The following is a 114,276-nucleotide window of genomic DNA, read 5'->3' on the forward strand; positions in this document are numbered from 1 at the left end:
CCGGCAGGTGAGTACTCGATGTTCCTGGACGTGGAGTCCTGACGAAAGATCGTGCCCCTGCCGGTTGGTGAGGAGAGTTGATCGCTGATGGGATGTCGTGCCCGCCCGGTTGCGGCATGAGCACTGCTTCATTAGGTCGCTGATGGTTCTCCTGCTGGCTACTGACCGTGTTGGGTGTCGGAGACGGGAGATGCGTTGCTGTTCGTAGGAGATGACTGGGCCGAGGACCATCACGACGTCGAGTTGATGGACGCCGCCGGGCGCACCCTGGCCAAGGCCCGGCTGCCCGAAGGCGTGGCGGGCATCGCCCGGCTGCACGCGATGATCGGTGCGCAGCTCGGCGAGGACGCCGCCGACGCCGGCGGGCAGGTCACGATCGGGATCGAAACCGATCGGGGTCCGTGGGTCCAGGCGTTGATCGCTGCCGGGTACACGGTGTACGCGGCCAACCCGTTGCAGGCGGCCCGCTACCGCGAACGCCTGGCGGTGTCCGGGGCCAAGAGCGACGCGGCCGACGCGCACATGCTCGCCGACATGGTGCGCACCGACTCCCACCAACTGCGCCCGGTCGCGGGTGACACCGCCGAGGCCGTCAAGGTCGTCACCCGGATGCACAAGACGCTGATCTGGGAACGGACCCGGGCCGGGCAGCGACTGCGGCACGCGCTGCGGGAGTACTTCCCCGCCGCGCTGGCCGCATTCGCCGACCTCGACGCCACCGACACCCTGGAACTCCTCGCCAAGGCCCCCGACCCGGCCAGCGCCGCGAGACTGAGCATCAGCCAGATCAGCGCGGCCCTCAAACGCGCCCGCCGCCGGGACATCCCGGCGAAGGCCGCGGCGATCCAGGAAGTGCTGCGCGCCGAGCACCTCGGCCAGCCCGCTGCGGTCACCGCCGCCTACGCCGCGTCGGTGCGGGCGCTGGTCGCGCTGCTGGTCACCCTCAACGAGCAGGTCAAGGCCCTGCAAGGGCAGGTCGAGGCCCATTTTGGCCGGCACCCGGACGCTGAGATCATCCTGTCCCAGCCCGGACTCGGTGCCGTCCTCGGCGCCCGGGTGCTCGCGGAGTTCGGCGACGACCACGATCGTTACACCTCGGCCAAGGCCCGCAAGAACCACGCCGGAACCAGCCCCATCACCCGCGCGTCGGGGAAGAAGAGGACAGTCGCCGCCCGGTTCGTGCACAACGACCGGCTCATCGACGCGCTCATGACCCAGGCGTTCGCGTCGCTGCGGGTCTCGGCCGGCGCTCGCGCCTACTACGACCGGCAACGCGCCCGCGGCGCCACCTACAACGCCGCGCTGCGCCAACTCGCCAACCGGCTCGTCGGCATCCTGCACGGATGCCTCAAAACCGGCACGCCGTACGACGAGACGACCGCCTGGTCTCACCACCTCAACGAGGCCGTTGCTTGACATTCAAGCTCCTGGGATGTCTTTCGGGTCGGAGAGCTGGCATGTGGAGGTGCCGCCGCAGCCCGTCGGCGGTGTGACCCGTGCCCACCCGCAAGAAACATCGACAGCCTCCCATGCGTAGAGGTCGCCTGGAAGGCCGCTGCCGGTTCGGTCGTATCGGGCCACCCGGTTGTCCGGGTGGGCCCGCCGGGGCGGTAGCCTCGCCGCGGCAGTTCGGATGAGCGCTGACTCGAGGGTGGGGAGCCATGGCGCTGGAGCGGGGTAGTTCGGTGGTCGGGCAGGCGGGTCAACTCGTCGGGGCCGCCGTCGGTCGGGTCGCCGCGGCGCCCGCTCCCGGCGCCTTCTCCGATGTGGACACCGGCAGGCCGGCGACCGGCCACAGCGGTGGTGCCGGGCAGGCTCCCGGATCGGGTACGCCCACCGGGGCCGGACCGGCCACATCGGCCGGTGACGACCCGGCCGCCTCCGACGGCGGCTCCCGCCCCGGTACGGCACCGGCCAGCTTCGGCGCGGTGTTCACCGCCTTCGTCCTGATCGGAGCCGCCGGGTTCGGCTCCTGGACGATCTGGTCCAGTGGTGGGAGCGCGGAGACGATGCAGCCGCCGGACACCGTCGCCGTCTTCGGCGTACTGATCGTCTTCGCCGCCGCGGTCGAACGGATCCTGGAGCCGTTCTCCCGGTGGCTGCCGGGACGTCGGGTCGAGGCGGCGGCGCAGCGGGCCGAGGCCGAGCTGGCCACTCTGTCCCGCGAGGCGACCCCGGCTGAGCAGGCGGCGGTGGCCGCGCTGCGCGAGCAGGCCGACCGGGGTCGGGGCAACCGCACCGTCGTCGCCTGGGGGATCGCGGTCGCGGTCGCGACGCTCGCCTCCACGGCCGGCGGCTTCTATCTGCTGCACGCGATCGCCGGGCCGGAATGGCAGGGCCTGCCGGTCTGGGTCGACGGCATCGTCACCGGGATCATGGTCGGCAGCGGCACCAAGCCGATGCACGACCTGATCAGCCGGATCCAGCCGGGCGGCGGCGCCCGTCCCTGAGCCCGGTCGCCCCCTCCCATATTTTGCCGACCGGGATCCCGCGCGGGCGCCGCCGCCTCGGCCGCCGGTGCCACTCGGGCGGAACCGGCCGCCGTCGTGATACGGAAGCGGCGATTGCCGACAGACCGATCACCAGAAAACGGCGTAGAGATGCGTAGTAGGTGGGTCGAAGACGAGTAGAGGATGCGTGGAAGGCGAGTAGGAACCGCTCCGCCGCTGACATTTCCGCATCCCATGCCGGTCGAGGACCAGCCCTGGCGAACTACTCAATGCGACTTCATCGTGCGCCCATCGGCGAACCCGTCGGCACTCTGCCGGGGCGCCGGCCGGTTTCTGGCCTATGGTGCCGCGGGGCGAGCGGCACTTTCGGCTTCTGCGGATGACGACGGACCGGGCGTAGACCGGCGAACTGGACGTAGATCACGCGTCGCTGGACGGCCTCGCCGTATTCGTCGAGCGTGTAGCCGGTGAGCCAGCACCAGCCGGGATAGGTGGGCCTTTCATCCACCCTGGTCACCCGGAACAGCAGTGCCCGCCGACCGCCGAACTGTACGCTCGCAGCCGCCCCGACCTGCACCACCATTCCGGGGCGAGGTGGCTCGTGCATCAGGGCACCGGGATGAGAAAGCCGGGCCCGTTCGGGTCGAGTCGCACCCAGCAGTTGGCGGCATCGCCGCACACGGGGCATCTCCCGAACCGATCGGGGCTGTGCGAGTCGGCCAGCAGATAGCTGTTGACGAGGATGTCCGCCGACGTGTACGGCGGTGGATCCGCAGCCCGGTCGGTCCAGGCGATGAAACGATTGTGTAACCAACCTGCCGGAACATGCCGCAGATCCTCGGCGGCGTTGACGAGATGATGGGCCAGGTAGTACCTGAGTGAGACGATGCTGCCGGCGAACTCCGCCCGTAGCTGTCGTCTTCGGACCGCACAGGGCCAGTCGTCGCCGCATCCGGTGCAGGTCCACAGCGGAGCGGCCGGATCGTGGTCCCACATTTCCGTTCCCCCCGCCTGGGTCGTCAGAGGTTCGGCTGCCATGCAATCGATGCTTTACTAGAGCGCGAAACAATGCAATATTACGTCTTGGCTGAACGATTTCCCTCTAACGATCTGTAATTACCTGAATCACAGAGAGTACTCAGTGGACATTACATATCGAATGAAAGGTTCACTCGAAAGGTAATACCGGAAGGGGGAGTGTAGTGCAGGCAGGGGTGGACTCCACCGTTCCTCGCAGAGAGCTGGGGCGGCACCTACGCCAGCTCCGCGAGGAGGCCCGGCTCACCATCAAGGTGGTGTCCGAGGCGTTGGAGTGGTCGATGCCGAAAATCTGGCGGATCGAGAGTGGGGCGACCAGCATGCGTTCGCTGGACGTCGAGGCGATGTGCCGGATATACGGTGCGTCACCGCAAATGACCGAGGCCCTGACCGGGCTGGCGAAGGAAACCAGGGCACGTGGCTGGTGGCACTGCTACGGCGACGCCATCCCCGGATGGTTCGAGCCGTACGCCGGGCTGGAGGCGGCGGCCAGCCATCTCCGGATGTACGAGCCGCAGTTCGTCCCGGGCCTGTTGCAGACCCCGGCGTATGCGACGGAAGTGTTCCGGATCGCCAGCCCGGAACTCGGGCCGGCCGAACGCGAGCGGGCGGTCGAGGTCGAGCTGGCCCGGCAGGAGATCCTCAACGGGCGGCGCGGACCGGCTCCGCAGCTCGACGTCGTCCTCGACGAGGCGGTGTTGCGCCGGGCGGCCGGCAGCGGGCAGATGATGGGCGAGCAGCTACGACACCTGGTGGCCGTCAGCCAGCAGCCGAACATCTCGGTCCGGGTGCTGCCGTTCTCGGCCGGGCTCTACCGGGCCGAGCGCGCCAACGGCGGCTTCGCCATTCTGGAGTTTCCGAAGGACGGACTCGGGCGGCGCACCGAGCCGCCGATCGTCTACAGCGGCGGTCTGACCGGCGCGCTCTATCTGGAGAAGCCGCACGAGGTGGACAGCCACGCCGCCGTCTGGCGCGACTTCGAGGAGATCAGCCTCACCGAGGAACTGTCCCGGAAGCTGATCACGACGGTCGCGGAGGAATACGGCGGGTGACCCTGGAGCACGGCCTGGCCGTGACAGCGGGTCGGTCGTACGGGGGAGGGGAGTAAAAGTCGGCAGCCTGCCGTACGTCGCCGGTGTGGGGAGACAGCGGCGACGGGCAGGTCAGCCCTTGACGTGTCGGACCGAGCCGTCGGACCAGGTTCGGTAGCCCGTCGTTGCCCGGGACCGGGCCGGCGGGGGTGGAGTGCGGACGGTCGCCCCCACCTCCGCGTCCGCACCCGACGGGAGCCGAGGGTCTGGTCGGTGCTCGGCACCGCACCCGCGGTGCGCAGTGACCGCGGCGTGTGTGGGGTCAGGCCCAGGCCCGGTCGAGTGCCAGCGCCAGCCGGTTGGTCCACTGTGGTGCGCTGCCGGCGACGCCGGGGTACTCGTCGACGAAGTTCGCCCAGTCGACGTCCCAGCCGAGCACTGTTTCGGCGGTGAAGGCGTCGGCTTCGGCACCGAGTTCGTCTCGCATGAGCGCGCGGACGAGGTCCCGGTCGACGGTGGTGTGTTCGGCGAGGAGCACGGCGTCGTACAGGTCCTTGCCCTGCGGGTACATGTCGGTGGCCAGCCACAGCAGCTTCCACGCCAGGGACAGTGCGGCGGGCGCGGCCAGCAGCGGCTCGTCGACGCCAGGCAGCACCAGCACCTCCGGTGCGATGGGTAGCCGCTCGCCGAAGACGATGTCGAGCTGCACGTGACCGTCCGGCGCCTCCGGCGTGCTGAACGGGACGACCAGCCGCCGCCCGTCGGCACGTTCGTACGTCCAGATGGCCGACTCGGTGATCTGGTCCGCGCGCAGGCCGGCGTCGTCCGGGATGCTCCGGACGGCGGCCTTGAGGTCGTCGAGCAGCGCGCGGGCGTCGGGGCTGTCGCTCCGGACGGTGTGCGGGGTGACGACGAAGTCGAGGTCCCCCGGCTCCCGCGCCGCGCTGCCGACCCAGGCCGCCATCGTGACACTGCCGCGCAGCACCAGGTGCTCGGCTCCCCAACGCGTCGCGGCGACCGCCGACAGGATGCGGTTCATCGCGGTGTGCCGGGCGCCGATCCACCGCTGGCCGGTGGCTGTCACCAGGAAGGCGGGCTCCCCGGCGCGGTAGGCGTTCGGGTACTGCTTCAGCGCCGGGTCGAACGCCGCCCGCTGCCGCACGGTCGGGTCCGCGGGCAGCGGCCGGTAGGTCGGCGGGTAGTCCGGGGAGCCGGCCGGAGCGGTTCTCATCTTCTCCTCGCGTCTCGTCGCCCAGTCGCTGGGGCTCCGGCGGCGAGGTTCGGTCAGCCAGCCCTGGTCGTGTGACAGATGGTCGTCGAAGACGACGTACTCCTGCTCGACCGAGACGATCTCGTGGCCGGCCGACCGGATGGCCTCGACGAGCGCGTCGAGCCGCTGCTTGGCGGTCCGCAGCCCGACGCCGTGACAGCGCTGGGTCACGAACCGCTCCTGCGCGCCGTCGGCCCGTTCCCGCCGGGCGTTGCGGGACAGCCGGGCGTCGTGCGGCGTGACCAGGTCGGTGAGGGTCAACAGGTCCGCCACCGTCGGGGCGGGCAGCAGCAGTTTGACGTGGTGCTCGAAGTACCGCCCCCCGGGCTCGGACGCGGCCTCCTGGTCCGACTGCGGCACGCCGGTGCACCACGGCGCGGCCTCGATCTTGGAGCGGCACGGGTACATGCCGGCCCCGCGCAGCTCCTGTTGCCAGCGCTGCACTGCTGCGCGCTGCTCGTCCAGGGTGCCCCGGCCGGTCAGGGTGAGCATCGGCTGGGAGGCGAACGCACCACGGTCGAGCACGATGTGCAGGAATTTCACCCCGTGATCCGCCGCGAACGCCGCCAGCTTCTCGGCCTGCTGCGCATGGACCGTAATGTGGATCTCGAAGTCCCCCGAAACCTCAGACACCGGCGTAGCGTACGGCCCGGCCACCCGGCCCGGAAACGCGGTTTCGGGTGCGCCCGTCCCGGTCGTGGCGCGACCGCTTCGAGAGATACTTGCGCACGCAACAAAGGTAGACAATGATCAAGACATCGTCATCGATGTCTTGGAGGTCACTGATGCGGCGAGCACGCGCGAGGGTCGGGGCTGGTCTCTTTGCGGCGATCGGCATGGCCGCCGGACTCGGCGTCGCGGCGTCGCCCGCCTCGGCGCAGCCCAGCGGCCTGACCTTCTACAGCACGCCGTTCACGGTCGAGGTGGCGCACGTCGATGCCCCGACCGGTGAGTGCGCGCCGCTGCCGGCGACCGCGCGCGGCCACGTCGGCTGGAGCGGCTTCACCAACGTCGTGCTGTACCGGACCGCCGACTGCACCGGCCAGGCGACCAGCACCGGAACCCTCCGCACCTACGAAGCCGGACGCTTCGGCAGCTTCCACGCCTACTGACAGTCCCAGCCCACGACATCACGTCACGCACCGCGCGACGAGTGCCGCCCGCGCCTGGAGCCGGTCACGCCGACCTGGACATCAGCGGCGTTACGGCAGTGGTTGACGCCGCTGAGGTCCAGATGAGCGCGGCGATGCCCGCCTCGTGCGGAGGCTGACTGCGGGCATGCCGGTCGTTTCAGCCGGGTAGGGCGATCCAGGTGGCGCGGGCGCGGGCCAACTCGGTGCCGTCCGGGGCGTACAGGGTGGTGTGCACCAGGGCCTTGCGGCCTTCGGCGGCGGCGAGGGCGCCGCGTACGACGCACTGTTCACCGGCGGCGGGCAGCCGGTCCAGGCGTACGGCGATCCGGCCCAGCACGTACGGGCGGCCGGCGCCGATCACCGACCAGCCGCCGGGGCAGTCCAACGCCGCCCAGACGGTCGGGGCCGAGACGTCGTCCGGGACGGTCCACGGGGCGGCGGTGCTGCCGTCGGCGAGCCGCCCGGGGAAGATCCCCAACCCGTCGGTGCGCTCCGGGCCGCAGACGTAGCAGGTCGGGAACGGATGGTCGGCGAACCCGGCGTACCCCTTGGCAGCCTCGACCGCGTCCGCGTACCCGATCGGTGGGACTGCGGTGTCGACCTCGGGCTCCGGCGCGACCTCGGCCACGACGGTGCCGTCGGCGGTGCGGACCTGGCAGTCGAGCAGCGACAGCGGGGTGTCCAGCGGCGGCGGCATCCGGAGCGTGACCTCGGCGCTCTCGCCGCCTGCGAAGAGGCCGGCGGAGTAGCCGCCGTTGCCGGAGCCGGGCGGCCCGTTGAATCGGGCGGGAACGTGCATCGGTCCGCCTTCCGCGACGTCGGGGCCCAGGTCACGGGCCGGCCAGGAACGACCCCCACGGTACGCGGAGCGCCGGTCCGGGGCGGGCGCCCAGGGGTGCCCGGACGCCCACCCCGGCGTTTCACCAGCGGGACGGCGGTGGTGGCGGGACGACCGGCGGGCGGTCGTCGCAGGTGATGGTGTTCGGCAGCAGCCACGGCGCGAGCCACGGGCCGGCCGCGCCGCCGCCGTCGTTGCCACCGAGGTCGGTCAGCCGGAACTCGGAGCCGGTCGGCGGGAAGTGGAACGAGCCGCAGTTGTTCACCCCGACCGCGCCGACGTTGCGGGCGTCGACGTTGGCGAACGAGGCGCTGCCGGAGGCCCGGGCGCTGACCACCGAGGTGCCGGTGCCGTCGACCCGGACGTCGGTGAACCTCACCCCGTCGATCGAGTAGAGGTCCTTCACCGAGAACTCACTGACCAGCATGATCGCGTTGTACGTGCTGTCCAGGTAGTGGTCGCCGGTCACCTGGATGTCCGCGTCGATGTCCTTCTCCAGTGCGTAGATCCAGATGGCGCCGAGCCCGATGTTCCAGTTCAGCTCGTACGTGCCGGCCCGCACCACGGTGTTGTTGCTGACCCGGGTGGTGCCGGCGAACGGCTCCGCGCCGAACCGGGAGCCGAGCTGGATGCCGCTGCCCTCCCGGATCGGGTCCGCGATCAGGTTGTTCGAGACCGTGTTGTCGGTACCGCCGTAGAGGGCGATTCCGTTGGCCAGGGTCGGGGTCTGGACGGTGTTCCGGTCGAAGGTGTTGCGGGCGTCCGGCACCGTCTCCGACCACATCGCCAGGGCGTCGTCGCCGGTGTTCCGGATGAAGTTGTTCCGGACCACCGAGTCGGTGACCCCGGTGTGGAAGTTCAGCGCGTCGGCGATCTGGTCCACGATGACGTTGTTGGTGACCCTGACGTTCCGCATCGGGCCGTCGAACCAGATGCCGACCTTGGTGTGCCGGATGTGCAGGCCGTCGACGGTCGAGTCACTCATCGCGCCGCCGATGCCGTTCACCTGGTCGGTGTCGATCCGCTCCCGTACGTCACCTTCGATCGCGAAGCCGGAGAGGTGCACATTGCGGCTGCCGCCGTCGGCCGCGTCCCTGCCGTAGAAGCCGACCCCGGTGTGCACCGAGCCGTCCGGCGCCGGCGCGTCGAGCGCCACCTGGCGGCCCTTGATGACCGTGTACCAGTTGCCGGCGCCCTCGATCGTCACGTCGTCGACGATGATGTGCCGGTTCACCTGGTACGTCCCCGGTGGCAGATAGACCGTCAGTCCGGTCCGCTTCGCGAAGGCGATCGCCCGGTCGATCGCGTCGGCGGAGTCCCGCCGGCCGGTCGGGTCGGCACCGAAGGCGAGCACGTTCGCGGCGCGCAGCCGCACCTTCGGTGGGCCGACGAGTTCCGAGTCGAGCAGGTCGATCACGGTCCAGGCGGCGTTGCTGCCGGCCGGCGCGGTGAGGCGTACCGTGTCGCCGGCCCGGTAGGTCCGGTCGAGCCGGAGCCGCTGCTCGTCGTAGAAGTGCATCGGCCGGAACGGCTTGCCGATCATCGGGAACGGCGTGGTGGCCGCCGGTACGCAGGAGCACTCGGTGATCCACCAGTCCGGGTGCAGCAGGTCGGCGTCCGGGTCGTTGCTGAACGGGTACTGGTTGTAGAGCCAGGCGTACTCCGAGGTCAGCGTCATGGTCTGCCGGGCCTTGCCGTTCACCGTGACGTGCAGCGGTGCGGTGATCCCGCCGCCGCCCGGCGCGTCCGGGATGCTGTAGCGCACGGTGATCGCGTTCGCGGCCTTCGGCAGGGTGAACTCGACGTACTGCCCCGGGCGCAGCCGCACCGCTGATCGGCCGGACGCCTCTGCCGGCAACGTGTACGCCGTCCGGTCCGGGCCGATCACCGTGCCGGTGGTCCGGGCGTGTTCCGCCTCCTGTTCGAGGAAGTCGACGCTGGCGCCCCGGCCGGCGACGAGCGTGGGGTCGAGACCGGCCCGGGTGACGACCGGGGCCGGACCGGTGCGGCCGGTCGGCTGGGCGGCGGTGGCCGGGGTGCCGGCGCCGACGGCCGAGACGCCGATTCCTATGAGGGTCGCTGCGGCGAGCCAGCGGGACGGTCGCCCGGACCGTCGCGCCGGAACTCCGTTGGTGCTCCGTGACATCGGGGACTCGTTTCTCTGGGGGCCGTCATGTTATTGCAGAAAACTGTCCACATTCAATCGTCAGTTTGTCGCGTATCGTGCGGCACTTGCGGGGATCAGGATGGTCTTGCCCCGGGTCTGCCCGGCCCCCGCGTCCCGGTCCACGTCGTCCACGTGGTCGACGTCGTCGGCCCGGCCCACTGACCTACCTCGGCCTGCGGTTCTTACCCTTCCCGGTGCCCCGCCACCCGTCGGTGCCGCCCGGTCCTTCGGCGCTGCCGCCGAAATGAGTGGGTAGCTCTGCGGCCCGTCGGTAGCCTGGGGGCGTGCCGCCGCAGCTCCCGCACCCCGATCCGGGGGTGCCGGACACCCGGGGACCACTGCGGTACATCTGGTGGCTGGTGCGCAGCCAACCCGTCCGGGTGCTGCGGGGCAGCCTGATCGGCACGGCCTGGATGGTCGGGCTGTCGCTGCGGCCGTACCTCGTCTCCCGGGCGATCGACGACGGGCTGCGCACCGGTGACACCCGCGCCCTGCTGTTCTGGGTCGGCGCGATCGTCGTCGCCGGGTTCGGGCTGGCCCAGCTCGGGATCCAGCGGCACCGGACGATGACCTTCATCCGGGAGGACGCGAGCGCCCGCTCCGCCGCCGTACTGCTGCGGCAGCTCTCCCGGATCGGTGCGGTACTGCCGCGCAAGCTCGCCGCCGGTGAGGTCGCCACCGTCGGCGGTTCCGACATCGCCAACACCTCGCACGTGTTGACACTGACCGGGCCGGGCGTCGGCGCCATCGTGGCGTACGCGGTCATCGCGGTCGTCCTCTGGTCGGTCTCCCCGCTGCTCGCCCTCTGCGTACTGCTGGGCGTGCCGGCGGTCGCCATCCTGATCGGGCCGCTGCTGCGCCGGTTGGAGCGGGCCGAGTCCCGCTACCGGCAGCGGCAGGGCGCCCTGACCACCCGGGCCGGGGACATCGTCGCCGGGCTGCGCGTGCTCGCCGGGGTCGGCGGCCGGGACCTGTTCGCCCGCCGGTATGCGGCCCGGTCCCAGGAACTGCGGGACGAGGGCTACCGGGTCGGTGCGGTCGGAAGCTGGATCGAGGCGCTGACCGCCGCGATCCCGGCCGGCTTCCTCGCCGCCGTGGTCTGGCTGGCCGCCAGGATGGCCGTCGCCGGCGACATCACCGTCGGGCAGCTCGTCGCCGTCTACGGGTACGTCGCGGTGCTGGTCGTCCCGGTGTGGTTCCTGATGGAGGGGAGCAGGATGATGATCCGGGGCCGGGTGGCCGCCCGCCGGATCATCACCCTGCTCCGGCTGACCCCAGACGACGTCACCGGCTCGACCCCGGACGACGTCACCAGCTCGACCCCGGAGGACGTCACCGGCTCGACCCCGGACGGTGTCGGTGGCGCGGCCCGGGACGGCGTCGGTGCCGCGACGGAGCGGGCCGCCCCGACCGGCCCCGCCGACCTGCACGATCCGGTCACCGGGCTGACCGTGCCGGCCGGGCGGCTGATCGGGGTCGCCGCCGCCGACCCGGCCGAGGCGATCGCCCTGGCCGACCGGCTCGGCCGGTACGTCCCCAGCGGGGTGACCTGGGGCGGCGTGCCGCTGACCGCGATCGCGCTGCCCGAGGTGCGGGCCCGGATCCTGGTCGCCGACCACGATGCCTATCTCTTCGCCGGGACCCTGCGGGAGATCCTGCACAGTGGACAGTGGCACACCGACGCCGAGCTGCGGGCCGGTCTGCGGGTCGCCTCGGCCGAGGACGTGCTGGACGCCCTGCCCGAGGCGCTGGACACCCCGATCGACGCCCGGGCCCGCCGGCTCTCCGGCGGCCAGCGCCAGCGGGTACGGCTGGCCCGGGCGCTGCTGGTCGAGCCGGAGGTGCTGATCCTGGTCGACCCGACCTCGGCGGTGGACGCGCACACCGAGGCGCGGATCGCCCAGCGGCTCCGGGCGGCCCGGGCCGGTCGCACCACGATCCTGCTCGCCACCTCGCCGCTACTGCTCGGACACGCCGAGCGGGTGGCGCACCTGCGCGACGGGCGGATCGTCGACGTCGGCAGCCATGCCGAGCTGCTCGACCGCGACCCGGGTTACCGGGCACTGGTCTCCCGGGACGGCGAGCCGGTCGCGGCCGGCGGGTCCGCCGACGGCGAGCGGGCGCGGCGGTGACCGGGCTGCCGGTGGCGGACCTGGCCACCGTACGCCGGGCGGCGAGCGACCTGGTCGGCCGGGAGCGGCGGGCGGTCGCCGTCATCCTGGCGTTGCACGTCGCGGCCACCGTCGCCGGGCTGGCCGCGCCCTGGCTGCTCGGGATCATCGTCGACAAGGTGATGGCCGGCGCCGGCACCGGCACGATCGACCGGCTGGCGCTGGCGATCGTCGGCTGCGTACTGGTGCAGACCGTGCTCTCCCGGTACGCCCAGTACGCCGGCCACCGGTTCGGTGAGCGCGCGGTGGCCCGACTGCGCGAGGAGTTCGTCCGGCGGACGCTCGCGCTGCCGGTCTCGGTCGTCGAGCGGGCCGGCACCGGAGACCTCGCCACCCGCAGCTCGGTCGACGTCGCCACGGTCGGGATCACGGTCCGCCAGGTGGTGCCGGTGGCGGTGATCGCCGTGGCACAACTGACCCTGCTCTTCGGGGCGATATTCCTGCTGCATCCGGTGCTTGGCGTCGCCGCGCTCGCCGGGCTGCCGTCGATCGTCGCGGTCACCCGCTGGTATCTGCGGCGGGCCTCCACGGCGTACCTCGCCGAGGGCGCCGCCTCGGCGGAGCTGACCGAGACCCTGACCACCACCGCCGAGGGCGCCCGGACGGTCGAGGCGCTCCGGCTCACCGACGAACGGGTGGTGCACGGCCGGGAGCGGATCGGGCAGGTCTGGGCGACCCGTCGGCGTACCCTCAGGCTGCGCTCGGTCTTCTATCCCGTGGTGGAGTCGAGCTATCCGCTGCCGATCGCGGCGGTGCTGCTCGTCGGCGGCCTCTGTCTCGACAACGGACTGGTCACCCTCGGCGAGGTGGTCGCCGCCGCGCTCTACCTGCAACAGGCGATCGGCCCGCTGGACCAGATCCTGCAATGGATGGAGCAGGCACAGCGCGGCGTCGCCTCGTTCGCCCGGGTGCTCGGCGTCGGCCAGGTGCCGCCGGAGCCGCGTGGGCGTGGCTCCACCCCGTCCGGGCAGGAGATCGAGGTCCGGGGCGCGCGGTTCGGTTACGCCGACGGCCCCGACGTGCTGCACGGGATCGACCTGACGGTCCGGCCCGGCGAACGGCTGGCCATCGTCGGCCCGTCCGGGGCCGGGAAGTCGACGCTGGCCCGGCTGTTGGCCGGGATCGACCGCCCCCGGCACGGCGAGGTGAACCTCGGCGGCTGCCCGGTCACCGATCTCGATCCGGCGCAGCGGCGTCGCCGGATCGCCCTGGTCACCCAGGAGCACCACGTTTTCCTCGGTTCGCTGCGGGACAACCTGGCCTTCGCCGCCCCGGACGCCACCGACGCACAGATGCGGTCCGCGCTGGTCGCGGTCGGTGCCGACTGGTACGCCGAACTGCCCGACGGCCTCGACACCGCACTCGGGGACGGGGCCCGGGAGTTGAGTCCCGCGGATGCGCAGCAGGTCGCGCTGGCCCGGCTGGTCCTCGCCGACCCGCACACGCTGATCCTCGACGAGGCGACCGCCGCGCTCGACCCGACCACGGCCCGGCGTACCGAGCGGGCGCTGGCTGCGGTGCTGGCCGGGCGTACGGTGATCGCGATCGCGCACCGGCTGAACACCGCGCACGACGCCGACCGGGTGGCGGTGATGGCGGACGGCCGGATCACCGAGCTGGGCAGCCACGACGAGTTGCTCCGGGTCGACGGCGCGTATGCCGCCCTCTGGCGCTCCTGGCACGGCTGACCTTCAGCGGAGTGCCCCGAAGAAGGTCCGTACGTCGGTGACGAAGAGGTCCGGCTCCTCCAGCGCGGCGAAGTGAGCAGCAGGTCCCGGTCGACGGCGTCCTCGGGGACGTCGGCGGAGTCGGTCCACTCCTGGAACTTCTCCACGATCCAGCCGAGCTGCCCGACCGGCGAGTCGGTCAGCGCGTACGCCAGGGTCTGCGGCCGGGTGCCCTGAATTTTGGCGTACCCGGACATCTCCGGTTCGGCCCGGAACAGCCGGTCCAGCCGGGCCCGGTCCGCCTCGGTCAGCGCCGCCTCTTCGGCCGGGTCACCTGAGGGGAGCGTGAGCAGGGTGTTCAGGTGCACCCCGACGACGTGCTCGGGGTCGAGGATGCCGACTTCCCGGCTGATCGCGTGGCCCCAGTCGCCGCCCTGCGCGCCGTACCGCCGGTAGCCGAGCCGGCGCATATTCGACGAGTTCCCGCAGATAGCGCAGCGGGACCCCGCGCCGCCACGGGGTGTCCGGGATCTCGGTGGGCCAACGGGTCTCGGCCAGCCGACGGCGCAGATCGGCCCAGCTCGGCGTCAGCCACCCGCAACCGGTACGGCCGCACGGCCACGTCGGGATGCCCGGCCGTCGCGGCGGTGTCGTCCACGGCTGTCGCGCCGCTGCCGTCCCTGGTCATGACGGTTGCTGGGCCGGCTCGGGCGTCTCGGTGCCGGGCTTGGCGGTCGCGGCCTCCTGCTCGCTGAGCCACCGGGTGTGGGTCTCCCAGGCGGACTGCTTGCTGGTGGCGAGCGCGGCGCCGATCTGCGTCCAGGAGGCGCCGGTCGCCCGCGCGGTGCGGACCGTCAACTGCCGGCCATAGGCCGCCTTGCGCACGATCACCTCGCCGAGTGCGAGCAGCTCCAACGCCTCCTCCCGGCTCAGCGGCCTGGCGTCCGGGTTGGCTGCGGGGTCGTCGTCCGGCTCGTCGGTCGGCGGTGCGAGCGCGTCCCGCAACCGGAGCTGGTCGAATCGAGCCGCAGCGGTCAGCAGGGTGAATCGCCGTTCCAATTCGTCAGGTGCAGTCATGTGGCCCACTCTGCCGTCAAGTCACCTTGACGTCAAGTTGACTTGACGCTGGTGGTGTCGCCTGCCTCGGTCACGACTGGAACCCGAGAACGTGTTCCGTCGTTAGTCCCCGACGACGGCTCTTCCGCGACCAAGGAGCATCCGGTGCCGACTCGACTCAACCCGTACCTCAGCTTCAGCGGCAACGCCCGGGAAGCGATGGAGTTCTACCAGCGCGTCTTCGGCGGCAACCTGGTGCTCAACACCTTCGGCGAGTTCGGCGCCGAGGGCGACCAGGCCGACCAGGTCATGCACGCCATGCTCGAGACGGACAGCGGGTTCACCCTGATGGGTTCCGACGTGCCGCCGGAGATGGACTTCTCCCCGGGCAACGCCATCACGGTGAGCCTGAGCGGGGACGACATGGACGAGTTGCGCGGCTACTGGACCGTACTCTCCGAGGGCGGCATCGTGTCGGTGCCGCTGGAGCGGCAGATGTGGGGCGACGAGTTCGGCGCCTGCGTCGACCGGTTCGGCGTACCGTGGATGGTCAACATCTCCCCGCCGCGCGCCTGAGCCGGGGGGCCGGAAGTCTATGCTTGGCGACCATGCCCGAGGGCCACACCATCCACCGGCTGGCAGCCCGGCACCAGGAGCTGTTCGGCGGGGAGAAGGTGCTGGCCAGCAGCCCGCAGGGGCGGTTCGCTGAGGGAGCCGCGCTGCTCTCCGGGGCCGTACTCGAGCAGACCGAGGCGTACGGCAAGCATCTGCTGCACCACTATGCCGGTGGGCAGGCGCTGCACGTACATCTCGGGCTCTACGGGAAGTTCGCCGACGGGGACGGTGAGCCGCCCGCGCCGGTCGGCCAGGTCCGGTTGCGGCTGCACACCGACCTGCACTGGCTGGACCTGCGCGGCCCGACCGCCTGCGAGTTGCTCTCCCCGCCCGAGGTCGACGCGCTGCGGGCCAGGCTCGGCGCCGACCCGCTGCGCGCCGACGCCGACCCGGAGGCGCCGTACGCCCGGATCCGGCGCAGTCCCACCCCGCTGTTCGCGCTGCTGCTCGACCAGTCGATCGTGGCCGGTACCGGGTTGATCTTCGTCACCGAGGCGCTGTTCCGGGCCGGCCTGCCACCCACCACCCCCGGGCGGGACCTCACCCCGGACGGCTGGCGGACGATCTGGGCCGACCTGGTGGCGTTGATGTCGGCGGCCGTCGAGACGGGCCGGATCGACACCGTGCACCCCCAGCATCTGCCCGAGGCGATGGGCCGGCCGCCCCGGGTCGACCGGCACGGCGGCGAGGTGTACGTCTACCGCCGGGCCGGACTGCCCTGCCACCTCTGCGGCACCGAGGTCCTCCGGGCCGACCAGGCCGGCCGCAACTCGTACTGGTGTCCCCGCTGCCAGCGGGCGCCGCGCCGGTCCCGGGCCAAGCGCTGAACCGGGCCCCTGCCTGGCAGGGGCCCGGTTTCCGGCGATCCGGTCAGGGTGTGACCCGGCGGATGGTCAGGTAGCCGGCTGCGGCGAACAGGGCGGCCAGCAGCGCCGGCCAGCCGACGAACCAGGCCGCCATCGGCTGGTCGGTCAGCCAGCCTCCGATGCCGGACCAGAGATCGAGCCAGGTGAGCAGCACGGCGAGACTGGCGAGCACGAGCAGGGTGGCGGTGCTCAGCAGCCACATCCCGGTCAGCCCGAACCGCTTGTAGAAGACCGCGACGAAGATGCCGAGGAAGCCGAGCAGGACGAACGGCATCGTGTAGGTCGCGATCTGGAGCAGCGGGTTAAGGTCGTCGATGAAGTTCAGCCCGAAGAACCGTAGCCGGATTCCCCAGCCGTCGGTGGCCTCCTCCATCAGTTGGCAGCAGAAGAGCAGCAGGCCGAAGACGACGGACTGGAGCACCAGGAAGAGTGCGGAGGCCAGGTAGAAGGTCCGCCGGATCACGCTCAGCGCCATGCTGAACGGCAGCAGTTGGGTGATCCAGGTGATGCTGGTGACGAAGACGACGAAGTAGATCGAGATCACCGCACCGGTCGTCGGGCTCTCGTCCCGGTCCCCGATCAGCAGGAAGAGGGCAAAGTTGATGGCGAAGATCATCATCAGCAGCAGCCAGGGCCAGCCGATGGTGTTCTGCCAGCCGACCAGTTGGACCCGGGTCATGGTCAGCACGCGGTTCATCGGGCGGTCTCCTTCCGGGTAGCGGTGGCGGCGCCGCCGGACCGGGCCTGTGCGGTGGTGAGCCGGATGACGATGTCCTGGAGCGAGACCGCTTCCAGGTCCAGCCCGAGCGCCTTCGCCTGGGCGCGTTCGGCGGTGCCGAAGCTGCCGCGCAGGGTCGCCCGGGCGTACCGGCCGAGGGCCTCCCGGTGCAGTTCCTCGTTGCGCGCGGCCAGCTCGTCGACGGCGTCGGCCGGTCCGGCGACGGTGACCACCTGGCCACGCAGGTCCTCGGCGGTGGTGTCCAGCAGCATCCGGCCCTGGTCCAGCAGCAGCACGTGTTCGAGCAGTTCGCCGACCTCGTCGATGAGGTGGGTGGAGAGCACCACGGTCCGGGGGTGCTCGGCGTAGTCGGTGAGCAGGTGGTCGTAGAAGAGGTGCCGGGCGACGGCGTCGAGTCCGAGGTACGGCTCGTCGAAGAGGGTCAGCGGGGCCCGGGAGGCGAGCCCGATGATGATGCCGAGCATCGAGTGCATGCCCCGGGACAGCTTCCGGACCTGCCGGCCCAGCGGCAGCCGGAAGTCCGCCAGCAGCGCCTGTGCGAAGTCCTCGTCCCAGCCGGGGAAGAGCAGCCGGGCCGACTCCAGGGCGTGCCGCACCTTGAAGTACTGCGGATAGGTCTGGCTCTCCTTGATGAAGCAGACCCGGGACATCACCGCCTCGTTCTCGTACGGCGGCTTTCCGTCGATGGTCAGCTCACCCGAGCTGGCCAGCAACTGCCCGGTCATGATCTGCATCAGGGTGGTCTTGCCGGCTCCGTTGCGGCCGAGCAGGCCGTGGATCCGGTTCTCCTCCAGGGTGAAGTTGACGTCGTCCAGGGCGGTGACGTCCCGAAACCGCTTGGTGACGTGCTCGGCGCGCACCACCGTACTCATCGCCCCTGCTCCCATCGGTCGATCATGCGCTTCAGTTCGTTGGCATCGATGCCGAGCTTGCTCGCCTCGGTGAGTAGCGGGTGCAGGAACTGCTGGGCGAACTCCTCGCGGCGACGGTCCCGCAGTCTCGCGCGGGCGCCGGTGGCGACGAACATGCCGATACCTCGCTTCTTGTAGAGAATTCCGTCGTCCACCAACTGGTTGACGCCCTTGCCCGCGGTCGCCGGGTTGATCCGGTGGAAGGCCGCCAGTTCGTTCGTGGAGGGCACCTGGCCCTCCTCGGCGAGCGTGCCGTCGATGATCGAGTTCTCGATCAGCTCGGCGATCTGGAGAAAGATCGGTCGCCCGTCTTCCATCAGCCGGACCCGCCCGCTGCGCGCCGAAGCCCGGGCGGCGGTACGGCCGGGTTCAGCTTCGTGGGTTCATTACTCATGTAGCTAACCATCTAACCAACTCTCCTCCCTGTCAAGGTCGGAGAGTCGACACCCCGGGTTGTCCCGGCCACAGGCGACAGCGACAGCTTGCTATCGGTGTCCGCGTCCGGTTGCTCGACCGGCTACTGAAGATCGAGAACGTGGGGGCCCCGCTGCCGCCGGCTCAGCGGATCGCCTCGATCGCCTTGCGGGCGGCGACCAGCACCGGATCCCAGACCGGGGCGTACGGCGGCGCGTAGCCGAGGTCGAGGCCGGCCATCTCGTCCACGGTCATCCGGTTCCACAGCGCCACCGCCAGCACGTCGATCCGCTTCGCCGCCTCGGAACGGCCGACGATCTGGGCGCCGAGCAGCCGCCCGCTGCGCCGCTCGACGATCAGCTTCACCGTCATCGGCTTCGCCCCGGGGTAGTAGCCGGCCCGGTTCGTCGACTCCACCCGTACGGCGACGAACTCGAAGCCGGCCGCCGCCGCCTCGTCCTCGCGCAGTCCGGTACGCCCCACCTCCAGGTCGCAGACCCGGGTCACGGCGGTACCGACTATCCCGGCGAAGGTGGCGTACCCGCCGCCGATGTTGATCCCGGCGACCCGGCCCTGCTTGTTCGCGTGGGTGCCGAGCGGCACGAAGACGGGCTGGCCGGAGACCCGGTGCACCGACTCGACGCAGTCGCCCGCCGCCCACACGCCGGGGGTGTCCACCACCCGCATCCGCAGGTCGACCCGGATCCCGCCGGTCGGGCCGATCGGCAACCCGGCCTCGGCCGCGAGGGCGGTGTTCGGGCGTACCCCGAGACCCAGCACCACGAGGTCGGCCGGCAGCGGGCCGTCCTCGGTGACCACGGCGGTGACCCGGCCGTCCCGGGTCTCCAGCCCGGTCACGCCGATCCCGCTGCGTACCTCCAGGCCCAGCCCGCAGAGCGCCTTGCGGACCAGGGCGCCCATGTCCGGGTCGACGGTCGACATCGGCTCGGGGCTCCGCTCGACCAGGCTGACCGACAGGCCGCGCTGGATCATCGCCTCGGCCATCTCGACGCCGATGTAGCCGCCGCCGACCACCACCGCCCGGCGCGGCGCCGGGTCGCCGTCCAGCCAGTCGATCAGCGCCGCGCCGTCGTCCAGGGTCTGCACCCCGAACACCCCGGCCGCGTCGGTGCGGGCCCAGTCCGGAGTCACGGGTACCGCGCCGGCGGCGTACATGAGCTGGTCGAAGCCCTCCCGGACCTCGCGCCCGCCGTTCTCCAGGTCCCGGGCCACCACCTCGCGCCGGTCCAGGTCGATGCCGACCACCTCGTGCCGGAGCCGTACGTCGACCTGGAAGTCCGTCCGGAACGTGGCCGGATCCCGGCTGACCAACTGGTCCGCGTCGTCGACCAGCCCGCCCACCCAGTACGGGATGCCGCAGGCCGAGTACGACGTGAAGTGGCCGCGCTCGAACGCCACGATCTCCAGGTCGGAGGCGTCCCGGCGACGCCTCGCCTGCGACGCGGCGGACATCCCCGCCGCGTCGCCGCCGACCACCACCAGCTTCTCAGCCATGGCCGGCACTGCCCCGGGTACGCCGGACCAGGTCGTCCAGCACGTCGGAGATCTCGCGGCGCCTCGCGTACGCCGCCCGCTGCCGGGCGGCGCCGGTGCCGTGCGCCTGCAACCGGCTCAGCAGCGCAGTGACCAGGGGCAGGTCGCCGTGCCGTTCGAGGGCCGGGCGAAGCCGGTTGAAGAGCCGGCGCATCAGGTGCCAGGCGGGCCGCAGGCCGCCGTCGACCGGGTCGACGGCCAGCCCTTCGAGCCCGTCGTGTGCCGCCCGCCAGTGCGCCGCCACCAACATGTGGTGCGGCACCCGGGGCGCCGGCAGCCCGGCCGCGATGTCGGCCAGCGCGGTGTCGACCAGAGCCCGGACCAGGGCCGCGATCAGGATCGTGTCGTCCAGGCCCGGGCAGACGTCGCCGATCCGGATCTCCACCGTCGGATACTTCGACGACAGCCGGGCGTACCAGTAGAGCATGCCCTCGTCGAGCATCATCCCGGTGCCGGTCAGGTCGTCGACAAGGCTCGCGTAGTGCGCGTGCGACTCCAGCCAGGGCGTCGGCGCCACCGACGGCCAGCGCTCCCAGAGCACCGACCGCCAGCTCGCGTACCCGGTGTCCCGGCCTTCGTAGAACGGCGAGTTGGCGGTGGCGGCGTGCAGGATCGGCAGCGCCGGGCGGAGGTGGTTGAGCACCTGTACCGCGATCTCCGGCTCGGGTACCCCGACGTGCACGTGCATGCCGTTCACCCCGGGCGACGGGACCAGCAGCCCGAACCGCTCGACCATCTGGTGGAACCGGGGGTTGTCCACCAGCGGCGGCACCGGACCGTCGACCGGGCCGGTGCCGACCGCGACCAGGCGTACGCCGGCCGCCTCGGCCGCGTCGGCCAGTCCGGTACGCAGCAGCCCGAGCGAGTGCCGCAGTGCGCTCAGTTCCAGGCCGGGCGGGGTGCCGATCTCGATCTGGCTGGTCTGGAATTCGTGCTGCACCTGCCCGCGCAGCTCGTCGGGCACCTCGGCCAGCACCGCCTCCACCGCGGGTGCCGCCGCGCCGGTCACCGGGTCGACGAGCAGGAACTCCTCCTCGACCCCGACCGTCAGCGGGTCTGGTCCGGCGTTCGGCGCAGGTCTCACCGGTGCGGCCATTCCATCGACCATCACCATCACCATCACCGCCCATTATTCGATTGGAACAGTGTCGCTGGCGCGACAGGTAGCTCATTACCCTCAGTGTCGATGCCGGAAAACTCCCCGGGACGCCATTCGCGGCATCAGCCCCGGTAGGGGCGTCCGGCCGGCGGTGACGCCGTGCCGGGCCGGCTCCGGCCGTGCGGTGACGCGCTGGTCGCCCGCATCATGCCGAAGGGCCGATCGGCGGCTGAGCATCCGGTCGGACTGCCGGGGGCGGGGAAGGCGAATGGTTGCCCGCGCTGGTTAGCCTGGGCACCGTGCCGGCGACACCCTTGAACTCCACCCCCGGCCGGGCGGGTCCGCTCGGCCGGGTGGCGGTGCTGCTGGGCTGGCTGGCGTACGCGCTGGTCCAGGTCGGCGCGCCCACCGGCCCGGCGGTCGAGGCGCTGGCCGGTGCCGCGGTGCTGGCCGCGGCGTCCCTGCTCGCGGTCGCCCTGGCCGGCCGCCTGCCGGCCGCTCGGGACGCCGACATCGACCGGGTACGCCAGACCGCCACGATCCGGCAGCGGTCCCGTCGGTTCCGGACGCCCCGCCAGCTCGATCCGGACGCCGCCGGCCGCCCCCGGCCCCGCGCGCCCTCGGTGCACCCCTCGGCCGGTTAGCGGCAGCACCGTCCGCCGCCACGCCGGTCGATTCCGTTCCGTGTAACCCGCCCGCACGCCCGCTTCCACGCCAGGCGCCCGGACGGCTCCGTTCCGGACGTTCTTGCGAGCGGGACGGTCCCGCCCCCGGCTCCTCGGTGGCGGTTCCGACGTCGGGCCGTCCCGCCCGGCCGGGGGTGAGCCCCGTCCGGCGTTCCGGAATCGAGCCGAGGGGTTCTCCATGCTTGCCTTCGCACCACTCGACGGCGCTGTCGACGCCGCCGCGCACGTCGTCACACTGCTCGCCGCCACGGTGGAACCGCTGGCCGGGACCGGCGCCACCGCCGCCGCCATCGTGCTGTTCACCATCGGGATCCGGCTGTTGATCTCGCCGCTGAGCTGGGCGCAGATCCGGGGCGAGCGGCGCCGTGCCGCCCTGGCGCCCAGGATCCTCGAACTCCGGCGGCGACATCGTGACCAACCGGCCCGGCTCCAGGCCGAACTGGTCGCGCTGCACCGGGAGGCCGGCGTCTCGCCGTTCGGCAGCTTCCTGCCGATGCTGGCCCAGGCGCCGTTCCTCTTCCTGATGTACCGGCTGTTCGCCGTGCCGGGCGACGCCGGCCCGGCCGCCGGTGCCGGCGCACTGCTCGCCGAGCGGCTCTTCGGGGTGCCGCTCGGGCAGCACCTCGGCGACGGGCTGGCCGGGGCGGCCGGGCCGGTCTTCGGCGTACTCCTCGGACTGCTGGTGTTGCTGGCCTGGTGGTCCTCCCGGCGGATGTGCCGGGCGGCGGGCCTGGCGGGGCCGGCCGACACCTCGGCGGGCGGTGCGGAGGTGCCCGGCGCGGCGGTACTGACCAGGCTGCTGCCGCTGCTGCCGTACGGGACCGTGCTGGTCGCCCTGGTGCTGCCGCTGGCGGCGGTGCTGTATCTGGTCACCACCACCGCGTGGACCGGATTGGAACAGGTGGTACTGCGGCGGGGGTAGCGCATCGACAAGTGTTGACATGCGGGGATCCGGGACGTACAACTCCTGAGAGAGCGCTCTCTCGCCTCCCCGTCCCCCGTAGGGCTCCCCGTCCCTCGTAGAGAGGCCCGCATACATGAACACCACCGGGATCGACCGGCCGGATGCCGCCGGCCGGACCACCAGACGGCGCCTCGCGCTGCTGGTGGCCGCCTCCACCCTGCTCGCCACGGTCCTCGGCACGGTGACCGTGACCGCCCGCGCCGCCATTCCACCTCCGGCCTCCGGCTGGAGCCTGGTCTGGGGCGACGACTTCACCGGCGCGGCCAACACGCTGCCCTCGTCGGCGAACTGGATCATCGACACCGGCACCAGCTATCCCGGTGGCCCGCCGAACTGGGGCACCGGCGAGATCCAGACGTACACCAACAGCACCGCCAACGTCAGCCACGACGGCGGCGGCAACCTGCGGATCACCCCGATCCGCAACGCCTCCGGCCAGTGGACCTCGTCCCGGATCGAGACCGTCCGCAGCAACTTCAAGGCGCCGGCCGGCGGGGTGCTGGCGATCGAGGGCCGGATCCAGATGCCGAACGTGACCGGCGCGGAGGCGGCCGGCTACTGGCCGGCGTTCTGGGCGCTCGGCGCGCCGTACCGGGGGAACTACCAGAACTGGCCGGGGATCGGCGAGTTCGACGTGATGGAGAACGTCAACGGGATCAACTCGGTCTGGGGCGTACTGCACTGCGGCGTCGCGCCCGGCGGGCCGTGCAACGAGTTCAACGGCATCGGCGCCCAACGGGCCTGCCCCGGCTCGACCTGCCAGTCGGCGTTCCACACCTACCGGTTCGAGTGGGACGCCTCGGTCAGCCCGCAGCAACTGCGCTGGTACGTCGACGGCCAGCACTACCACACCGTCACCCAGACCCAGGTCGGCTCGTACTGGTCGCAGATGACCGACCATGCCGGCTACTTCCTGCTGCTCAACGTCGCGATGGGCGGCTCGTTCCCGAACGGCGTGGCCGGCGGCACCACCCCGACCTCCGCGACCGTCTCCGGCCGGCCGATGCTGGTCGACTACGTCGCGGTCTACAGCCGGGGCGGTGGCAGCAACCCGACCAACCCGCCGACGACCACTCCGCCGCCCGGCGGCACGGTGAGCGCGTACTCGACGATCCAGGCCGAGGCGTACAACGGGCAGCAGGGTGTCGCGGTCGAGGCGTGCAGCGAGGGCGGCCAGAACATCGGCTGGCTGGCCAACGGTGACTGGGTCCGGTACGACCGGGTCGACTTCGGCTCGACGCCGCCCCGGGATTTCGTGGCCCGGGTCGCCTCGGGTGCGGGCGGCGGGGTGAGCGGTCTGGTGCAGGTCCGGGTGGACAGTCCGACCGGTCCGGTGCTGGGCAGTTTCGCCATGGGCAACACCGGCGGCTGGCAGAGCTGGCAGTCGATTCCCGGCAACGTCTCGGCGGTGACCGGGGTCCGCACGGTCTATCTGACCTTCAGCAGCGGGCAACCGGCGGACTTCGCCAACCTCAACTGGTTCACCTTCCGGCGCTGAGCCCGGGCCCGCAGCCGAGTCTGCGGGTGATCAAGGACTGGTCCGGCGTCTCCGGCTCCTCGGCCCACCGGAGACGCCGAACCGCGGGTGCACGGTGTCCCCTCCGGATGTGGAGAGGAACCGTGCACCCTCTTGCATAAAACAGTTAACATTCCTAATAATTAGCGGACAGTCGATGGCTGTGGACGCCCGACCGCCCGGTGGAGGACCGCATGAGACGCCGCAGAAGCCTTGTCCTGTCCGTAGTCGCCGGCCTCGTGGCGGCGGTCGGCGTCACCTGGTCAGCGCTGCCCGCGTACGCCGCCGGGCCGACCGCGACCTTCGTGAAGACCTCCGACTGGGGCTCCGGCTGGGAGGGGAAATACACCATCACCAACGGCGGGACCAGCACCATCAACGGCTGGTCGGTCGCCTTCGACCTACCCGCCGGCACCACGATGGGCAGCTACTGGGACGCGCTGCTGACCTCCTCGGGGCAGCGGCACACCTTTACCAACCGGTCCTGGAACGGCAGCATCGCGCCCGGCGGCTCGGTGTCGTTCGGCTTCCTCGCCACCGGCTCCGGCAGCCCGGCCAACTGCACGCTGAACGGCGCGGCCTGCGGCGGCAGCAACCCGACCACCCCGCCGACCACCCGCCCGCCGACCACGCCGCCCACCGATCCGCCGCCGACGAATCCGCCCACCTCCGGGCTGCCCAAGCACTTCCTCACCGGGTACTGGCACAACTTCGACAACCCGGCCGTCGAGCTGCGGCTGCGGGACGTGCCCGCCGAGTACGACGTGATCGCCGTCGCCTTCGCCGAGGCGACCGGTACCCCCGGCGCGGTCACCTTCGGGATCGACCCGGGACTGTCGGCCTCGGTCGGCGGCTACACCAACGCGGACTTCACCGCTGACGTGCGGACCGTCAAGGCGCGGGGCAAGAAGGTCATCCTCTCGGTCGGCGGCGAGACCGGCCGGGTCGCGGTCAACGACGCGGCCTCGGCGACCAACTTCAGCGACAGCGTCTACAGCCTGATCCAGCAGTACGGCTTCGACGGTGTCGACATCGACCTGGAGAACGGGCTCAACCCGACGTACATGGCGCAGGCGCTGCGGTCACTGCGCAGCCGGGTCGGGTCGGGTCTGATCATCACGATGGCGCCGCAGACCATCGACATGCAGTCGCCGGCGGTGTCGTACTTCAAGCTGGCGCTGGACATCCGGGACATCCTCACCGTCGTGCACACCCAGTTCTACAACTCCGGCTCGATGCTCGGCTGCGACCAGTCCTTCGCGTACTCCCAGGGCACGGTCAACTTCATGACCGCGCTGGCCTGCCTGCAACTCGAAGCCGGGCTCCGGCCCGACCAGGTGGCGCTCGGACTGCCCGCCGGTCCCGGTGCGGCCGGCGGCGGCATCGTCGCGCCGAGCCTGGTCAACCAGGCGCTGGACTGCCTGGCCAGGGGGACGAGCTGCGGCAGCTTCCGCCCGCCGCGCACCTACCCGGGCATCCGGGGCGCGATGACCTGGTCGATCAACTGGGACGTCAGCAACGGCAACACCTTTGCCCGGACCGTCCGGCCGCACCTGAACACGCTGCCCTGACCGGGTGGCACACCGGCGACGCACCGGTGCCGGGCCGCCGTCAGCGGGTGCTGGCGGCCTGGCGCCGGTGCGAGCGTCGGCGCAGCTTCTTCAGCACCCAGAACCCGATCATCACCACGAACACGGCCAGCAGCCCGTAGTCGAGGTAGCTGGCGTACCTGTCGATCTGCTGCCACCGGGACCCGAGCCCGTAGCCGAGGCCGACGAAGATCACGTTCCAGATGCCGCTGCCCAGCGCGGTCAGCGCCAGGAACCGGCCCACCGGCATCCGGTCGGCACCGGCCGGGATCGAGACCAGGCTCCGGACCACCGGGATCATCCGCCCGAAGAAGACCGCCCAGGAGCCGTACCGCTCGAACCAGCGGTCGGCCCGGTCCAGGTCGTCGGTGTCGACCAGCGGGACCCGGTCCAGCCAGCGCTTGAGCCGGTCCTCGCCCAGCGCCGCGCCGAGCCAGTAGAGCAGTACCGCGCCGAGCACCGAGCCGGTGGTGGCGGCCAGCGCCACCAGGACCACGTTCATCCGTCCCTCGCCGGCCAGGTAGCCGGCCATCGCCAGCACCAGCTCGCTCGGCACCGGCGGGATGATGTTCTCCAGCGCGACCAGCAAGCCCACCCCGGGTACGCCCATCGCGTCAATCACCCCGGCTATCCAGCCGGTCAGCCCACCGAGTTGCGTCGGGTCCACGTCCTGGGCGAGGGCCACCGCGCACCCACTCCTTCGTCGGCTCGTAGGTCGGCTCAGGGAAAGCCCCGGGGGGAAGAGGTCTCCATACCCCGTGATCGCCGCAGCCACACCCGCCGGGCCGGGAGCCGATGCTCCGATCCGGTTTGCCGGCCCGGCCGACCGGAAAAGAGCTTCGGCTATGACGGACCGGTGGTACGCCGAGGCGGTCGTCTACTGCCTCGACATCGACACGTACGCCGACTCGGACGGTGACGGGATCGGCGACATCCTGGGCCTGATCGGCCGCCTCGACTATCTGGCCCGGCTCGGGGTGACCTGCCTCTGGCTGCACCCGATCCATCCCTCGACGCAGCGCGACGACGGCTACGACGCCACCGACTTCTACGGCGTCGACCCCCGGCTCGGCACCCTCGGCGACTTCGCGGAACTGCTGCACCAGGCCGCAAACCGGGGCATCCGGATCATCATCGACCTGGTGGTCAACCACACCTCGGACCAGCACCCGTGGTTCTCCTCCGCCCGGTCCTCGCCGGATTCGCCGTACCGGGACTGGTACGTCTGGTCGGAGGAGGAACCGCCGGACCGGCGCCAGGGCATGGTCTTCCCGGGCGAGCAGGACGAGACCTGGAGCTACGACCGGACCGCGAAGGCCTGGTTCTACCACCGCTTCTACCGCTTCCAGCCGGATCTCAACTTCGGCAACCCGGCGGTACGGGCCGAGATCAAGAAGATCATGTCGTTCTGGCTCCAGCTCGGCGTCGCCGGGTTCCGGATCGACGCGGCGCCGTTCATCATCGAGCTGACCGAGCCCGGCAACCCGGACTCGCCCAAGGACTTCGAGTTCCTGACCGAGCTGCGCCAGCACGTCCAGTGGCGCCGGGCCGACGCGCTGCTGCTGGCCGAGGCGAACGTGCAGCCGGCGCAGCTCGTCGACTACTTCGGCGACAGCGGCGGGTCCGCCAACCGGCTGCACATGCTCTTCGACTTCATGCTGAACGGCCGGCTGATGCTCGCGCTGGCCCGGCAGGATCCGGAGCCGATCATCGATGCGCTGCGGGACACCCCGGCGCTGCCGGCCGGTGCCCAGTGGGCCACCTTCCTGCGCAACCACGACGAGATCGACCTCTCCCGGCTCACCGCCGAGCAGCGGGCCCAGGTGTACGCGCAGTTCGGCCCGGACGAGAACATGCGGATCTACGACCGGGGCATCCGGCGCCGGCTCGCCCCGATGCTCGGCAACGACCGGCGCCGGATCGAGCTGGCGTACTCGCTCCAGTTCTCGCTGCGCGGCACCCCCGTGCTCCGGTACGGCGAGGAGATCGGGATGGGCGAGGACCTGTCGCTGCCGGGCCGGGAGTCGATCCGTACCCCGATGCAGTGGTCGGTCAAGCCGAACGCCGGCTTCTCCAGCGCGCCCGCCGACAAGCTGGTCCGGCCGGTGATCGACAGCGGCGAGTACGGCTACGAGCAGATCAACGTCACCGCGCAGCGGCACGACCCGACGTCGCTGCTCGCCTGGTTCGAGCGGATGACCCGTACCCTCCGGGAGGCCCCCGAAATCGGCTCCGGCTCGTGCACCCACGTCGACCAGGAGATGCCGCCCGGGGTGCTCGCGCACCGCGCCGACGGCCCGACCGGCTGCATGCTCTTCCTGCACAACCTCGGCACCCGGCCGGCCGTCGTCAACCTGGGCGCGCTGTATCCGGAGGCGGACATGCCGAACGACGTGCTCGCCGACCGCGAGTACCCGCCGGTCGGCAAGCTCGACGCGCTGGACCTGGCCGGCTACGGCTACCGCTGGATCCGGCTGCACCGCTCGGAGTCGGTCGAGTGAGCTGTCCCGTCAGGTGGTGGCGCGGGTGCGCCGCAGCCAGAGCAGGCCGAGTACCGGCAGCACCAGCGGGATGTAGCCGTAGCCGCCGCCGAAGTCCGACCAGACGGTGTCGTCCGGGAAGAGCGCCGGGTCGAGCAGGCTCAACGCCCCGACGCTGAGCACACCGACGAGTTCCACGGTGCAGCAGACCAGCGCGGTGCGGCGGCCGGCCCGGTCGCCTCGGGCCAGCCCGACGGTCGCCACGATGTAGATCACGGCGGCGAGCGCGGAGAGCAGGTAGGCGACCGGCGCCTCGTCGAACTTGGTGATGATCTGCACCCCGGCCCGGCAGCTCGCGGCGATGGCGAACAGGATGTAGACCGCGACCAGCGCCCGGCCCGGGCCGCTGTTCACCCGCCGGGGCGGCCTGTCCGGGGTTGCCGTCCCGGTGCTCATCGTCTCAGCCACCCGGAACCTGCCAGGTCTGTTGCAGGCGTACCACGACCACCGGGATCACCAGGCAGACCACGGTGACGATCACCGAACCCCAGCGGGTCGGCTCCATCCGGGCCAGCACGCCGGCCAACGGCGGCAGGCAGACCAGGGTGACCAGGTAACCGGCGAAGGTGCCGGCCTCGGCGGGCTGCTCGCCGCCGACCCAGGCGACCACCGCCGCGGCGGCGAGCGCGAGCAGGACCAACTCCAGCACGGCCAGGCCGGCGAGGTGGGAGACGTCCGGCGGCCGGTTCCGCATGGTGGTCACCAGGCTCCAGGCCGCGAGTACCAGCGACAGCACGATCGAGGACGCGACCAGAAAATCGTTCATCGGCCGGCCCGGGGGTGGGTGCCGGTGCGAGATGGCAGCGCGGCGGCGCGGGACGGGTCTCGACTCACCGCCGCAGTCTACTAACCGACGTAGTAGGACGTCGGCCGGGGCGTCTGGTCCGACCTGCGTGTCGGTGAGCACCGCTCCCCGCCGACGACTTCCATGATATCGGCGTGGCGACCCTTTCGCGTCGGCACGAATGATGATTTCCCAGCCCTGAACCGTACATATGCTCGCCGGAAGCCCACGCCTGCACTCACCGGGGGAGCACTGTGTCCGACGCCAGAACTCAGGAGATCGCCGCCGAACAACGGGTCGTCGACCGGGTCTACGCGCGGCTCGACGTGATGCGGGAGCAGGCGACCGCCCTCGCCGACGAGGGTAACCGGAGGGCGGCGGCCGGGCCGCTCACCGGGCTGGTCGAGCGTGACGCGATGGCCCACCGGGCCGCCACCCGGTTGCGGGCGCTCGACGCCGAAGCGGAGGGGCTGGTCTTCGGCCGGCTCGACCTCGACGACGGCGAGACCTACCGCATCGGACGGCTGGGCGTACGCGAGGGTACGGAACCGCTCCTGGTCGACTGGCGGGCGCCGGCCGCCGCGCCGTTCTACCGGGCCACCCCGGGAGCGCCGCTCGGCGTGGTACGCCGTCGGGTCATCATCTGCCGAGGTCAGCAGGTCGTCGACCTCGACGACGACGTACTGTCGCCGGACGACGCCGGTGACCTGCGGGTACTCGGCGAGGGTGCGCTGCTGGCCGCGCTGCGCCGCTCCCGTGGCCCGCACATGCGCGACATCGTCACCACGATCCAGCGGGAACAGGACGAGGCCATCCGGGCGCCCGCCCGGGGCGTCACCCTGATCACCGGCGGGCCGGGAACCGGCAAGACCCAGGTCGCACTGCACCGGGCGGCGTACCTGCTCTACACCGACCGGGGCCGGTTCACCGACGGCCGGATCCTGGTGGTCGGTCCCTCGACCGTCTTCACCAACTACATCAGCCGGGTCCTGCCCTCCCTCGGCGAGGAGAGCGTGCACCTGCGCGCCGTCGGCGAACTGGTGCCGGGCGTGACCGCCACCCGCCGGGACCGGGCGGCGGTTGCCCGGATCAAGGGCGGCGAGCAGATCCGGGACGTGTTGACCGAGGCGATGTGGCAGACGCCGCCGACGGCGCCGGAGCGGCTCCGACTCGTCTACGCCGGACAGGTGCTCACCCTCGACGGGGACGACCTGACGGCGGCCCGCCGCCGGGTACGCACCCGGTGCGAGGCGGCCGGCACGATGCCCAACGCCGCACGTCCGGCCGCCGCCGCGATCCTGCTGGACGCCCTCTGGAGCAGGCTGGACGGCCGGCATCTCGACCGGGAGCTGTTCGCCGAGGAGGTCGGGGACCGGGGCGAGTTCCACCGCTTCCTCCGGGCATGGTGGCCGGTGCTGACCCCGACGGCCGTACTCCGTTGGCTCGCCGACCCTGCCCGGGTCGTCGGCCTGGACGACCGGGACGCCGACCTGCTCGCCGCTTCCTACCGGGACCGGCCCGACTGGTCCGTCGACGACGTGCCGCTCCTCGACGAGCTGACCGAACTGCTCGGCGAGCCGCCCGCCCGGCCGAAGGCGCCGGAGCCCGAGTGGCGGCTGCGCGAGCTGACCACCGGCACCCGCGCCGTGCAGACCTTCGTCCTCGGCTGCGGGCTGCGCGAGGGTTGGGAGCTGTACGCGCCCGGACATCCGACCCCGATCGCCCTCGCCGGTCCGGGGATCGACAACGACGCGATCGCCGCCGCCCAGCGCTGGGCCGAGGCCGTCATCCTCCGCGAAGGGCACCGGGTGGTCGGCTGGACCGACGGGTTCGACCCGCACGGGGAGGAGGGCTATGTGCCGGTGCTCGCCGAGCCGCTGCCGGTGACGGAGCCCGACGACGACCCGTCGGTCGACGAGCCCTACCTGCACGTGATCCTCGACGAGGCCCAGGACCTGTCGCCGATGGAGTGCCGAATGATCGCCCGCCGCGCCGAGTACGCGTCGATGACGGTGGTGGGCGATCTCGGGCAGGCGACCCATCCGCTGGCGGCCGACTCGTGGCCCGCCCTGCTGACCCGGCTCGGCAAGCGCGAGGTCCGGACGCTGGAACTGCTGACCGGATACCGGGTACCGCAGGTCATCGCGGAGTACGCGGCCCGGGTCCTCGACCCCGGCATCGCGCCGACCCGTTCGTACCGGCCCGGCGGAACGCTGTCGGTGCGGCGGGTCGACGATCTGCACGCCGCGGTTCGGGAGGCGGCCCGGCAGGCGCCGCGCGGCACGACCGTCGCGGTCGTCGCCGCCGACGACACGGCCGACGAACTGGCCGGACTCGTCGACGTGCCCGACGTCGCCGTGGTGCCGGCCAGCCTCTGCAAGGGACTGGAGTACGACCATGTGGTCGTGGTGGAGCCGGCCGAGATCGTGGCCGCCGAACCGCGCGGCCTGAACCGGCTCTACGTCGTGCTGACCCGGGCCGTCGCGGGCCTGGCCGTCCTGCACCGCGACGCGCTGCCGGAGGCCCTGCGCGACTGAGGTCCGCCTGTCCTGCGCGTACTCGCGGGGCACCGGGCGATCATGGCGGGAATATCAGTACCTTCTATGATTGGGGCCACCCCCGACCGCCACCCTCACCGGGAGCCCCACCGCGTGGACCTGTCCGGCATCGACGCGGTCTCCGCGCTGCTGATCGCCGGTGGTGTGGTGCTCTTCTCCCTCCTCGTCCTCGCCGTGGTGGCGGACCGGCCGAGGACCCCGCGACCCGATCCTGAGCGGCTGCGCGCCGCCGTCGAGGAGCTGGAGGCGTACGCGGTGGCGACCCAGACCGACGCCGGCCGTGCCACCGCCGTCGCCGCCGCGGCCCGGGTGGCGCTGGCCGAGGCCGAACGGCACCGGGACGAGGCGTGGGCGGACCAGGAGGCGGCCGAGGGGGAGTACGACCGGGCCCGGCAGGCGGTAGTCGCCGGCCGGCAGGCGGCGGACAGCGCACCGGTCCGCGACCCCGAGCCCGATCCGGAGCGGGACCGTGCGGTGTCCCGGGCGGCCCTGGCGGCGTACCGGCGGGGAGATCTCTCGCTGCCGCAACTGCGCGAGGTGTTCCGGCGTACCGGGAACTGGGACCCGGCACAGGAGGAGCGGGAGCGGCTGCTGGACGTCGCCCGGATGCGGCTGGCCGAGGCGCGACGGGCGTACGACCGGGCCGCCGTCCGGGCCCGGCGGGCCGAGCAGGAGGCCCGGGCCGCCGAAGCCGTCGCCTGGGAACTGCTCTCCGAGGCGAACCGGTCGGTGGCCGAGGTGCGGGAGGCGTACCACACGGTCCAGCGGTTCACCCAGCGGCGCGGCCGGACCCGGCGGCGCCGACGGCGGACCGGTTAGGTCGGCCGGGCCGGCCCCGACCGGGTGTGTTAGGAAGAATTCCCTGCTCACAGCGGCGCGAAGAGGGGATTCCCGTGCTCACGTTTGGACTGTTCGGCACCGGTCATTGGGCGGCGGAGGTGCACGCGGCCGCACTCGCCGGACATCCCCGGGCCCGGCTCGCCGGCGTCTGGGGCCGGGACCCGGCCAAGGCCGAGGCGCTGGCCGCCCGGTACGGCGTACCGGCCTACTCCGACCCCGACGCGCTGATCGAGGACGTGCAGGCGGTCTCCGTGGCGCTGCCGCCGGACGTACAGGCCGATCTGGCCGTGCGGGCCGCTACCGCCGGCCGGCATCTGCTGCTCGACAAACCGCTGGCGCTGAGCCTGCCGGACGCCGACCGGGTGGTGTCGGCCGCCGCGCAGAGCGGGATCGCATCGGTGGTCTTCTTCACCAACCGCTTCCAGCCGGCCATCGCCACCTTCCTGGCCAGCGCGGCGGCCACCGGCGGCTGGCACGGCGCCCGGGGCGTGCACTACGCGTCGATCTTCCAGCCCGGCAACCCGTACGGCGGATCGGCCTGGCGGCGGGAACACGGCGCGCTCTGGGACGTCGGCCCGCACGCGGTCTCGCTGATCCTGCCGGTGCTGGGCCAGGTGACCCAGGTCGCCGCGATGGGCGGACCCCGGAACAGCGTGCACCTGACGCTGGCGCACGGCGAGACCGCGACCAGCACCCTGTCGCTGGCCCTGGACGCCCCGCCCGCCTCGACCGCCTTCGAGTTCGCTTTCCACGGCGAGGACGGCATCGACGTCGTCCCGCAGCGCGACGGCACGCCGGTCGATGCGCTCCGGCTGGCCGTCGAGCAGCTCTGCACCGAGGTCGACAGCGGCACCCGCGACCAGCAGTGCGACGTGCGGTTCGGTCGGGACGTGGTGGCGGTGCTCGCCGCCGCGCAGACCGCCCGGGAACAGGGCCGCACCGTCACCCTGCCGTCCTGACCCCGACGTCCGCGGGGTCGGGCCGCCCCGTGCCGGCCCGACCCCGGCGGACTGCCTGGCCGGCGGCTCAGGCCGTGCCGACCCGGGCCAGCAGTTCCGGGCCGTGGGCCGCCAGCCGCCGATGGGCGAGCCGTCCCAGCACCCAGGCGAGGAGCAGGCCGCTGGCCACCCCTACCGGGGTGGCGGACCAGAGCATCGCCGGGTCGCCGGCCCGGGTGCCCTGGTAGAGCAGCCAGGCGGTCGGCCCGGCGACCACCGCGAGCAGCCCGAGCATCAGCCAGACCAGCCCGCCGACCGGGCCGCCGTCCTCACCCGGATTGCCGCCCCGGCGGTGCGGGTCCGCCATCCGGATCGGCACCAGTACCGAGACCAGCACGACCAGCCCGGAGCCGCCGCCGAGCACCACCGGCAGCAGCCCGGTCACCCAGGGCAGGGTCCACCAGTGCACGGCGCCGACCAGGCCGGCGAGGGTGAGTACCACCGCCAGCGGCGCGACGACGAGCAGCCAGGCGACCTGCCGGGCGCGTACGTCGGCGCGTTCGGCCCCGGGCGCCATCAGGGTCATCCAGAGGGCGGTCCCGTCGGAGCTGTAGAGGTGTGCCGAGCAGGAGACCAGCATGATCGCTACCACCAGGCCGGCCAGCGGCAGCAGGTCACTGATCCGGATCACCAGCGGCAGCAGCACGAAGACCAGCCCGTAGACCAGGGCGAAGCTGAGGTAGTGGATCCGGACCAGGTCCCGCCACCAGGTACGCAGCTCCTTGCCGAGTACGGCGCGGAACGCGGAGCCCGCCGGCGGCCGGGCGGCCGTACGCCGGGCCACCCGGGAGACGGGTGCGGCGGACGGTCGGTCCAGCAGCCAGGCCCAGGCGAGCAGGGCCAGGGCGGTCAGCAGGGCCAGCCCGGCGAGGGCGGCGGCGACCAGCGCCCAGTCGCCCCGGTGCGCCGAGGAGACCGCGACGACCGGCCAGCCGGACGGCACGATCCGCAGCGCCCGGGCGGCCGCGGCCGGCAGCCCGTCGGCGAACGGTCGGGCGCTGCCGCCCAGCGCCACGAAGACCACCCAGCACTGCGCCATCCCGGCGGTGATCACCGCCCAGGGCAGCGCACTCAATGCGGCACTCGGTCGGCCGCCCAGCACCGCCCCGAGGGTCGCCACCACCAGTCGGGCGAGCGCCACCAGCAGGAGTACCAGCAGGATCGCGGCCGGCACGCCGACCAGCGCCGGTACGACGCCGAGCCGGGCGCCGTACGCCACCAGGGCGGTCGCCGAGACCAGGGTGACCGCCGGGCCGACCCCGGTCAGCGCGGCGCCGTACAGGCCGAGGAGCAGGTCGCGGCGGCGTACCGGAAGCAGCGTCAGGTGTTCCCGGCGGATGCCCAGGTCACCGCCGCCGCCCAGGGCCGGCCCGGCCAGCCAGCCGACCAGCGTGCCGGCCAGGGTCAGGGTGAGCAGGTCACCGGCCCGGGCCGGGGTGCCCCGGCCGGCGAGCCAGATCATGCCGACCGCTCCGGCCAGCCCGCAGAGCGCACCGAACCCGACGTTGTAGCCCTGGGTGCCACGCAACGACCGGAGCAGCAGCGTGAGCCGCAGCTCGATCAGGACGCCAACCACGACAGCTCCTCCCCGTTCGGCACCGGTGCGCCGACCAGCTCGACGAATGCCTCCTCCAGGCTCCGGCCGCCCCGGACCTCGGCCAGCGGGCCGGCCGCCACCACCCGGCCCCGGTCCATCACCCCGACCGAGTCGCAGACCTGCTCGACCAGCGTCATCACGTGGCTGGAGAGCAGCACCGAGCCGCCCCCGGCGACGAACCGGCGCAGGATGGCCCGGATGGTCGCGGCCGAGACCGGGTCGACCGCCTCGAACGGCTCGTCCAGCACGAGCAGCCGGGGCGCGTGCAGCAGCGCGGTGGCCAGGCCGATCTTCTTGCGCATCCCGGCCGAGTAGCCGAGCACCAGGGTCCGGTCGGCCCTCTCCAGGTCCAGTACCCGGAGCAGCTCGTCGATCCGCCCGGCCAGCAGGTCGGCCGGCATGCCCCGGAGCCGCCCGAAGTAGCCGAGCAGTTCCCGGCCGGTGAGCCGCTCCGGGAAGGCCAGCCCGTCCGGCAGTACCCCGACCTGGCGCTTGGCCTCGATCGGATCCTGCCAGACGTCCACGCCGAAGATCTCGGCGCGGCCCGCGTCCGGCCGGAGCAGCCCGACCGCCATGGAGAGGCTGGTGGTCTTACCGGCACCGTTCGGGCCGACCAGACCGAAGAACGAACCGGCCGGGACGGTCAGCTCGACGGAGTCGACGGCGGCGGTGTCGCCGAATCGCTTGGTCAGCCCGACGAGCCGCAGCGCGGCCGGCCCGGGCTCCGCCGGCTGGGAGGCGTTGATATCCATGCCGATAACGCTAGGAATTTCCGGTGTCGACCACGATGGGGGCGGGTACCGGGCAGAGGTGTAGCTAGCCCCACCCCCGCCCGGCGCCTTCCGGCACTGCCGCCGCCGGCCGGGACCGGCCAGACTTGACCGCATGACAACCAGAGCGGTACGCGCCGCCGGGCTCGCCCTGCTGCACACAGCGGCGCTGGCCGGGCTCGGCCTGGCCGGGGCGGTGGCGCTGCTGGTGCATCTGGTCTTCTTCGTGCCGGGCTTCGGGCTCGGCCTGCTCTTCCTGGTGCCGGTGCCGATCCTGGCCGGGCGGCACCTGACCGACATGGTGCGGCGGCTCGCCGGCGCCGGCCCCGGTACGCCGCTCGGGTCGCCGTACCGGCCCCGGCCGGAGCCGCCGCAGCCGGAGGCGGACGGCCGCTACCTGCACGACAACCGGCTCTACCGGCGGCCCTGGGTGCCCAAGTTCCTCCGCCTGCTGGACTGGCTGCTCGGCGATCCGGCCACCTTCCGCGACCTCGGCTGGATGACCCTCACTCCGGCGGTCGGGCTGCTGCTCGGCGGCCTGCCCGTCGTGCTGGTCGGCGCCGGCGGCTGGTACGCGGTGACCGCCGCCGGCCGGCACTGGTGGGCGGTACCGGCCGGACTCGCCGTCGCCGCCGCCGGGCTGGCGGTGTCGCCCTGGCTGCGTACCCTGCACCTGCGGTGGACCCGGTGGTGGCTGGCTCAGACCGATCGGCAGCCCGGCCGCCTCCGCGTCTGGTACGGGCGTCAACTCCTGCTGCTGCTCCGGCTGCTCTCCCTGCTCGGGCTGAGCCTGCTCGCCCTGCCCCTGGCCGCGCTCTGTGTCGTCGCCCTGCTGCTGACCTACGGGCTGGGCATCGTGGTGGTGCTGCCACCGGTGATCCAGAACATCCGGTGGCTGCCGGAACTGCGCCGACACCTGGCCGGGCGGTGGAGCGGGGTGGCGGTGGAGTCGCCGTACCTGCCCCGGCCCAGGCCGGACCGCCGGCCGGACGGCCGCTACCAGGTGGGCAACCACCTCTACCAGACCGAGCGGTGGGCCGCGTACGACCTGCGGCTGCGCTGGCTCACCCGGGACCGGGCGAGCTGGCGGGACGTCGGATGGTTGCTGCTCGACCCGGTGGTCGGCGGGCTGTCCCTGGCCGCCCCGCTCGCCGCGATCGGCTACGGGATCTTCGGGCTGGCGATGCCGAGGCTGTGGATGGTGGTCGGGCTGCGGGCGGACGGCGGCACCGACTGGTACGCCTCGGTCGCCGGACACGACGCGGCGGCGGTGCCGGTCGGGCTGGCCCTGGCCGCACTCGGCCTGCTGGCCGCCCCGGCGGTGCTCCGGCTCAACGGCCGGTGGACCGCGCTGCTGCTCGCCCCGACCACCCGGGCCAAGCTGGCGCTGCGGGTGCAGCGGCTCACCGAGACCCGGGCCGACGCCACGGAGGGCCAGGCCGCCGAGCTGCGCCGGATCGAACGCGACCTGCACGACGGCGCCCAGGCCCGGCTGGTCGCGATGGGGATCAACCTCGGCAACATCGAATACCTGCTGGACAAGGACCCGGAGGCCGCCCGGGCGCTGCTGGCCGAGGCGCGGCAGGCGTCGGCCAAGGCACTCACCGAACTGCGCGACCTGGTCCGGGGCATCCATCCGCCGGTACTCGCCGAGCGCGGTCTCGTCGACGCCGTCCGGGCACTCGCCCTGGACACGCCGGTCCGGACCGAGGTCACCGCCGCGCTGCCCGGCCGGCCGGCGCAGCCGATCGAGTCGGCGGCCTACTTCGCGGTGAGCGAGCTGCTCACCAACGCGGTGAAGCACGCCCGGGCCGCCCGGATCACCGTCCGACTCGGGTACGCCGACGGCCGGCTGCGGATCGTGGTCGCCGACGACGGACGCGGTGGCGCGGACGAGGCGCGGGGCAGTGGACTGCGCGGCATCGCCCGCCGGCTCGGTACATTCGACGGCGTCGTCGACCTGAGCAGTCCGCCGGGCGGCCCGACGACGGTGACTCTGGAGGTGCCGTGCGCGTTGTCCTCGCCGAGGACCTCTATCTCCTGAGGGACGGCCTGTCCCGGATGCTGACCGCGCACGGCTTCGACGTGGTGGCGGCGGTGGAGACCGGTCCGGAGCTGCTGGCGGCGCTGCTGGAGCTGCGCCCCGACGTGGCCGTGGTGGACGTACGCCTGCCGCCCACCCAGACCGACGAGGGGCTCCAGGTGGCGCTGGCGGCCCGCCGGGAGGTGCCCGGGCTGCCGGTGCTGGTGCTCTCCCAGCACGTTGAGCAGCTCTACGCCCGGGAACTGCTCGCCGACGGCACCGGCGGGGTCGGTTACCTGCTCAAGGACCGGGTCTTCAACGCGGAACAGTTCGTCGACGCGGTCCGCCGGGTGGCCGGCGGCGGCATGGCGATGGACCCCGACGTGATCGCCAAGCTGCTCGCCCGGAGCAGCCGGGACGCGCCGATGGCCCGGCTGACACCCCGGGAGCGGGAGGTGCTGGAGCTGATGGCCGAGGGGCGGTCCAACAGCGCCATCGGGCAGCGGCTCTTCCTCAGTGAGAGTGCGGTCGGCAAGCACACCGCCAGCATCTTCGGCAAGCTCGACCTGGCTCCGTCGGACGACGACAACCGCCGGGTGCTGGCCGTTCTGGCGTACCTGAACGGCGCTGCCGGCAGTTGACGTCTGCTCAGTCGGCGGTTACCTCCGGCCGCAGAGCGCGTTCCCGACCAGGGTGTCGGCGGCGCGCTGCTGTCGCAGGTGGTCGGCTCGCGAGTGGCCCAGCACACTGGACATCGAGACCACCACACTGCGTCGGCCGTCGGCCGTGACGCCGTTGTCGGCGATGTAGCCGCTGTCCCCGCCGCCGTGGCTCCAGTACGTGCCGCCGCACGGCAGCGCGCCGGCAGCGGGTCAGGAGAGTTCGATGATCGCGTCGCCGATCTCGGCGGGGGTCTGGAATTGCTCGACCGGCAGCGACTGGAGCAGCTTGAGGGTCTGGGTGTCGACGCCGGTCTCCTGGGCCCAGCGCACCAGGTCCTCCTTTGACACCGGGTAGTCCAGTCCGGCGAGCGACTCCTGCAACTGGATCGCGTTAGCTCGCATACCTGGTCGTTTACCCGGTCCAGTCCCACCCACACCAGGGGTTTACCCGGCCGGTCCGCAGGGTAGCCGCCGGCCATGCAGGTTCACCGGCTCGGGGCCCCGGACGACTTCGACCCGCTGCTGGAGCGGATCGGCTCGGCCCGGGTGGTGATGCTGGGCGAGGCGAGCCACGGCACGTACGACTACTACCGGCTGCGCGAGCAGCTGACCCGGCGGCTGATCGCCGAGTGCGGCTTCTCGTTCGTGGCGGTGGAGGGCGACTGGCCGGACTGCGACCTGGTACACCGCTCGGTGGTCGGCGCCCCGGGCGGGGACGACGACCCGCAGCGCGCGCTGGAACGGTTCGAGCGGTGGCCGACCTGGATGTGGGCCAATGCCGAGGTGGCCCGGTTCTGCCGGTGGCTCCGGGCCTGCAACCTGGACCGGCCGGACGGGCAACGGGTCGGCTTCCACGGGCTCGACGTCTACAGCCTGTGGGACTCGATGCAGGCGATCCTGGACTACCTGGGCGAGGAGGACCCGGCGTCGCTGGAGGCCGCCCAGGAGGCGTACCGGTGCTTCGAGCCGTACGGCACCCGGATCGAGGAGTACGGGCTGGCCAGCCGGTTCGTCTCGGCCCGCTGTGAGGCCGAGGTGGTGCGGCTGTTGGCGCGTACCCGGGAACGGGCCGCCGCCGACGGCGCCGACGCCTTCTCGGCCTGGCAGAACGCGGCGGTGGTGGCCGGTGCGGAGAAGTACTACCGGGCGATGGTCGGTGGCGGCCCGCAGTCCTGGAACGTCCGGGACAGCCACATGGCCGACACCCTCGACCGGCTGCTGGACCGGTACGGCCCACAGGCCCGGGCGGTGGTCTGGGCGCACAACACGCACATCGGCGACGCCCGGGCCACCGACATGGCCCAGGGCGGGATGATCAACATTGGCCAGCTCGCGCGGGAGCGGTACGGCGCCGACGACGTGGTGCTGGTCGGCTTCGGCAGCTACCAGGGCAGCGTGGTCGCCGGCACCCGGTGGGGCGCGCCGGCCGAGGTGATGACCGTGCCGGTGGCCCGGGCCGGGTCGGTGGAGGAGCGGCTGCACCACATGCTGCCCGAGCGGGCCATGCTGGTCTTCGACTCCGTCGACCGGCCGGACTGGCTGGTCGACGAGGCCGACCACCGGGCGATCGGGGTGGTCTACGACCCGTCGTTCGAGGCGTGGGGCAATTACGTACCGACCCGGCTCGGCGACCGGTACGACGCCTTCATCTGGTGCGACCACACCACCGCGGTGCACCCGCTCCCCGCCTCGACGGCCCCCGGCGAACTGGAGACGTACCCGTCCGGGGTCTAACGGCCGAGGCCGGGTCGCCGGCCACGGGCGCGGCGGTCGGGCGACGATCGCCTCAGACGGCGGAGCACTTGCGCTGTGCTGGTGATGCCACAGAGTCATCATGATGACTCTGTGGCATCAGGTTCACCGGACATATGCCAGCGGCCGTCCGCTACCCGACCTCCTCGACGGCGCTGGTGCCGGAGCCTACGCGGGACTCCCAGGACCAGGTCTCGTCGAGGCGGAGGCGGCCGTCGGGCAGCACGGAGATCCGGCTGACGCAGTGCCCGGTGGAGGTCTGGCCGGCGGTGTTGAGCTGCACGTAGCGGAAGTCGAGGGTGTCGCCGTCCCGGGTGCCGACCAGGTGGCCGGTCCGGACGCTGCCGCCGGCGTACGTCGCCGAGATCTCCCCGCCACGCTCCCGGTAGTCGAAGACGGTCGCGGCACCGACCTCGCCGCCGTCGACCTCGCCCACCGCGCGGAACCGCCGGCCGTCCAGCGACGGCAGCGCTTTCCCGGGTACGTCACCGGCGACGACCCGCTCGAAGCAGAGCTGGTTGTACGGGCTGTCGCCGTACACCGGGATCTGCCGGTAGCCGGCCGAGCGGTAGAGGGCCGCCGCCTCGGGCAGCGATCCGTGGGTGCCGAGCCGCACGGTGTGCAGGCTTCGGGTCACCGCCTGCCGTTCCAGCTCTGCGAGCAGCCGGCGGCCGAGCCCCAGGCCACGGGCGTCGGCATGCACCCACAGGTGGCACAGTTCAGCGACACCGGGCGCGTACGTCCGGATCCCGCCGCAGCCGATCGGGAGATCATGCTCGTACGCGACCAGGAAGGCGCCGCCGGCCCCGCCGACCTCGGCCGGGTCCACCAGCGCCCGGCTGTCGTAGCCCTCGGGGAACCGGGTCGACAGTTCGGCGGCGTACTCGGTCAGGCAGTCCCGGGCGGCGGCCGAGTCGGCCTCGACGACCTCGACCGTGACGGCGGCCAGCCGGAGTAGCCGGCGGGTCCGGTGCTGGGCGGCGATCAGCTCCGCCCGTTGGGCGGCGGTGAGCGGTGCCAGCAGTTCGTGGGCGGCGGCGGTGGCACGCCGCTCCAACTCGGCGAGTTCGGCGGTGCCGGCGGCGGTCAGCTCGGCGACCCGGACCCGGCCGTCCGTCTCGTGCGCCCGGAGGTGGACCAGGCCCTGCCCTTCCAGGGAGCGGAGTGACCGGCTCAGGTAACCGGAGTCCCAGCCGAGCCGGGTACGCAGGTCGCGGACGGGCGCGCCGGTGCCGATCTCGTAGAGTAGCCGGGCCTCACTGAGCGGCCGGTCCTGGCCGAGATAGCGGTCGGTGAGCAGCCCGATCCGCTGCGAGTAGTAGCGGTTGAAATCGCGGACCGACTGAGCCTGTTCGATCGCCGCCGCCTGTTCGATCGCCGCCGTCATTTTTCTGACTATAGTCAGAGACTTCTCGGCGGTCAGTCCTCCGGCACTCCGGTCCGGAACTCCGGCGGGTCGTGCATCAGGAAGTCCCGGTGACTGATGTTCCAGGCGTACGCGCCGGCCATGCCGAAGACGATCGTGTCGCCGGCCGCGATCCGGCCCGGCGGCGGCAGTTCGGCCGCGTCCGGCACCCGGGCCAGCACGTCCTTCGGGGTGCAGAGCTGCCCGACGATCGTCACCGGGCCGGCCCCGGTGACCGGCCGGGGAAACGGGTACCCCCATTCCGGCCGGGGCAGCACGGTGAACGGCTGGGAGTGCGACTTCGCGGCCGGGGTACGGAGCTGGTGCGTGCCGCCGGTCACCACCACGAACCACTCGGCACCGGAGCGCTTCACGTCCAGCACCCGGGCCCGGTAGTGGCCACAGTAGACGGTCAGTGCCCGGCCCGGCTCGATCCGCAGCGTCCGGCCGGGATGCTCGGCCAGCAGCTCGGCCAGTGCGGCGCCGTACGCCGGCCAGTCGAACCGGGCCGTCGGATCGGCGTAGTCGACCGCCATGCCGCCGCCGACGTTCACCTCGCGGGCGTCGAGTTCGGCCACCGCCCACTCCACGACCGTCCGGGCCACGGCGGCGGCACCGGGTGCGGCGAGCCCGCTGCCGAGGTGGGCGTGCACGCCCCGGATCCGAATCCCGGGCAGGTCGAGCCGGGCGCAGGCCCGGGCGTCGGCCGGAGACATCCCGAACGGGCTGGGCCGGCCCCCCATCACCAGCACCGCGTCGCCGACCGGCACCGGCAGGTTGACCCGGAGCAGCACCTCGGCGACCGTGCCCCGGTGCCCGGCCAGCCGGTCGAGCCGGCGCAGCTCGGTCGGTGACTCGACGTGGAACCGGCGCACCCCGGCGGCCAGCCCGGCGGCCAGCTCCGGGTCGGTCTTGCCCGGCCCGCCGAACGCCGCCGGAAGGGTACCCGGGAACACCTCGGCCAGATGCCGCAGCTCGCCGCCGCTGGCCGCCTCGAAGCCGTCGACACGCGGCGCCAGGGTACGCAGGATTCCCGGGTCCGGGTTCGCCTTCATCGCGTACAGCAGCTCGACCCCGGCCGGCAGCGCGGCCCGGATCGCCGCCACGGAGGCGTCCAGCCCGGCCAGGTCGTACCAGTAACTCGGCCGGTCGATACCGGGCCCCAGGTTCACCGGCCCGCCTTCCGTTCGCGCTGCGGGGCTCGCAAACCCGGCTCACTCCTCGCGCTCACCGGCCCGCCTTTCGTTCGCGCTGCGGGGCTCGCAAACCCGGCTCACTCCTCGCGCTCACCGGCCCGCCTTTCGTTCGCGCTGCGGGGCTCGCAAACCCGGCTCACTCCTCGCGCTCACCGGCCCGCCTTTCGTTCGCGCTGCGGGGCTCGCAAACCCGGCTCACTCCTCGCGCTCACCAGCCCGCCTTCCGTTCGCGCTGCGGGGCTCGCAAACCCGGCTCACTCCTCGCGCTCACCAGCCCGCCTTCCGTTCGCGCTGCGGGGCTCGCAAACCCGGCTCACTCCTCGCGCTCACCGGCCCGCCTTTCGTTCGCGCTGCGGGGCTCGCAAACCCGGCTCACTCCTCGCGCTCACCGGCCCGCCTTTCGTTCGCGCTGCGGGGCTCGCAAACCCGGCTCACTCCTCGCGCTCACCAGGCACCTCCGATCGGGTTGGGGAACGGCAGGTAGCCGGCGTTCCGGTCGGCGGCCCGCTGCCAGCGGACCAGCAGGTTGGCCTTGACCGGCAGCGGTACGCCGGCCAGTAGGGCACGCAGCCGGGGCGGATCGCCGAGCCGGGCCGAGGTCTCCAGCACCACCTCGCGCAGTGCTGCCCAGAGCCGCGCCTCGACCCCGGGATGCGCGTCGGCGAGCGCCCCGGCCAGCTCCACCAGATGGTTGACGAAGAGGCAGTAGCTGACCCGGTTGAACGCCTGCTCGGGGTCGTACCCGATCTGGGCCGGCAGCCGAGCGAGCCAGTCGGCCCGGCGCTCGGTCTCGAGTTTGACGCCCTCCAGGTCGCGCAGCAGCATCCGCACCGGCCACCGGTCGGCGTCCAGCACCACCACCACGTTCTGCAGGTGGGCCTCGTGTACCACCCCGTGCCGCCACCAGAGGTCCAGCACCGCCGGGACGAGCAGCCGGACGTACGCCTCCCACCAGCCGACCGGGTCGGCCACCGCGAGCGGCGCGGCGGCCAGGGCGGCGGCGATCAGCGGCGTCTCGCCCTCGGCCAGGTGCGGGCGCAGCCCACCCCGCAGGATCACCCCGTACGTCTCGTCCAGCCCCGGCAGCTCCACCGTCCGGTACGCCGGCTCGGGCAGCAGCGCCACCCCGGCCGGCAGGGGCAGCTCGGCGAGCAGCCGGGTGAGCGCCACCGCACCGGTCAACTCGTAGCGGGCGTTCTTGCGTACGCAGTTGGTGATCCGGACGTGCAGGCTGGTCTTGACGAACAGGTCGGCCCGGGGTGCGTAGAGGGTCCGCACGCTGGCGGTCGGGCGCAGCACCGCACCGGCCACGCCGAGGTCGCGCAGCCGGGGGTCGAGTGGCCGGGACAGCTCGAACTGCCAGGGGTGCACCGGCAGCACGGCGTGCCCGGCCGGCGCCGGTGGCGGATCGAGTACCTCGATCAGCTCGTCGAACGGTCCGTCCGAGCCGAGCAGCGCCGCCGGTACGGCGATCCAGCGCAGCCGCAGGCTGGTACGCAGCTCGGGAGCGTACGCGTTCCACGCCTCGACGTCGCCGCTGCGCCACTTCGGGGCCGGATGCCGGGGATGGCCGTGCACCAGCGACTGTTCTGAGTCCACATAGGAGTCGATTACCGGGTCGCCGGTCGGGTCCGGATCGGCGGGCGGGCGCAGCCGGAGCACCCGGTCCAGCGCGTCCCGGCTCGCCACCACCTGCCCGGCGAACTCGTCGTTGCGGACCCCGGTGCGCAGGGTCAGCTCGTCGGCGACCAGGGTGGCGAGCCCGGCCGCGTCCACCGGTGACCAGGTGCCGGCGGAGAACCGCTGCACCGGGCCCTCGTAGCGGTGCGTCCCCACCTCGGAGACCCGGGCCACCGCACAGCGCAGCAGTACGGCACTGCGCGGCAGCCGTACCACGGCGTGGCCGTCGGCCAGCGTGGTCTGCCGGTCCGGACCGGCGACCTCCCGCGCGACACAGCCGAGCAGCGTGTGCGTGCTGGCGAGGTCGGCGGTGGGCCGGGACACAGCGGCGGTCATCGACAGCTCCTTGCCGCGACGCGGCCCGCCCCCGACCGCGGTCACCGATCGGACCGCAGATAGTTGGGACCGGTACGCAGGTAGTACTTGTTGATGTCGGCACAGCCGGTGCGCTGCTTCGGTAGCAGCGTTCCAGCGGTGAGCATCGCCTTGACCGGCAGGTGGTCGGCGGTCAGGACGCGCTCGGTGAGCAGCCGCCCGGCGGCGGCCACGTCCCAGCCGACCGGACCGGGTGCGTTCGTGACGCCGTCGGCCGGGCCGGGTGGGGTCGTGCGGGGTGGGGTGCTGGTCCAGCGGTCCCGGGTGGCGAGCAGCCGGGGGCGCAGCGCCGGGCCCGGGGCCGGCACCGGTACACCCCGCTCGGCGAGGGCGCGCAGCGGCGCGGCGGCGGCGAGGTGCAGGGTGATCGTGGTGAACACGTCGGCCAGCTCGCCGGGATCCGTGACCCACATCCGCTCGTCCCGCAGGGCCGGCCCGGGGCGCCGGACCAGCCGGGCACCGTCGTTGTCCTTGTAGAGCAGCCGCAGCCCGCCGCCGGCCGATCGGGTCCGCTGCCGCCCGAGCTGGCCGGCGGCAGCCGGGCCACCGGCCGCTCCGGTGCCGCCGCCCGCTCCGGGACCGGCGCCGGCGCCCGGGCCGGTGTCGTCGGGCGGGTCGGTGTCATCGGGCGGGTCGAGGACGAGGTGGATGTTCTGCTGGTGCGCCTCCAGCGCGATGCCGTGCCGCAGCCATAGATAACCGTGCCAGTCGACCAGCAGGTCCAGATAGGACTCCAGCAGCGGGCGCGGATCCGCCCCGGCCACCCGCTGCGCGACGGTACCGCCGGCCGGGTCCTCGGCGGCCAGCGCGGCGACCGGGACCACGACCCGCCCGGCCAGCTCGGCCGGGAAGCGGCGGACCAGGAAGGACCGGGCGGGATCGCCGGCATGGCCGTAGCAGCTCTCGTCGGCGTGCAGGATCCGACCCGCGAACGCCGGCTCGGCGGCGGCGATCCGGGCCAGCAGCCGGTGCAGTTCCGCGCCGTCGACCAGGGTGCCCGGCGCGATGGTACGGATGTTCCGGGCCCCGAGCGCCGCCGTGGCCAGCGGCAGCTTCAGGTGCGTGTACGGGTCGTCGACCAGCGCCACCGTCCGGGTCGACAGGGTCGGCCGGACGAGTACCTCGGGCACGTCGGCGCGGACCGGCAGGTGCATCCGGTCGGCGGTGACCGGATGCACCGGCAGCAGCACCGTCTCCGGCTCACCGGACGGCGGCCACCAGTCCGGCAGCGCACCGGTGAGGGTCAGTTCGGCGCGGGGCACCGGCAGCCAGCACAGCGCGAAGGTCGGGGCGTGCTCCGGGGCGTACCCGAGCAGGGCGGTGCGGTCCAGGCCGATCCGGGCCCGGCTGGTCGGATAGACCGGGTGGTCCGCCCGGGCGGCCAGTACGTCGTCGAGCAGCGCTCCGGCCATCCCGTCCGGGGTGCGGGCGCGGGTGGCGAGCAGGTCGGGATAGACCCGGGAGCGGGTCTGCGCGGCGAGCCGGCGGGCGACGAGATCGTCCCGGCACTCGGCGCGGAACGCGGCCCACCCGGCCTCGGCCTCCGGATCGTCCACCGGGGCGAGCGCGTCGAGCAGCCCGTCGAGGCTCCGCACCACCCGTCCCCGGGCACCGGAGCCGGTCTCGCCGTCGCGCAGCACCATCCGCTCCGGGTCCGGCTCGTCGTCGGGCGGTACGGCCGGCTCCGGCCCGTCGTCCGGCAGCACCACCAGTTCCGGGCGGGCGGTACGCAGTTCGTGCTGGAATCCGTCCGGCTCGACCGGCAGCCGCAGCCGGGCGCCGGGAATCCGGGTGAGCCACCATGGGCCGCTGCGCTGCCCGTTGCCGGCCAGGCCGAGGTGGTCCTCGCGAAGCAGTGTGTCCAGTACCCGCTGGAAGAGCTGCCGCTCGGCGGCGTCGGCGCCGGCCCCGGCCACCGCACCGCCTGCGGAGGTCCGCTGGCCCCGCCCACGGAAGCCACCGCCGGATCCGCTGCCCTTTCGCCCTCGCCGTTGCGTCGTCATGCCTCGATCTTCCAGCGGTGGGCCGCCCGGAAGTCGCGGAGCGCGCCGCGCACGGTCGCCGGATCGGGGCCGATCCCGTGCAGCGCGGCCAGATAGTCCCGGTTGGTACCGGTCAGCGGCGCGGTCACCCCGACCGTCCGCAGTGGACGCGAGCCGAGCAGGACCCCGCCCGGTCCGGTCGCGTCCACCGGGCCCGGCGCGGCGACCAGGGTCCCGGAACGGTCGGCACAGACCCACTCGACCCGGGCGTGCCGGGCCAGGCTCACCGGGTCGGGCAGGGCCGGTAGCGGATCACCGGCGTGGATCCGGATGACCTGCGCGAAGAGCGGCAGGCCGAGCAGTTCGGCCATCACCAGGTCGACCCGGTCGCCGATCAGCCGGTAGTTGACCTCGACGAGCCGGGCCCGACCGTCGGCGACGACGAACTCGGTGTGGCAGGCGCCGAAGCCGACGCCGAGCGCGTCGAGCTGGGCGAGCACCTGGGCCAGCAGCGGCGCCGGCAGCTCGGGTGCCCAGTCGAGGGCCTCCTCGGTGAAGGTCGGCGGCGGTCCGAGGCTGGTCCGCCAGCCGCCGAGCACAGCGGTCGTGGTGCCGTCGCCGAGGGTCTCAAGCGTGTGCAGGTCACCGGCCAGGTATTCCTCGACCAGCAGGCTCTGGCCGGGCCGCCGGGCGCGGATCTCCGCGACCCGGCGACGCAGCTCGGTCACCCCGTCGACCAGATAGACGTCCTCGCTGGCCACGCCCTCGCGCGGCTTCACCACCGCTGGAAACGGCACGGTCGCGGCCCGCTCCGGGGAGTCGTCCGGGCCGAGCGCCACCGCCGCCACCCGGTCCAGTCCGGCGTCGGCGACGGTACGCCGGGTCAGCCGCTTGTCCTTGCCGCGCAGCGTCGCCCGCCAGTCCTTGCCGGGCAGTCCCAGGTATTCCGCGGCGAGCGCGGTGGGGGTCTGCAGGTGGTCGCTGTTGGACAGCAGCGCGACCGGCGGCTCGCCCCGGTGCACCGCGTCGAGTACGCCCCGCACGTCGCGGACGTCCGCGCCGGACACCTCCGCCCCGGACCGCTGGGCCGGGCTCGCCGGCCAGGCGGCAGGCTGGTCGGTCAGTACCGTCACCGGCAGCCCGAGCCGGGCGGCCGCCGGCAGGAAGCCGTCGAGTACCGAGTCGGTCGGGTTGAGCGCGGTCAGATAGAGCCGCACGGCGTTACTTCGCCGGGTCGACCTGGAAGGTCTGCGCGATGTCGTCGAGGACGAAGTGGGCACCCTGGACCGAGACGGAGGTCATCCAGAGTTCGTCCTTGACCTCGTACAGGTGCTTGGCCTGCACCCCGGCCAGCCGGGTCCACAGCGGGTTGGCCTGGAACCTCTCCTTGTAGCTCTCGCCGCCGCTGTAGGTGGTGACGAAGATGTGGTCCGCGTCGGCCAGCTCGATCTGCTCCTCGCTGATCTCGGTGGCGAAGGTCTCCTCGTTCTGCGAGGCGGGGCGCTTCAGCCCGGCGTCGGCCAGGATGATCCCGATGAACGACGCCTTCGCCATCAGCCGGGTCGGGCCGTCCACGAACCGGACCACCGAGACGGACGGGTTGTTCGCCTTGGCGTTGACCTCGTCGCCGATCTTCTTGGCCCGCGCCTCGTACGCGGTCAACTCCTGCTCGGCCTTGGTCTCCTCGCCGAGGGCCTTGCCGAGCAGGGTGATGTTGTCCTTCCAGATCGGTCCGGTGGTCTTGACGAAGACGGTCGGCGCGATCGCGGAGAGCTTGTCGTAGAGCGCCTCGTGCCGGACGGTCGCCGACACGATCAGGTCCGGCCGGAGCGAGGCGATCAGTTCGAGGTTCGGGTTGTCCAGCGGGCCGATGTCCTTGGTGTCCTTGACCGCGTCGCCGAGATAGTCCGGGAAGGTCTGCTGGTTCCGGTAGCTGGCGATCCCGCCGACCAGCGGCCGGTCGAGCAGTACGACCGCCTCCACCAGGCTGTTGTCCAGTGCCACGATCCGTTGCGGCTTCGCCTTGATTTCGGTGCTGCCCTTGTCATGGGTGATGGTGCGGGGGAATCCGGCGTCGACCGCGGCTCCCTGACCGGTGTCGGTCCCGCCCGCCGGGTCCGAGGTGCCGCAGGCCGACAGCCCGACGGCCAGGGTCAGCCCGGTCAGGCCGGCGGCGAGCCGGAGGGCTGCCCCGGTGCCGCGCGCGAATCGACGCATGGAACTTCCTTCTTCCTGTACTAAGGTAAGGCTCGCCTACTTCGCAGTTAGGTTAGCCTTGCTCACCGCTGAATGGAAACTGCGAACCCGATCACCGTGTCGTGTCGCCCCTGGTCACCGACCCACCCGGCCTGCCGGCACCGGTACCGCCGGTCACCGGCGGCGCCCCTCGGGTACGACGATCGGCGTGCCGGCCACCGGGCAGGGAATGATCCGGCAGTCGAGGCCGAACACCTCGCGGACCAGTTCCGGGGTCACCACCTCGGTCGGCGGTCCGGCCGCGACGACCTGGCCGGCCCGCATCGCGACCAGGTGGTCGGCGTACCGGCACGCCTGGTTCAGGTCGTGCAGCACCATCACCACCGTGGTGCCGTCCCGCTGGTTCAACTCGGCGACCAACTCCAGCACGTCCACCTGGTAGGCCAGGTCCAGATAGGTGGTCGGCTCGTCCAGCAGCAGCACCCGGGTGTCCTGAGCCAGCGCCAGCGCGATCCAGACCCGCTGCCGCTGCCCGCCGGAGAGTTCGTCGAGGTTCCGGTCGGCCAGCTCAGCGGTGCCGGTGGCGGCCAGCGCCGCGTCGACGACCTGCTCGTCGGCCCGGGACCATTGCCGCCACCAGTGCTGGTGCGGGGTACGCCCCCGGGCCACCAGGTCCCGCACGGTGATCCCGTCCGGGGCGATCGGCGACTGCGGCAGCAGCGCCAACCGCTGGGCGAGTTCCCGGTTCGACAGGCTGGCGATCGGGTCCCCGCCGAGATAGACGACCCCGGCGGCCGGTGCCAGCAGCCGGGACAGCGCCCGCAGCGCCGTCGACTTCCCGCAGGCGTTCGGCCCGACCAGCGCGCTGACCTTGCCGGCCGGCAGCTCGATGTCGAGGCCCTCGGCCACGATCCGGTCGCCGTACCCCAGCCGAAGGTCGCTGCCCAGCAGCGCGGTCATTCGTCCTCCACATGATCGTCGGGCCTCGCCGGTCGCCGGCACCGGTCGAGATGTCCTGCCGTCGTGGGCCGGCGTACGCCCCGCCGGACACCGAACCTGTCTCCACCTGGACCGCGCGACGGCTGCGCTCCGGCTTCCACCCGCGGCCACCACGGACCGCAGCGGAGGTGGAGAAGGTTCATTCAGCCGGCCCGGCCGACCCGGTTCGCCCGGGCCAGCAACCACATCAGGTACGGCGCCCCGACCGCACCGGTGACGACGCCGACCGGCAGCTCGATCGGGGCGAGCACCAGCCGGGCCGCCAGGTCGGTGAGGAGTAGCAGGGCCGCACCGACGCAGCCGCTGGTCAGCAGTGGCAGGTTGGCGGTACCGGTGAGCCGCCGGGCGATCTGCGGTGCGGCGAGCGCCACGAAACCGATCGGGCCGGCCGCCGCCGTCGCCACCGCCGCCAGCACGACCGAGGCGAGCAGCAACACGATCCGGGCCCGGTCCACCGGCAGACCCAGCGCCCGTGCGGTGTCGTCGCCGTACTGGAGCAACTGGTACGGCCGGATCAGCGCCAGCACCACCGGTACGACCGCCAGCAGGGCCAGCCCCATCCACCAGGCGTGCTCGAAGCCGCGCCCGTTCAGCGAGCCGGTCAGCCAGACCATCGCCCGGGACGCCTCGTTGACGTCGGCCCGGGCCAGCAGCCAGTTCGTCAGCGCGGTGAGCGCCCCCTGCACGCCGATGCCGACGAGTACGAACCGGAACCCGGTGATGGTGCCGTCCCGGAACGCCATCCCGTAGCTGATGCTCGCCGCGACCAGCGCCCCGAGTAGCGCGCCGAACGGAACGCTGGCGTACGAGCCGGCGCCGGCCGAGGTCACCCCGCCGATCAGCACCGCGGCCACCCCGCCGGTGCTGGCCCCGGCGGTCACGCCGATCAGGTCCGGGCTGGCCAGCGGGTTGCGGGTGACCGCCTGCATCAGTGCTCCGGCCAGCCCGAACGCGCAGCCGACCAGCAGCGCGGTCAGTGCCCGGGGCAGCCGCAGCTCGCGCACGATCAGGGTGGCGTCCGCACCGCCGGTGCCGGTGAGGGCGGCCACGACGTCACCGACCGGGATCGGGAACTCGCCGACCGAGACCGAGGCGACCAGCCCGGCGGCGGCGAGCACGACCACCAGCAGCAGCACCCCGACCACCCGGGGCCGGACGATGCCGCCGAGCCCGGCCAGTTCCCAGCCCACCCGGCCCCGTCGCCGGGCCGCCCCGACAACCGGCGGTGCGGTCGTCCCGGGCGGCGATGCGCTCGTCTCGGGCGGCGGTGCCGGCGCGGCCCGGTCGGGGAGGCGCAGGCTCATCGGGTCTGCTCCCGGAACCGGCCGCGCTTCACCAGGACGATCAGGAACGGGGCGCCGATCATCGCGGTCACCACGCCGGCCTGCACCTCGCCGGGATGGTCGAGAAGCCGGCCCAGGGTGTCGGCGCCGAGCAGCAGCGCGGCACCGGCCAGCGCCGACCCGGGGAGCAGCCAGCGCAGGTCGGGGCCGGTGAAGGTGCGTACCAGGTGTGGCACGACCAGCCCGACGAAGGTGACCGGACCGGCGCCGGCCACCGCGGCGCCGGTCAGCAGGATCACGCCGGCCGCGCCGAGCAGCCGGGTGGTGCCGACCCGTACCCCGAGCGAGCCGGCGAGGTCGTCACCGAGGGCGAGCGCGTTCAGTCGTGGCGTGATGACCGCGACCAGCAGCAGCCCGGCCAGGACGAACGGGCTCAGTTGACCGGCCAGGCCGCCGTCCCGGCCGGCGAGCGAGCCGACCGCCCAAAACCGGTACTGGTCCAGGGTGCGGACGTCCAGCAGCACCAGCGCGTTGGTGAGGCTCATCAGCAGCGCGGTGACCGCCGCGCCGGCGAGCGCGAGTTTGACCGGAGAGGCGCTGCCCCGGCTCGCCGACGCCCGGGCCGCACCGCCGACGGCGTAGACGAGGGCGCCGGCCAGGGCCGCACCGAGGAAGGCGAACCAGACGTACTGGTAGGGCGAGGTCAGTCCGAGGACCCCGATGCTGGTCGCCACCGCCAGGGCGGCTCCGGCCGAGACGCCGAGCAGTCCGGGATCGCCGAGCGGGTTGCGGGTGAGTTCCTGGGCCAGCGTGCCGGCCACCCCGAGCGCGACCCCGACCAGCAGGCCGAGCAGCGTACGCGGGAAGCGCAGTTCCGCGACGAGCAGTGCGTCTCCGCTCCGGTCACCGGTCAACGCCCGCAACGCCTCGCCCGGCGGTACGTGCTTCGCGCCGATCAGCACGCTCGCCAGGCAGGCCAGCGCGACCGCGGCGAGCAGCACCAGCACCAGGGCGGTACGCCGACCGGCCGTGGTCCGGTGCGGGGGCGGCGGTGCCTGGCCCGGTACTGCCGGGGTGCGGAGGGTTAGGGGCACCTAAGTAAGATAAGCCACGCCTAACCAGCAGCTCAGCGGGGCTGCCGGCGGCACGGCGAACCCGGGTGGTGAGTGCCCAGGGTCGCGGCACCCACCACCCGGGTCCGGGTGGGAACTCAGGGCCGGAACGCGTCCCGGGTGTCCCGCGCGGCGTCGCCCACGTGGTCACCGGCCTGCTTGACGTTCGCCTCGGTCTGCTCGGTGGCGCCCTCGGCACGAAGCCGCTCGTTGCCGGTCGCCTCGCCGGCCTTCTCCTTGGCCGCTCCGGCGACTTCCTCGATCTTGTGCCGGATCTTGTCTCCCATGCCCATCGTGTCCTCCAGTTTCTCGCCGAGGTGCTCTCCGCACCTCGCCGCCCCTTGAAGTGCCCGCCGGTGCCCGGAGCGAAACGGGCCCCGGGCGCAGCGGCGGCGAGGCCGGGCGGCGCGCGGGGTCCCCCCGTACCCGGGCGGTTTCGGTAGGCTGCGGGCGACCTGGGGAGGCGTCGATGTCCTGGCCGGACGGTGGTCCGTGGGTGGTTACCACGATCTCGTCGACCACGAGTTGGGCGGTGGCCACGGCCGCCCTCTGCGCGGCGTCGACGGCCCGGGCGGCGGTGCTCCGGATCGTCGATGACGGTTCCGACGTCGCGCCCGCACTGCTGCGGGACAACCTCGCCAGCTATCTCGAGGTGCGCGCCGGTGCCGTCGACCCGGTACGCGTGGACGACCTGGTCGGGCTCGTCCGGGCGCTGTCGCGTACCCATGGGCTGGTCCTGGTGACCGGGGCGCCCGGTCTCGTCGTACCGCTGGGTCGCGCTGGCTGGACCCTCGCGGACCTGGCCTGGGCGCTCGGCGCTCCGGTGGTGCTCGTCGCCGACCTGGGGCCCGACGCGGCCAACCACACCACGCTGGCCCTCGACGTCCTCGACGGACGCGATCTCACCGGTACGGTGGTCGCGGTCGGCGACGGTGACGAACTCGCCGGGCTGCCGGTCGGGCTGGCCGGCCGGATTCCGGCGGACGCGGCCGACCGGCCGGAGGCGTTCCGGGCGGCGGCCCCGGGCTGGCTGGATCCGCTGCTGCACGCCAGCCGCCGCCCGACCTCGACCACCGCTCCGGCACCGTCCGAGGTCGCACCACCAGCCACGCCGCCCACCGACTCGGCCGAGCGGTCGGCTGCCGGGGCTGCGTCGTCGGCTGGCGGGTCGGCGGAACGGTCGGCTGCCGGGGCTGCGTCGTCGGCGGGTGGGCCGGCGGAGCCGCCGGCTGCCGGGGCGGAGCCGGTTTCCGGTGCGGGGCAGGGGAGGCCGAGCCGCATCGTGGCGGAGCCGGTGGGGCACCGGCCGGCCCGGACGCCCGTCCGGCGGACGGTCAGCGGCAAGCGGGTACTGGTCGTCCTGTTGGTGGTCTTCCTCGCCTCGGTGCTGCTGCTCTGCGGCCTGACCGTCGTCGCGCCGACCGGTCCGGCGGAGGTGACCCAGCGGATCACCACGATCCGGGAGATGCCGAACGAAGCGGGGCCGACCGCCCGGCTGCCGATGCCAGTGTGGACCCCGACCCCGGCCGGGTCTCCGTCCGCCGTCGCCTGCGTCCACGCCGCCAGGAAGGTGGTCGGCACCGTGCCGGACGCGGCGACCACGGCCCGGGTCGACGCCGCCTGGCTGCGCATCGAGCGCTGGCTGGCCCGGCACGCCCCGCGCAGCCGGGCCGGCCTGCGCCCGCCAGCCGCACCGGCCCGGATCGCCGCGCTCCAGGCCCGGTTGTCGGTGGCGTTCCCCGCCGACCTGGTCGCCTCGCTGCGCCGACACGACGGGGCGGACGACTTCGATCTCCCGCCCTTCTACCGGCCGCTGCGGCTCGACCAGATCGCCAGCGACTGGGCGGTGAACTGCAGTGTCCGGGCCGACGTGTCGATGGACGACCACTGGTGGCACCCGTCCTTCGTACCGTTCGCGTCGGCCGGTGACGGCGGAAGCCTGCTGGTCGACCAGCGGCCCGGTCGGCACGGCCGGATCGGCGAGTTCTATCCCGAGGACGGCACCGGTTTCGACGGCTGGCCAGCCTCGGTCGGTGACCTGCTGGCCGGAGTGGCCGAGTCGCTGGAGACCGGCGAGCCGTACTCCGGGCGGTACCGCCCGACCGTCGACGCCGAGGGCCGGCTCGACTGGACGGTCGGATAGCGGCTGACGGCGGGACGCCGCCGGATCAGTGACGGGTCGGGGCGGAGCCGGCCGGTTGCGGGGCGGCGGTCAACCGGTGCCGAGCGACCAGTTCGACGGTTCCGGCGATGGCGATCGCCTCCACGGCGAGCAACGCGACGAGGATGAGCAGTTGGGTCGCGCCGGCCTGCACCGGGCTAGCACCGCCGAGCAGTACGCCGACGAACGCGCCGGGCAGCGTGACGAGTCCGACCGTACGGGTCTGGTCGAGAGCTGGCACCAGGGCCTGACCGGCTGACGTCCGGCAGACCTCCATCGCGGCGTCCCGATCGGAGAAGCCGAGGGCGAGCCCCGCCTCGTACTCGCCGTGCCGGGTGTGCAACTCGTCCAGGGCGCGCCGGCCGGCCAGGCTGGTCGCGGTCATCGCACCGCCGATCAGGATCCCGGCCGTGGGGAGTACGGCCAGCGGCGTCGGCGGTACGGCGCCGGTGCTGACGAGCAGGGTCAGCGCCGGGGCGACGCCGAGCCCGATCGGGAGCAGGGTGACCCAGCCGGTACGTCCACCGGTCACCCGGCGGGCGGAGGTGCCGGCCGCGACCACGTACATCACGACGACGAAGAGCAGCGTCGACCACCAGGAGCGGAGGACCAGGATGATGATCGCGGAGACCGCCGCGAGCTGGATCGCGGCCCGGCCGGAGGCGGTCAGTACCGCCCGACCCGGGCCGAGTCTTGCCCAGCCGACGACCCCGGCGCCGAGCAGTGCCAGCGCCGCCAGGACGACGAAGAAGGCCGGCCCGAGGGTGATCGAGGTCTGATCCATGACCCGGATTGTGGCCGCCGCGACGACGGGCCGCATCCGGGCGGGCGCCAGCCGGGCCCGGCCGGTGACGCCGACCGGCCGACGTCGCTGCTGGCGGCCCCGCTATGCCTGATGACCGGCGGGTATGCCTGCTACAGGTCGATCCAGCCGTGCATGGTCGCCAGCGGCGTGCGCAGCTCATCGCGGACGGCTACGCCTCGCAGGGGCGGTTGTTGATCGTGCAGGCCGTCGGCTCCCCGTCGATCAGCGCGCCGTCGACCCGGAAGCGCACCTGCACCGAGCCGCGTGCCGGGACCCGACTGGTCGCCCGGTCCGGGACGAAGGTCCAGGTGGCGCCCTCGCGGCTGGCCTGGGCGCCGTCCACCGCGGCGACGGACTGGGTGGTCCGGGGCAGCGTGATGACGAGCCGCCAGTCGCTGGCCGGAGCCGGACCGGGGTTGGTGATGGTCACCGAGGCGGTGTAGTTGAGCAGTGTGACGTCCTCGGTCGCGTACCGGGCGGCCAGGGGCGGCGGGGGAGCCGGCGACGGGGAGCCGGAGCGCTCCGGCCTGCTCCGGGGCCCGGCCCGGGGCGGCGTCGGTGACGGGGCCAGTGGCGAGGAGGCCGGTGGGGTCGCGCTACCACTGGCAGTGTCCGTCCCGTCCCCGGGCTCCACCTCGATCTCGGCGGAGGGCGGCGGCGCCACACCCAGCGGCGCGAACTGGTCCGGCGTGCGGAGCAGGGTGACGACCAGGAACCCGGTGCCGATGACCGCGACCAGCGCCGCCGCGACGATCACGCTCGCCACCACCCGGTCGCCCCGGCGTGCCGGCAGCAGCCCGGCCACCCGACGGACCAGGGCGCGTACTGCCGCCACCCCGGCGAGCAGCACGTCGAGGATGGCGACCGGCAGGGTACGCGCCGGACGTTGTCGAACTTTGCGCACGTGACTTCCCTTTCGCTGCACGGGTGGCGACACCCCGCCGCCCCCGCCCGTCAGACCGGGCCGAGCGGATCAGAGTGCCCGCAACCCGGCGAGCACAGCCTCCAGCAGATCCTCCGAGGGCGCGTCCAGCACCGGCGGCTCGTGGGTGTCGATCAGCCCCGCGTCCAGCAGATCACCGAGGAGCACCCGTACGGTACCGACCGGCAGGTCCAGCGCGGCGGCGATCTCCGCCACCGAGAGCGGCCGGCGACAACTGGCGAGGATCTCGGACTGTTCCGGCGTCAGCTCGGCGCGCTGCGGCACCGGCCAGCGGGCCACCACCAGAGAGATCAGATCGAACTGTCCCCGGATCGGCTGCGTCCTGCCCCGCGTCATCGCGTAGGGGCGGACCACCGGCCCGGCGTCCTGGTCGTACCAGGCGTCGTCGTGCCGACCTCCTGCACCGGTGCGCACCCCGTGTCACCCCCCGGTCAGGTCATCGGCCGGTACCGGGAAGGTGGGCAGGTGCGAGTCCGCCCGGCCGGCCGCCAGCGCCACCTCGTACGCCATCTCGTCGACGTCGGCGTCCCCGGCGAACCGGACGGCGAGGATCGCGCCGCCCCGGGTCGCGGCCACGAACAGGAAGGCCCGGTGCATCTGCACGATGACCTGCCGCACGCCACCGGGGCCGGAATATCGGGCGGCGGCCTGGGCCAGCGCCTGCAAGCCGGCGACCACACTGGAGAGCTGGTCGGCGAGTTCGCCGCCGACCCCCCGGGAGACCCCGAGCAGCAGCCCGTCGGGGGAGAGCGCCACGGCATGCTCGGCCGCCGAGACCCGGTCCACGAATTCGTCGAGTATCCGGACCAGGTTATCCGTCGTGACCACTGCGTGAGTCACCTGTCGTCCTCTCGCTGCTCTCGGTTTGGTCGTCGGTGGGTGCCGGGAGCGCTACCGGCAGCTCCATCGTCGCCGACCAGTCGGTTTCGGCGCGCCGGACGGGCGCGCCGTTCGGAGCGGAGCCGGCGGCCCGGCTCGGGGTGCCGACCGGGGTGTCCGGGTCCGGACGGCGGACCCGGACCGGCAGAGCCGGGGCGGCCCCGGGTCGGGGCGCGCCAGCCGGCTGTCCGACGGCGGTGTCGGTCGGCCGCCCCGCTGCGGTGGTGGTGCCCGGGGCAGGCGTCGGTTCGGGCTCGGATGTCTCGACCAGCAGCGTAGCCGGCACCAGCACGATCGCGGCTGTCCCGCCCCGAGGCCCGGCCGTCAATTCGACGGTGACGCCGTGCCGGCGGGCGAGCCGGCCGACCACGTACATCCCGACCGCGCCGTTGAGCGGTCCGGTGTTGGGCGTGTCGCGGATCAACTCGTTGACAGCGTCCAGCTCGGCCGGACCCCGGCCGACGCCGTCGTCACTGACGATGATCGCCCGACCGCCGTCGCGTACCTCGCCGGCGATCCGCACCGTGGTGGTCGGGGCCGAACCGGATAGCGCGGCTTCGATGATCTCGGCCAGCAGGTGGATGAGGTCGGGCAGGGCCCGCCCGGCGACCGCCCCCGACCAGTGGGGGGCCACCAGTACCCGTGGATAGTCGGACACCTCGGCCACCGCGCCCCGTACGACGTCGACCAGCGGCACCGGCCGCCGCCAGCGCCGGCCCGGCGTACCTCCGGAGAGGCTGATCAGCTGTTCCACGTTGCGCCGGATCCGGGTGGCGAGGTGGTCGAGCCGGAACAGTTCGGCCAGTTCCTCGGTGTCGGTCTCCCGCCGCTCCATCGCGTCGAGCAGGCCGATCTGCCGGTGCAGCAGGCTCTGGTTCTCCCGGGTCAACCAGACGTTGACCTCCCGGGCCCGCTGGTGCGCGGCGAGTCGGGCCGAGATCTGCGCGGCTCGTTCGGCCACCCGCTCGGTCTCCGCCTGCCGCCGCCCGGTCTGCGCCACGAGCTGCTCCCGCTGGCTGGTGAGCCGCTTGCGTTGGGCGGCCAACTCGGCCGCCCGGTCGGTCAGTTCGGCGGCCCGGTTCCGCTGGCTGGCCAGCTCCGCCGCAAGGTCGTCCCGGGCACCGACCAGTGTGGCGTTCTCGCTGCCCAACTCGTCCAGCCGGGCGACGATCCGCCGGGTGCCGCGCAGGGTCAGTACGGCGGCTGCCACCAGCACCACCAGGCCGAGGCCACCGACCAGGCCGGCTCGGACGACCACCCCGGCCGCGCCCCGGGTGGCCCGGTCGACACTGTCCCGTACCCCGATGGTGACCAGGGTCCGCAGCTCGGACAGGGCCGGTTCGGTCGCCGCCTGCCAACGGGCGGGCGGGACCGGTGGGCTTGCGCCGTCCCAGTCGGCGTCCAGCAGTTCCGTCTCGGCGGCGTGCAGGGTCGCGAAGACCGGGCCGGTGACCAGCCGCTCGTAGCCGGCCCGCTCCGCCCCGGGCAGTCCGGCCCCCGCCTCGGCCCGGGCGAACCGGGCCACCGCGACGAGGTCCACCAGCCGGGTGTGTTCGGCCCCGGTCAATCGGGGCGAGGCGAGCGCCCCGGCCACCAGGGCATCCTCCCGGGAGAGCAGCTCGGCGGCGCGGGACAGTGCGAGGAGGGTACGGGTCTCCTCGATCAGGTCACTCCGCCGGCTGGCCCACTGCGAGCCGTACACGGCGAAGCCGGCGTCGATGATGTCTCCGTACGACGCGGCGGCGCTGGCCCGGTCGCCACGGCCGCCGTCGACGTCGTCGCGGAGCGGCCGGAGATCGTCCAGCCGCCGTACCAGTTCCGCGGCCCGCTCCCGCACCGCGCCGACGGTGGCCAGCCGGAGATCCGTCCGGTCGGTGAACCGCCGCAGCGCCCCGACCGCCGCGTCGGTGCGGGCGCGCTGTTCGAGCAGGGCCGCCCGGTGCCGGCCCGGTGCGGCCAGTTCGACCATGCTGAGCCGGCGTTCCGCCTGAAGGCTGAGGATCAGCGCGTCGGTTGGCTGGCCAAGCTGGGTGCCGAGGGTCCGGACCGCGAGCAGGTCCATCGCGTCCCGGGCGGTCAGGAAGGTGGCGTAGCCCCAGAGCACGGTCAGCACGACCAGCAGGGCGGCACCCTTGGCCACGATCCGGGTGGGTGCCGACCCGACCGGCGACCCTGGCGACTCGGTCTCGCCGCCCCCGACCGGCCCGGATGTGGACTCGCTCCGCACCTGCCCGGCTTCGTCCCTTACCTGTCCGGCTTCGTTCCTCGCCGGTCGGGAGCCGCTGCGGACCGGTCCGGACGCGGACTCGCTCCGTGCTGGCCCGGAGTTCCCGCGCCCCGGACCGGGGTCGGTCCGCCCGGGCGGACCACCGGGCGCGGAGCCGGGCTTGCCTTCCGGTACCCGCCGCTTTGCCGGCCTCCCCGGTTCGGCCGACTCTTCCCCCGGCCTTGCCCGGTTGCCGTGCTCCGCGGAGTTCCGCGCTCGACCGCCGGGCTGTTCGGGATGCGGTGCCCGGTTGCCGGGCTGTTCGGGATGCCGTGGCCGGGCGCCCGGCTGACCTGGCGGCCGTGGCGGGTTTCCAGGCTGTCCCGCCGGCCGTGGCGGGTTGCCAGGCTGTTCCGCCGGTCGTGTCCGGTCGGTTCGCTGCTCCGCCGGTCGTGCCTGGTCGGGTCGCTGTCCCGCCGGCCGCGGCGGGTTGCCAGGCTGTTCCGCCGGTCGTGTCCGGTCGGCTCGCTGCTCCGCCGGTCGTGGCCGGTCGGGTCGCTGTTCCAGTGGCCGTGCCCGGTCGGTTCGCTGTTCCAATGGCAGTGCCTGGTCGGGTCGCTGGTCCGGTGGAGGTGATTGATCGGGCCGCTGGTCCGCCGGGCCCGGGCGGTCGATCGGACCGTCCACCGGCGCGGCGTCCGCCGGGGTACGGATCGGCCCCCCTCGCCGGAGTCCGGAGCCGAACGCCGCCATCCGGCGCGCCGCCCCCTTCACCGTGCCGTCCGCTGTGGCCACGGAGAGCTGACCGGCCCGCCGCCGGAGCGCTCCTCGACGATGGTCCGCAGTCGGGCCAGCAGCTCGCCGCGATTGGCACAGTTCAGCCGCTGACGCATCCGGGCCACGTGATGTTCGACGGTCTTCGCCGAGATGAACAACCGGTCGCCGATCTGCTTGTACGTCAGGCCGCTGAGCACCAGCTCGGCGACCTCCCGCTCCCGTTCGCTGAGCCGGTTCTCGGTCGGTACGGCGATGGCGTCCGCCACCTGGGTGGCTTCACCACCCGCCGGTCGGATACCGCCCTTGGCCCCGGCCGGCCGGCCCTGGAGCATCCGGGCACAGTCCAGCAGGGTGGTCATCGCCTTCCGGTCGGAGGTACGGATCGCGGCCTGACCGGCGAGCCGGGCGCCGTCCCAGCAGAGTCCGATGCCGTGCAGGCCCCGCGCGGCGGCCTCCACCCGCACCGGGTCGACGGCGCCGCGCAGCACCTCGACCCAGCTCTGCCCGGCGGCGGCCACCACGGAGGCGTACCGGGTGTGCCCGGTGGCGGCGGCCAGCGCGGCGACGTGCTCGTCCGCCACCGCCGGCCGGTCGGCCAGGATCGCGGCGTGCAGGCAGCTCCAGTGCAGCGGGGTTGTCCACAGTGGTGGATCGCCCAGCCGGGCCAGCAGGTTCCGGGCCTCGCCCAGATACGGGGCGAGCCGGTCCAGTTCGCCGAGCCGGGCGGCGGCGATGGCGAACTCCCCGAGCGGGAGCAGGGTGAACAGGTCCACCGGGTGGCGTACGACGGCCTCCCGGGCACGTTCCCAGCCGCGTTGCAGGGCCGGCAGGTCGCTGTTGCGGCGGGCGGTGCCGAGGTCCAGTGCGGCGGCGAAGATCAGGTCGCGGGACTCCAGCGGCACCGGGCCGGCGGTGACCGTCGCCAACTGCGCGGCGGCCTCGGTCGCCCGCCCCCGGACCATCAGCAGCCAGGCCTGGAGCAGCCGGTGCCGACGGGCGGTCAGGGCCGCGCCGAGCCCGGCGGCGGCGGCCCGGTCCAGGGCCCGTTCGCCGATGTCCAGCTCACCGCAGTGCAGGGCGACCAGCGCGGCCAGCGCCGCCGGGGTCTCCGGTAGCAGCACCGACCGGCCGGCCGGTTCGAGCAGCGCTGACGCCTGCACCAGGGTGGAGAGCGCGGCGGTCGGCGGGCCGGAGAGCGTCTCCTTCAGCCCCCGGGCCATCAGCAGCGCCGCGCTGGCGAGCAGCGTCGGCGGACCGTCCGTGGGCGGATCGGCGAGTACCCGGTCGAGCTGGTCGACCCGACCGGTACCGGCCGCACCGAGAGCCGCGAACGCCAGCGACGACGGGGTGCCCGACCAGCGGTACAGCTCGACCGCACGATCCATGTGGCCCCGGTGCACCAGCGCGGTCGCGGCGACCGCCGCCCCGTCGGCCCGGTCCGGTGAGTCTGGCGTGGCGATCAGCCGGTCGGCCAGGCGCAGCGCGGAGTCGAGATCGGCGGAGAGCGCCGCCGCCATCGCCCGGCGCGCCGCCACCGGCCGTCCGGCCGCGGCGGCGACCGCGAAGAGCCGGGCGGCCAGCGCCGGGTCCTCGCCCAGCGCCTCGTCACCGGCGGCCTCCGCGACGCCGGCCGGGCAACTGCCGCCGAAGCCGCCGTCGAGCATCGACCGGACCAGCGGAAGCACCCGCCCGCCTCGCTGTAGTTGCAACTCCGCCAAGCGCTGCCAGACCGCCGCCCGCTGGCTCGCCGGGCTCAGCGCGGCGATGGCCCGCCGGACGATCGGGGCGAGCCGGTCGTCTGACCCGAGCAGTCCGGCGGCCCTGGCCCCGGCCAGCAACTCGTCGAGTTCGTCGGGGTGCCGGGAGAGCAGCGCGCCGAGCAGGTCGGTGGGGAGCGCCGGGCCGGCCGCCATCGCGAGCAGCAGCCGGCGTACCTCGATGTCCAGGCTCTCCAACTCGGGAGCGAACTGGAGCAGTACCGACCGGGGGATCTCCAGGGCCGGCGCCGGGCGCTCGGCACCGGTGGGCGGCCGCTCCGCGCGGGCAGCCCGGCGGTCGGCCGGGCGCAGCGCCCGGGCCAGCCATTCGACGAACCGGGGTACGCCACCGGTCTGCTCCTGCACCAGCCGCGCGATCCCCGGCGGCACCGTCGACCCGTACGCCGTGCCGAGGTATGCCGCGGTGCGCTGCTCGGTGAACGGGCCGAGCAGCACGGGTGGCCCGCCCCGGTGCAGTACCTCGGCCAGTTCGGCCAGCCCGGCCGGGCGGGGCCAGGGCCGGAACGCGACCGCCAGCCGGGTCCGACCGGTCTCGGCCAGCCGGCGCAGTTCCGCCAGGGCAGTGGCGTCGAGCAGGTGGGCGTCGTCGACCAGTACGACCGGATCGGGGTCAGCGGGATCGGCCAGCTCCCGCCAGGAGTCCAGCACCGGTACGCCGGCCTGCTGGTAGCCGCGGCGCAGCCGGGCCAGTACGGCCGTCTTGCCGTGCCCGCCCGCCGCCTGTACGGCGGTGCAGAGCGGCGCCTGCGGGTCGGCGTCGACCCGGTTCAGGAAGGCGGCGGTCTGCTCGTCCAGCACGAGCGGGGCGTCGGTGTCGGTACGCGGCGTCAAGGCGGTCCTCACCGGCCCCACCCGTCCGGGGCGGCGACGGTCAGCGGGTCCGTCCCGGCGGCCGCGCCGAGCAGCACGCCGAGCGCGACCACCAGCACGGCCAGGCCGATCACCATGCTGTCGCGGCCGGACGCGAGGCGGGACAGCGCCCGCATCGGCAGCTCCAGCGGGGTGATCCGGATCGGCGGCCGGGGCGGCAGCGGGGACTGTTCCTCGTCGTGCCGGCCGGGTTCGCGGCCGTCGCCGGAGCGGCCGCGCTGCCGGCGGGCCGGTGGTTCGCCGCGCCGGGCGCCGGGTCGGGGCGGACGCATCACCGGCGGGCGAGGTGGCGGCCGGTTGCCCCGCTGCCGGTCCAGCAGTTGGCCGCCGGCCACGGCGGCACCGGCCGCGACGGTGAGCTGCGGGTCGGCCTCGACCTCGACGGGTACCGGAAACCGGGCCGCGAGCAGCTCGCGCACCAGCGGGATCCGGGCCGAGCCGCCGGCCAGCAGTACGCCGTCGAGTTGGTGTGGTGCCAGGCCGCAGGACCGGACCGTACGGGTCAGCTCGTCCACGGTCAGTGTGACGGCGGGCCGGATCAGGTCTTCGAACCCGGCCCGGCCTACCGGAACCCGGGTCTGCCGGTCGGGCAGCCGGACCAGTACGTCGGCGGTCTCGGCGGCGGTCAGTTCCGCCTTGGCCCGGCGGCACTCCCGGCGCAGCCCGAGCAGGGCGTGCCGGACCAGCGGGTCGGTCGGGTCGGCGAGTTCCTTGGCCAGGCTGGCGCGGACGTGTTCGACCAGTGCCTCGTCGAAGTCGGCTCCGGCGGGTGGTTCGGCGTCGGCCAGCCCGCCGCGCAGGTCGAAGCCGAGCGGCTGGGCCCGGTCGACGACGGCGGTGGAGTAGGTGTGCCCGCCGAGGGTGTAGACGGCGAGGGTACGGCCGGAGAAGCCGTGCGCGGCGTGGCTGGCGGCGGCGAGGACCGGCGTCGGCAGCAGGGCCACGTCGGCGAGTCCGACGTCCCAGAGCGCCTCGCCGAGCAGGTGCCGCCGGTAGTCGCCCCAGCCCGCCGGATGGCTGAGCACGATCCACTCGGGACGCTCGCGCTCCTGGTCCATCACCCGCTCGACCACCCACATCGCGAGCATGGCGGTGAGCGCCTGCGCCGAGCACGCCTCGTCACCGACCAGCAGCGGTACGTCGTCACCGATCCGGTTCACGAAGCCACGCGCGACCCAGCCGCTGTCGACCGGACCGTCGTACTCGTCGGGGTCGGCGACCGTGATCGACCGGTTGCTCGACATCAGCAGGACGGACGGCACGGAACAGCCCGCCGGTCCGAGCCGGACGGGTTCGGGGGGATCCCAGTTGCTACCCCGGAGCCGGGCGACAGCGGCAGCCGTGGTGGTGCTGCCGATATCGATTCCGAGGACGTAGGGCATCCGATCATTCCTTCACCGCGAGTCATCACCCCAGGACGGCGCGTACCATGTCGCGGCCTCACCCGGGGACGACCCCTGGGCGGCTGGGATCGCCCGGTGGGCCGTTAGGGAGTCATCTTTTCGTACCAGAGATCTATCCGCCATCGGGACCCTAACTCTGCCGGAACGCATCCCCTATGCCCCTAACGCAGATCTAAGGCACGGCCCTAGCGAACGGGCCGCCGAACCCCGGCGTCGTCCCCGATGTCCGGCGAGGTCGATCCGGTCTACCGTCTGCTGCAGACATCCGGCGGCGGCGCAACGCAGCGCGCCGCCGCCGGAGGCTCCACCTGCGCCACCTCAGACGGGCCCGCTCTCACCGGACGCGGATCCGTCGCCGCCACGACACCGCACCGGACCCCGCGCCGGGCGGGGACCGCACCGAGGAGACCGGCACATGGGCTCGCCCCAGACACTGCACGACTTCGTGCTGAACCTGCTGACCAATCCGGACGCCCGCTCGGCCTTCGAGATCGACCCGGAGGGGACGCTGCGCGACGCCGGACTGGCCGACATCAGCGTCGCGGACGTCCAGGACGTGGTGCCGCTGGTGGTGGACTACGCGCCGGTCCAGGGCCTCACCTCGCTGGCGCCGGTCGGCGACGACCTGGGGCTCGGCCAGTTCCAGCTCGACCCGAGCGGCGTCATCGGCCAGTTGCAGAGCGTCGCCACGCAGCTCGGCGTCTCCACGCACTCGCCGGGTTCGGACGTCAACGCGGCGACGCTGGGCGCGATCAGCGTCGCGCCGGGCGCGCTCAACGGCGTGCTGCCGGGGCTCGGCGCCGACCAGCTCTCCGACCCGCTGGGTCTGGTCGACCCGCTGGTGCCGACCGGTGTGGACGTCGCCGACACCCTCGACTCCGAGGTGGTCGACCCGGTGCTCACCGACCCCACCGGCGCGGTCGGCACCACCGACGGCCCGGTCGGAAACGCCGTGGACGGCGGTCAGATCGGCCTGGTCGACTTCGCCGGTGACACCGTGCAGGGCACGCTGGACGACGTCACCGGGCTGGTCGACTCGCTCGGTGTCGGCGGCGTGTCGGATACGGTCGGCGGCGTGACCGACACCGTCGGTGGCGTGACTGACACGGTGACCGGAGTCGGCGACGCGCTGGACCTCGAACCGCTCAGCTCGACCGGGACACCGGTACTCGACGACACCACCTCGACGGTGACCGGCCTGACCGACAGCCTCGGCAACACTCTCAGCGACACCACCTCGGGTGTCATCGGTGACAGCGGCCATGCCGGAGAAGTAGACGCCTCCACCTCCGGCGGCCTCCTGGGAATCGCGGACGACCTTCTCTGAGCGCGGGAAGTCCGTGAGGCCCACCGAAGGCCGGACCGTGGTCCCACGGTCCGGCCTTCGGTCCTCTTGATAATTCCGGCGCAACCGGCACACTTGGTGCGGTGATGGCGCCCATCTGGCTTGACGTACTCGACGAGATCGTGCGGGTCTCCGGCGTGCACGGTCGGGGCGACCTGATCTCGTGGCTTCGGCTCCGGCGGGCCCAACTGCTGGATCCGAGGCTGCGGGTGCTGATCGTGGGCGAACCCAAACAGGGCAAGAGCCAACTCGTCAACGCGTTGCTCAACGCCTCGGTCTGCCCGGTGGGGGACGGGGTCAGCACCACCATCCCGACCGTGGTCGGACACGCCGAGACGCCGACCGCCGCCCTGGTCTGGAGCCCGCCGCAGGCATCGGACCAGCCGGCGCGGCGGCCGGCGGACGGCCAGGATCCGGAGCGGCCGACGGCCCGCCGACGCGCCCCGCAGGGGCCACCGGAGCGGACCGGCCCGGCAGGTCCGGCCAGCGCACCGGTCTCCGGTGCGCGTCCCGGCACGGCCGTACCCGGTCCGGCACAGCGGCTCGCCGTGCCGATCGAGCAGATCGTGGCCCGGATCAGCGGTCGCAGCGGCGGGATCGGGGAAGCACTGGCCGCCGCCGGACCGGCCGGCGGTGGGCGTACGGTCACCAGTGGTGGTGGGACCGTGGGGCGGCGGCCGGGCGGTGGGCTGGAGCACGCCGAGATCGGCATTCCCCGGGCGTTGCTCGCCTCCGGACTCGTCCTCGTCGACACGCCCGGAGCGGACGGTACCGATCCGGGGCGGGCGATCAGTCCGGCCGCCACCCCGAACCAGGCCGACCTGGTGCTGCTGGTCTCGGACGTGACCCGGGAACTCTCGGTCGCCGAGCTGAACCTGCTGCTGCACATCGCCCGGTCGCACGCCAACCTGGCCGTGGTGCAGAGCAAGATCGACATGGTGCCGCACTGGCGTACCGTGGTCGAGCGCAACCGGCAGCACCTGGCCGACGCGGGCGTACCGGCGGCGCTGATCCCGGTCTCCGCGACGCTGCGCCTCCAGGCGGCCCGGAGCAACGACAAGCAGCTCAACGCCGAGTCGCACTTCCCGGAGCTGCTCAACCGGATCAAGCGCGACCAGGCCGGCAAGGCCGACGTGCTGGCCCGGGCGGCGGTGGCGCTGAGCGCCCGGACCGTCCTCGAACAGCTCGCGGCGCCGCTCCGCGCCGAACTCGCGGTGTCGAAGGAGGTCGCCGTCGAGCAGTCCGGCCCGATCTCGAAACTGCACGCGGCCCAGCGCGAGGTGGACGAGCTGCGCCGCTGCTCGGTGCGCTGGCAGAACACCCTGAACGACGAGATGGCGGACCTGATCTCCGACGTCGAGTACGACCTGCGGGACCGTACCCGGCAGATCCTGCGCAAGGTGGACGAGGCGTTCGACAAGGCCGACCCGCTCACCGGCTGGGACACCTTCCAGGAGTGGCTGACCGAAAACCTCACCGACGCGGCCGAGGCGAACTACGCCTGGCTGGCCGAGCGCTGCGGCTGGATCGCCAACCGGGTCGCCAGCCAGTTCGACCGGTACGGCTTCGACGCGCTGCCGAGCTGGTCGGTACGGGTACCGGAGAACCTCAGCGACCGGATCCAGATCATGGAGCAGCCGACGGTGGAGAAGTTCACCCGGACCCAGAAGCTGGTCACCGGGCTGCGCGGCTCGTACGGCGGCGTGCTGATGTTCGGCCTGGCCACCACGCTGGCCGGGATGCCGCTGATCAACCCGATCTCGCTCGGCGCCGGTGCGCTGTTCGGCGGCAAGAGCGTCCGCGACGAGGGGAAGTCGCTGCTCAAACGCCGGCAGGCGGCGGTCAAGACGGCGACCCAGCGGCACGTCGACGACTTCTTCCTCCGGCTGAGCAAGGACTGCAAGGACACCGCCCGGCAGGTGCAGCGGATGCTCCGGGATCACTTCACCGGGCTGACCGAGGAGTTGCAGGAGGGCATCGTACGGTCGTTCCGGAGCGCGAAGCAGGCGGCCGAGGCCGACGCCGCCGAGCGTGACCAGCGGCAGCGCCGGCTCGCCCTGGAGATGAAGCGGCTGGCCGACCTCTACGAGAAGGCGCAGGCGCTGACCGGCGCGCAGTCCCTCGGCACCGGGCGCACCGGACTGGAGCCCGGGCCGTGAGCGCGAGCCGGGTCGGCCGGCTCGACGAGGCGGCCTGGGGGTTGGTGCACGAGGCGCTGGAGGTCTACGGCAACGATCCCCGAGCGGTGGAGGAGTTGCACCGGCAGTTCGCCCGGTTCGAGGAGCCACTGCGGATCGCCGTCGCCGGCCCGTGGCGGTCCGGCAAGTCGACGCTGGTCAACGCCGTGATGGGCGAGGCGGTCGCCCCGGTCGAGGTGGCCGACGGCCGCCAGGTCTTCACCTGGTACGAGGACGGGCCGGAACCCCGGGTCACCGCGTACCCGACCGGGGGTGCGCCCCGGGACCTCGCGGTGACCCGTACCGCCAGCGGGATGCGGGTGGACCTCGGTGGCGGGCGGTGGGACCAGGTCGACGACATCGTGGTGCAGTGGCCGACCCGGGCGCTGCGGCACGCCGTACTGATCGACACTCCGGCGGTCAGTCACCGGGCTGACGACACCCGGACGGACGGCGAGGACGACCAGGCCGGGAAAGGGCGGCTGGCGCTCGGGGCGGGGCCGACCGCCGGTGGGGACGCCGAACTGGTCGGCGGTCCCGGTGGCGGCGCGGCCACCGTGCAGCGGATCGTCCGCGAGGCGGACGCCGTGCTCTATCTGAGCCGGGACGGCAGCGGGGACGACCTGTCGCCGTTCCAGGCGGCGCAGCCGGGCTCGGTGGCCCGGGCCGCGCCGGTGAACGTACTCCTGGTGCTGTCCAGGGTGGACGAACTCGCCGGTGGCCGGGTCGACGCGCTGCTCACCGCCCGGCAGCTCGCCCGCCGGCACCGCCGCGACCCTCGGGTCAACGCGCACTGCCTGAGCGTGGTCGCGCTCGGCGGGCTCGTCGCGCTCGCCGGCCGGATGCTGAGCGAGTCGGAGTACGCCGCGCTCGCCGCGCTGGCCGGGCTGCCCCGGGCGGAGACCGACCGGCTGCTGCTCTCCACCGACCGGTTCCTCGCCGCCGACTTCCCGATCCCGCTCGACGTGGAAACCCGGCGCCGGCTGCTCGACCGGCTCGGCATCTTCGGGGTACGCCTGTCGACCACGCTGGTCCGGACCGGCTCCGACAGCCGGGCCCGGCTCGCCGCCGAGCTGGTCCGGCGCAGCGGCCTGACCGAGCTGCGCGAGTCGATGACCCGGTATTTCGTGGACCGTGCCCCGGTGCTCAAGTCCCGGGCGGTACTGATGGCCCTGGAGTCGCTGCTCCGGGCCGAGCCGCGACCGGGCGCGTCGGAGCTGCTGGCCCGGCTGGAGCAGGTGCTGGCCGGCGCGCACGAGTTCCGCGAACTGCGGCTTTCGGCCGCGCTCCTCGGCGGCCAGCTCCGGTTCGACCCGGAGCTGTCGGCCGAGGCCAACCGGCTGATCGGCGGGGACGGGGCGAGCGTGGCGGCCCGGCTCGGCGTCGAGCACGACGCCACCGCAGACGAACTGTGGGCGCGCGGCTCGGCGGCGGTACGCCGCTGGCAGGACCTGGCCGAGGACCCGCTGCGCGGCGTCGACCAGCGCCGTGCGGCGAGGGTCGTGGTACGCAGTTGCGAGGGAATCCTCGCCGAACTCTCCGGACAGTGACGTACCCGAACACCGCGCCCCACCGCCCGGGTCTGCCGGGGAGCGGGGCGCTGGTCGTGTCCGATGGCAGCAGGGCTACCGGCGGTGGGTGACCTCGCCGACGAATGCGCGCCAGGCGGTCGGTGCGAAGGCGAGCACGGGGCCGGTGACGTCCTTGCTGTCTCGCACGGCCACGACGTCGGGAAGGTTGCGGGCGACCTCGACGCAGTTCCCGCCGTTCGTGCTGCTGCGCGTGCTCTTGCGCCACTCGGCGCCGGTTAGGTTCATAGCTTGTCCATCACTTCCGTGATCAACTCGGTTGACTGCGGGACTGTTAGCGCGCTGCCCCGGATGGCGTCCCATGCCCGACGCAACTGCAACACGTCGGCGGGCTGCTCGACCACCTGCCCGTGCAACTGATTGTCGATGTAGCCCACGTCTGCGTTGGTCGGCAGGGTCGCCAACACGAACGGCCCGCCGAGTCCAGGGTACGACCCGACGTTGGCAGGTACTACCTGTATCTGCACCAGCGGAGTGGTGCCCAGCTTGAGCAGGTGTGCCAACTGTTCGCGCATCACCTCGCGCCCGCCGATGACCCGGCGGAGCACGCACTCGTCAACGATGGAGATGACCTGGGGCGGATCCTCGCGCGTGAGGATGGCCTGCCGAGCCAGCCGCTCTGTGACCTTCTGCTGCACCTGTTCGACGGTGAATAGTGCGCCGCTGAGCAGCGCCCGCGCGTACGCCTCGGTCTGGAACAAACCCGGCAGCACGACGTTCTCGAACGACCGTAGGGCGACCGCTTCGCGCTCGTGGTGGATCCACTCGCGCAGCCAGGTCGGCACGCCGAGGGTGATCACGAGGCGTTCGTACAGCCCGCCGGTCTTCAGGGCGCGGTCGGCGCCGGCGATGAAGTCCATCGTCAGGGCGCGGGTCCGTTTCTCGACGGCACTCACATGCGACGCGGAGAAGTTTGCCAACCGTCCGAACGCCTCCTGCGTCATTTTGGCCGCCTGCCTGCCCCGGCGGATCTCGACAACGATGAAAGCGGCCAGTGGTTCCGGTACTTCGATCATCAGGATTCCCCAGGAGATAGATCAATTATTCACGGCTCTTCAACAGCATTCACGCACGCCATAGATCTGCCAGCACTACCCATAGCGGCGCGAGGTGTTCCCAGCGTAGGGCCTGTGCGTCCAAGGTGGAACCACGCATTTCAGATCGGTTTCCGGCGCTCTCATCGTGCCGTCGGGTTCTATGGAAGGTAGGGCAGTATGAGGTTCGGTCTCGGGACGAAGCCACATCACCGCCGGAATTGGCGTCGGCTCTGGCGGTATTGCCGGTGCGGCCTCCGCTGGCGGTGCCCGGACTCGGTAGACCTGGTTCCGATGCCGTACGCGCCGACGGTGCCGCCGTTGACCGGGGCGGCGTACCGGGCCGTTCTCCGGACTGAAACTCCGGTGCCAGTGGACCGGGACGCATTACCCTCGCCCGCCCGGTTCCGGGCGAACAACCGCCGACTCGGCTGGGACACGCCGTCCCGCTCCTATCGGCGAAACGGCCGCACGGGCGTACTGACCTCGGGACAGGCTGGGCGTGCCCGGCACCGGGAGCGGGTGTGACCGGTGATCGGGCCGCAGGAGCGTTGGTACCGCGCCATGCGGCGGATGCGACGCCGGTACCCGACCGGCCGGCACCTCCCAGCGCAGGCGTACCGCTGCCAGACCTGCTCCGATCCCTGGCCATGCGCGCCGGCCCGGCTGTCCCTGCTGATCGGCTTCCGGGGTGACCGGACGGGACTGATGATGTATCTCGCCGCACACCTTGCCCGCGCCCTGGAAGCGCTGCCCGACACGCATCCGGCGCTGATCACCGGCCAGATCCTCTACTGGGTTCCCCGCCGCCGCTGACCGCCTCGTCACCCGACCGGCCCGCCCCGGTCCGCCGCCTTCCCCTCCGGCGAACCGGGGCGGGCCCTGGCTATCGCAGGCGCCGACAGGCGTTAGGTACGCGGTTTCGCTCACATCCGCTCCGGTGCCGCGATGCCGAGCAGGTGCAGGCCCTGCCGGAGTACCCGGGCGGTGAGGTCGCAGAGGACGAGCCGGCTCTCCCGGACGGCCGGCTCGGCCCGGAGCACCGGACAGTGCTCGAAGAAGCCACTGAACGCGACCGCGACCCCGTAGAGGTGGCCGGCGAGGCGGTGGAACTCCAGGGTCCGTTCCACGGCGCCGACGACCGCGCCGAAGTCGAGCAGTTCGAGCGCGAGCGCCCGCTCGGCCGGCTCGACGATCGAGATCGGTACGCCCTCCGGCGCCGCCCGGCCGGCCCACCGGAAGATGGACCGGATCCGGGCGTGCGCGTACTGGAGGTACGGGGCGGTGTTGCCGTGCAGTGCGAGCATCCGATCCCAGTCGAAGACGTAGTCCCGGGTCCGGTCGGCGGAGAGGTCGGCATACTTGACGGCCCCGATGCCGATCGCCCGGGCCACTTCGGCGACCGCCGCCGGGTCCAGGCCCGGGTTCTTCTGCCGGGCCAGCGCCGCCGCCCGGGCCACCGCCTCGTCGAGCAGGTCCACCAGCTTCACCGAGTCACCGGCCCGGCTGGCCAACTTCCGGCCGTCCGGGCCGAGGACCAGCCCGAAGCCGACGTGTGCGGCCCGGGCCGGTGGTTGCAGCCAGCCCGCCTGCCGGGCGACCGCGTACACCATCTCGAAGTGTTGCCGCTGCGGCAGGCCGACGACGTAGAGCAGCCGGGTGGCGCCGAGTTCCCGGGTCCGGTACCGGAGCGCGGCGAGGTCGGTGGCGGCGTAGCCGTACCCGCCGTCCCGCTTGCGCACGATGAGCGGCACCGGCTCGCCGCCCCGGCCGGGGAAGCCGGGCGGGAAGGCGCAGGCCGCGTCGCCGCTCTCGACGAGCAGGCCGAGCTGGTCCAGTTCGTCGGTGACCGGGCCGAGCATCGGGTTGTAGTGGCTCTCGCCGACGAAGTCCGCGCGGGTCAGCAGCACGTCGAGCCGGTCGTAGACGGCCAGGAAGTACGACTCCGACTCGGCGACCAGCAGCCGCCACAGCCGCAGCGTCGACTCGTCCCCGCCCTGGAGCGCGACCACCCGCTCCCGGGCCCGCCGCCGGAACGCCTCGTCGGCGTCGAACTTGGCCCGGGCATCCTTGTAGAACGAGTCCAGGTCACCGATCGACAGCCCGGACGCGGCGGTGGACCCGCCGAGGTCGGCCAGGTGCTCGATCAGCATCCCGAACGGGGTACCCCAGTCGCCCAGGTGGTTGGCCCGGACGACCCGGTGCCCGAGCCACTCCAGCAGCCGGGCGGTGGCGTCGCCGATGATGGTCGAGCGGAGGTGGCCGACGTGCATCTCCTTGGCCACGTTCGGCGCCGAGTAGTCCACCACCACCGTCTCCGGGGTGGTCGCGGTCGGCACGCCGAGCCGGGGATCGGCGGCCATCCTCGACAGCAGCGTGCCGAGCAGGTCGTCCGCCACCGTCAGGTTGACGAATCCGGGACCGGAGACCGACACCGACGAGCAGAGGTCGGCCAGCGCGGCCCGCTCGACCACCTCGGCGGCGATCTCCCGGGGTGGCCGGCCGAGCCGGCGGGCCAGCGACAGTGCCGCCTCGGCCTGGAAGTCGGCGTGCCGGGAGCGCCGGACCACCGGATCCACCGGGCCGCCGGACACCGCCGCGAACGACCGCGCCAGCCGGTCGGTGAGCAGACTTTCGAGATTCATCCCAGGTACGTCTCTCTCGCTCCGATCCGTTGCCGGACCGATGGGGCGGAGCGGACTGATCGACGTACCGGAGTACCGGCGGATCGGTCCGCCGGTCGTGAACAGGGCTGGTCAGCTCAGGCGGCCTCGGCGGGCTCGGGAACGAGCCACCAAACGCCGTCGGTCCAGGGCCGGGGACGACCCGGGCGAGGGCACCAGCCGACCGGAGAGGTCGGGGTACGCCGAAGCGGCAGGACTGGCCACGGGGGCAGGTTAGCCGGAATGCCGGTCCCGACGCACGGGGTTTCCAGGGTCCGGCGGTGGGTTTCGTTCCGCCCGCTGCTCCGGTGTCAAAGCCACATGCCAGAGTCAACTGACCTGTTGCGTCTGGAGGCGTAGGGCACCGGTCGTGTGGTTGCGGCCGTTTTCGCCGACCGACTTCACCAGGGGAGAGGTGAGCAGGAAGGCCAACGCCTGCCGATCAACCACCATCGTGAGTTGCGGATAGAGCCGGAACCGCGTCTTCACCTTGGCGCCGTCGTAGGGCTTCAGCGCCTGGATGAGTTCGTCCTGCGCCTGGGCGATGGCCCGCAACCGGCGTTCGTCGTCCGATGGCGGGGGAGTCTGGCCGTCCGGCCACTGCAGAGTGACGATGACTCCCAGCGTGCCGCCTTCGGGCACCTTCGCCAGCAATGGATGGCTCGGACTCGGCGTGCCCGACGACGCACCCGTGACCGGCCCGGCGGTGGGCGGGGCGCCGTCCGAGCAGCCTGCGGCTGCCAAAGCCGGGGTCAGCAGAAACAGGACGGCCACCAGGTATCGTCGCGCCACCCGATCCTCCTTCGAAGAGTGATGCCCCACTGGGACGCTGCCAACATCTCCAAGGTTCCCGCCCACCAGCACATGCCGCGTCGCCTGCTCGTTCGGGAAATGCCCACGAGCCCGGACGGCTTTGCGGGATACGGTCTGACACTCTCGATCGCGTTCGTGGGACCAGGCCCAGACCGGTCCTTGGCACAGCGGATCCCGTCCTCGACGCGGGCCTGTGCGCGGTGGCGGGCCTCCGGCTAGCCTCGCCGGCATGTCCGCATCGCCCGAACGCCGGCCGGCGACCCTCGACGATCCGCCGGTCGATGTCACCGACCCGCACGAACTGCTGCTGCGTTACCTGGACTGGTACCGGGAGGCGCTGCTGCGCAAGCTCGACGGCCTCACCGAGCCGGAACTCCGCGCCCCGGTCGAGCCGCTCGGCTGGTCGCCACTCGGACTGGTCAAGCATCTCGGCTGGGTGGAGCGGCGGTGGATGCGCTGGGGGTTCGCCGCCGAGGACGTGCTGGCGTACCCGTCCGAGGACGACGAGGCGGAGTGGCGGGTACCGGCCGACGAGTCCGTCGAGGACGTGCTGGCGGCCTACCACGACGAGGTACGCCGGTCCCGGGCGCTCGCCGCCTCCGCCGACCTGGCCGAGCCGGCCCGGCTCGGCGGGCGGTTCCGCACCGCCGCACAGGCGCCGTCGCTCGGCCGCATCCTCTTCCACCTGTTCCAGGAGTACGCCCGGCACGTCGGCCACCTCGACATCGCCCGGGAACTGCTCGACGGTACGGTCGGCGAGTAGCCGCCGATCAGCCAGCCTTCCAGCACCGCTCCGAACCGCCTTGAGAGTTCTGGCAACCCCTGGACATATCCTGGGCGGATGCGCGTGGCAACCCTCAACCCGGCGCGCCGGACTCCGGGCGGCGGGACGGCGCGGTGAGCCGGCCGGAGCGGAGACTGCGTCCCGTCGATCTGGCCCGGCTGGCCGGCATCTCCACCCAGCAGGTGCGCAACTATCTCGACGCCGGGGTCCTGCCACCGGCGCCCCGGAGCGCCTCGGGATACCGCCAGTTCGACGAGCGGCACCGCCGGGCGCTGCTGACGTACCGGGCACTGGCCCGGGGGTACGGCTGGGAGACGGCTCGCTCGATCATGCACGCGGTGCACGCCGGGGACCTGCCGTCCGCGCTCGCGCTGGTCGACGCCAGTCATGCCGGGCTGCACGAGGAACGCCGCTCGCTCGCCGAGACCGCTGCGGCGCTGGAGGCGGTCGCCGAGCAGGAGACCGAGTCGCCGAGCATGCCCCGGCTGACGCTGCGGATCGGCGAGTTGGCGGCCCGGCTGGGCGTGCGTACGTCGGCGCTGCGGGTCTGGGAGGCCGCCGGACTGCTGATACCGGAGCGGGAACGGGGCACCGGGTACCGCCGGTTCGGCCCGGCCGAGATCCGGGACGCCCAGATGATCAGCATGCTCCGGCGGAGCCGCTACCTGCTGCCGCAGATCCAGCCGATCCTCGACGGTCTGCGCCGCACCGGGAGTACTGCCGCGCTCCGGGCCGCCGTGGCGCGGCGTCGGCTGGAGCTGACCGAGCGGGCCACCGCGATGCTCGAAGGGTCCAGCCGGCTGCACGACTACCTGAGCACCGCACCGGGCGAGGGAGACGGCGGGCGGTGACCCGCCGACCACCCGAGCAGTGGGCCGGGCGAGGGAGACGGCGAGCGGTGACCCGTCGGCCGGTACCGGAGGGTTAGGCTGCCGGGCGTGGAATCCGTGCCGTTCCTCCTCGCCGGCCGGCCGGCCCGGGGCGCCGATCCGCTCGTGGTCCGGCATCCGTACGACGGTCGCGAGGTCGGCCGGACCAGCCACGCCGATCCGCAGCAGGTCGAGGCGGCGGTCGCCGCCGCCGCTGCGGTGGCCGACCGGGCCGCCGCACTGCCGGCACACGTCCGGGCCGGAGCCCTGGACCACGTGTCGCGCCGGCTCGCCGAGCGGGCCGAGGAGGTCGCCCGGCTGATCACCGCCGAGAGCGGCAAGCCGGTCAGATGGGCAAGGGCCGAGGTGGCCCGCGCGGTCGCCACCTTCCGATGGGGCGCCGAGGAGGCCCGGCGCTGGTCCGGCGAGATGCAGCGGCTGGACACCGAGCCGACCGGGGAGGGGCGGATCGCCCTGGTACGCCGGCTGCCCCGGGGACCGGTGCTCGGCATCACCCCGTTCAACTTCCCGCTGAACCTGGTCGCCCACAAGGTCGCCCCCGCGCTCGCGGTCGGGGCGCCGATCGTGGTCAAGCCGGCCCCGGCAACCCCGCTGACCGCATTGCTCCTCGGCGAGCTGCTGGCCGAGGTGACCGAGCCGGACGGGCCGGGGAGCGGCCTGCCGGCCGGGATGTGCTCGGTGCTGCCGCTGCCGAACGACCGGGCCGGCGAACTGGTCCGGGATCCCCGGCTGCCGGTGGTGTCGTTCACCGGTTCCGGGCCGGTCGGCTCGGCGATCCGGCAGGCGGTGCCGGGCAAGCACGTCACGCTGGAGCTGGGCGGCAACGCCGCCGCGGTGGTCTGCGCGGACTGGGCCGGCGCCGACGACTTCGACCACGCCGCGCGGCGGATCGCCGCCTTCGGCAACTACCAGGCCGGGCAGAGCTGCATCGCGGTGCAGCGGGTCTTCGTGCACGAGTGGCTGCTCGACGGCTTCCTGCCCCGGCTGGTCGCGGCGGTCGCCGCACTGCAAACCGGTGATCCGTACGACGAGGCGACCGACGTCGGGCCGCTGATCGACGAGGCCGCCGCCCGGCGCGTGGAGAGCTGGGTCGACGAGGCGGTGGCGGCCGGGGCCACCGTCGAGCTGGGCGGTCGTCGCGAGGGCCCGAACTACACCCCTACGGTGCTGACCGGGGTGCCGCCGCAGTGCCGGGTCAACACCGAGGAGGTCTTCGGGCCGGTCCTGGTGGTGGCGCCGGTGCCGGACGACGCGGCCGGGTTCGCCGCCGTCAACGACTCGGCGTACGGGTTGCAGGCCGGGATCTTCACGCACAGCCTCCAGACCGCGTTCGCCGCGTACCGGACGCTCCGGGTCGGCGGCGTGATCGTCGGCGACGTGCCGTCGTACCGGGCCGACCAGATGCCGTACGGCGGGGTGAAGGGCAGCGGCGTCGGCCGGGAGGGGGTACGCAGCGCGATGGAGGACTACACCGAGCCCCGGGTGATGGTGCTGAGCGGGATCGAGTGGTAGCCCGACCGCCGGAGCTGTGCACCGTCTCCGCCACGATCGAGACCCCGGGTACGGTCGCCGAGGCGGAGGCGGTGCAGGACCGGCTGCGCCCGCTGGTCGACCTGGCCGGGCCGGGGCCGACCGCCCCCCGCACGGTGGCCGGGCTCGACGTGGCGTACGCCGAGGACGGCGACCGGCTCGCCGCCGCGGTGACCGTGCTGGACCCGACCACCCTGGCCGTACTCGACACGGCGGTGGTCACCGGCCGGGCCGCCTTCGACTACGTACCCGGGCTGTTCGCCTTCCGGGAGCTGCCTGCCCTGCTCGCCGCGCTCGCCCGGCTGACCGTCGAGCCGGAGCTGCTGGTCTGCGACGGGCACGGGCTCGCCCACCCGCGCCGGTTCGGGCTCGCCTGCCACCTGGGCGTGCTCACCGACCGTCCGGCGATCGGCGTCGGCAAGACCCCGCTGGTCGGGACGTGGGCCGGGCCGGAGCGGCGGCGCGGGTCCTGGGCGCCGCTGGTCGACGGCACGGAGCAGGTCGGCCGGGTGCTGCGTACCCAGGACGGCGTCAAACCGGTCTTCGTCTCGGTCGGGCACCGGATGGACCTGGACAATGCCTGCACCCAGGTGCTCCGGCTCACCCCGCGCTACCGGTTGCCGGAGACGACCCGGCAGGCCGACCGGCTCTGCCGGGCCGAACTACGCAAATTCGCCGGGGTGTAACGGCGGGAGCCATCCGGACGCTTCTGGTCGCAGAAAGGTTACTTCCGGCCAGGCCGGAGGATTCGGCGCGGCGCTGGCCGGGCATGAGAGAAGGCGGCTGCCGGTCCAGCGGTAGCCTGTGCCCGGATCTTGGACTGCGACGAGCGAGGTAATCATGTCGGTACGGCGTGGCGCGACCTGGCTGGGAACCGTCGGCCTGCTGGTCGGCACGACGGTGTCATTCGCCGCCGCCCCGGCCGTGGCCGAGGGCGAGTCGGTACGCCTCCGCGCGCCGAACTCGATCAGCGCGGGCGGTTCGCCAGCGTCGGTGACGGTGAATGTCTCGATGCGCAGCGGCGGCTGCGTCAGCGTCCGTACCGGGCTCGCGGTACACCTGCCGGGGCTGACCGCCGACCGGGTCGAGGTGCGGGTCGCCGACGACGGTCGCTGGCGCCCGGTCTCGGTATCCGACGCCGCGAACGGGCTGGTCGTCACGGGGCGTACCGCACCGGGCAAGCCCGAACTCTGCGCGAGGAAGAGCGTCTCCAGCCGCTACCAGGTGAACCTGGCCGAAGGCGCGCCCGCCGGCCGGGTGACCCTGCTGGCCGAGGCGTACACGGCGGGCGGCCGGCTGCTCGGCCGGGCCACCGACTCGGCCCGGATGACCGGCCGGACCGGGAAGGCCCCGGGTTCGGCGCGTACCCCCGCCTTGGTGATCCCGTCGGCCACCGCACAGGCCACCGAGGAGCCGGCCGCGGAGGCGACCCAGGACGTGGCCGGCGCCCTGCCGACGCAGCCGGTCGCCGCCGAGGAGTCCGCCGGGTCGTCGCTCGGGCTGGGTGGCATGGTGATGCTGGTCGGCGTGGTGATGGTGGGGGTCGGGATCGCCCTCATGGTGCTGCTGATCCGGCGTGGTCGGGCGGAGCGGCGCCGAGCGGCCGGGGCGCCGGCGGCCGGTACGGATCCGACCGCCCGGATCATCCTGCTCGGTGCGGAGCCGACCACCCGGATCGGGCCGGCCGGTGCGGAGCCGACGGCCCGGATCGCGCCGGTGGGTCCGGTCTTCCGTAGCGCTGCGGGGATGCCCGGCGCCGGTCCGGTCGGCTCGGCCGGTGCGGAGCCGACGGCCCGGATCGCGCCGGTGGGTCCGGTCTTCCGTAGCGCTGCGGGGATGCCCGGCGCCGGTCCGGTCAGCCCGGTCGGACCGTTGCCGGGCGCCGGTCCGGTCGACGGGGTCGGGCCGGAGCGCGGCGGGCGGCCGGGGGTACCACCGGTCGTGGGTGACCAGACGCTGATCCTGCCCGCCGCCGGCTCGCCGACGCCGCGCCCGGCCGGAACGACGTCGCCCCGGCAGCCCGGGACGGTCCCGCCGCACACCACGCCGCCGCACGCGCCGGCCCGGGCCGGCTCCGTGCCCCCCGGCGACGTGCCGCCGGCCCAGCCGGGTGCCGCGCGGCCCCGACCGGCCGGAACGGCACCTCCGGAGCAGCCCTCGGCCGGTGGACCGGACGCCACCCTGATCCTGCCGCCGGCCCGGCGGCCTCAGCAGTAGCCCGGAGGCTTCAGCAGTAGCCCGGACCGCCGTCCGGCCGGGCGTGTCGGGGTCGCCACGGCACGCCGAGCCGGGCGGACGGCACCTGTTCGCCGCCGGCAGATCGCCTTGGGGCGGGGCGTGGCGTCCGGCTCCGATACGCTCAGGCCGTTGACTGAGTGTCCGGCTGAGGGGCGAGATCTTGTCTGATTTGTCCGCTATCGTCAAGGCGTACGACGTCCGGGGTACCGTTCCCGATCAGTGGGACGAGCGGGCCGCCGAGGCGTTGGGCGCGGCCTTCGCGCAGCTTCTCCGTACCTCCGGAGAGCCGGCCGGGACCGTAGCCGTCGCCCACGACATGCGGGAGTCCTCGCCGGGCCTCGCCACCGCCTTCACCGAAGGAATCCGCTCCGAGGGGCTCGGCGTGCTCCACCTCGGCCTCGGCAGCACCGATTTGCTCTACTACGCCTCCGGCAGCCTCGGCCTGCCCGGCGCGATGTTCACCGCCAGCCACAACCCGGCCGCCTACAACGGCATCAAGATGTGCCGGTCCGGGGCCAAGCCGATCGGCCAGGACACCGGGCTGGCCGAGCTGCGTGACCGGGCCCAGGCGCTGCTGGACAAGGGCGAGCCGCGGCCGGCGGACGAGCCGCTGCCGCCGATCGAGCACCGGGACCTGCTGCCCGCGTACGCCGCCCACCTGCGCACCCTGGTCGACCTGACCGGGATCCGTCCGCTCAAGGTGGTGATCGACGCGGGCAACGGCATGGGCGGGTACACCGTACCGGCCGTGCTCGGCGACGCCGTCCTGCCGGCGCTGCCGCTGTCGATCGTGCCGCTCTACTTCGAACTCGACGGCTCGTTCCCCAACCACGAGGCCAACCCGCTGGACCCGGCGAACCTGGTCGACCTCCAGGCGGCCGTACGCGAGCACGGTGCCGACCTCGGGCTCGCCTTCGACGGCGACGCGGACCGCTGCTTCGTGGTCGACGAGCGGGGCGAGCCGGTCTCGCCGTCGGCGATCACCGCCCTGGTGGCAGTACGCGAGCTGGCCAAGCATCCCGGCGCGGCGATCATCCACAACCTGATCACGTCGAGCGCGGTGCCGGAGATCGTCCGGGAGCACGGCGGCGAGCCGGTGCGCAGCCGGGTCGGGCACTCCTTCATCAAGGCCGACATGGCCCGCACCAACGCGGCCTTCGGCGGCGAGCACTCGGCGCACTACTACTTCCGGGACTTCTGGTTCGCCGACACCGGGATGCTCGCCGCGATGCACCTGCTGGCGGCCCTGGGCGAGCAGGACGGCCCGCTCTCCGACCTGGCCCGGGCGTACGCGCGGTACGCCGCCTCCGGCGAGATCAACTCGACGGTACCGGACCAGCGGGCCAAGCTCGCCGAGGTCCGGTCGGCCTACCCGGACGCCGAGGCCGACGAGTTGGACGGGCTCACCCTGCGCTTCCCCGACGGCGCCTGGGTCAACCTGCGCCCGTCCAACACCGAGCCGCTGCTCCGGTTGAACGTCGAGGCGCCCACTCCGGACCGGATGGTGGCACTCCGCGACGAGGTGCTCGGACTGGTTCGCCGATAAGATCCATCGCGCTGGTCGGAGACCCGCCGTACCCGACCTACCGCACGAGGAGTGGAAGGAGCCGCACGGTGGCCCTCGACCCGCAGTTGCTGGAGATCCTGGCCTGCCCGGACACCCATCACGCACCGCTGGACTACGATCCGGCGGCGCAGACCCTGACCTGCACCGAGTGCGCGCGGATCTTCGAGGTGCGCGACGACGTGCCGGTGCTGCTGCTGGACGAGGCGCGCGGCGGCCCGGTGGCCGGCTCGGACGCGACCCCCGGCGGCACTACGGACCAGCGATGATGGACGGCACGGCCGGTCTGCGCGGTCGCCCGGTCGCCGACGAGGCGCTGCTCGACGACGTCGCCGCGATGGACAAGAACGACCCCGGCGGAATGCTCCGGCACACCGCCGCCGCAGGTGCGCAGGTGCGGGAGACCGCCGCGCTGGCCGCCGAGGCCAACCTCGGGGTGCTGGCCGACGAGGGGCGCCCCCGGGCGGTCGTGATCGCCGGCATCGGCACCGCCGCGCGTACCGGTGAGGTGCTGGCCACCGTCGCCGGCCCGCGCTGCCCGGTCCCGGTGATCCAGCACCGCAGTGCCGGGGTGCCCGGCTGGGTGGGCGCCGCGGACGTGGTCATCGCGGTGAGCGCCTCCGGACGCAGCCCCGAGGCGCTCGGCGCGGCCGAGGCCGCCGCCCGGCGCGGGGCCCGGCTGGTGGCGGTCGGCGCGCCGGACTCGCAGCTCCAGTCGGTGGCCGAAGGCGCCCGGGCGCCGTTCGTCCCGGTGCCCCGCCGGGCACCGGCCCGGGCCAGTCTCTGGGCGCTCACCGTGCCGGTGCTGCTCGCCGCCCGCGCGCTCGGCCTGGTCAAGGTGAACGAGGCGGACCTGGCCGAGACGGCGGCCCGGCTGGACGCGGACGCCGACCGGTGCCGCCCGTCCGCCGAGTCCTTCGTCAACCCGGCCAAGTCGCTGGCGCTGGGCCTGGCCGGATCGGTGCCGATCGTCTGGGGCTCGTCGCCGCTGGCCACGGTCGCGGCCCGGCGGTTCGGCGACACCCTCTCGGCGAACGCCCGCTACCCGGTGGTGGCCGGCGCGCTCGGCGAGGCGGGGCGGGGCCGGGTCGGCCTGCTCGACGGCGTGTTCGGCGGGCTCGGCGAGTCCAGCCGGGACATCTTCGCCGACCCGGAGGACGAGGCGACCGGCACCCGGCTGCGGCTGGTGCTGCTCCGCGACGGCGGTCTGAACGCCGACGACGACACCGACGAGCCGCTGGTGGTGGAGGAGCGGCGGGCCGAGGCCGTGCAGACCCTCGCCGAGCGGCGCGGGGTGCGCTGCGACGTGGTGACCGCCGAGGGCGGATCCGCGCTGGAGCGGCTCGCCTCGCTGACCGCGGTGCCCGACTTCGCCTCGATCTACCTGGCGCTGGCGCACGGCCTGGACCCGATGGCCGTACCGGCGATCACCGAGATGAAGGAGCTTTCCAACCCGTGACCGAGCAGATCACCCGGACCGGGGCCACCGTGGCCCAGGCTCCGGCCGACACGGTGGAGGACCGGTCGTGAGCGCGAGTGGCGGCACCAGGGCGATCGTCGCGGCCCTGCTGGCCAACCTGGGCATCGCGGTCACCAAGTTCGTCGCGTTCGGGCTGAGCGGCTCGTCGTCGATGCTCGCCGAGTCGATCCACTCGGTGGCCGACTCCGGCAACCAGGCGCTGCTGCTGCTCGGCGGGCGCCGGGCGACCCGCAAGGCCACCCCGCAACACCCCTTCGGGTACGGCCGGGAGCGCTACATCTACGCGTTCATCGTCTCCATCGTGCTGTTCAGCGTCGGTGGTCTCTTCGCGCTCTACGAGGCGTACCACAAGTACCACGAGCAGACTGGCCCGAAGGGTCCGCACGGCATCGAGAGCTGGCAGTGGTTGCCGGTGGTCGTACTGGTGATCGCGATCATCCTGGAGTCGTTCTCGTTCCGGACCGCGATCGTCGAGTCGAACGCGGTCCGGGGCAAGGCGTCCTGGCGGGAGTTCGTCCGCCGGGCGAAGGCCCCGGAGCTGCCGGTGGTGCTGCTGGAGGACCTGGGCGCGCTGCTCGGCCTGGTCTTCGCCCTGATCGGCGTCTCGATGACCCTGGTCACCGACGACGGCCGCTGGGACGCGGCCGGCACCGCGGCGATCGGCATCCTGCTGGTGACCATCGCGGTCATCCTGGCGCTGGAGACCAAGAGCCTGCTGGTCGGCGAGGGCGCCAGCGAGGAGGACGTCCAGCGGATCGAGCAGGCGATCACCGAAGGCTCCGAGGTCGAGCGGATCATCCACATGAAGACCCTGCACCTGGGCCCGGAGGAGCTGCTGGTCGCGGCGAAGGTCGCGGTGCGGCCGTACGCCACGGCGGCCGAGCTGGCCGAGGGGATCAACTCGGTCGAGGCGCGGATCCGGAACTCCGTACCGATCGCCCGGGTGATCTACCTGGAGCCGGACATCTACCGCAACGCGGAGCAGCCCGCGGACGGGGTACCGGAACTCAAGGAGGGCTGAGCGGTGGAGCCGCTGCACGGTCGGATCCGCGACTACGCATGGGGGTCGCGGACCGTCCTCGCCCAGTTGCAGGGCCGTCCGGTGCCGAGCGAGGGCCCGGAGGCGGAGCTGTGGCTGGGTGCCCATCCCGGCGACCCGAGCACGCTGCTCCGGGGCGGGGCGCCGCTGAGCCTGGTCGACGCGTTCGCCGAGGATCCGGGGCGCTGGCTCGGCGCCGACGTGATCGACCGGTTCGGCCAGCGGCTGCCGTTCCTGCTCAAGGTGCTGGCCCCGGAGGCGCCGCTGTCGTTGCAGGCGCACCCGGACGCCGAGCAGGCCCGGGCCGGGTACGCGGCCGAGACGACCGACCCCGAGCTGACCCACCGCAACTACGTCGACCCGTACCACAAGCCGGAGATGCTGGTTGCGGTCTCGCCGTTCCAGGCGCTGTGCGGGTTCCGCGATCCGAAGAGCTCGGCGGACCTGCTCGACGCGTTCGGGGTGGCCGCGCTCGACCCGGTGGTCGCCGCGCTGCGGACCGGCACGGACGGGCTGCCGGACGCGGTGCGTACCCTGCTCACCTGGCCGTCGTCGGAGCGGGCCGCGCTGGTCTCGGCGGTGGTCGCGGCGGAGGTCGGCGAGCAGTTCGCCGCCTCGGCCGAGCTGGCCCGCGAGCTGGCCCGGCGCTATCCGGCGGATCCGGGGGTGCTGGTCGCGCTGCTGCTCAACCACGTCAGCCTGGCCCCGGGCGAGGCGATCTGGATGCCGGCCGGCAACCTGCACGCCTACCTCCACGGCGCCGGGGTGGAGATCCTGGCGGCCAGCGACAACGTGCTGCGCGGCGGACTGACCCCGAAGCACGTGGACGTGCGGGAGCTGCTCCGGGTACTCCGCTTCGAGGTGCTGGCCGACCCGGTGATCAGTCCGGCTCCGGTGGCTCCGGGCGTGGTCACCTGGCCGGTACCGGTGGACGACTTCGCCCTGCACGGCGTACGCCTCGACGAGCGGGTCGGGTCGGCCCGGCTCGACCTCCGGGGCCCCCGGATCGCGCTCTGCCTGGCCGGCGAGGTCACCGTGGCGGACGGCGCCGGGTCGGCGCTGCTCGGGCCGGGTGCGGCGGCGATCGGCCGGGCCGACGGCGGTCCGCTGACCGTCAGCGGCGACGGGGAACTCTACGTCGCCTCGGTCGGACTCTCCTGAGTCGTCCGGCTTACCCGAGCTCTCCGACCCTGCGCTTCGCCCGGTCGCCGGAACCTGCGCCACACCCTGGTCGACGGAATGCGAGTCCGCACGAAACGGAAATTTGCGGATCGGCTTGACACCCTTCTTGCTCAGTGTGACGCTATGAGTACGCAGCGTTATCGCGACGCAGGTCCGAGACACGCGCGGGGGAACCAAACCGGGGGGATGCGCGGGGCGGCCGGAGACTGGGTGGAAGTGCGCCCGGACCGACCGCCCCGCGCGCTGTCCGCCGTCACCCGAGGATGTCCCGCCCGGTTCGGGCAGCCGTCGGGCCGACCCGTACTGTCCGGTTTGCGACCCGACCGGAGTCCGCCGCGGTACGGCCGGGGCGTAACGTGGAGGGTCGGCCGCAGACCGTACGACAGGAGCCTTCATGACCAGCACTCTCCCGGCACCGGCGGGTGGTTCGTCCGCCGCGCCCCGGCCCGGCACTGTCGCCGAGGGCGACTACAAGGTGGCGGACCTCTCCCTCGCCGAGTTCGGGCGCAAAGAGATCCGACTCGCCGAGCACGAGATGCCCGGCCTGATGTCGATCCGTCGCGAATACGCCGCCGAGCAGCCGCTGCGCGGTGCCCGGATCACCGGCTCGCTGCACATGACGATCCAGACCGCGGTGCTCATCGAGACCCTGGTGGCGCTCGGCGCCCAGGTCCGGTGGGCCTCGTGCAACATCTTCTCCACCCAGGACCACGCGGCCGCCGCCATCGTGGTCGGGCCGGACGGCACCCCCGACGCCCCGTCCGGGGTACCGGTCTACGCCTGGAAGGGCGAGTCGCTCGAAGAGTACTGGTGGTGCACCGAGCAGGTGCTGCTCTGGCCGGACGGCCAGGGGCCGAACATGATCCTCGACGACGGTGGTGACGCCACCCTGCTGGTGCACCGGGGCGCCCAGTTCGAGGGCGCCGGCGCGGTGCCTGCGGTGGAGAGCGCCGACTCCGAGGAGTACGCGGTCATCCTCAACCTGCTGCACCGCTCGCTCGCCGAGGACGACCGGCGCTGGACCCGGGTCGCCGCCGGCATCAAGGGCGTGACCGAGGAGACCACCACCGGCGTGCACCGGCTCTACGAGATGCAGCAGAACGGCACACTGCTCTTCCCGGCCATCAACGTCAACGACTCGGTGACCAAGAGCAAGTTCGACAACAAGTACGGCTGCCGCCACTCGCTGATCGACGGCATCAACCGGGCCACCGACGTGCTGATCGGCGGCAAGACCGCGGTCGTGCTCGGCTACGGCGACGTCGGCAAGGGCTGCGCCGAGTCGCTGCGTGGCCAGGGCGCCCGGGTCATCGTCACCGAGGTCGACCCGATCTGCGCGCTCCAGGCCGCGATGGACGGCTACCAGGTCTCCACCCTGGACGACGTGGTCGAGACCGCCGACATCTTCATCACCGCGACCGGCTGCTTCGACGTCATCCGCAACGACCACATGGCCCGGATGAAGCACCAGGCGATCGTCGGCAACATCGGCCACTTCGACAACGAGATCGACATGGCCGGGCTGGCCAAGCGCTCCGATGTGCAGCGGATCAACATCAAGCCGCAGGTGGACGTCTGGCAGTTCGACGACGGCCACTCGATCATCGTGCTCTCCGAGGGCCGGCTGCTGAACCTCGGCAACGCCACCGGGCACCCGAGCTTCGTGATGTCGAACTCGTTCGCCAACCAGACGATCGCGCAGATCGAACTCTTCACCAAGACCGAGGAGTACCCGGTCGGCGTCTACACGCTGCCGAAGCACCTGGACGAGAAGGTCGCCCGGCTGCACCTGGACGCGCTCGGCGCCAAGCTGACCGAGCTGACCAAGGAGCAGGCCAGCTACCTCGGCATACCGGTCGAGGGCCCGTACAAGCCGGAGCACTACCGCTACTGAGAGACGTGACCGTCGAGCCCGGGCCGGCAGCCTGCCGGTCCGGGCTCGTTCGTTCGGCCGGTCCGGGCCGGGTCATCCGCGCCGGGGCCGGACCCAGGTCCACACGCAGTAGCCGAGCCAGGCGATCGCGACCGCCGTGGCAAGCGGCCGGAGCCGCAGCGCGTTCAGCGCGATCACCACCGCCAGGACCAGCAGCCAGGGCAGGAACGCCTTCACCGGGCCGACCCGTTCGGCGTGCCCGCACCGGCCGCCACGGGCCGCGCCATCGCGGGTTGCGGCACCGTTGACTGCGCCAGCGCCGGGGCCGACGGCCGGACCAGCGCGAACCCCGGAGCCTCGACGGCCGGCGCGGCGAGTTCCGGCCAGAGGGTCGAGGTCACCGATCGGGTACCCGCCAGCCGTTGCCGGGCCCGCATGTGCCGCTCGGCCAGTACGGCGGCCAGGTAGGCCCACTCGGGCAGCCCCGGCGGGGGCGGTGGGGAGGTCACCGCCGCCACCTCCGCCCAGAGGGACCGGGTCAGCCGCCGCCGGGCGTCCCGGGTCAGCGTCGAGGTGCGACTGAGCAGTTGGCGTACGGCCAGCGCCAGGCCGTCGTCCAGCCGGGTCAGGTCCAGGGTGGCCGCCCAGCCGGCCAGCGGCGGGACCATGGTCGGGACGTAGCCGGTGCCGGCCGGACTCCGGTCGTGGATGACCAGGGTGCCGGCGGCCAGGTCGCCGAGCCGCCGTCCCCGGGGGTCGGTGAGCATCACGGTCACCCCCACCGCCCAGGTCAGCAGCGGCAGCACCAGACCGGGCCACTCCACCGCCACGCCGACCAGGCTGCGGGTCAGCGCCTGTCGGAAGCCGACCCGGCCGCCGTCGGCGCGTACCACCCGCAGCCCGACGGCGAGCTTGCCGACCGTACGGCCGGAGTTCAGGGTCTCGCATGCCACCGGGTAGCCGACCAGGATCAGCACCACGCCGACGGTCTGCAACCCGCGCAGGGTCGCCCCGTCGAAGGCGCCGGGGCCGACGAACGAGGTGAGCAGGATTCCCGCCCCGATCACCAGGATCACCGCGAGGGTGACCTGGGCCAGGATGTCGATGAGCAGCGCCAGCACCCGGGAGCCGAGCCGGGCGGCCCGGATGTCCAACTCGACCGCTTCGCCGCTGACCAGTCCGGCGTCCGCACCGTATCCGCCGGGCGGTGCCGGCCGGCCCGGAACGAACCTCGGTGTTTGCGCTGTCACGTGGACAGTGAACACTATGGTCGCGAACCCTGGGGGACTGAGTTGGATCTCGACGCGTACGCGGCGGAGCACGACCGGGAATGGCGGCGGCTGGCCGAGCTGACCGGGCGGTACCGGCTCGGCGCCGACGAGGCCGACGAGCTGATCGCGCTCTACCAGCGGGTCGCCACGCACCTGTCGGTGGTACGCAGCCGGTCGCCCGATCCGGTGCTGGTCGCCCGGCTCTCCCAACTGGTGCTGGCCGCCCGGGGCCGGCTCGTCGGCCGGTCCGGCTTCTCCTGGGCCGCCGTCGGCCGGTTCTTCTCCACCGGCTTTCCGCTGGCCGTCTACCGGGCCTGGCCGTGGTGGACGGCGGTCGGCGTCGGGTTCGTCCTGGTCGCGGGCTTTCTGATGTACTGGACCGCCGCGCATCCGGAGACCGCCGCGGCGCTTATCGGCGAGGAGGCGGCGGCCGAGGCGTTCGAGGCCCGGTTCGTCGGCTATTACAGCGAATATTCCGCGCCGAGCTTCGCCTTCCAGTTGTGGACCCACAACGCCTGGATCGCCGCCCGCTGTCTGGCCTCCGGCATCCTGGTCCTGCCGGTGTTCTACCTGCTCTGGCAGAACGCCCTCAACATCGGCGTGACCGGCGGGGTGCTCGCCGCCTACGACCGTACCGATGTCTTCTTCAGCATGATCACACCGCACGGCCTGCTGGAGCTGACCGGCATCTTCGTGGCGGCCGGTGTCGGCCTGCGGATCGGCTGGGCCTGGATCGCGCCGCCGCCCGACCTGACCCGGGGCCAGGCGGTGGCCCGGGCCGGCCGTTCCGGCATCCTGGTCGCGGTCGGCCTGGTGGGGCTCTTCGCGGTCGCCGGCCTCATCGAGGCGTTCGTCACCCCGGCGGCGGTCCCCACCGGGGTCCGGGTCGGGATCGGCGTGCTCGCCTGGCTCGGCTTCCTCGGGTACGTCCTCTACTTCGGCCGCCGCGCGGCCGCCGCCGCCGAGGAACCCAGCCGGAGCTGAGGCGGACGGCGGGCTGGAGCCGAGCCGGATGGCGGGCCGGAGAGGCGGAGAGGCGGAGAGGCGGAGCTGAACCGGCGGGCAGGCCGGGTCGGAGATCCCACGTGATCAGGCAGAAGTTCCACTGCCTCGGGAGTGCGTCGAGGTCTTCGTCGGCACGTTCTCAGGATGCGGCGCTGTTCTGCCACTGTGCGGCCAGCGCCTCTGCCTTGGCCAAGAAGTCGTCTAGCTGCTGCTCGGATAACTCTTCATCGGAGACGAGCTTGAACAGGAGCTGTCCTTCGATTTCGGTGATCGTGCCGACGTCGAGTCGGTCGATAGTCTCCGCTACGCCCGGAGCATCCAGATCCAGCGTGGCGCAGATCAACGCCTCGGCTTCTTGGGCGGGGAGGTCGCGCCCCTCGGAAAGGAAGGTGCGAGCATCCGCGACGAATCGGATGATCTCGTCCATGTTCTTGCGTTGCCCGAATCGCCGTTGGACGGCGAGATTGAAGGCGAAACCAATGATTGCCGTCGGGGTTCCCTTGCCTTGGCTTTCAAACTCCGCCAGGAGCGCATCGTAGGATTCCCAATCCTGCTGGAGGATTGACTTAAGAAACCTCGTGTTGTCATCCATCGTCGTTGCCCTTCTGCTCTTTCCCCTGGTCTCGTTTCGCTCTGGCTTTGCTGCGGATTCTGGCTGCCACTTCGGCGCCCTTGATTCCCAGGAGTGCGACGGTGAACGCGGCGAGTAGGGTGTCTCCGGCGGCTGTGTCCTGGGTCTTCGCGGCCGTAATCGACGGTTGGGGTGACTTCGGGACCGCAACCCCGCCTGATCCGGCGGCGTCCTTGATGGCGGTCGCGATCTTCTTGGCGTGCTGTAGTCCGTCGTCGGCATTCCGGACCGTCGCCGTCCGGCCGAGCAGCTTCGAGGAGAGGGAGCCTTGTCCGGCAGCAGCGGCGAGAACTTGCTCGCCGGAGGCTTCGGCCTCGGGCGCCGAAGAGCGAGGTGGGACCGTGCCGGGTGAGATGATATTGACATAGGCGGTGAAGTGCTCGGCAGCCTCGGCGAGAAGCCGCGCCGTCTTCCCGGCTTTCTCCCCGGCGGTGCGGGAGTCGACGACCGCCTTACGCATCGACCTGTCGGCGGTGCCACGGGCGACCTCCGTGTAGGTGGCATGTGCCTTCTCGGCCTGCTCCTGTGCATGTTTAGCTGTCACAGCAGCCTGGTCGATCTGGCTCAGTACTGTGCGGAACTGAGCCACGACATCGCCCACGGAGGAGTCAGCCATCAGAGCTTCGACGCGTACTCGCTTGCGGCTTCGGCGCCGGATTGAAGCAGTTCGGCGACTCGGGGCGGTTCCTTCAACGCCTCTCTCAGCTTCTTCAAACCCACCTCGACCTCTTTGTGCGAACTGTCATGAGCCGTTGCATCGGCTAACGTCCGAGCTTGCTCGGCCCGGTCCCGGACCTCCTGTATCAGAGCCCTGCCGTTATTGGCTGCCTCGTTTGCTCGACTGATAGTTGCCTTCACCTGAGCAATGTCCACCGGGCTTGTCCCCCGAATCCACTATCGAGCTTGCTCAGCCGAGAACGCTCACGTACTGGCGAGCGGCGGCGGAGCTGCCCTGGATGAGGGTGGCCGCCTCGGTGAGGCGCAGCTTGCTCTGCTCCGCACGCTGGATCGCCTCGGCGATCATGGCATGGTTGGTGCCGGCGGCCACCGCGCGGAGACGGTTGAGTACCTGCTCGGTGTTCTCGATCGATGACCGAATCTGGTTGAGCGTCGTGTTGCCCTGTTCGGCGGCTTGAGCGAGTGCGGCTTTGACTTCCTCGATGCTGGCCATTCGGTCCTCCCCAACTACCGGATGTCCTGATGCGGCAGAGTCGCGACAGCGTGTCTCTATATCACGTCTGCGTGGCCGCTCGAACACTATCGGAGATAGTCCAGTCGCACAGCCCCGAGGCTGGCGGTGGACCCGAGGGAAGCGCGGAGTGCTAGATCTCGATGATCGGTTCGTCTTCGTCCTCGGGAAGCAACCACTTGTCGCGCGGCTCGACGAACGTCCCCTTGCCCTGATGGCGACGGACAAGTCGGCGGGCCTCAAGACGTACGAGCACCATCTTGATGGTTGTCGCGCCGACGCTGTAGCGCTTCGTCATCTCGGCGATCGACGGCAACTTGTCTCCAGGCTTCAGCTTCCCCTCAACGATCGCTGACGCGTAGGCGTTTGAGATCCGAACATAGTCCGGCTGTGTCGGCATGGGGCACTCCTTGCATGGCACCCCGATTTGATCACGAAGAGCGAGATCCCGACAAGCTTTCGTTGACATAGGCGCATAGGGCGCCTATGTTCAGTTTCCGAGCGCTCCTTGCATGGCACGCGGGGCGTTCACCTCCCGGTCGGGGCGGCCAGCCTGTACGGGTTGTCCGTCCCGGCCCCGGGTCACGCCCTGCTGTCGTACGGCGCCTCCGGCTGCGTCGGTGGGGCGGGGTGGCGCCGGCCTGAAAGCAACAGGGGATCCGGGCCGGTGTCACCCATCCACGTCCTGTTCCTGCTCCGGAAAGGTTGGTGGTGTCGTGCGGGTTCTCCTTCGGCGGCTGTTCCGGCGTGACCGGAGGCCGCCCCGGCGACTCGGCCGGTCGTACCGGTCGGCGGCGTATCGGCCGCTCCTGCCGTCGCAGGTCAGGTTGCGCCGGTTCACTCCGGTCGGCTTGACCGGGCGGGGAGTCGACCCGGTCGAGGTGACAGCCTTCCTCGACCAGGTCGCCGATGACCTGGCCAGGGCCTACGACGAACTCGCGACGGTGCGGGAGCAGAATGCCCGGATCAAGGACGCGTTGCGCCGGTGGCAGTCCCGGCAGGTGACGACGGCCCACGAGCTGGCGGGTCGCTGATGGCCGAGCGCTATGTCGTACACGTGCCCTTCACGGCGCCGGACCCGGACGCGGCCCGGCAGGCGGCCCGGATGCTGGCCCGGACTCTCGGTCGGCTGCCCGAGGTCGATCAGGCCGAGGCGACCGTCTCGGCCGAGGACGACCAGACGGTGCAGTCCCGCCTTTTCTGCGACCGGCTCCTCGCCGCCGGCAGACGCTGTGCGCTGCGCGCCGAACACGAGGTGCCGTGCGCGAGTCTGGAGCTGGACCGGTGACCGGGGCGATCGATCCCGGCGCCGGAAGCGGACCACCGGATCCCGGCGCCGGTCCGCCGGTGCTCGACTGTCCCGCCTGCGACCGGCTCACCTTCGTCCTCGCCGCCTGCCCCTGCACGAGCGGTGGTGATCGGCTGCTCGTCGACGTCGGGCAGTGGGGGAGCGGGGAGGCATACCAGGACTGTCAGCTCTGCCAGGGAGTCGGCACGCTGCCGCAGCCCTGCCACCGCTGCCGGCAGGCCGGGCGGCTGCGTGCCCAACTCGTGCTTACCCTGGCGAACGTCGACACCGGGGCGGTGGCCTCGGCGAACGTCGTACCCGGAGTGGTGGAACCGGCGCGGTGGCCGGGCGACGGAGGAAGCTGGCATCTGCCGCTGACGCCGCTGCTGCACGATCTGGCCGCCACTGTCGGTGCCGCCTCCTGGACCGAGGCGGGCAACCCGCCCAGGTCCCCGGACGGGCCGGTGGTGTTGCTGCCGTCCCGGTGGCGCCCGGACCTGCCACCGCAGACCCGGGCCGCACTGGAGGCGGAGGCGATCGCGTCGCACGGCCACGACGCCTGGCAGCTCTTCCTCGGCCGCAGCGCCGCCGAGCCGCCCCCCGACCCCGCCCGCGACCTGGCCCGGCGCTGCCGGCTCGCCGACCTGCTCCGCCTGGACCTGGTGCTGGAGGCCCGCCGCAGGCATCCCGCCGCCGACCTCACCTGGCATCTCCGCTACGAGGTGCCGGGCGGGCCGGTGCCGACCGACGCGCGCGGCGGCGCCGACGACCTGGCCGGGGCGATTGTCGCCACCGGCGACCTCGACGCGCTCTACGACCTTCAGGCGCGTGGCCGGGCCGCCCCGGCTCACTACCTGACCGGCGGCGACCGGCCGCCGGTCGACCCGCCGGCCGTCGACCTGGACCAGCTCGAACGGGGGATGCTCGCCGACTGCACCGACCTGCACACCGGCGTACCGACCGCCGGGGCGCAGGCGATCTGGCGCGACGGCCGCTGGTGGCACACCAGCCTCAGGGTCGCCGACACCGCCGAGACGTTCACCGAATCCGGCACCGGGCAGATCTACCGCCGGGAGACCAGCATCCTGCGGCGCGGCTGGCAGCCGCCGGCACCGTCCTGGCGGGGCCCACCCGTCCCGTACGTCGACTGCCCCGACTGTGACCCGCACAGCCGACTCCGCCGCTGTGACTGCCTCCTGCTCGCCGAGCGGGCCGACCCGGACTGCCCGAAATGCTCCGGCGCCGGCCGTAGCCCGTCGGCGCTGCCCTGCGACACCTGCCGGGACAGCCACCGCCTCTACCGGGATCTGACCGTCACACTCACCGACCTCGCCGGCCGGGTCACCCACCTGCACTGGCAGGTCGACCGGCACGGCTGGCGGGCCGGCGACCTCACCTGGCGCGGCGACGAGCACACCTGGCAGACCGGTGAGCAGGGCTGGCGGGCCGGCGAACGGCTCTCGGCGCCGCACGTCGCGACCCAACCCGGCGGCAAGCCGGTGCACCAGCTCCCCGACCCGTTCCGGCTGGCGACCTGGGCCGGCTTCTTCGGGGTACGCCCGGACGACCTCACCGAACTCGACGGCGGCGGCGAAGTCCGCCACGACCTGCGCAAGGGCATCGTCACCCTGCCGCACCCCGGCGCCGACCCGCTCACCGAATACCTGCACCAGGCGTCCCGGGGCCAGCCCGGCGCCCGGCTGTTCGTGCTGGCCCGCCGGCCCGACGTGCCACCCCTGGCCGACCTGATCCGACTCGTCCTCGGACTGCGCCTCACCGTCACGGTCACCCTCGTCGACCACGTCGACAACGCCGGAGACCTCCGACTCGTCCAGGGCGAAGGCTGGGACGTCAACATCGAACCACCAGGGCTACCAGTCGCCCCGGACACCCTGCCCGCCCGGCCCACCCCGGAGGCCGCGATCGGGTACTGCCTCGAACATCTCGAACTCGCCGTGGCCCGTCGTGTCCCCGACGATCCCACCCAACCGATCCCGGTGCCGCAGACCCCGGCCCCGGTCGCGGTCGACGATCCCGTACCGCTGATCCGCCGGCTCGCCCGACACCACGCCGGCCAGCCCGTCGCCGTGCACTACGACGGCCGCACCTGTCGACTCCTGCTCTGGGAGCGCGGCGGCGTACGCCAGCTCTGCACCGCGCCGACCTTCCCGACCGCCCTCACCGCCCTCGGCATCGACCCGCGCTGACCTCGGTAGGCGTCAGAGATCCGATGGCTTGTCCCAGGCCGCTCGGAGGGAGGAAGTCGGACCGACTTTCTTCATAGCTGGCCGAGGGCCTTGAGCCGGAGGTAGGTGTCGGCGACCATCGGCGCCAGCCGGTCGGCCGGGGCGTCGACCACGGTCACCCCGTGCCGGGCCAGCGCCGCGCGTACCCGGTCCCGGTCGGCCAGCGCCCGCCAGGCCGCGGCCGCCGCGTACACGTCCTGGACGGTCTCCGGCGACCGGGCGGTGAGGTCGGTCAGCACCGGGTCGTGCACCGACGCCACGATCACCCGGTGCCGGGTCGCCAGCCGGGGCAGCACCGGCAGCAGTCCCTCGCCGAGGGCGCCCGGTTCCAGGGCCGTGAAGAGCACCACCACGGACCGCCGGCGTTCCCGCCGGAGGATCTCCCCGGCGACCAGTTCGAAGTCGGTCTCCACCAGGGCCGGCTGGAGCGGGGCGAGCGCGTCGACCATCCGGGCCAGCAGCGTCGACTGGGCGCCCCCGGTCAGCGCGAGCCGGACGGCGCTGTCCACAGCCAGCAGGTCGACCCGGTCACCGGCCCGGGCGGCCAGTGCGGCCAGCAGCAGCGCGGCGTCGATGGCGCCGTCCAGCCGGGGCTCGTCGCCGACCCGTACCGCCGAGGTGCGCCCGGTGTCGAGTACGCAGACCACCCGCCGGTCGCGCTCCGGTCGCCAGGTCCGGACCAGTACGTCGGCCCGCCGGGCACTGGCCCGCCAGTCGACCGAGCGCACGTCGTCGCCGACCACGTACTCGCGCAGGGTGTCGAACTCGGTGCCCTGGCCCCGGCCCCGGGCCACCTCGGTGCCGTCGATGACCCGCAGCCGGGCCAGCTTCTCCAGCAGGTGCCGGCGGGACTCGAACCGGGGCAGCACCCGCAGAGTCCACTGTGGCGTCGGCGGCTGCTCCCTCCGCTGCCGGAACGCCAGCCCCAACGGCCCGTACGAGCGCAGGGTCAGCCGCAGCGCCGGCCGGTCGCCGCGTCGGGTCGGCGTCAGCCGGCTGGGCAGTTCCACCCGGGCACCGGGCTCGACCCGTACCGTCGGGGTGCCGGGAAAGTCGGGCCGGGCCCCGGCGGACGGCACCCAGGCATCCCGGACCAGCCCGCGCAGCGGCCGGGACGAGGTGTTGTGCAGCCGTACCGAGACGGTGGCGGTGTCGCCGAGCCGGACCGCCCGGTCGCCGTCCCGGCTCGCCTCGACCGCGCCCGGCGGGGCGGCCAGCCGCCAGTCCAGTACGGTCAGCGCCAGCACCAGCCCGGACATCAGCAGCACGCCCAGCCAGGGTGCGGGCCAGAGCGGCAGGGTCAGCGCGCCCGCACCGAGCAGGATCGCCGCCCGTCCCGTCATCGTGGCGTCGGCACGGTGCCGAGCACCGCGTCCAGCACCGACCGGGTGGTGACGCCCTCCAGTTCGGCCTCCGGCCGCAGCCGCAGCCGGTGCCGCAGCGTCGGCCGGGCGATCGCCTTGACGTCGTCCGGGGTGACGTGGTCGCGCCCGGCCAGCCAGGCCCAGGCCTTCGCGGTGACCAGCAGCGCGATGGCACCCCGGGGCGAGGCGCCGAGTTCCAGCGCGGGCGCCGCCCGGGTGGCCCGGCACAGGTCCACGATGTAGCCGAGCACGCTCTCGGCGACGCCGACCCGGCTGACCGCCGTGCGGGCCAGCGCCAGGTCGGCCGGGCTGGCCACCGGGCGTACCCCGGCGGCGGTCAGCTCGCGCGGGTCGAAGCCGGCGTGGTGCGCCCGGAGTACGCCCAGCTCCTCGTCCCGGTTCGGCAGCGGCATCGTCAGGTGCAGCAGGAACCGGTCGAGCTGCGCCTCGGGCAGCGGATAGGTGCCCTCGTACTCCACCGGGTTCTGGGTGGCGGCCACGATGAACGGGTCCGGCAGCGGGCGGCGGTTTCCCTCCACCGAGACCTGCCGCTCCTCCATCACCTCCAGCAGCGCGGCCTGGGTCTTCGGCGGCGTCCGGTTGATCTCGTCGGCGAGCAGCAGGTTGGTGAAGACCGGTCCCTCCCGGAAGGTGAAGGCGGCGGTGCGCGGGTCGAAGATGAGTGAGCCGGTGACGTCGCCGGGCATCAGGTCCGGGGTGAACTGGAGCCGCTTGGAGTCCAGGTCGAGTGCGGCTGCGATGGTGCGCACCAGCAGGGTCTTGGCCACCCCCGGTACGCCCTCCAGCAGCACGTGCCCCCGGCAGAGCAGGGCGATCACCATCCCGGTGACGACGGCGTCCTGCCCGACGACCGCCTTGGCGACCTCGGTGCGCAGCCGGTGCAGGGCGGCGCGGGCCTGGTCGGCCTCGACCGGGGTGCCGGCCTGGGCCGGCACCTGGTACGGCGCGGCGGCGTAGCGCGGGTCTGTGGTTCCGGCGGATCGGGTCACCAGGCTTCTCCTTCGCTGGGGCGGTCGTGCCGGGGCTGGCCGGGCGGGGCGGTGCCGGGGGAGGCGGCCAGGTCGTCGAGCGCCCGGGCCAGGTCGAGCAGCTCCTGGTTGGTCTCCGGGGCCGGCCCGTAGAGCAGGTCGTGCACCTCGGCCGGGCCCCGGCCGGTGCGCGCGGCGACGGCGGCGGCCAGTTCGTCCGGCCCGGCGTCGGGCGGTACGCCCCGGGACTGGGTCAGCCGGTGCAGCGCCGCCGCCCGCAGCGTCTCCGCCGCCGGCCCGTACGCCCGGGCCCGCTGGTAGAGCCGGCCACGGCCCAGCACCGTCTCGGCGGACGGAACGGTCACCGGCAGCGGCTCGGCGACCGGTGGCCCGAGCCGGCGGGCCCGCCAGAGCACCACCAGCAGCAGGGCCAGGGCGAGCTGCGCCAGCAGGGCCCAGAACCAGGGCGGGAAGGCGTCCCAGAGCGGGTTGCGCTGCTCCGGCGGGGCCGCCTGGTCGTCCTGCCCGGGTGCCGGCTGCGGCCGGCCGTCGTACTCCGGGGTGCCGTCGCCCTCCTCGGGCTCGCCGTCGGAGTACGTCCCGGAGTCGTCGGGCGCCGACGTCCACGGGTCCAGCTCGCCGTCCCGATGGTACGGCGGCGGTGGCTCCGGGCCGGCCAGGTCGAGCCAGACGACCCGGTCGTGGGTGCCGAGCAGCCCGGTGGCCAGGGCGGCGTTGCCCCGCTCGGCTATCCGGTCGTTCCGGAACGGGTCGCTGGCGCCGATCACGACGACCTCGCTGCCGCGCCGCTCCGTCCGGACCAGCCCGGCCGAGTAGCAGTAGTCGGTACTGTCGTCCAGCTCGGGCGGGCTGGCGTACCGCTGCAACAGCGCGGTGGCCCGCCCAGCCCTCGCCGCCTCGGGCAGCGCGCAGGGCCGGCCGTCGGCGTCGGCCTCGACCGCACCGGCGGCCCACCGCCGCCCGGCGACGGCCAGCGGCAGCTCGGCGCCGTCCAGCACCCGCTGCGGCGGGTCGACCAGCACCACCCGGGCACGGTCGGCGGGCTCGGCGAGGTACGGCAGGTACAGCGGGTGCACCAGCCCCGGCGAGGGGACGAAGAGGGTGAACCCCCGGCTGGTCGCCTGGATCAGGGCCTGGCGGGTACTGGTGAACCGTTCGATGGTGACGCCCTCGGCGCGCAGCCGGTCGGCGAGCCGGCTCCCGCCCTCGTCGTCGGCGTTGACCGGGGAGAGGAAGCCGGGGGAGCCGGGGTCGGGTTGGTCGATCGCCCGGGTGATCCCGGTGACGGCGAGCAGCGCGGCGACGGCACCGAGCGGGATCGCGATCCGGTGCCAGCGACGCCGTCGGAGGCCCGCCTTTCCCCGGGTCGGCACAGGGTCCGGTGTGGACGCCGCAGCGCCGCTCCGGCGCTCGCCGTCCGGTGCGGGCGCGTCCGGTGCGGGCGCATCCGGGGCGTCCGGTGCGGGCGCGTCCGGGGCAGCGGTCATCTGCGGGCCGTCCCGTCCTGACTCGTCTCCCGGGCCATCGGGTCGTGGCTCAGCTCCGGATGATTGGGTCCTGGTCCGTCTCCGGGCCATCCCGTCGTCGGTACCGGACGGTCTCCGCTGGCGAGGGTCCGGCCCAGTTCCGTGGCGAGCATGCGCATCCGATCGTCGTGCTCGCGCCGGGCGGGACGCTCGGCGTACCAGAGGTCGGAGAAGACCCGGCCGGCCTCGGAGAGCGGGCGGTCCACCTCGGGACGCTTCCCGGCGGCCGCCGTCGCGAGTTCGGTGACGGTGAACCCCGGCCGGTGCTCCAGCACCCCGCGGTCGACCAGCTCCCGGACCATCCCCCGGAACCGCTCGCGGGCCGCCTCGGCGTACCGGCCCTCGGCGGCCAACCGATCGGCGAGGGCGACCAGCGTCCCGGCCGGTACGTCCGGCAGCTCCGGATCCTCGGCCGCTGCCTCCGGCTCGGGCTCGGGGGCCGGCTCGGGACGGGGTTGCCGCCGTCGCCGCCACCGGGAGAGGCGCCAGCGCGGCAGCCGGCGGGGCACCCAGGCCGGGTAGTGGAACCAGCCGAGCGCGACCAGCACGGCGGCCAGCACCAGGAGCAGCGCGACCAGGGAGAGCGGCAGGCGGTCGCCGAGCGCGGCCGTCGTCTCGGTCCACCAGCGGCTGAAGCTCACCGTCGACCCGCCATCGGGGTGAGCACCGGCGCTCCGGTCTGCCGGGCCCGGTTGACGACGATGTCCAGCCCTTCGGTGCGGATCCGCGCCTCCAGGTAGACCGCCGCGTCGACACAGGCGAGCGCGGGATAGGCGACGCTGTTGACCAGTGCCCAGACCGCGATGCCGACCGGCAGTTGCCACTCCGGCGCGAGCAGTCCGGCCGAGTTCAGGCCGGTGACGGCACCGACGGCGAGCCCGATCCGCAACAGCCACCAGACGAGGTAGCCGAGCAGCCGTATCGCCGCAGCGCGGCCGCTGATGCGCAGGGCGAGGGTGGCGGAGCGCCACAGCGCCCGGAACGGCCCGAACCGGTCCAGCACGATCGCCGGGGCCACGGAGCCGAGCAGCGCGAACCCGACCGCCCAGAGCGGCATGACCAGGGACGCGACGAACATCACCGCGCCGGCCAGCAGGGCGACGAGCAGCGTCGCGGGGAGCCGGGCACCGCCCGGGTGCAGCAGCCGGCGGATCGGGGCGGCGGGATCGAGCAGGACCGTACCGGCCGCCCGGGCGGTCAGGTTGCCGAGCAGCGCGATGATCACCCCTTCGCAGGCGGCGCCGACCGCCAGCAGGAACCAGTACGACGGCAGTTCGTCCAGCCTCGGCAGGTAGGCGGGCGGGGTGACCTCGGCGACCAGCCGCAGCGGGTACAGCAGGAGCTGCTCCAGCGCGGCCAGTACCAGGGCGACCGGCACCAGTACCCGGGCGTGGTCGCGGAGCAGCAGGACCGCCGAGTCGATCAGCTCACCGACGGTGAGCGGCCGCAGCGGCAGTACGGCGATCGGGCCGGCGTCGGGCAAACGTACTCCTGGCGGGCATCGGGGGTGGCGGGGAACACGCCGCAGCAGTCATGGTGTCACGCCGGCTCATCCCGGACGGAGCCGCTGCGCCGGTTCCCACGTCACGGTTCGGTGTGCGCCGCCGAGGGCGGATCAGCAGCGGTCCATCCCTGGTGCCAGAAGGTTGACCAGGGTAAGCTACTGCGCCTCGTGGCCAGGGAAGGGCCGGCGGTACGCCGCGCCGGGAGGCGCGGGGACCACGCCGTGGAAAAGAGGGTGGAATATTAGTGTCATGAGAGCCCGGGTACTGGTCGTCGACGATGACCCCGCGCTGGCCGAGATGCTCGGCATCGTGCTGCGCAGCGAGGGGTTCCTGCCCTCGTTCGTCGCCGACGGAGAACGGGCATTGGCCGCGTTCCGGGAGAATCGGCCCGACATCGTCCTGCTCGACCTGATGCTGCCGGGGATGAGCGGCATCGACGTGGCTCGGGCGATCCGCTCCGAGTCGGGCATCCCGATCGTGATGTTGACCGCCAAGAGCGACACCGTCGACGTGGTCCTCGGGCTGGAGTCGGGCGCGGACGACTACGTGGTCAAGCCGTTCAAGCCCAAGGAACTGGTCGCCCGGATGCGGGCCCGGCTGCGCCGGGGCGAGGACGCCGCGCCGGAGCTGCTGACCATCGGTCCGCCCGGCAACCAGATCAACATCGACGTCCCGGCGCACACCGTGAGCCGGGACGGCGAAGAGGTCAAGCTGACCCCGCTGGAGTTCGATCTGCTGGTGGCGCTGGCTCGCAAGCCGCGTCAGGTCTTCACCCGGGAGGTCCTGCTGGAGCAGGTCTGGGGCTACCGGCACGCCGCCGACACCCGGCTGGTCAACGTGCACGTCCAGCGGCTCCGCGCCAAGATCGAGCCGGATCCGGAGCGACCCGAGGTGATCCTGACGGTGCGGGGAGTCGGCTACAAGGCGGGCACCGGATAGCCTGGGGTGCACTGTGGCCCGCACCCTGACCTCGTCGTCCGCCCTTCTCGCCCGTACCGCCGCGACCGGGCGGCGGCTCCGGCGCGCCAGCTCGGCCCGGGCGGCGCGGGCGGTCACCGGCCTGCACCGCACCTGGCGGCGCTCGCTCCAGGTGCGGGTCGTCACCATCACCCTGGTGGCGTCGAGCCTGCTGGTCGGCGGGTTCGCCTATCTGGTCGCCGACAACATCACCGAGATCGTGCTGGACAACGCCACCAGCGACGTCAAGACCCGGCTCGAGGACGGCCAGGAGTACGCCTCCGAGCAGCTCAGCAACCACACCACCGTTGCCGAGCAGGGGGTGCGGGCCACCCTGGAGAACACCGTCAACTACCTGGCCGGCGGAGACCCGGCCCAGCTCGGCGGCGTGGTGGTGTCGCTGCGGGTCACCGGCGTCGCGCCAGCCACCTCGCCCCAGGTCGACATCGACGGCATCCTGACCCCGGGGCTGGAGGACAAGGTCCGGGGCGGCGACATCGCGCACCAGTTCCGCACCGGTGACCTCTTCGACAAGGGGCCGACGAAATACCTGGTCTACGGCTCGCCGGTGCCGACCCGGCTCGGCCAGGTCGAGCTCTACTACTTCGTACCGCTGACCCGGTGGGACCAGATCGCGGACGGCTCCCGGGCCACCGTGCTGGCCACCGGGTTCGCCCTGGTCGTCCTGCTCGGGCTGCTCTCCGGGCTGGTGACCCGGCTGGTGGTCAATCCGGTACGGGTCGCCGCCCGCACCGCCCAGCGGCTCTCGGCGGGGCTGCTCGACCAGCGGATGGTGGTCAACGGCGAGGACGACCTGGCGATGCTCGCGTCGTCGTTCAACCAGATGGCGACCAACCTGCAACGCCAGATCGTCCGGCTGGAGGAGATGTCCCGGCTGCAACGGCGGTTCACCTCGGACGTCTCGCACGAGCTGCGTACCCCGCTCACCACCGTACGGATGGCGGCCGACCTGATCTACGCGGAGCGGGACGACTTCGACCCGGCGGTCACCCGTACCGCCGAGCTGCTGCACGCCGAGCTGGACCGGTTCGAGGACCTACTCACCGACCTGCTGGAGATCAGCCGATTCGACGCCGGGTTCGCCATGCTGGACGCCGAGCCCACCGACCTGGTGCCGGTGGTGCACCGGGTGGCCGACCGGCTGGAGTCACTCGCCAGCCGCTGCGGTACGCCGCTGCGGGTCACCGTGCCGGAGACCCCGGTGATCGCCGAGGTCGACCCGCGCCGGGTGGAGCGGATCCTGCGCAACCTGGTCGGCAACGCGGTGGAGCACGGTGCCGGGAAACCGGTGGCGGTGGTGCTGGCGGCGGACGAGACCGCGGTGGCGATCACGGTCCGGGACCACGGCGTGGGGCTGAAGCCCGGCGAGGAGAAGCTGGTCTTCAACCGGTTCTGGCGGGCCGACCCGTCGCGGGCCCGGCAGACCGGTGGCACCGGGCTCGGCCTCTCCATCAGCCTGGAGGACGCCCGGCTGCACGGCGGCTGGCTGGAGGCGTGGGGCGCGCCGGGCGAGGGGGCCCAGTTCCGGCTGACCCTGCCGGCCCGGGCCGGTGACCGGCTGACCTCGTCGCCATTGCGGCTGGTGCCGGCCGACGCGCCGCTGGGGGGTACGGACGGCCTGGGCTGGACCGTCCCGACCCCGGTCGGCGGCGCAACCACCGCAGCGCCGCCCGGCGCGGACCGTCCCGGGGCCGCCGCCGACGGCCCGACCCCGGCCGGCGGTCCGAGCGTGTCGGCCGACGGGGCGATGGACGCTCCCGACGCCCCGGTCGGGACAGCGGCCCCGGACGAGGCCGTCGAGCCGGTACCAGGCGGGCTGGCCGCTCCGAGGGCTCCGGCCGACGCCGAGCGGAGCGAGGTGACCGGTTAACGCTCCCCCAGGTGTACCGCTCCGTCTCGCCCACACCCAGCCGCATCCGACACTTCCGCCCGGCACAGGGAGTCGACGCCATGCCGAAAACCAACGCCACGCCTGACCGCCCTCTCCTCCCCATGGCCAACGCCAGGACTTTCTCGGGCGGCTCTTGATGAGCCGGCGCGGCATCGCGCTCGGGGCCGTGGCGGTGCTGCTCTCCGGGCTGGCCGCCTGTGGCATCCCGGGCGAGAGCGACGTGCGGATCGACGGCAGGGGGCCGGTGGCCGACACCGCTCCGGCCGACCACCCGGCAGCGCAGCCACCCGGCCGTACCACGAGTGGCAGCGACCCGGAGGCGTTCGCGAAGAACTTCCTCACCGCCGCGGCCGGCGAGCCGGGCGAGGCGTACGAGCGGGTCAACGAGTACATCGAAGACAGCAAGCAGTTCAAACCGAAGGCGGACGACAAGGGCGACATCAACGTCGTCCGGGTCGACGTCGACGGTGGCGGGATCGAGGTCACCCAGAACAAGGACGGCACCAGTCTGGTGACGGTCGAGGTCCAGCAGATCGGAGTGCTCCGGGCCAACGGCTCGATCGGCGAGCCGGTGCAGCAGAAGACGGAGTACTCCTTCGTCGTCGGCGCCGCGCCGACCGACCCGGGGACGGGCGGCGGGCTGTGGGTGCTGCAGCCGCCGGAGGTGCTGCTGATGACCGACGACGCCCTGCGGGACTACTACCAGGAACACACCATCTACTTCTGGAACGCCAACGGCACCTCGCTGGTGCCGGACCTGCGCTACCTGCCCCGTACGGTGCCGGTGCAGCGGCACGCCACCGAGGTGCTCGAGTGGCTGACCGGTGGCCCGTCGGAGTGGCTCAAGTCGGCCGTCGCGCTGCCCGAGGGCACCAGTCCGGTAGGTAACGTGCCGGCGCCGGAGGAGGGGGGCCGGCTGGAGATCAACCTCGCGGTCAAGGCCGGTGCCCTGGAGACCAAGCTCGAACTGGAGAAGCTCTTCACCCAGATCGTCTGGTCCCTGCGGAACAACCAGTTGCTCGACAACGAGCTGGAACTCAAGATCCAGAACCAGTCCAGGATGATCGAGGTCGCCGCCGACTACCGCCGGGACCACCCGCTCTACCAGCTCAACGGTGCCGCCGCCCGGTACGGCGTGTTCGCTGGCCGGATCTATCCGTTGACCAACCCGGGCGAACCGAGGCCGGTGCCGATTCCCGCCGCGGAGAACCACGACATCGTCACCGCCGGGGTGAGCCGCAACGGCGACGACGTCGCGGTGGCGCTGGTCGTCCGGGACGGCGAGTCCTTCCGACTGCGTACCGGCACCGGCCCGGGGGTGGCGACCAGCCTGCTGACCAGCGAGGAGAAGTACGACGACCTCAGCCGTCCGGTGTGGCTGAAGGAGGCGGGGATCGGCGGACCGGTCGGGTTGGTCGTCGCCCAGGGCAAGCTCTACACCTTCACCGCCGGAAGTCCCCGGCTGACCCGGGTTTCCTTCTCCGGTACGGATCTCGGCGCGACGGCGGTGGCGGCGTCGATGGACGGCAACCGGATCGCCTTCGTCTCCGGCGGCCGGCTCTACGTCGCCGGGGTACGCCCGGTCGACGGTGGGTTGAACGTCGAGCCGGCCCGCCAGGTGGCCACCTCGCTGCACTCGCTGAGCGCGGTGGACTGGTTCGGCGAGAACCTGCTCCTGGTGGCCGGGGTGGACAGCGAGGACGCCAAGGCGATCAACCGGATCAACGTGGATGGCGCGGTGGAGTCGGGGCAGATCAGGTACGTCAGCGCCGCCCCCGTCGAGGCGCTGGCCGCCGACCCCACCTCCCTGGAGGCGCCGCCGCTACCCCCGACCTACGAGGCGAACGAGGTCGCCTTCGTCTCCGACACGATCATCACCCGGAGCCAGATCGCGCCCGGTGCGGGTGAGCCGCCGCCCAACGTGAACTCGGCCACCGCCTCCTTCTACCTCTACTGACCTGTTCGGGGGCGCGTGGTGCTGGCGGGGGTCTGGGCCGAGCTGACCGACCTGGTGCTGCCGGCCGAGTGTGCGGGCTGTCGTGCCGAGCGGTTGCCGCTGCGCCAGGGCGCCTGCCCGGCCTGTGCCGCCGCCCTGCGGGCACTGCGCCCGACCCCGGTACGCCCCACCCCGGCACCGCCGGGCCTGCCGGACTGCGTGGCGCTCGGCAGCTATCAGGGCGCGCTGCGGGAGTCGCTGCTGTCGTACAAGGAACGGGGCCGGCACGGCCTGGCCCGGCCGCTGGGCAGGCTGCTCGCGGAGGTGGTGGCGGAGGCCGTCGGCCAGCGCCGGCCGGTGCTGCTGGTGCCGGTGCCGGCGACCGCACGGGCGGTACGGGCCCGGCACGGCGACCATCTGCGCCGGCTGGCCCGGCACTGCGCCGTCCGGCTGCGGGCCGCCGGCTGGCCGGTCGCGACGGCCCAGCCGCTGCACGCGGTGCCCCGGCCTGATTCCGCGACACTGGACAGCGCCGGCCGGGCCGCAGCGGCCCGGGACGCGTTCCGGCTCCGGGCCGGCCGGTCGCGGGCGGTCCGCCGGATCGCCGCCGGCCGGGCGGTGGTGCTGCTGGACGACATCGTGACCACCGGGGTCACGCTGGCCGCGGTGACCAGACGGCTGGAGAGCGCCGGCATTCCGGTGTACGCGGCGGCGGTGCTGGCCGCCACCGTCCGGCGGGGGCGCGGATAACTGAACCTTTCCGACCTGGACCGCGGCGCTCACGCACCGCGCCCGACCTTGCGGTCCGCCGGACCGCAGGGGGAGGTTGGAAAAGGTTCACTCTGCGTGCCATTACATTCACCCCGTCGTGCACCTCCTGCAAATCTTCTCGAATTGGTCTTGGTGACCGGGGTGACTGACGGGTCGATTGGGGTTAGCGTCTTATTTACCGGGGGTATGACGGATGTTCCACCGCCCCGCGGACGCACGTGGAGGGAGGCATCGCCGTTGTTCTCGATCCGGTCAAGCCGAATGGACACTCCAGGGGCGGGCTGACCGGGATTTTTGTTTCCGCAGACTCTCCGATGGCGCAGGGAGGTCACGCATGGATCTCGTGGTCAAGGGTCGAAACGTCGAGGTGCCGGATCATTACCGAGTGCACGTAGCCGAGAAGCTCGCCAAGATCGAGCGCTACGACCACAAGCTTATTCGGATCGACGTGGAACTCTTTCACGAACGCAATCCGCGACAGTCCGATCACTGCCAGCGAATAGAGATTACCTGCATCTCCCGCGGACCCGTGGTCCGTGCGGAGGCGTGCGCGAAGGACTTCTACAGTGCCCTCGACGCGGCGATCTCGAAGCTCGACACGAGACTGCGCCGGGCCGCCGACCGGCGTCGCGTACACCGTGGCCGGCACGCCCCGGTCTCCGTCGCCGCCGCCACCGCCCGGCTCCCGGTCGTCGATGCCGGTGACTCGGCGCTGGCCACCCTCACCGCCCCCGCACCCGCGAGGTCGAACGGCAACCGCCGTGCGGTCTCCGAACCCGAGTTCGACGAGTACGACGACGCGCAGCCCTGGCACATCGCCCGGGAGAAGCTGCACCCGGCCGAGCCGATGACGGTCGACGACGCGCTGTTCCAGATGGAACTCGTCGGCCACGACTTCTACCTGTTCCTGGACAAGGAGTCCCGCCGCCCCAGCGTCGTCTACCGGCGCAAGGGCTACGACTACGGCATCATCGCCCTGGCCGGCTGATCCCCTGCGGTGTCCCACCGGCCCCGGGGATGGTCCCGGGGCCGGTGGGTTCGACCGTGCCCGCCGGTCCGCCTGAGGCGTCGACCGCCGAGCACGACGCGTCGCACGAGCGTGCCGGCCGGGCCGTCGCACGAGCGTGCCGGACCGGTGGTCAGCCGCCGACTCCAGGTCGACCGGGGTCCGTGGAGAGCCCGAGATCGCCGGGGAGCAGGGCGCCGACCCAGGCGTCGACCCGGTTGCCCCGGTGGTTGAGGGCGTGCCGCGCGGTGCCCTCGAAGGTGAAGCCGGCCTTCTCCACGGCCCGGCGCGAGGCGGTGTTGCCCACGTTGGCCCGCCACTCGATCCGGGCCAGGTTCAGGGCGGTGAAACCCCAGGCGGAGACGGCCGCGACCGCCGCCGGGCAGTAGCCACGGCCGCGCACCCGTGGGGCGACCAGGTAACCCAGGTCGCCGACCAGGGGATCGGCCGGGGAGATCCGGAGTTCCATCACCCCGGCGTACCGGTCGGACCCGTCGGCGATCGCGAAGACCGCGCCGGTGCCCCGACGCCACACCGTCGGGCCGTGCTCGTGCACGAAGAACTCCGCGTCCGACCGCTGGTACGGGTCAGGAACAGTGGTCCAGCGGATGCTCTCGGGGTCGCGGCAGGCGTGCACGATCGCGTCCAGGTCGGGCTCGTGCAGCGGGCGGAGCCGCAGTTCCGTACCGTCGGCGGCCCGGGCGAAGAGCACCGGTTGGGGCGCGGCGAAGAGGGCAGCCCGGCGTGCCTGCAGCGAGCCGCTGCCGGCCGGGCCGCTCGCCGGTCCACCGCCGTCCGGCTGGTCCGGGTCGGTGCCGGCCAGGTCGTCCGGCAACAGCGAGCCGATCCAGCCGTCCCGGGTACCGCGCGGATGCGGGTCGGCGAGCCGGAGCCGTCCGTCGACCTGGAAACCGGCCCGCAGGGCGACCAGCCGGGACGCGTGGTTGCCGACCTCGGCCTGCCAGGTGATCCGGCGCAGCCCCAACTCGGCGAAGGCCCACCGGCTGACCGCGCGGGTGGCCCGGACGGCCACCGCCCGGCCCCGGGCCCAGGGGGCGGTCCAGTAGCCGACCTCCCCGGACCGGAGCACCGGGTCGATGGTGATCAGCCCGCAGGAGGCGAGGAGTTCGCCGGTGGCACCGTCGCAGACCGCGAACGGCGCTCCGGACCCGGTCGACCAGGCCTGCGGAGCCCGCTTGGTCACGAAGTCGATCGCGTCCTCCAGCCGGTACGGGCTGGGTACGGTGGTCCAGCGCTGGATGTCCGGATCCTGGCACGCCCGGCGTACATCCTCGGCGTCCTCGGCCCGCCACGGCCGGAGCAGCAGCCCCGCCTCGACGATCTCGACCCCGTCCGGCCGGCTGTTCTGGTTCATCGGCTCATCGTGCCGGAGGGTTCGCCCTGGGCGTAACCGGATTTACCGGCCCTCAAGGCTGCTATCGGACAGAATGTCCGGTTAGTTGAACGGGAGGGGCGGCGCGACTGACGATTGGGCCGGTGATGCGCCTACGATGGTTCGGCAGACTGTCTAGGGGAGCGTTGATCCGTGTCGATTCTGGAAAAGGTCCTCCGCGCGGGCGAGGGGCGCATGGTGCGCCGGCTCAAGGCGATCGCCGCTGCCGTCAACTCGATCGAGGACGACTACGTCAACCTCACCGACGAGGAGCTGCGGGCGCTCACCGACCAGTTCCGGGAGCGGCTGGCCGACGGCGAAACCCTCGACGACCTGCTGCCCGAGGCGTTCGCCACGGCGCGCGAGGCGGCCTCGCGGGTGCTCGGCCAGCGGCACTACGACGTGCAGGTCATGGGTGGCGCGGCGCTGCATTTCGGCAACATCGCCGAGATGAAGACCGGTGAGGGCAAGACCCTGACCTCGGTGCTGCCGGCCTACCTCAACGCCCTCTCCGGCAAGGGCGTGCACATCGTCACGGTGAACGACTACCTCGCCGAGCGGGACGCGGCCTGGATGGGGCGGGTGCACGAGTTCCTCGGCCTGACCGTCGGGGTGATCCTGCCGAACCGGCCGGCCGCCGAGCACCGGGCCGCCTACGAGGCCGACATCACCTACGGCACCAACAACGAGTTCGGGTTCGACTACCTCCGGGACAACATGGCCTGGAGCCGGGAGGACCTGGTCCAGCGCGGGCACAACTTCGCGATCGTCGACGAGGTCGACTCCATCCTGATCGACGAGGCCCGGACGCCGCTGATCATCTCCGGCCCGGCCGAGCACTCCGCCCGGTGGTACACGGAGTTCGCCGGGGTGGTGGCCCGGCTCCAGCCCGGCAAGGACGGCGAGGGCGACTACGAGGTCGACTACGCCAAGCGGACCATCGCGGTGACCGAGCGCGGCGTCGCCAAGGTGGAGGACCGGCTCGGCATCGACAACCTCTACGAGTCGGTGAACACCCCGCTGGTCGGCTACCTGAACAACGCGATCAAGGCCAAGGAGCTCTACAAGCGCGACAAGGACTACATCGTCAGCGAGGGCGAGGTCCTGATCGTCGACGAGTTCACCGGCCGCATCCTGCACGGCCGCCGCTACAACGAGGGCATGCACCAGGCGATCGAGGCCAAGGAAGGCGTGGAGATCAAGCAGGAGAACCAGACTCTTGCCACGATCACCCTGCAGAACTACTTCCGGCTCTACAACAAGCTCTCCGGCATGACCGGTACGGCCCAGACCGAGGCCGGCGAGTTCAACAAGGTCTACAAGGTCGGTGTGGTGACCATCCCGACCCACCGTGACATGATCCGGATCGACCGGCCGGACGTGATCTACAAGACCGAGCGGGCCAAGTTCAACGCGGTCGTCGAGGACATCGCCGAGCGGCACGCCCTCGGCCAGCCGGTCCTGGTTGGCACGGTCTCGGTGGAGAACTCCGAGGTGCTGTCCCAGCTACTGCGCCGCCGGGGCATCCCGCACGCCGTACTCAACGCGAAGTTCCACGCCAAGGAGGCGGAGATCATCGCCCAGGCCGGGCGCAAGGGCGGGGTCACGGTGGCCACCAACATGGCCGGCCGGGGCACCGACATCCTGCTCGGCGGCAACCCCGAATACCTGGCCAACACCGAGCTGCGGCAGCGCGGGCTCGACCCGGTGGAGCACGCCGACGAGTACGCCAAGGCGCTTGAGGAGATCCTTCCGCGCTGGAAGGAGGCGTGCGACGCCGAGGCCGAGGAGGTCTCCTCGGTCGGCGGCCTCTACGTGCTCGGTACCGAGCGGCATGAGTCCCGGCGGATCGACAACCAGCTCCGCGGTCGGTCCGGCCGGCAGGGCGACCCGGGCGAGTCCCGGTTCTACCTCTCGTTGCAGGACGAGCTGATGAAGCGGTTCCGGGCCGGCGCCGTCGAGGCCGTGATGGAGCGGTTCAACATCCCGGAGGACGTCCCCATCGAGTCCAAGATGGTGACCCGGCAGATCAAGAGCGCCCAGGCCCAGATCGAGGGCCAGAACGCCGAGATCCGCAAGAACGTCCTCAAGTACGACGAGGTGATGAACAAGCAGCGCCAGGTGGTCTACGCCGAGCGCAAGCGGGTGCTCAACGGCGAGGACCTGAACGACCAGATCCAGCACATGATCGAGGACGTGGTGACGGCGTACGTCACCGGGGCGACCTCGGACGGCTACGCCGAGGACTGGGATCTCGACCAGCTCTGGTCCAGCCTCAAGCAGCTCTACCCGATCGGCGTCACCATCGACGACATCGTCGAGGAGTCCGGCGGAGAGCGGAACACCCTGGACGCCGACTTCCTGCTGGAGCAGCTCAAGCAGGACGCCTTCGCGGCGTACCAGCGCCGTGAGGAGGAGCTAGGCAGCGAGGCGATGCGCCAGCTGGAGCGGATGGTGCTGCTCCAGGTCATCGACCGCAAGTGGCGCGAGCACCTCTACGAGATGGACTACCTCCAGGAGGGCATCAGCCTCCGCGCCTACGCCCAGCGCGACCCGGTGGTGGAATACCAGCGCGAGGGCTTCGACATGTTCGCCACCATGATGGACGGGATCAAGGAGGAGACGGTCGGCTTCCTCTACAACCTGGAGGTCCAGGTCGAGGAGGCGAAGCCGGCTCCGGCCGACTCCGGTCCGGCGCCGATGCCGATGCCGGCCGAGCCGCCGGTCGAGATCCGGGCCAAGGGCCTGGGCCGGGCGCCCAGGACCCAGGGTCTCCAGTACTCGGCACCGACCATCGACGGCGAGGCTCCGGCGACCGGCGGGGTGGCGGTCGAGCGCCCGCAGCCCCAGGCACCGGCGCTCGGCGTGGGCGGCCCGCCACCGCCCTCGGCGTCCCGGCGGCCGGCCCAGGGCCAGGCGGTCGGTGCCAACGCCCCGTCCCGGAACGCCCCCTGCCCCTGCGGCTCGGGCCGGAAGTACAAGCGCTGCCACGGGGCGCCCGGCGCCGCCTGATCGTCCCGGTGCCCCCGACCGCCGTCCGGTGGTCGGGGGCACCGCTGTCTCCGGATCGGGGTGGATGTCGACATCGGCGCTGAACCTCAACGCCTCACCGTCGGTGAACCCGGTCCCCAGCACCGCTCGCCGGCACCGGTGCCCGACCGGAGGGGCAGCGGTGACACCGGCCAGCCGGCGAGACGGTCGCGGTGAAGCCTGGTCCGGTCAGAGCAGGGCGACAGCGGTGCCGACCCAGCTTCCCCGGCGCCGCTCGATCCGGAACGCCATCGCCCAGGTACGCCCGGCGACGCCGACCACAGCGGCCGCCTCGACGACCCCGGGCCGCGGTTCACAGACCCTGAGCCGGCGCAGCCGTACGGTGCGGACCGGCTGGCCGGGCCGGCGCCGGCCGGAAACCCGGCTCGTGGCGGAGGCGAGTTGCGCGACCATGCCAGCGGCGTCGGGCGGACTGGCGAGGGCCCGTAGGTGCCAGGCCGGCCGGTAGCCGTTGACGATCTCCAGGCAGGTGTCCAGGAACCGCTTCGCCGCCTGCTTCGCCTCGGGCGTGGCGCCGGCCACGGCGTCCGCGACCGGCGGGCCGGCGGCTGCCCGGGAGGTGCCTGGATCCGGGAGGGCGGTGGCCCGGGAGGTGCCTGGATCCGGGAGGGCGGTGGCCCGGGAGGTGCCTGGATCCGGGAGGGCGGTGGCCCGGGAGGTGCCTGGATCCGGGGGAGCGGTGGCCCGGGAGGTGCTTGGATCGGGCCGGACGCCCGGGGTGGCCAGCCGTTCGGTGGATTGGGTCGGGCTCGTCGGTACAGCGGCCGGGCGGGTGCTCCGGCCGGGGTGGGGGCGCTCGGCGACGGCCGACCGGAACCGCTCGACGGCGGGCGGGACGCCCCCGGGCGGGGGTGCCGGGTTGACCCAGGTCTCCGGGACGCATTCGTCGTCGAAGGGCGGATCAAGGGGCGGCACGGGGCGCAGGCGCACGGTGGGCCGGACAGGCGGCCGGGTGCGGGCGAGGGGCATCCTCACTCCCTTCTTGATCTTGCGTTTGCTTTCGTTTGCCTCCGACAGGCTAATTTCTAGCCCATCCACTAGCCGTCGTCAATGACTCCACGCCGGTCGGTGGACCGTCGCGGACGCCCCGGCCTGCCCTGCCGCCCCGAGACCGCAAACCGTGCCCGGCCTCCGGGACGTGCGGCCCGGCCGCAGGCGTGGAGAACGGCGGTGGACGTGCGGCGACGGGCCCTCGGGCCGAGGCCGCGGCGAGGTCTCCGCCACATCGAGGCGGCTCGGGAAAAGGAGCGGGCGTCCGGTCGGAACGGACGGTAGCCGAGCGGTCTGACACCGCTGTCGGAAGCGGTACGGCGACTACTCGGGGAGGCGCTCCACCAGCGGATTACCGGCCACCCACTCGGCGGTCTCGGCGTACTTGCGCTGGATGTACTCCTCCAGGCGGGCCCGCTCCACCCGCCACTGGCCCCGGCCGCCGATTTTGATCGCTGGCAGTTCGCCGCTGCGCACCATGTGGTAGACCTGCGAGTCCGAGACGTTCAGCTCGGCGGCGACGTCGGACAAGAGCAGGAACCTGGGTTCCACGGAGAACTCCCGGTAGTCGGTGGCTGCCTTAGTTTGCCACCGACTGCGGTGTCGTCGCCTCCGCCGTCAGGTCCCACCCCGGCAGCGGACTGGAGTAGACCACGCTAGTGGTGACCGAGCCGAGCCCGGCGATCCGGCCCGCCACCATGTCCAGGCCGATCCGCTCCGGCACCACCACCGCCCGGTAGCCGGCGACCACCCCGGCCTCCTCAAGCCGTCGTACCCGTTCGGCCACCGCGCTCGGCGACATCGCCACCAGCCGGGCGAGTTCGGCGCAGACGGACGTCTCTGACGTGCACGCTGCCGTCGAGGCCGGAGAGCCCGGTTTCGTCCTGCTGGACACCCGGGACCTGGTCGCCTGGCGGCAGGGCCGACCTGGTGATCCGGGCCGCCGGCCCGCTGACCGCCCCGGTGCGGTCGCACTGAGCGGCGCGGCCCGACCCGCTCCGGGGTCCGCTGCCGCTCGGCGCGCCGTCGGTGTATTACCGTCGCGGGTGAACGGAGCGACGTCCTGCCCGGACCGGGCGCCGTCGCGGGCCAGCATCGAGCGGGGGAGACCTACGTGCCAGAGCAGCTCGTCCGGGTGTACGTCCCGGCCACCCTGCCGATGCTCGCCGAGTTGCGCCAGGAGGGCTGGATCATGACGGCCCAGGGGCACGCGGTCACCCCCGAACTGCGCGAGTGGTACGCCGAGGGCGACGAGGAGGAGTTGGAGTACGTCGCCTTCACCCGGGCCGCCCAGGAGGCGCTGCGGCTGCTCCGGGCCGATCCCGGGGCGCCCCGGCGCCGGGTCGTCGTCGCCGTGGACCTGCCGCCCGGGGTGGTGCACCGGGGCGACCCCGAACTCGGCTCCAGCACCGTACGGCTGGGCGGGCGGATAGGGATCGACGCGGTCGCCGCGATCCACGTGGACGGTGTCGACGCGACCGACGACGTCGAGGCCGCGGTCGACGTCGTCGAGCAGGCGCTGGCCGGCGACCCGGACGCGCAGTTCACGGTGGACAGCGCCGAGGACCACGAACTGGAGTGGTACGACCCATCGGAACTCGACTCGCTCTCCGGCGCCACCGGCTGACCCGGGACCGGTACGCCAGTCGCGGTCGCGGTACGTGCCTCAGGACGTGCCGGAACCCTTTTCAACCTCCCCTTACGGTCTGACGGACCGCAAGGTCGGACGCGGTGCGTGAGCGCCGCGCGGTCCAGGTTGACAAAGGTTCAGTCAGCGGCCGGCGACGTATCAGTCAGCGGCCGGCGACCGGCTCGGGACGGTCCGCCGGTTCGTGATCCTTCCCGGCGTCGGCGTCCCCCACGTCGGCGCCGGCATCGGCGTCGTCCGTGGCCGGCCCGTCGGACTCCGCCCTCGGGTTCCCGCCCGGAGCGTCCTCCTCGACAGCGTCCTCCTCGACCTCGTCCGTCGGCCGGTCGCCCTCGGCGCCGTCCTGGTCGGAGTCGCGGGGGCCGGGCGGCATACCGGTCGCCTCCTCGGCGGGCCGGAGCGTACGGCCGAAGGCGATGATCGCGGTGAGCGAGCCGAGGAAGAGCACCAGCAGCGCGTGGTTGATCCGGGAGCCGCCGAGCAGGCTCTGCGCGGCCCGGTCCGCCTCGCTGACCGCTCCGGCCAGCCGGAGGACCTCGGCCCCGGCCGTCCGGGTCAGCACCTCGGCGGCGAGCAGCAGCAGGCCCGGCCCGGCGCCGGCGATCAGGTACGCCGGCCAGCGCGGCGACGGCACCGGGCCGGTGGCCCGCTCGACGGCCCGCCGTCCGGCGACCCGCAGGTAGCCGAATGCCAGCAGCCCGGCGGCCAGCCCGCTGGCCAGCGAGGAGGTCCGGGAGAACCAGCGGAAGGCGGTGAGCTGCGACGCCTGGGTGTCGCCGGAGCCGTAGAGGTTGAGCACCGGGTCCTGGAAGTAGCTCAGCGCGAAGCCGACCGCGAAGACAGCCAGCCCGGCGGCGACGACGGCGGCCACCACCAGCGTGTTGCGCAGCCCTCCGGCGATCCCGCCGACCGTGGCGGCCGCCGCGGTGGTGCCGGCGAGGACCATGATCGCCGGGCCCCCGCCGTAGCTCAGCGTCACCACCAGGGCCGAGAGGAAGCCGGTGGCGAGGCCGGCGACCAGCGACACG

Annotated in this window: 98 protein-coding genes and 5 pseudogenes (1 of these 103 running past the window's edge); 48 read left to right on the forward strand and 55 right to left on the reverse strand. The window is 72.9% G+C overall.

Translation table 11 applies throughout. The features are described from left to right. Positions 1 to 195: 195 nt before the first annotated feature. Positions 196 to 1,416 carry an IS110 family RNA-guided transposase gene (locus ACSMXO_RS05930; protein ID WP_455416963.1) on the forward strand — a complete coding sequence of 407 codons (1,221 nt, stop codon included), beginning with the start codon at positions 196 to 198 and terminating at the stop codon, positions 1,414 to 1,416. A gap of 245 nt (positions 1,417 to 1,661) precedes the next feature. Next, complete coding sequence (locus ACSMXO_RS05935; protein WP_455416964.1) at positions 1,662 to 2,450, forward strand: hypothetical protein; 789 nt, start codon at positions 1,662 to 1,664, stop codon at positions 2,448 to 2,450. Positions 2,451 to 2,727: 277 nt separating this feature from the next. Here the strand turns inward: ACSMXO_RS05935 and ACSMXO_RS05940 are convergent, their stop codons facing one another. Together ACSMXO_RS05940 and ACSMXO_RS05945 are read right to left on the reverse strand one after the other, a co-directional pair. Then, complete coding sequence (locus ACSMXO_RS05940) at positions 2,728 to 3,033, reverse strand: hypothetical protein (protein WP_346260167.1); 306 nt, start codon at positions 3,031 to 3,033, stop codon at positions 2,728 to 2,730. A gap of 23 nt (positions 3,034 to 3,056) precedes the next feature. Beyond that, a complete protein-coding gene (locus tag ACSMXO_RS05945; protein WP_455416965.1) occupies positions 3,057 to 3,488 on the reverse strand; it encodes a hypothetical protein in 432 nt (143 codons plus the stop codon). 164 nt (positions 3,489 to 3,652) lie between these two features. Here ACSMXO_RS05945 and ACSMXO_RS05950 point away from each other — a divergent pair, with 164 nt between their 5' ends. Further along, complete coding sequence (locus ACSMXO_RS05950) at positions 3,653 to 4,540, forward strand: helix-turn-helix domain-containing protein (protein ID WP_346260166.1); 888 nt, start codon at positions 3,653 to 3,655, stop codon at positions 4,538 to 4,540. Between the two features lie 301 nt (positions 4,541 to 4,841). On the opposite strand, the gene ACSMXO_RS05955 is transcribed toward ACSMXO_RS05950, so the two are convergent. After that, positions 4,842 to 6,422, reverse strand: a complete 1,581-nt coding sequence (locus tag ACSMXO_RS05955) for a nucleotidyl transferase AbiEii/AbiGii toxin family protein (protein WP_455416966.1) — start codon at positions 6,420 to 6,422, stop codon at positions 4,842 to 4,844. A gap of 152 nt (positions 6,423 to 6,574) precedes the next feature. On the opposite strand from ACSMXO_RS05955, the gene ACSMXO_RS05960 reads away from it, so the two are divergent. Next, complete coding sequence (locus tag ACSMXO_RS05960; RefSeq protein ID WP_455416967.1) at positions 6,575 to 6,901, forward strand: hypothetical protein; 327 nt, start codon at positions 6,575 to 6,577, stop codon at positions 6,899 to 6,901. 178 nt (positions 6,902 to 7,079) lie between these two features. On the opposite strand, the gene ACSMXO_RS05965 is transcribed toward ACSMXO_RS05960, so the two are convergent. Further along, positions 7,080 to 7,721 (reverse strand): hypothetical protein, encoded by a 642-nt coding sequence (locus tag ACSMXO_RS05965; protein ID WP_455416968.1) that lies wholly within the window; start codon positions 7,719 to 7,721, stop codon positions 7,080 to 7,082. A 121-nt stretch (positions 7,722 to 7,842) separates the two neighbouring features. Further along, positions 7,843 to 9,906 (reverse strand): glycosyl hydrolase family 28-related protein, encoded by a 2,064-nt coding sequence (locus ACSMXO_RS05970; RefSeq protein WP_455416969.1) that lies wholly within the window; start codon positions 9,904 to 9,906, stop codon positions 7,843 to 7,845. A gap of 401 nt (positions 9,907 to 10,307) precedes the next feature. Here ACSMXO_RS05970 and ACSMXO_RS05975 point away from each other — a divergent pair, with 401 nt between their 5' ends. The 3 genes from ACSMXO_RS05975 (at position 10,308) to ACSMXO_RS05985 (ending at position 14,002) form a co-directional block, all read left to right on the forward strand. Beyond that, complete coding sequence (locus tag ACSMXO_RS05975; protein ID WP_455419182.1) at positions 10,308 to 12,059, forward strand: ABC transporter ATP-binding protein; 1,752 nt, start codon at positions 10,308 to 10,310, stop codon at positions 12,057 to 12,059. Then, positions 12,056 to 13,786 (forward strand): ABC transporter ATP-binding protein, encoded by a 1,731-nt coding sequence (locus ACSMXO_RS05980; RefSeq protein ID WP_455416970.1) that lies wholly within the window; start codon positions 12,056 to 12,058, stop codon positions 13,784 to 13,786. The genes ACSMXO_RS05975 and ACSMXO_RS05980 overlap by 4 nt, the downstream gene beginning before the upstream one ends. A 72-nt stretch (positions 13,787 to 13,858) precedes the next feature. Beyond that, on the forward strand, positions 13,859 to 14,002 hold the full coding sequence (locus tag ACSMXO_RS05985) for a hypothetical protein (protein ID WP_455416971.1): 144 nt from the start codon (positions 13,859 to 13,861) through the stop codon (positions 14,000 to 14,002). A 447-nt stretch (positions 14,003 to 14,449) separates the two neighbouring features. On the opposite strand, the gene ACSMXO_RS05990 is transcribed toward ACSMXO_RS05985, so the two are convergent. Then, positions 14,450 to 14,842 carry a hypothetical protein gene (locus ACSMXO_RS05990; protein WP_455416972.1) on the reverse strand — a complete coding sequence of 131 codons (393 nt, stop codon included), beginning with the start codon at positions 14,840 to 14,842 and terminating at the stop codon, positions 14,450 to 14,452. Positions 14,843 to 14,986: 144 nt separating this feature from the next. Between ACSMXO_RS05990 and ACSMXO_RS05995 the strand changes: the two genes are divergently transcribed. Both ACSMXO_RS05995 and ACSMXO_RS06000 read left to right on the forward strand, forming a co-directional pair. Further along, the gene (locus tag ACSMXO_RS05995) at positions 14,987 to 15,397 is read left to right on the forward strand and encodes a VOC family protein (RefSeq protein ID WP_455416973.1); all 411 of its coding nucleotides are present in this window, start codon (positions 14,987 to 14,989) and stop codon (positions 15,395 to 15,397) included. 32 nt (positions 15,398 to 15,429) lie between these two features. Continuing rightward, positions 15,430 to 16,263 carry an Fpg/Nei family DNA glycosylase gene (locus ACSMXO_RS06000; protein WP_455416974.1) on the forward strand — a complete coding sequence of 278 codons (834 nt, stop codon included), beginning with the start codon at positions 15,430 to 15,432 and terminating at the stop codon, positions 16,261 to 16,263. Between the two features lie 43 nt (positions 16,264 to 16,306). On the opposite strand, the gene ACSMXO_RS06005 is transcribed toward ACSMXO_RS06000, so the two are convergent. From ACSMXO_RS06005 to ACSMXO_RS06025, 5 genes are all read right to left on the reverse strand, one after another. After that, entirely contained in the window at positions 16,307 to 16,999 is a 693-nt protein-coding gene (locus ACSMXO_RS06005) for an ABC transporter permease (RefSeq protein ID WP_346260156.1), read from the reverse strand. Then, positions 16,996 to 17,913 (reverse strand): ABC transporter ATP-binding protein, encoded by a 918-nt coding sequence (locus tag ACSMXO_RS06010; RefSeq protein ID WP_346260155.1) that lies wholly within the window; start codon positions 17,911 to 17,913, stop codon positions 16,996 to 16,998. The genes ACSMXO_RS06005 and ACSMXO_RS06010 overlap by 4 nt, the downstream gene beginning before the upstream one ends. Beyond that, on the reverse strand, positions 17,910 to 18,269 hold the full coding sequence (locus ACSMXO_RS06015; protein WP_346260154.1) for a GntR family transcriptional regulator: 360 nt from the start codon (positions 18,267 to 18,269) through the stop codon (positions 17,910 to 17,912). The genes ACSMXO_RS06010 and ACSMXO_RS06015 overlap by 4 nt, the downstream gene beginning before the upstream one ends. Before the next feature lie 241 nt (positions 18,270 to 18,510). Next, entirely contained in the window at positions 18,511 to 19,881 is a 1,371-nt protein-coding gene (locus ACSMXO_RS06020; RefSeq protein ID WP_455416975.1) for an FAD-dependent oxidoreductase, read from the reverse strand. Beyond that, positions 19,874 to 21,028: a carboxylate-amine ligase gene (locus ACSMXO_RS06025; RefSeq protein WP_455416976.1), complete on the reverse strand. Its 1,155-nt coding sequence runs from the start codon at positions 21,026 to 21,028 to the stop codon at positions 19,874 to 19,876. The genes ACSMXO_RS06020 and ACSMXO_RS06025 overlap by 8 nt, the downstream gene beginning before the upstream one ends. A gap of 290 nt (positions 21,029 to 21,318) precedes the next feature. On the opposite strand from ACSMXO_RS06025, the gene ACSMXO_RS06030 reads away from it, so the two are divergent. The 4 genes and pseudogenes from ACSMXO_RS06030 (at position 21,319) to ACSMXO_RS06045 (ending at position 25,756) form a co-directional block, all read left to right on the forward strand. After that, a complete protein-coding gene (locus ACSMXO_RS06030; protein WP_346260151.1) occupies positions 21,319 to 21,663 on the forward strand; it encodes a DUF6412 domain-containing protein in 345 nt (114 codons plus the stop codon). 220 nt (positions 21,664 to 21,883) lie between these two features. Continuing rightward, positions 21,884 to 22,627, forward strand: a complete 744-nt coding sequence (locus ACSMXO_RS06035) for a YidC/Oxa1 family membrane protein insertase (protein WP_455416977.1) — start codon at positions 21,884 to 21,886, stop codon at positions 22,625 to 22,627. 143 nt (positions 22,628 to 22,770) lie between these two features. Beyond that, positions 22,771 to 24,167 (forward strand): annotated as a pseudogene (locus tag ACSMXO_RS06040) (carbohydrate-binding protein). A gap of 212 nt (positions 24,168 to 24,379) precedes the next feature. Then, positions 24,380 to 25,756, forward strand: coding sequence for a chitinase (locus ACSMXO_RS06045; RefSeq protein ID WP_455416978.1), 1,377 nt, complete (start codon positions 24,380 to 24,382; stop codon positions 25,754 to 25,756). A gap of 40 nt (positions 25,757 to 25,796) precedes the next feature. On the opposite strand, the gene ACSMXO_RS06050 is transcribed toward ACSMXO_RS06045, so the two are convergent. Continuing rightward, a complete protein-coding gene (locus ACSMXO_RS06050; RefSeq protein ID WP_455416979.1) occupies positions 25,797 to 26,459 on the reverse strand; it encodes a DedA family protein in 663 nt (220 codons plus the stop codon). A gap of 160 nt (positions 26,460 to 26,619) precedes the next feature. Here ACSMXO_RS06050 and ACSMXO_RS06055 point away from each other — a divergent pair, with 160 nt between their 5' ends. Next, on the forward strand, positions 26,620 to 28,275 hold the full coding sequence (locus ACSMXO_RS06055) for an alpha-amylase family protein (protein ID WP_455416980.1): 1,656 nt from the start codon (positions 26,620 to 26,622) through the stop codon (positions 28,273 to 28,275). A gap of 9 nt (positions 28,276 to 28,284) precedes the next feature. Here the strand turns inward: ACSMXO_RS06055 and ACSMXO_RS06060 are convergent, their stop codons facing one another. Continuing rightward, entirely contained in the window at positions 28,285 to 28,710 is a 426-nt protein-coding gene (locus tag ACSMXO_RS06060; RefSeq protein WP_346260176.1) for a hypothetical protein, read from the reverse strand. 4 nt (positions 28,711 to 28,714) lie between these two features. Then, positions 28,715 to 29,080 carry a hypothetical protein gene (locus ACSMXO_RS06065; protein ID WP_346260145.1) on the reverse strand — a complete coding sequence of 122 codons (366 nt, stop codon included), beginning with the start codon at positions 29,078 to 29,080 and terminating at the stop codon, positions 28,715 to 28,717. Between the two features lie 272 nt (positions 29,081 to 29,352). Between ACSMXO_RS06065 and ACSMXO_RS06070 the strand changes: the two genes are divergently transcribed. The 3 genes from ACSMXO_RS06070 (at position 29,353) to ACSMXO_RS06080 (ending at position 33,455) form a co-directional block, all read left to right on the forward strand. Then, positions 29,353 to 31,635: a HelD family protein gene (locus tag ACSMXO_RS06070; RefSeq protein WP_455416981.1), complete on the forward strand. Its 2,283-nt coding sequence runs from the start codon at positions 29,353 to 29,355 to the stop codon at positions 31,633 to 31,635. Positions 31,636 to 31,749: 114 nt separating this feature from the next. Beyond that, entirely contained in the window at positions 31,750 to 32,475 is a 726-nt protein-coding gene (locus ACSMXO_RS06075; protein WP_346260143.1) for a hypothetical protein, read from the forward strand. Positions 32,476 to 32,549: 74 nt separating this feature from the next. Next, positions 32,550 to 33,455 (forward strand): Gfo/Idh/MocA family protein, encoded by a 906-nt coding sequence (locus tag ACSMXO_RS06080; RefSeq protein WP_346260142.1) that lies wholly within the window; start codon positions 32,550 to 32,552, stop codon positions 33,453 to 33,455. Between the two features lie 67 nt (positions 33,456 to 33,522). Here ACSMXO_RS06080 and ACSMXO_RS06085 read toward each other — a convergent pair whose 3' ends face one another. Then, positions 33,523 to 35,070, reverse strand: coding sequence for a hypothetical protein (locus tag ACSMXO_RS06085; RefSeq protein WP_455416982.1), 1,548 nt, complete (start codon positions 35,068 to 35,070; stop codon positions 33,523 to 33,525). Continuing rightward, positions 35,055 to 35,843, reverse strand: coding sequence for an ABC transporter ATP-binding protein (locus ACSMXO_RS06090; protein WP_455416983.1), 789 nt, complete (start codon positions 35,841 to 35,843; stop codon positions 35,055 to 35,057). The genes ACSMXO_RS06085 and ACSMXO_RS06090 overlap by 16 nt, the downstream gene beginning before the upstream one ends. A 133-nt stretch (positions 35,844 to 35,976) precedes the next feature. Here ACSMXO_RS06090 and ACSMXO_RS06095 point away from each other — a divergent pair, with 133 nt between their 5' ends. Both ACSMXO_RS06095 and ACSMXO_RS06100 read left to right on the forward strand, forming a co-directional pair. Continuing rightward, entirely contained in the window at positions 35,977 to 37,905 is a 1,929-nt protein-coding gene (locus tag ACSMXO_RS06095) for a histidine kinase (RefSeq protein WP_455416984.1), read from the forward strand. Beyond that, positions 37,869 to 38,525, forward strand: a complete 657-nt coding sequence (locus tag ACSMXO_RS06100; protein WP_455416985.1) for a response regulator — start codon at positions 37,869 to 37,871, stop codon at positions 38,523 to 38,525. Before ACSMXO_RS06095 ends, ACSMXO_RS06100 begins: the two co-directional genes overlap by 37 nt. A 231-nt stretch (positions 38,526 to 38,756) precedes the next feature. Here the strand turns inward: ACSMXO_RS06100 and ACSMXO_RS06105 are convergent, their stop codons facing one another. Next, entirely contained in the window at positions 38,757 to 38,948 is a 192-nt protein-coding gene (locus ACSMXO_RS06105) for a DUF2795 domain-containing protein (RefSeq protein ID WP_318401953.1), read from the reverse strand. Positions 38,949 to 39,023: 75 nt separating this feature from the next. Here ACSMXO_RS06105 and ACSMXO_RS06110 point away from each other — a divergent pair, with 75 nt between their 5' ends. Next, positions 39,024 to 40,280 carry an erythromycin esterase family protein gene (locus tag ACSMXO_RS06110; RefSeq protein ID WP_455416986.1) on the forward strand — a complete coding sequence of 419 codons (1,257 nt, stop codon included), beginning with the start codon at positions 39,024 to 39,026 and terminating at the stop codon, positions 40,278 to 40,280. Positions 40,281 to 40,431: 151 nt separating this feature from the next. On the opposite strand, the gene ACSMXO_RS06115 is transcribed toward ACSMXO_RS06110, so the two are convergent. From ACSMXO_RS06115 to ACSMXO_RS06160, 10 genes are all read right to left on the reverse strand, one after another. Next, positions 40,432 to 41,685: a bifunctional helix-turn-helix transcriptional regulator/GNAT family N-acetyltransferase gene (locus tag ACSMXO_RS06115; RefSeq protein WP_455416987.1), complete on the reverse strand. Its 1,254-nt coding sequence runs from the start codon at positions 41,683 to 41,685 to the stop codon at positions 40,432 to 40,434. A gap of 32 nt (positions 41,686 to 41,717) precedes the next feature. Then, positions 41,718 to 42,875: a type III PLP-dependent enzyme gene (locus tag ACSMXO_RS06120; RefSeq protein ID WP_455416988.1), complete on the reverse strand. Its 1,158-nt coding sequence runs from the start codon at positions 42,873 to 42,875 to the stop codon at positions 41,718 to 41,720. Positions 42,876 to 43,343: 468 nt separating this feature from the next. Further along, a complete protein-coding gene (locus ACSMXO_RS06125) occupies positions 43,344 to 44,915 on the reverse strand; it encodes an IucA/IucC family protein (protein ID WP_455416989.1) in 1,572 nt (523 codons plus the stop codon). Positions 44,916 to 44,956: 41 nt separating this feature from the next. Continuing rightward, a complete protein-coding gene (locus ACSMXO_RS06130; RefSeq protein WP_455416990.1) occupies positions 44,957 to 46,957 on the reverse strand; it encodes an IucA/IucC family protein in 2,001 nt (666 codons plus the stop codon). Beyond that, the gene (locus tag ACSMXO_RS06135; RefSeq protein ID WP_455416991.1) at positions 46,954 to 48,153 is read right to left on the reverse strand and encodes an ATP-grasp domain-containing protein; all 1,200 of its coding nucleotides are present in this window, start codon (positions 48,151 to 48,153) and stop codon (positions 46,954 to 46,956) included. Before ACSMXO_RS06135 ends, ACSMXO_RS06130 begins: the two co-directional genes overlap by 4 nt. 4 nt (positions 48,154 to 48,157) lie before the next feature. Then, a complete protein-coding gene (locus tag ACSMXO_RS06140) occupies positions 48,158 to 49,153 on the reverse strand; it encodes an ABC transporter substrate-binding protein (protein ID WP_346260129.1) in 996 nt (331 codons plus the stop codon). A 153-nt stretch (positions 49,154 to 49,306) separates the two neighbouring features. Further along, on the reverse strand, positions 49,307 to 50,092 hold the full coding sequence (locus ACSMXO_RS06145; protein ID WP_346260128.1) for an ABC transporter ATP-binding protein: 786 nt from the start codon (positions 50,090 to 50,092) through the stop codon (positions 49,307 to 49,309). Positions 50,093 to 50,274: 182 nt separating this feature from the next. Next, positions 50,275 to 51,435: a FecCD family ABC transporter permease gene (locus tag ACSMXO_RS06150; protein ID WP_455416992.1), complete on the reverse strand. Its 1,161-nt coding sequence runs from the start codon at positions 51,433 to 51,435 to the stop codon at positions 50,275 to 50,277. After that, a complete protein-coding gene (locus tag ACSMXO_RS06155; RefSeq protein WP_346260126.1) occupies positions 51,432 to 52,508 on the reverse strand; it encodes a FecCD family ABC transporter permease in 1,077 nt (358 codons plus the stop codon). The genes ACSMXO_RS06150 and ACSMXO_RS06155 overlap by 4 nt, the downstream gene beginning before the upstream one ends. 116 nt (positions 52,509 to 52,624) lie before the next feature. Further along, on the reverse strand, positions 52,625 to 52,819 hold the full coding sequence (locus tag ACSMXO_RS06160) for a CsbD family protein (RefSeq protein ID WP_318401968.1): 195 nt from the start codon (positions 52,817 to 52,819) through the stop codon (positions 52,625 to 52,627). 176 nt (positions 52,820 to 52,995) lie between these two features. Here ACSMXO_RS06160 and ACSMXO_RS06165 point away from each other — a divergent pair, with 176 nt between their 5' ends. After that, a complete protein-coding gene (locus ACSMXO_RS06165) occupies positions 52,996 to 54,669 on the forward strand; it encodes an SMI1/KNR4 family protein (RefSeq protein WP_455416993.1) in 1,674 nt (557 codons plus the stop codon). Between the two features lie 25 nt (positions 54,670 to 54,694). Here ACSMXO_RS06165 and ACSMXO_RS06170 read toward each other — a convergent pair whose 3' ends face one another. From ACSMXO_RS06170 to ACSMXO_RS06200, 7 genes are all read right to left on the reverse strand, one after another. After that, positions 54,695 to 55,471 (reverse strand): ABC transporter permease, encoded by a 777-nt coding sequence (locus tag ACSMXO_RS06170; RefSeq protein WP_455416994.1) that lies wholly within the window; start codon positions 55,469 to 55,471, stop codon positions 54,695 to 54,697. Positions 55,472 to 55,661: 190 nt separating this feature from the next. Next, positions 55,662 to 56,396 (reverse strand): cellulose binding domain-containing protein, encoded by a 735-nt coding sequence (locus ACSMXO_RS06175; protein ID WP_455416995.1) that lies wholly within the window; start codon positions 56,394 to 56,396, stop codon positions 55,662 to 55,664. Positions 56,397 to 56,465: 69 nt separating this feature from the next. After that, positions 56,466 to 56,849, reverse strand: a complete 384-nt coding sequence (locus ACSMXO_RS06180; protein ID WP_346260122.1) for a DUF742 domain-containing protein — start codon at positions 56,847 to 56,849, stop codon at positions 56,466 to 56,468. A 6-nt stretch (positions 56,850 to 56,855) separates the two neighbouring features. Beyond that, positions 56,856 to 57,263, reverse strand: coding sequence for a roadblock/LC7 domain-containing protein (locus ACSMXO_RS06185; protein ID WP_318401977.1), 408 nt, complete (start codon positions 57,261 to 57,263; stop codon positions 56,856 to 56,858). Then, complete coding sequence (locus tag ACSMXO_RS06190) at positions 57,247 to 59,541, reverse strand: nitrate- and nitrite sensing domain-containing protein (protein WP_455416996.1); 2,295 nt, start codon at positions 59,539 to 59,541, stop codon at positions 57,247 to 57,249. Before ACSMXO_RS06190 ends, ACSMXO_RS06185 begins: the two co-directional genes overlap by 17 nt. Before the next feature lie 749 nt (positions 59,542 to 60,290). Then, positions 60,291 to 62,918: a LuxR C-terminal-related transcriptional regulator gene (locus ACSMXO_RS06195; RefSeq protein WP_455416997.1), complete on the reverse strand. Its 2,628-nt coding sequence runs from the start codon at positions 62,916 to 62,918 to the stop codon at positions 60,291 to 60,293. Beyond that, positions 62,915 to 64,327 carry an Hsp70 family protein gene (locus ACSMXO_RS06200; RefSeq protein WP_455416998.1) on the reverse strand — a complete coding sequence of 471 codons (1,413 nt, stop codon included), beginning with the start codon at positions 64,325 to 64,327 and terminating at the stop codon, positions 62,915 to 62,917. The genes ACSMXO_RS06195 and ACSMXO_RS06200 overlap by 4 nt, the downstream gene beginning before the upstream one ends. A gap of 436 nt (positions 64,328 to 64,763) precedes the next feature. Here ACSMXO_RS06200 and ACSMXO_RS06205 point away from each other — a divergent pair, with 436 nt between their 5' ends. The 3 genes from ACSMXO_RS06205 (at position 64,764) to ACSMXO_RS06215 (ending at position 69,420) form a co-directional block, all read left to right on the forward strand. Next, positions 64,764 to 65,675 carry an IniB N-terminal domain-containing protein gene (locus ACSMXO_RS06205; protein WP_455416999.1) on the forward strand — a complete coding sequence of 304 codons (912 nt, stop codon included), beginning with the start codon at positions 64,764 to 64,766 and terminating at the stop codon, positions 65,673 to 65,675. A gap of 104 nt (positions 65,676 to 65,779) precedes the next feature. After that, positions 65,780 to 67,852: a GTP-binding protein gene (locus ACSMXO_RS06210; RefSeq protein ID WP_455419183.1), complete on the forward strand. Its 2,073-nt coding sequence runs from the start codon at positions 65,780 to 65,782 to the stop codon at positions 67,850 to 67,852. Next, complete coding sequence (locus ACSMXO_RS06215; protein ID WP_455417000.1) at positions 67,849 to 69,420, forward strand: hypothetical protein; 1,572 nt, start codon at positions 67,849 to 67,851, stop codon at positions 69,418 to 69,420. Before ACSMXO_RS06210 ends, ACSMXO_RS06215 begins: the two co-directional genes overlap by 4 nt. Before the next feature lie 75 nt (positions 69,421 to 69,495). Here the strand turns inward: ACSMXO_RS06215 and ACSMXO_RS06220 are convergent, their stop codons facing one another. Together ACSMXO_RS06220 and ACSMXO_RS06225 are read right to left on the reverse strand one after the other, a co-directional pair. After that, the gene (locus ACSMXO_RS06220) at positions 69,496 to 69,687 is read right to left on the reverse strand and encodes a DUF397 domain-containing protein (protein WP_455417001.1); all 192 of its coding nucleotides are present in this window, start codon (positions 69,685 to 69,687) and stop codon (positions 69,496 to 69,498) included. Further along, positions 69,684 to 70,475: a helix-turn-helix domain-containing protein gene (locus ACSMXO_RS06225; RefSeq protein WP_455417002.1), complete on the reverse strand. Its 792-nt coding sequence runs from the start codon at positions 70,473 to 70,475 to the stop codon at positions 69,684 to 69,686. The genes ACSMXO_RS06220 and ACSMXO_RS06225 overlap by 4 nt, the downstream gene beginning before the upstream one ends. A 549-nt stretch (positions 70,476 to 71,024) precedes the next feature. Between ACSMXO_RS06225 and ACSMXO_RS06230 the strand changes: the two genes are divergently transcribed. Further along, complete coding sequence (locus ACSMXO_RS06230) at positions 71,025 to 71,309, forward strand: hypothetical protein (protein ID WP_455417003.1); 285 nt, start codon at positions 71,025 to 71,027, stop codon at positions 71,307 to 71,309. 110 nt (positions 71,310 to 71,419) lie between these two features. Here ACSMXO_RS06230 and argS read toward each other — a convergent pair whose 3' ends face one another. Beyond that, positions 71,420 to 73,138 (reverse strand): arginine--tRNA ligase, encoded by a 1,719-nt coding sequence (gene argS / locus ACSMXO_RS06235; RefSeq protein ID WP_455417004.1) that lies wholly within the window; start codon positions 73,136 to 73,138, stop codon positions 71,420 to 71,422. A 348-nt stretch (positions 73,139 to 73,486) separates the two neighbouring features. After that, on the reverse strand, positions 73,487 to 73,948 hold the full coding sequence (locus ACSMXO_RS06240; RefSeq protein ID WP_455417005.1) for a hypothetical protein: 462 nt from the start codon (positions 73,946 to 73,948) through the stop codon (positions 73,487 to 73,489). A gap of 250 nt (positions 73,949 to 74,198) precedes the next feature. Between ACSMXO_RS06240 and ACSMXO_RS06245 the strand changes: the two genes are divergently transcribed. The 11 genes from ACSMXO_RS06245 to ahcY all read left to right on the forward strand — a co-directional run bounded on the left by ACSMXO_RS06245 (position 74,199) and on the right by ahcY (position 86,570). Next, the gene (locus ACSMXO_RS06245; RefSeq protein ID WP_346260108.1) at positions 74,199 to 74,732 is read left to right on the forward strand and encodes a DinB family protein; all 534 of its coding nucleotides are present in this window, start codon (positions 74,199 to 74,201) and stop codon (positions 74,730 to 74,732) included. 134 nt (positions 74,733 to 74,866) lie between these two features. Then, the gene (locus tag ACSMXO_RS06250) at positions 74,867 to 75,604 is read left to right on the forward strand and encodes a MerR family transcriptional regulator (RefSeq protein WP_455417006.1); all 738 of its coding nucleotides are present in this window, start codon (positions 74,867 to 74,869) and stop codon (positions 75,602 to 75,604) included. A gap of 87 nt (positions 75,605 to 75,691) precedes the next feature. Continuing rightward, positions 75,692 to 77,155: an aldehyde dehydrogenase family protein gene (locus tag ACSMXO_RS06255; RefSeq protein ID WP_455417007.1), complete on the forward strand. Its 1,464-nt coding sequence runs from the start codon at positions 75,692 to 75,694 to the stop codon at positions 77,153 to 77,155. After that, positions 77,149 to 77,859, forward strand: coding sequence for a deoxyribonuclease V (nfi, locus tag ACSMXO_RS06260; protein ID WP_455417008.1), 711 nt, complete (start codon positions 77,149 to 77,151; stop codon positions 77,857 to 77,859). The genes ACSMXO_RS06255 and nfi overlap by 7 nt, the downstream gene beginning before the upstream one ends. 154 nt (positions 77,860 to 78,013) lie before the next feature. After that, positions 78,014 to 79,390 carry a hypothetical protein gene (locus ACSMXO_RS06265; RefSeq protein ID WP_455417009.1) on the forward strand — a complete coding sequence of 459 codons (1,377 nt, stop codon included), beginning with the start codon at positions 78,014 to 78,016 and terminating at the stop codon, positions 79,388 to 79,390. 181 nt (positions 79,391 to 79,571) lie between these two features. Next, positions 79,572 to 80,957 carry a phosphomannomutase/phosphoglucomutase gene (locus ACSMXO_RS06270; RefSeq protein ID WP_455417010.1) on the forward strand — a complete coding sequence of 462 codons (1,386 nt, stop codon included), beginning with the start codon at positions 79,572 to 79,574 and terminating at the stop codon, positions 80,955 to 80,957. Positions 80,958 to 81,025: 68 nt separating this feature from the next. Beyond that, complete coding sequence (locus ACSMXO_RS06275; protein WP_346260103.1) at positions 81,026 to 81,244, forward strand: Trm112 family protein; 219 nt, start codon at positions 81,026 to 81,028, stop codon at positions 81,242 to 81,244. Further along, on the forward strand, positions 81,241 to 82,434 hold the full coding sequence (locus ACSMXO_RS06280) for an SIS domain-containing protein (RefSeq protein ID WP_346260102.1): 1,194 nt from the start codon (positions 81,241 to 81,243) through the stop codon (positions 82,432 to 82,434). Before ACSMXO_RS06275 ends, ACSMXO_RS06280 begins: the two co-directional genes overlap by 4 nt. 67 nt (positions 82,435 to 82,501) lie before the next feature. Continuing rightward, positions 82,502 to 83,476, forward strand: a complete 975-nt coding sequence (locus tag ACSMXO_RS06285) for a cation diffusion facilitator family transporter (protein ID WP_455417011.1) — start codon at positions 82,502 to 82,504, stop codon at positions 83,474 to 83,476. A gap of 3 nt (positions 83,477 to 83,479) precedes the next feature. Beyond that, positions 83,480 to 84,655, forward strand: coding sequence for a mannose-6-phosphate isomerase, class I (gene manA / locus ACSMXO_RS06290; RefSeq protein WP_455417012.1), 1,176 nt, complete (start codon positions 83,480 to 83,482; stop codon positions 84,653 to 84,655). A 415-nt stretch (positions 84,656 to 85,070) separates the two neighbouring features. Beyond that, entirely contained in the window at positions 85,071 to 86,570 is a 1,500-nt protein-coding gene (ahcY, locus tag ACSMXO_RS06295) for an adenosylhomocysteinase (RefSeq protein ID WP_455417013.1), read from the forward strand. Positions 86,571 to 86,642: 72 nt separating this feature from the next. Here ahcY and ACSMXO_RS06300 read toward each other — a convergent pair whose 3' ends face one another. Continuing rightward, on the reverse strand, positions 86,643 to 86,786 hold the full coding sequence (locus ACSMXO_RS06300; protein ID WP_318402021.1) for a hypothetical protein: 144 nt from the start codon (positions 86,784 to 86,786) through the stop codon (positions 86,643 to 86,645). Then, entirely contained in the window at positions 86,783 to 87,799 is a 1,017-nt protein-coding gene (locus tag ACSMXO_RS06305) for an RDD family protein (protein ID WP_455417014.1), read from the reverse strand. The genes ACSMXO_RS06300 and ACSMXO_RS06305 overlap by 4 nt, the downstream gene beginning before the upstream one ends. 42 nt (positions 87,800 to 87,841) lie before the next feature. Here ACSMXO_RS06305 and ACSMXO_RS06310 point away from each other — a divergent pair, with 42 nt between their 5' ends. Further along, positions 87,842 to 88,804 carry a stage II sporulation protein M gene (locus ACSMXO_RS06310; RefSeq protein WP_455417015.1) on the forward strand — a complete coding sequence of 321 codons (963 nt, stop codon included), beginning with the start codon at positions 87,842 to 87,844 and terminating at the stop codon, positions 88,802 to 88,804. A 160-nt stretch (positions 88,805 to 88,964) separates the two neighbouring features. Here the strand turns inward: ACSMXO_RS06310 and ACSMXO_RS06315 are convergent, their stop codons facing one another. From ACSMXO_RS06315 to ACSMXO_RS06335, 5 genes are all read right to left on the reverse strand, one after another. Beyond that, positions 88,965 to 89,417 (reverse strand): hypothetical protein, encoded by a 453-nt coding sequence (locus ACSMXO_RS06315; RefSeq protein WP_455417016.1) that lies wholly within the window; start codon positions 89,415 to 89,417, stop codon positions 88,965 to 88,967. Continuing rightward, positions 89,410 to 90,072, reverse strand: a complete 663-nt coding sequence (locus tag ACSMXO_RS06320; protein ID WP_455417017.1) for a hypothetical protein — start codon at positions 90,070 to 90,072, stop codon at positions 89,410 to 89,412. Before ACSMXO_RS06320 ends, ACSMXO_RS06315 begins: the two co-directional genes overlap by 8 nt. Further along, entirely contained in the window at positions 90,072 to 90,329 is a 258-nt protein-coding gene (locus ACSMXO_RS06325) for a hypothetical protein (protein WP_455417018.1), read from the reverse strand. Before ACSMXO_RS06325 ends, ACSMXO_RS06320 begins: the two co-directional genes overlap by 1 nt. Positions 90,330 to 90,363: 34 nt before the next feature. Continuing rightward, positions 90,364 to 90,627 (reverse strand): hypothetical protein, encoded by a 264-nt coding sequence (locus ACSMXO_RS06330; protein WP_455417019.1) that lies wholly within the window; start codon positions 90,625 to 90,627, stop codon positions 90,364 to 90,366. Positions 90,628 to 90,778: 151 nt separating this feature from the next. Continuing rightward, positions 90,779 to 91,045 (reverse strand): winged helix-turn-helix domain-containing protein, encoded by a 267-nt coding sequence (locus ACSMXO_RS06335; RefSeq protein ID WP_455417020.1) that lies wholly within the window; start codon positions 91,043 to 91,045, stop codon positions 90,779 to 90,781. Positions 91,046 to 91,361: 316 nt separating this feature from the next. Between ACSMXO_RS06335 and ACSMXO_RS06340 the strand changes: the two genes are divergently transcribed. The 3 genes from ACSMXO_RS06340 to ACSMXO_RS06350 are packed head-to-tail and all read left to right on the forward strand — an operon-like array spanning position 91,362 to position 94,140. Next, positions 91,362 to 91,679, forward strand: coding sequence for a DivIVA domain-containing protein (locus tag ACSMXO_RS06340; protein ID WP_455417021.1), 318 nt, complete (start codon positions 91,362 to 91,364; stop codon positions 91,677 to 91,679). After that, positions 91,679 to 91,933, forward strand: coding sequence for a hypothetical protein (locus ACSMXO_RS06345; protein WP_455417022.1), 255 nt, complete (start codon positions 91,679 to 91,681; stop codon positions 91,931 to 91,933). Before ACSMXO_RS06340 ends, ACSMXO_RS06345 begins: the two co-directional genes overlap by 1 nt. Continuing rightward, a complete protein-coding gene (locus tag ACSMXO_RS06350; RefSeq protein WP_455417023.1) occupies positions 91,930 to 94,140 on the forward strand; it encodes a hypothetical protein in 2,211 nt (736 codons plus the stop codon). The genes ACSMXO_RS06345 and ACSMXO_RS06350 overlap by 4 nt, the downstream gene beginning before the upstream one ends. A gap of 71 nt (positions 94,141 to 94,211) precedes the next feature. On the opposite strand, the gene ACSMXO_RS06355 is transcribed toward ACSMXO_RS06350, so the two are convergent. Genes ACSMXO_RS06355 through ACSMXO_RS06375 form a run of 5 tightly spaced genes read right to left on the reverse strand, consistent with a single transcriptional unit; the run spans position 94,212 to position 99,562 of the window. Then, entirely contained in the window at positions 94,212 to 95,522 is a 1,311-nt protein-coding gene (locus tag ACSMXO_RS06355) for a DUF58 domain-containing protein (RefSeq protein ID WP_455417024.1), read from the reverse strand. Then, positions 95,519 to 96,499, reverse strand: coding sequence for an AAA family ATPase (locus ACSMXO_RS06360; RefSeq protein ID WP_346260171.1), 981 nt, complete (start codon positions 96,497 to 96,499; stop codon positions 95,519 to 95,521). Before ACSMXO_RS06360 ends, ACSMXO_RS06355 begins: the two co-directional genes overlap by 4 nt. A 50-nt stretch (positions 96,500 to 96,549) precedes the next feature. Then, the gene (locus ACSMXO_RS06365; protein ID WP_455417025.1) at positions 96,550 to 98,040 is read right to left on the reverse strand and encodes a DUF4350 domain-containing protein; all 1,491 of its coding nucleotides are present in this window, start codon (positions 98,038 to 98,040) and stop codon (positions 96,550 to 96,552) included. After that, positions 98,037 to 98,720 (reverse strand): DUF4129 domain-containing protein, encoded by a 684-nt coding sequence (locus ACSMXO_RS06370; RefSeq protein WP_455417026.1) that lies wholly within the window; start codon positions 98,718 to 98,720, stop codon positions 98,037 to 98,039. Before ACSMXO_RS06370 ends, ACSMXO_RS06365 begins: the two co-directional genes overlap by 4 nt. After that, positions 98,717 to 99,562, reverse strand: a complete 846-nt coding sequence (locus tag ACSMXO_RS06375) for a hypothetical protein (protein WP_455417027.1) — start codon at positions 99,560 to 99,562, stop codon at positions 98,717 to 98,719. Before ACSMXO_RS06375 ends, ACSMXO_RS06370 begins: the two co-directional genes overlap by 4 nt. A gap of 271 nt (positions 99,563 to 99,833) precedes the next feature. On the opposite strand from ACSMXO_RS06375, the gene mtrA reads away from it, so the two are divergent. The 6 genes and pseudogenes from mtrA to ACSMXO_RS06405 all read left to right on the forward strand — a co-directional run. Further along, positions 99,834 to 100,523, forward strand: coding sequence for an MtrAB system response regulator MtrA (mtrA, locus tag ACSMXO_RS06380; RefSeq protein WP_101369873.1), 690 nt, complete (start codon positions 99,834 to 99,836; stop codon positions 100,521 to 100,523). A 121-nt stretch (positions 100,524 to 100,644) separates the two neighbouring features. Next, positions 100,645 to 102,432 (forward strand): MtrAB system histidine kinase MtrB, encoded by a 1,788-nt coding sequence (gene mtrB / locus ACSMXO_RS06385; RefSeq protein ID WP_455419184.1) that lies wholly within the window; start codon positions 100,645 to 100,647, stop codon positions 102,430 to 102,432. 157 nt (positions 102,433 to 102,589) lie between these two features. Then, a complete protein-coding gene (locus ACSMXO_RS06390; protein ID WP_455417028.1) occupies positions 102,590 to 104,410 on the forward strand; it encodes an LpqB family beta-propeller domain-containing protein in 1,821 nt (606 codons plus the stop codon). An 18-nt stretch (positions 104,411 to 104,428) separates the two neighbouring features. Next, the gene (locus tag ACSMXO_RS06395; RefSeq protein ID WP_455419185.1) at positions 104,429 to 105,139 is read left to right on the forward strand and encodes a ComF family protein; all 711 of its coding nucleotides are present in this window, start codon (positions 104,429 to 104,431) and stop codon (positions 105,137 to 105,139) included. Positions 105,140 to 105,494: 355 nt separating this feature from the next. Further along, positions 105,495 to 105,858: pseudogene (hpf, locus tag ACSMXO_RS06400) on the forward strand (ribosome hibernation-promoting factor, HPF/YfiA family); the annotation flags it as partial. Positions 105,859 to 105,947: 89 nt separating this feature from the next. After that, a pseudogene (locus tag ACSMXO_RS06405) lies at positions 105,948 to 106,148 on the forward strand (sigma 54 modulation/S30EA ribosomal C-terminal domain-containing protein); the annotation flags it as partial. A 151-nt stretch (positions 106,149 to 106,299) separates the two neighbouring features. Here the strand turns inward: ACSMXO_RS06405 and ACSMXO_RS06410 are convergent. Then, positions 106,300 to 107,541, reverse strand: a complete 1,242-nt coding sequence (locus ACSMXO_RS06410) for a GNAT family N-acetyltransferase (RefSeq protein WP_455417029.1) — start codon at positions 107,539 to 107,541, stop codon at positions 106,300 to 106,302. 171 nt (positions 107,542 to 107,712) lie between these two features. Between ACSMXO_RS06410 and secA the strand changes: the two genes are divergently transcribed. Beyond that, positions 107,713 to 110,571 carry a preprotein translocase subunit SecA gene (gene secA / locus ACSMXO_RS06415; RefSeq protein WP_346260081.1) on the forward strand — a complete coding sequence of 953 codons (2,859 nt, stop codon included), beginning with the start codon at positions 107,713 to 107,715 and terminating at the stop codon, positions 110,569 to 110,571. Positions 110,572 to 110,778: 207 nt separating this feature from the next. On the opposite strand, the gene ACSMXO_RS06420 is transcribed toward secA, so the two are convergent. The 3 genes and pseudogenes from ACSMXO_RS06420 to ACSMXO_RS06430 all read right to left on the reverse strand — a co-directional run. Further along, positions 110,779 to 111,579 carry an Rv3235 family protein gene (locus tag ACSMXO_RS06420; protein WP_455417030.1) on the reverse strand — a complete coding sequence of 267 codons (801 nt, stop codon included), beginning with the start codon at positions 111,577 to 111,579 and terminating at the stop codon, positions 110,779 to 110,781. Between the two features lie 345 nt (positions 111,580 to 111,924). Further along, positions 111,925 to 112,152, reverse strand: a complete 228-nt coding sequence (locus ACSMXO_RS06425; protein WP_318402053.1) for a helix-turn-helix transcriptional regulator — start codon at positions 112,150 to 112,152, stop codon at positions 111,925 to 111,927. Positions 112,153 to 112,291: 139 nt separating this feature from the next. Next, positions 112,292 to 112,426 (reverse strand): annotated as a pseudogene (locus ACSMXO_RS06430) (Lrp/AsnC family transcriptional regulator); the annotation flags it as partial. A 288-nt stretch (positions 112,427 to 112,714) separates the two neighbouring features. On the opposite strand from ACSMXO_RS06430, the gene ACSMXO_RS06435 reads away from it, so the two are divergent. Further along, positions 112,715 to 113,227 carry a DUF6912 family protein gene (locus ACSMXO_RS06435; protein WP_455417031.1) on the forward strand — a complete coding sequence of 171 codons (513 nt, stop codon included), beginning with the start codon at positions 112,715 to 112,717 and terminating at the stop codon, positions 113,225 to 113,227. A 367-nt stretch (positions 113,228 to 113,594) separates the two neighbouring features. Here the strand turns inward: ACSMXO_RS06435 and ACSMXO_RS06440 are convergent. Continuing rightward, positions 113,595 to 114,276, reverse strand: a pseudogene (locus ACSMXO_RS06440) (hypothetical protein) (its annotated part continues 326 nt past the right edge of the window); the annotation flags it as partial.

The sequence above is a fragment of the Plantactinospora sp. DSM 117369 genome (assembly GCF_053764795.1).

What these genes read in the sequence shown, in the direction of transcription:
- ACSMXO_RS06205 (WP_455416999.1), top strand. Translation starts at nt 64,764, where the DNA reads ATGGGCTCGCCCCAGACACTGCACGACTTCGTGCTGAACCTGCTGACC.
- ACSMXO_RS06025 (WP_455416976.1), bottom strand. Translation starts at nt 21,028, where the DNA reads ATGGTCGATGGAATGGCCGCACCGGTGAGACCTGCGCCGAACGCCGGA.
- ACSMXO_RS06115 (WP_455416987.1), bottom strand. Translation starts at nt 41,685, where the DNA reads ATGACGGCGGCGATCGAACAGGCGGCGGCGATCGAACAGGCTCAGTCG.
- ACSMXO_RS06020 (WP_455416975.1), bottom strand. Translation starts at nt 19,881, where the DNA reads ATGGCTGAGAAGCTGGTGGTGGTCGGCGGCGACGCGGCGGGGATGTCC.
- ACSMXO_RS06245 (WP_346260108.1), top strand. Translation starts at nt 74,199, where the DNA reads ATGTCCGCATCGCCCGAACGCCGGCCGGCGACCCTCGACGATCCGCCG.
- ACSMXO_RS06410 (WP_455417029.1), bottom strand. Translation starts at nt 107,541, where the DNA reads ATGAACCAGAACAGCCGGCCGGACGGGGTCGAGATCGTCGAGGCGGGG.
- ACSMXO_RS06110 (WP_455416986.1), top strand. Translation starts at nt 39,024, where the DNA reads ATGCAGGTTCACCGGCTCGGGGCCCCGGACGACTTCGACCCGCTGCTG.
- ACSMXO_RS06140 (WP_346260129.1), bottom strand. Translation starts at nt 49,153, where the DNA reads ATGCGTCGATTCGCGCGCGGCACCGGGGCAGCCCTCCGGCTCGCCGCC.
- ACSMXO_RS06170 (WP_455416994.1), bottom strand. Translation starts at nt 55,471, where the DNA reads ATGGATCAGACCTCGATCACCCTCGGGCCGGCCTTCTTCGTCGTCCTG.
- mtrA (WP_101369873.1), top strand. Translation starts at nt 99,834, where the DNA reads ATGAGAGCCCGGGTACTGGTCGTCGACGATGACCCCGCGCTGGCCGAG.
- ACSMXO_RS06065 (WP_346260145.1), bottom strand. Translation starts at nt 29,080, where the DNA reads ATGAACGATTTTCTGGTCGCGTCCTCGATCGTGCTGTCGCTGGTACTC.
- ACSMXO_RS06045 (WP_455416978.1), top strand. Translation starts at nt 24,380, where the DNA reads ATGAGACGCCGCAGAAGCCTTGTCCTGTCCGTAGTCGCCGGCCTCGTG.
- ACSMXO_RS06320 (WP_455417017.1), bottom strand. Translation starts at nt 90,072, where the DNA reads ATGGCTGACTCCTCCGTGGGCGATGTCGTGGCTCAGTTCCGCACAGTA.
- ACSMXO_RS05935 (WP_455416964.1), top strand. Translation starts at nt 1,662, where the DNA reads ATGGCGCTGGAGCGGGGTAGTTCGGTGGTCGGGCAGGCGGGTCAACTC.
- ACSMXO_RS06005 (WP_346260156.1), bottom strand. Translation starts at nt 16,999, where the DNA reads ATGAACCGCGTGCTGACCATGACCCGGGTCCAACTGGTCGGCTGGCAG.
- ACSMXO_RS06010 (WP_346260155.1), bottom strand. Translation starts at nt 17,913, where the DNA reads ATGAGTACGGTGGTGCGCGCCGAGCACGTCACCAAGCGGTTTCGGGAC.
- ACSMXO_RS06160 (WP_318401968.1), bottom strand. Translation starts at nt 52,819, where the DNA reads ATGGGCATGGGAGACAAGATCCGGCACAAGATCGAGGAAGTCGCCGGA.
- ACSMXO_RS06015 (WP_346260154.1), bottom strand. Translation starts at nt 18,269, where the DNA reads ATGGAAGACGGGCGACCGATCTTTCTCCAGATCGCCGAGCTGATCGAG.
- argS (WP_455417004.1), bottom strand. Translation starts at nt 73,138, where the DNA reads ATGAATCTCGAAAGTCTGCTCACCGACCGGCTGGCGCGGTCGTTCGCG.
- ACSMXO_RS06365 (WP_455417025.1), bottom strand. Translation starts at nt 98,040, where the DNA reads ATGACCGCTGCCCCGGACGCGCCCGCACCGGACGCCCCGGATGCGCCC.
- ACSMXO_RS06090 (WP_455416983.1), bottom strand. Translation starts at nt 35,843, where the DNA reads ATGGATATCAACGCCTCCCAGCCGGCGGAGCCCGGGCCGGCCGCGCTG.
- ACSMXO_RS06315 (WP_455417016.1), bottom strand. Translation starts at nt 89,417, where the DNA reads ATGGATGACAACACGAGGTTTCTTAAGTCAATCCTCCAGCAGGATTGG.
- ACSMXO_RS06125 (WP_455416989.1), bottom strand. Translation starts at nt 44,915, where the DNA reads ATGACCGCCGCTGTGTCCCGGCCCACCGCCGACCTCGCCAGCACGCAC.
- ACSMXO_RS05970 (WP_455416969.1), bottom strand. Translation starts at nt 9,906, where the DNA reads ATGTCACGGAGCACCAACGGAGTTCCGGCGCGACGGTCCGGGCGACCG.
- ACSMXO_RS06095 (WP_455416984.1), top strand. Translation starts at nt 35,977, where the DNA reads ATGACAACCAGAGCGGTACGCGCCGCCGGGCTCGCCCTGCTGCACACA.
- ACSMXO_RS05965 (WP_455416968.1), bottom strand. Translation starts at nt 7,721, where the DNA reads ATGCACGTTCCCGCCCGATTCAACGGGCCGCCCGGCTCCGGCAACGGC.
- ACSMXO_RS06105 (WP_318401953.1), bottom strand. Translation starts at nt 38,948, where the DNA reads ATGCGAGCTAACGCGATCCAGTTGCAGGAGTCGCTCGCCGGACTGGAC.
- ACSMXO_RS05940 (WP_346260167.1), bottom strand. Translation starts at nt 3,033, where the DNA reads ATGGTGGTGCAGGTCGGGGCGGCTGCGAGCGTACAGTTCGGCGGTCGG.
- ACSMXO_RS06265 (WP_455417009.1), top strand. Translation starts at nt 78,014, where the DNA reads ATGTCGGTACGGCGTGGCGCGACCTGGCTGGGAACCGTCGGCCTGCTG.
- ahcY (WP_455417013.1), top strand. Translation starts at nt 85,071, where the DNA reads ATGACCAGCACTCTCCCGGCACCGGCGGGTGGTTCGTCCGCCGCGCCC.
- ACSMXO_RS05990 (WP_455416972.1), bottom strand. Translation starts at nt 14,842, where the DNA reads ATGACTGCACCTGACGAATTGGAACGGCGATTCACCCTGCTGACCGCT.
- ACSMXO_RS06200 (WP_455416998.1), bottom strand. Translation starts at nt 64,327, where the DNA reads ATGCCCTACGTCCTCGGAATCGATATCGGCAGCACCACCACGGCTGCC.
- ACSMXO_RS06355 (WP_455417024.1), bottom strand. Translation starts at nt 95,522, where the DNA reads ATGACGGGACGGGCGGCGATCCTGCTCGGTGCGGGCGCGCTGACCCTG.
- ACSMXO_RS06420 (WP_455417030.1), bottom strand. Translation starts at nt 111,579, where the DNA reads ATGCCCCTCGCCCGCACCCGGCCGCCTGTCCGGCCCACCGTGCGCCTG.
- ACSMXO_RS05960 (WP_455416967.1), top strand. Translation starts at nt 6,575, where the DNA reads ATGCGGCGAGCACGCGCGAGGGTCGGGGCTGGTCTCTTTGCGGCGATC.
- ACSMXO_RS06150 (WP_455416992.1), bottom strand. Translation starts at nt 51,435, where the DNA reads ATGAGCCTGCGCCTCCCCGACCGGGCCGCGCCGGCACCGCCGCCCGAG.
- ACSMXO_RS06035 (WP_455416977.1), top strand. Translation starts at nt 21,884, where the DNA reads ATGCTTGCCTTCGCACCACTCGACGGCGCTGTCGACGCCGCCGCGCAC.
- ACSMXO_RS06345 (WP_455417022.1), top strand. Translation starts at nt 91,679, where the DNA reads ATGGCCGAGCGCTATGTCGTACACGTGCCCTTCACGGCGCCGGACCCG.
- ACSMXO_RS06225 (WP_455417002.1), bottom strand. Translation starts at nt 70,475, where the DNA reads ATGATCGAAGTACCGGAACCACTGGCCGCTTTCATCGTTGTCGAGATC.
- ACSMXO_RS06165 (WP_455416993.1), top strand. Translation starts at nt 52,996, where the DNA reads ATGTCCTGGCCGGACGGTGGTCCGTGGGTGGTTACCACGATCTCGTCG.
- ACSMXO_RS06060 (WP_346260176.1), bottom strand. Translation starts at nt 28,710, where the DNA reads ATGAGCACCGGGACGGCAACCCCGGACAGGCCGCCCCGGCGGGTGAAC.
- ACSMXO_RS06055 (WP_455416980.1), top strand. Translation starts at nt 26,620, where the DNA reads ATGACGGACCGGTGGTACGCCGAGGCGGTCGTCTACTGCCTCGACATC.
- ACSMXO_RS05945 (WP_455416965.1), bottom strand. Translation starts at nt 3,488, where the DNA reads ATGGCAGCCGAACCTCTGACGACCCAGGCGGGGGGAACGGAAATGTGG.
- ACSMXO_RS06390 (WP_455417028.1), top strand. Translation starts at nt 102,590, where the DNA reads ATGAGCCGGCGCGGCATCGCGCTCGGGGCCGTGGCGGTGCTGCTCTCC.
- ACSMXO_RS06330 (WP_455417019.1), bottom strand. Translation starts at nt 90,627, where the DNA reads ATGGCCAGCATCGAGGAAGTCAAAGCCGCACTCGCTCAAGCCGCCGAA.
- ACSMXO_RS06280 (WP_346260102.1), top strand. Translation starts at nt 81,241, where the DNA reads ATGATGGACGGCACGGCCGGTCTGCGCGGTCGCCCGGTCGCCGACGAG.
- ACSMXO_RS06145 (WP_346260128.1), bottom strand. Translation starts at nt 50,092, where the DNA reads ATGACCGCGCTGCTGGGCAGCGACCTTCGGCTGGGGTACGGCGACCGG.
- ACSMXO_RS06220 (WP_455417001.1), bottom strand. Translation starts at nt 69,687, where the DNA reads ATGAACCTAACCGGCGCCGAGTGGCGCAAGAGCACGCGCAGCAGCACG.
- ACSMXO_RS06000 (WP_455416974.1), top strand. Translation starts at nt 15,430, where the DNA reads ATGCCCGAGGGCCACACCATCCACCGGCTGGCAGCCCGGCACCAGGAG.
- ACSMXO_RS06210 (WP_455419183.1), top strand. Translation starts at nt 65,780, where the DNA reads ATGGCGCCCATCTGGCTTGACGTACTCGACGAGATCGTGCGGGTCTCC.
- ACSMXO_RS06130 (WP_455416990.1), bottom strand. Translation starts at nt 46,957, where the DNA reads ATGACGACGCAACGGCGAGGGCGAAAGGGCAGCGGATCCGGCGGTGGC.
- ACSMXO_RS06335 (WP_455417020.1), bottom strand. Translation starts at nt 91,045, where the DNA reads ATGCCGACACAGCCGGACTATGTTCGGATCTCAAACGCCTACGCGTCA.